A 115,343-nucleotide genomic window follows, 5' to 3' on the forward strand; every position below is an offset into this window, starting at 1 on the left:
CAGCGAGCCGCTGCTGCCCGCGGTTCCCGCGCCCGCCGTCGAACCGGCCACCGAGGTCACCGAGGTGACGGCCGAGGCCGCGACCCCGGCCACCGCCACCGCCTGATCCGCCCCTGTTCCACCACATCGCCCGGCTCGCGCACGGGGCGGTCGACCGGGACCGGCCGTGCCCGGGGCGGCGGCGTGGTGAGCGACTGCTCCGGCATCAGCCGACGCACCCGACAGTTCACCTCGATCCCGATCGGCTTCGTCGGCCGGGGCCGCGGTCAGTCGCGTGGGGGTGCCCCGACCGGGTACCCCCACTCCCGCGCCAGTTCCGCGAGCCGGGGCGGCAGCGGTGCGGCGGGGTCGGCCCGCCGGGCGGCCCGGATGCGCCCGGACCTGATCTCGCTGCTCCAGTCGCCCAGTTGGGGCCGGAAGGTGCCGTGGTCGTGGGAGCCGTAGTCGAGCATGCCCGCCTCCCAGGGGACCCCGAGCCGGGCGCACACCCCGCGGGTGACCGTCTCCGGGTCGGCGGTCAGCTCCTCGTACGTGATCACGTGGGTGTCGAGGCGGGTGCGCGCCTCCTCCAGCTTCTCGCAGTAGTCGAGCACCTCGGCGTGGATCGCGTCGAGGTCGGGATCGGCGCGGCGGGCCGCGAGGGAGGCGACGACGGCGCCGGGGTGGCGCAGCAGCACGATGTAGCGGGCGGCGGGCCAACATCGGTGCAGCCGGGGCCAGACGAGGGTGTTGGGCGGGGTCTTGTCGACGATGAGGTCCTTGCCGCTGCGGGTGAGCTCCAGGTGCAGCACCCGGTCCCACAGGACGTGTTCCAGTTCCTCCTTGTCGAGCTGGAGTTCGCGCATGGCGTCGCCGGTGAACTCGCGGGAGAGCTGGACGTGGACCGTGCGCAGATGCATCTCGTGCGGGGCCCGGATGCGGCTGTGGCTGTTGAGCAGGACCCGCAGCAGCGTCGAGCCGGAGCGCACCGAGGAGAGCACGAAGACCGGCGACTCGACCATGCGCGGGGCGCGCGGGGCGACGTACCCGTCGTCGGCCGGCCGCGGGGCCGGCAGCGCGTCCAGGGTGCGGCGCGGCGGGCTCACCGCCTGTGCCATCAGCCTCCCCCGGCGCCTCAGCCCCTTGCCGATCGCGGTCATGCGCGGGTCTCGCACGGTCACACCCTTCTCTTGTCCTGTCCACGCATCCCAGGGGCGGTGGGCGAACTCCAGGTGTCCGGCAGCCGAACGGCCAGGTTCACGACGACCGGAAAACCCGCCGTGACCTGGCCGCTTACCCTTCTCTTAATTCTTCATGGGAACCGTCGTCACCTGTTCTGCGTCGTCAGGCGCAGGGTGCGCACCTCGAAGGGGCGCAGGGTGACGGGCACGCCGTCGCCGTCGGTGGGCGCCGGTTCGAGCGGGCGTTCCAGGAGGTCGGTGACCTGGGCCCCGGCCAGCGGGAAGCCAGTGCGCAGGACGCCGGTGGCGCGCCCGCCGCGGGACTCGTAGAGGCGGACCACCACGTCGCCGGAGCCGTCGTCCGCGAGCTTGACCGCCTCGACGGTCACGCCGTCGCCGTCCACGGAGACCACCGGCAGCGGGGCGCCGGCCGCGTCGGCCACCCGCAGCGGCAGGTTGAGCGCGTAGCCCGCCTCCACGGCGTCCTCGACGCGCGCGCCGGGCAGCAGCGCGTAGGTGAAGCGGTGCCGGCCCTGGTCGGCGCCCGGGTCGGGGATGCGCGGGGCGCGGACCAGGCTGAGGCGGACCGTGGTGGTCGTACCGCCGTCCTCGCGGACCGTGCGGGAGACGTCGTGGCCGTAGGTGGAGTCGTTGATCACGGCGACGCCGTAGCCGGGTTCGCCGACGTGCACCCAGCGGTGTCCCGAGACCTCGAAGCGGGCCGCCTCCCAGCTGGTGTTGGTGTGTGTGGGCCGCTGGACGTGGCCGAACTGGATCTCGGCGCTGGAGTGCGGGGCGCGCACGTCGACGGGGAAGCCGGCCTTGAGGATCTTCTCGGCCTCGTGCCAGTCGAGGTCCGTCTCGACGTCGACGCGCGGGCTGCCGGCGCGGACGGTGACCGTCTGGACGATCGTGGAGCCCTTGCCGAAGGTCCGGGTGACGCGGACGGAACCGACGAGCGGGCCGTCCTCGACGACGGTGACCCCGTCCGTGTCCAGCAGATCGGTGTAGCGGTTGCGGTAGTGCTTGTCGATGTCCCAGGCGTCCCAGTGGTTGGGCAGGTCGGTGTGCAGGCGCAGCAGGTTGCCGGGCCCGGCGAGGACCTCGCGGCCGGCGCGCAGGTCGCGCACGGAGGCGAGGGTGCCGTCCGCGGCGATCTCGACCCGGACCAGCCCGTTGTCCAGCACCCGCCCGGTGACGGTGACCGGGTGCGGGGGCTCGGCGGGGACGAGGGGGGCGCTGCCGCTCGCGGGCACCGTGACGTACACCGGGGTGCCCTCGCCGGTGCGTACGACCTCGGCGCGGGCGTAGGGGCTGGTGTTGAACACCCGCGGTCCGCCCGTGCCGAGGGCGGCGACCGCCTCGGCGGTCAGCTCCTCCAGTTCACGGGCCACGCGGGCGTACTCGGCCTCGGCCTCGCGGTGCACCCAGGCGATGGAGGAGCCGGGCAGGATGTCGTGGAACTGGTGCAGCAGCACGGTCTTCCACAGCCGGTCGAGGCGTTCGTACGGGTAGGCGTAGCCGGGGGCGTGCAGGGCCGCCGTGGTCGCCCACAACTCGGCCTCGCGCAGCCGGTGTTCGCTGCGCCGGTTGCCCTGCTTGGTGCGGGCCTGGGAGGTGTACGTCGCCCGGTGCAGCTCCAGGTACAGCTCGCCGACCCAGACGGGGGCGTCGGGGTACTCGGCGCGGGCCTTGGCGAAGAACGCGTCGGGGTGTTCGACGACGACCTTGGCCGAGCCCTCCAGGTCCCTGAGGCGGCGGGCGCGTTCCATGAGCTCGCGGGTGGGGCCGCCGCCCCCGTCGCCCCAGCCGAAGGGCGCGAGGGAGCGGGTGGCGGCGCCCTTGTCCCGGTGGTTGCGGACGGCGTGGGCCATCTCCTCGCCGGTGAAGGAGGCGTTGTAGGTGTCGACGGGCGGGAAGTGGGTGAAGATCCGGGTGCCGTCGATGCCCTCCCACCAGAAGGTGTGGTGGGGGAAGTCGTTGGTCTGGTTCCAGGAGATCTTCTGGGTGAGGAACCATTCGTTGCCGGCGAGCCGGGCGAGCTGCGGGTAGGCCGCGGTGTAGCCGAAGGAGTCAGGGAGCCAGACGCCCTTGGTCTCGATGCCGAAGTGGTCCATGAAGAAGCGCTTGCCGTGGACGAGCTGGCGGGCCAGGGCCTCGCCGCCGGGCAGGTTGCCGTCGGCCTCGACCCACATGCCGCCGACCGGCGCCCACTGGCCCTTGCGCACCGCCTCCTGGATGCGCGTCCACACCTTGGGGTAGTTGTCACGGACCCATTCGTACTGCTGGGCCTGGGAGCAGGCGAAGACGAACTCCTCGTACTCGTCGGCGAGGGCGGTGACGTTGGAGAAGGTGCGGGAGGTCTTGCGCTTGGTCTCGCGGATCGGCCACAGCCAGGCGGAGTCGATGTGCGCGTGGCCGACGCCGGAGACGGTGTGGGCGCTGGCGTGCGCGGGCTTGGCGAGCGCGGGCGCGAGGGCGGCGCGGACGGCGGGCGCGGAGCCGGAGACGTCGTCCAGGTCGAGGAGGTCCATCGCCCGGTCCAGGGCGTGCGCGATCTCGTGGCGGCGCGGATCGTACTCGCCGAGTTCGGCCATCAGCTCGCGCAGGACGTGGAGGTCGAGGTCGAGGTGCCAGACCGGTTCGTCGAGGACGGCGAGGTCGGCCCGGCGGAAGACGTAGAGGGGTGCGTCACCGGCGGTGAGGACGTCGCCGAGCGGGGTCGGCGCGGCGAAGTCGTTCGCGAGGATGTCCGGGTTGGAGGCGGCCTCGACGAGGTAGTCGACGTCCTCCCCGCCGGCCGCCGGGTGGGCGACGGGGACGTACTGGTTGAGCGGGTTGACGGCCTTGAGCGGGGTGCCGTCGGCCAGGTGGACCAGGGCCTCGGCCTGGTTGCCCGGCCAGTCGCCGACGAAGCCGAGGTCGATGACGGTCTCGACGCGCAGGCCCGCCCACTCGGCGGGGACCCGGCCGCGCATCCGGAACCAGGTCGTGCCCCAGGGGGGTCCCCACGGGGTGTTCATCGCGAAGGGGGTGTAGGGCGCGGCGGCGGCCTCCTCGAAGGGGACCGGTTCGCCCGGGGCCTGCCACGCCTCGACGTCGAGGGGGAGGGTGGCCCGGTAGACGGCGGGCTTGACGCGCTGGGTGTGGAGGCGTTCGACGCGCTCCTCGATCCGGCGGCGTTCGTCGTGCATGGGAGTTCTCCAGAAGTGCGGGGCGGCGCGATTACCTGAGGTAGGCGAGGCCGGGGTGGACCGCGGTGTAGCCGTCGACGAGCCGGTGGGCGACGTTCACCGAGTCGACGAGCGGGTGCAGCGCGAACGCCTTGGCCGCGGTCGCACGCGATCCGCTCTCGGCGGCGGAGAGCACCTCGCGTTCGACGGCCTTGACGGCGCAGACCAGCGCGGTGGCGTGGCCGGGCAGCGGGGCCGCGGTGAGCGGATGGGCGCCGTTGGCGTCGACCAGGCAGGGCACCTCGACGACCGCGTCGCCGTCGAGGGCGGCGAGGGTGGCGCGGTTGCGGACGTTGAGGATGAGGGTGGCGCGCTCGTCGCGGGCGATGGCCCGCATCAGGGCGAGGGCGACCTTCTCGTAGCCTCCGGAGAGGTCTTCGGCCTCGCGTTCGCCGGCGCCCGCGGTCTCGCGGTTCTCGGCCATGTAGGTGGCCTCGCGTTCGGCGCGGGTGCGGTCCCAGGCGAGCAGTGCGGAGGTGTCCGGGTCCTTGGTCCGCGCGTAGAAGCGGGCCTGCTGGTCGCGCAGGAAGGCGCCGCGGGTCTGCTCGGCCCGCTGGTAGGCGTCGACGGTCTCGCGGCCGAAGTAGTAGTAGTGCAGGTACTCGTTGGGGATCGCGCCGAGCGAACGCAGCCAGTCGGTACCGAAGAGCCGGCCCTCCTCGAAGGAGCCGAGCAGTGCGGGGTCGGCGAGCAGCCGCGGGAGTTCGTCGCGTCCCGCGACGCGCAGGCCGCGCACCCAGCCGAGGTGGTTGAGGCCGACGTAGTCGACGAAGGCGTCGGCGGGGTCGACGCCGAGGGTGCGGGCGATGCGGCGGCCGAGGCCGACCGGCGAGTCGCAGATGCCGATGACGCGGTCGCCGAGGTGGCGGGACATGGCCTCGGTGACCAGGCCCGCCGGGTTGGTGAAGTTGATGACCCAGGCGTCGGGGGCGAGGCGGGCCACGCGGCGGGCGATGTCGACGGCGACGGGGACGGTGCGCAGGCCGTAGGCGATGCCGCCTGCTCCGACGGTCTCCTGGCCGAGGACGCCCTCGGCGAGCGCGACCCGTTCGTCCTCGGCGCGGCCCTCCAGGCCGCCGACGCGGATCGCGGAGAAGACGAAGTCCGCGCCGCGCAGCGCCTCGTCGAGGTCGGTGGTGGCGCTCACCTCGGGCGCGTCGGGCACGCCCGCGGCCTGTTCGGCGAGCACCCGGGTCACCGAGGCCAGCCGGTCGGCGTCCAGGTCGTGCAGCACGACCCGGGTGACCCGGCCCTCCCCGCGGTCCGCGAGGAGCGCCCCGTACACGAGGGGCACCCGGAATCCGCCGCCGCCCAGAATCGTCAGTCTCACATCCGCACCTTTCCCGCCACGACCACCTCGACGCCGGCCTCCTCCAGGGAGGAGCGCGTCGCCGCGTCCACCGACGCGTCGGTCACCACCACGTCCAACTCCTCGGGGCCGCACACCCTGGCCATCCCGGTCCCGGGGAACTTCGCCGAGTCGGCCAGCAGGACGACCCGGTCGCTCGCCTTGATCATCGCGCGTTTGACGGGCACCTCGACCACCGTGGTGTCCATCACCTGTCCGCCGGGCCGCACTCCGCTGGTGCCGAGGAAGAGCCAGTCGGCGTGCAGCTGGCGCAGGTTGTCCTCGGTGAGGAAGCCGACCAGGGAGCGGTACTCGCGCCGGACCATGCCGCCGAGCAGCACCAGTTCGATGCCCTCGTCGTCGGCCAGCTCCTCGTAGACGACGAGGTTGCTGGTGATCACGGTGAGCCGGCGGCCGTGCAGCCGGCGGGCGAGGCGGTAGGCGGTGGTGCCGATGTCGAGCAGCACGGACTGGCCGTCGCGCACCATGGCCGCGGCGCGTTCGGCTATGACGTCCTTCTCCAGCACGCGGACCTCGGCGACCTCGGCGAAGGGCTGGTCGCCCTCCTCGACGACGGCCCCGCCGTGGACGCGGGTGAGCAGCCCGTCCTCCTCCAGCTTGAGCAGGTCGCGCCTGATGGTGGCGGGGCTCACCCCCAGTTGCTCGGAGAGATCGGTCACGGCCGCGGGGCCACCGGAGCGCAGGGCCCGCAGGATGAGTTGATGTCGTCGTTCTGCCAGCACGGCACGAACACTACTCGTCATCTTCAATCATTTCCATGCTCAGTTCTGCTCGGGTATTGACCAAAGGCGACGAGCGGCGCACGATTCCGTGCACTGAAATGGAACGGTTCTGACGAGAGGACGCCGCCGTGGACGACGACCGGCCCGATGTGCTCCTGACCGGGCTGCTCTTCTACGACCTCGTCCTCACCGGACTGGGCAAGCCGCCGACGCCAGGCGAGGAGATCTGGACCACCGGCATGGGCTGCGGACCCGGCGGCATCGCCAACCTGGCCGTGGCCGCCGCCCGCTTCGGCCTCGCCACCTCCCTGGCCACGGTCCTCGGCGACGACTTCTACGGCGTCCACAACCGGGAGGTGCTGACCCGCGAGGGCGTGGACCTGTCCCGCTCCCGCACGGCCCCCGGCTGGCCGACCCCGGTCACCGTCTCCCTCGCCGACGGCCACGACCGCGCCCTGGTCACCCACGGCCAGGAACCCCCGTACTCCCAGGACGCCCTGATGGCCGACGCGCCCGCCGCGCGCACCGCCCTCGTGCACCTGGAGGCCGAGCCGCGCGCCTGGCTCCCCGAGGCCGCCGCCCGCTCCACCCTGATCTACGCCGACGTCGGCTGGGACCCCACCCGGCGCTGGTCCCCCGACCTGCTCGACCAGCTCGCCCTGTGCCACGCCTTCCTGCCGAACGAGACCGAGGCGATGGCCTACACCCGCACCGGCACCGCGGAGGCCGCGCTGCGCGCGCTCGCCGAGCTGGTGCCGGTCGCCGTGGTGACCCGCGGCGGCGCCGGCGCGCTCGCCGTGGACCAGACGACCGGCGAGTACGCCGAGGTCCCGGCCCTCGACGTCGACGTCCTGGACGCCACCGGTGCCGGGGACGTCTTCGGCGCGAGCTTCGTCGCCGCCTCGCTCGGCGGCTGGCCCCTGGCCGAGCGGCTGCGGTTCGCGGTGCTCGCCGCTGGCCTCTCGGTCGGCCACCACGGCGGCGCCCTCGCGGCGCCCGGCTGGTACGGCGTCGACCGCTGGTGGCGCGGGCTGCGGGACCCGGACCTGGCCGGGGCGTACGGCTTCCTCGCCGACCGGCTGCCCGCCGACCCCGGCCCGCCCCCGCCGCACGCCCCGGTGACCCCGCCGGCCCCGCGGCCCTGACCCCCCTCCCCCCACATACAGCACATGCGAAGTCCCGAAAAGATCCGAAAGGCGGTGGGAGCTGTGCGGCTCTCACGAAGAGGTCTGCTGCGCGCGGGCCTGGCCGGCACGGCCGCCACGGCGCTCGGCGGCCTGGCGGCCGGCTGTGCCGTACCGACCGGCTCGACCGGCCGGAACATGGTCCTGTGGTACTGGGACGGCGGACTCGGCGACACGGTCGTCAAGGAGGCCAGGTCCCGCTTCGCGGACTCGGTCGACCTGCGGGCCGTCAAGATCGGCGGCTACTACCGCTCCAAGCTGATCACCACGCTCACCGGCCGCGCCCGGGTCCCCGACATCGCGGGCCTCAAGGGCGAGGACATGGCGTCCTACCTGCCCAACGCCGACCAGTTCGTCGACCTGCGCACGCTCGGCGCGGACCGGCTCAGGAGCAGCTACCTGTCCTGGAAGTGGGACGCGGGCGTCGCCGACGACGGCTCGGTGGTCGGCATCCCCATCGACTGCGGACCGGTCGCCCACTTCTACCAGGAGGACGTGTTCCGCAAGGCGGGCCTGCCCCACGAACCCGGCGACGTCTCCCGTGAACTGGCCACCTGGGACGCCTTCTTCTCGGCGGGCGAGCAGTTGAAGAAGCGGCTGCCGGGCACCTGTCTGCTGACCGACGTCACCAGCGTCTTCATGATGTCCGTCAACCAGGGCACCCGCCGCTACGTCGACAAGGACCGCCACTTCATCGGCGACCAGGAGCACGTGCGCACCGCCTGGGACCGGGCCGTGGAGGCCAAGCGGCGCGGCATCGTCTCCGACCTGGTCAGCGGCACGCCCGACCAGCTCTCGGCCGTCGAGGACGGCAAGCTGCCGAGCCAGCTCAACGCGTCCTGGGTCACCAGCGACATCAAGACCGGCCTGCCGAGGACGAAGGGCCGCTGGCGGGTGGCGCAGTGTCCCGGCGGGCCCTCCAACATCGGCGGCTCCTACCTCTCCGTCACCAAGGAGTGCCGGGAGCCGGAGAAGGCGTTCGAGATCATCACCTGGGTGCTGAACGCCGCCAACCAGACCCAGGGCTTCCTCGACGCGGGCCTGTTCCCGTCCACCCCGGCCTCGTACGGGATGGCGAAGCTGCGCGAGCCCGACCCGTTCTTCGGCGGCCAGATCACCATGGACGTCTTCGGACCGGCCGCGCAGAAGATCCCGGTCGCCTACAACAGCCCCTACGACGTGGCGCTCTCCCAGCCCGTCCTGGACGAGATCAAGAACGTCGGTGTCCTGGGCAAGGACCCCGAGCGGGCCTGGAAGGACGCCATGAGCTCATGCCGGCGCATCGCCGAACACCTGGGGGTGAGTCTCTGATGGCCACCGCACTGGAGAAGCCGCCGCTGACCGCGGACGCGTCGGGCGCCGCCCGGCCGCGCTCCGCACTGCGCCGCCACTGGCACCTGTACGCCGCGATATCCCCCTTCTACCTCCTGTTCCTGGCCTTCGGGCTGATCCCGGTCGGCTTCTCGCTCTACGTCTCGTTCCACCGCTGGGACGGGCTCGGGCCGATGGAGTGGGCGGGACTGACGCAGTACCAGTACCTGCTCACCGACTCCGACTTCTGGAGCTCGATCGGGACCACCCTCGTCATCTGGGCGCTGGCCACCTTCCCCATGATCTTCCTGGCGATGGTCACGGCCGTGATGCTCAACTCGGCGGTCCGCTTCAAGAACGTCTACCGCTTCGCGTACTTCCTGCCGAACGTCACCTCGGTCGTCGCCGTCGCGATCGTCTTCGGATCGGTGTTCTCCACCAACTTCGGCCTCGTCAACGCCCTGTTGCAGGCGGTGGGCCTGGACCAGGTGGCGTGGCTGAACACCCCGTGGGGCATCAAGGTGGCCATCGCCACGCTGATGACCTGGCAGTGGACCGGCTACAACGCGATCATCTTCCTCGCCGGACTCCAGACCGTGCCGGGCGAACTGTACGAGGCGGCGCGCATCGACGGCGCCGGACCCGTGCAGACGTTCTTCCGGGTGACGCTGCCGCTGATGCGGCCGGTGCTGCTGTTCGTGCTGGTCGTCTCCACGGTCACCGGACTCCAGAGCTTCTCCGAACCCCAGGTGCTGCTCCAGACCGCCACCAACGAGTCCACGTTCTCCGGCGGTCCGGGGCACGCGGGCCGGACGATGGTCCTCTACTTCTTCCAGCAGACCTTCGACAACAACGACTTCGGCTACGGCGCGGCCGTGGCGTGGGGCATCTTCCTCGTCGTCGTCCTCTTCTCGATCATCAACTGGCGGCTGGTGCAGCGCCGGGGCGAAGAATAGGAGGCCGCCACCATGGCCACCCTCAAGGGCACCCGGTCCCGGGGCATCGCGCTGCACGCCGTCCTCGTGCTCGGACTGCTGCTGTCGGTCTTCCCGTTCTACTGGGCCGTCGTCATGTCGACCCACACCTCCAGCGAGATCTTCTCCTACCCGCCGCGGCTGCTGCCCGGCTCGCACTTCCTGGAGAACGTCCGCAACCTCTTCGACAACGTCGACTTCTTCGGCTCGATGGCCAACTCGCTGCTCGTGGCGGGCTCGGTGACCGTGCTGGTGCTGTTCTTCGACTCGCTGGCCGCGTTCGTGTTCGCCAAGTTCCGCTTCCCCGGGCGCGGGGCGCTGTTCGCGCTGCTCATGGTCATCTTCATGGTGCCCGCGCAGCTCTCGGCGATCCCCCAGTTCGTGATCATGGCGAAGATCGGCTGGATCGGCTCGATGACGGCGCTGATCGTGCCGGCGGCGGCCAACGCGTTCGGCATCTTCTGGATGCGCCAGTACATGCGCGGCGCGATCCCCGACGAACTCCTCGACGCCTCCCGCATCGACGGGGCGAACTTCCTGCGCCAGTACTGGCACGTCGCCCTCCCGGTGGTCCGGCCGGGCCTCGCGTTCCTCGGCATCTTCACCTTCATGGGCCAGTGGAACGACTACGCCTGGCCGCTGATCGCCCTCACCAACCCGGACAACGTCACCCTCCAGGTGGCGCTGTCCCAGCTCAACGGCACCCACGGCACCACCGACTACGGCATGGTGATGACCGGTGCGCTGCTCGCCCTGGTCCCGCTGCTGATCGTGTTCGCGGTGGGCGCCCGGCAGATCATCGGCGACCTCGCCAAGGGAGCGCTGAAGTGAGCGACCCGCTGCTCGCGCTCCGCCCCTGGGAGGCACCCGAGATCACCTCCTGGGGGCGGCTGCCGATGCACGCCGTCGACCGCAGGCCGGGCGCGGTGACCCTGGACGGCGACTGGCGCTTCCAGCTGCTGCCCGCGCCGGACGCGCCGCTCGCCGGCACGTGGTCGACGGCGCGCGTACCGGGCGCCTGGACGCTCCAGGACACGGACGACCTGCCGTGGTACACGAACTCGCGGATGCCGTTCGGCGCGTTCCCGCCGTACACGCCCGAGGCCAACCCGACCGGGGTGTACGAGCGCGAGGTGGACGTGCCCGCCGCCTGGGCCGGACGCCGGATCGTGCTCCAGGTCGGGGCCGCCGAGAGCGTGCTGCTGGTGCACGTCGACGGGCGCCCGGCCGGCGTCTCCAAGGACTCGCACCTCGCGGCCGAGTTCGACCTGACGGACCTCGTCGTCCCCGGCGCGCGGTCGGTGCTGCGGCTGACGGTGGTCAAGTGGTCGGACGCCACGCACCTGGAGGACCAGGACCAGTGGTGGCACGGCGGCATCACCCGCTCGGTGCTGCTGCACACGACGGACCCGCTGCACCTGGCCGACGTACGGGTGCGGGCGCGGCGGGACGGGAAGCTGCGTGTCGACTGCCGGGTGCGGGACCGGGGCGGGGCGCTGCCCGCGGGCTGGTACGTCACCGGGGACCTCGACGGGCAGCCGCTCGCCCAGGACGCGGAGTTCGACCGGCTCAACACCGAGGACGACCGGGTCTCCGACTTCCTCGGCGAGGCCCGGATGCACACCACCGTGCCCGAGGTGCGCACCTGGAACGCGGAGACGCCCGAGCTGTACGGGCTGACCGTCCGGCTGCACCGCGCCGACGGAACGGTCGCCGACACCTCGAACCACCGCGTCGGCTTCCGGGACGTCGAGATCGTCGGCCGGGACCTGCTCGTCAACGGCGAGCGGGTGTTCGTCAGGGGCGTCAACCGGCACGACTTCCACCCGCTGACCGGGCGCACGGTGTCGTACGACGACATGCGCGCGGACCTGGTGCTGCTGAAGCGGTTCGGCTTCAACGCGATCCGCACCGCCCACTACCCGAACGACCCGGCGCTGTACGACCTCGCCGACGAACTCGGCTTCTACGTCGTGGACGAGGCGGACGTCGAGGCCCACGACCACGCCCACGAGATCGCCGACGACCCGCGCTACCTGGGCGCGTTCGTGGACCGCGTCTCGCGCATGGTGCTGCGGGACGCCAACCACCCCTCGGTCATCGTCTGGTCGCTGGGCAACGAGTCCGACTACGGCGCGGGCCACGACGCCGCGGCCGGCTGGGTGCGCCGGCACGATCCGACCCGGCCCCTCCAGTACGAGGGCGCGGCCCGGCGCGGCTGGGCGGACCCGGACCACACCTCCGACATCGCCTGCCCGATGTACGCGCCGATCGAGGAGTGCGTGGCGCACGCGCTGTCCGGCGAGCAGACCAGACCGCTGATCCAGTGCGAGTACTCGCACGCCATGGGCAACAGCAACGGCACGCTCGCCGACCACTGGGCCGCCATCGAGTCCACGCCGGGCCTTCAGGGCGGCTTCATCTGGGAGTTCTGGGACCACGGCATCCTCCAGCGGGTGAGCGACGGAAGACCGGCCGGGCGCGCGGGCGCCGGCCTGTACGCGAACGGTGTCGCCGGGCCCGGTCACCGCTGGGCGTACGGCGGCGACTTCGGCGAGCCGTTCCACGACGGCCCGTACGTCGCGGACGGGCTCGTGTTCCCCGACCGCACCCCGAAGCCGGCCCTGTACGAGCACCGGGAGATCGCGGCCCCGCTGCGCATCGAGTGCTACCGGCACGAGGGGATCGTCCTCGGCAACCACCAGCACTTCCGCGGTCTGGAGTGGCTGGCGGGGCGCTGGGAGCTGGTGCTGGCCGACGGCCGCACCCTGAGCGCGCCGGCCGAGCTGCCCGAGCTGCGGCCGGGGCAGACGGCGGCGGTCCCGCTGCCCTTCGTGATCCCCCGCGACGGCGGCGAGGCGTGGCTGACGCTGCGGGTGACGACGGCCGGGGACCAGCCGTGGGCGCCGCGCGGCACGGAGGTGTGCGCCCCGCAGGTACGGCTGCGCATCGCGCCGCCCGCCGCGCCGCCGGTGCCCGCCGGGCCGCCCGTCGAGGTCGACGCCGAGGGGCTGCTCGTCCATCCGCTGCTGGCCGCCGCGCCCACCCTGTCCCTGTGGCGGGCGCCCACCGACAACGACGAACTGGGCGGCACGGCGCCGCGCTGGCGGGCGTGGGGGCTCGACGCCCTGGTGCGCAAGGCCGTCGACGTACGGCGGGACGGCGACCGGGTGACCGTGGTCGCCGAGTACGCCGGGACGGCCGGCGTCGTACGGCACCGGCAGGAGTTCACCCCGGTCGAGGGCGGTGTCCACGTCGCCGAACGGGCCGAGCTGCCCGCGGAGTTCGACGACGTGGCCCGAGTCGGCACGGTGTTCGAGACGGTGCCCGGCTTCGACCGGCTGGAGTGGTTCGGGCAGGGCCCCTGGGAGTCGTACCCGGACCGCAGCTCCGGCGCCCCGGTCGGCCACCACACGCTGCCCGTCGATGCGTTGTTCACCCCGTACCTGCGCCCGCAGGAGAGCGGCGGCCGGCACGGCGTGCGGCGCTTCACCCTGTCGGCGCCGGACGCGGGCGGGCTCGCCGTGGACCTCGACGAGCCGCGCCAGGTGTCCGTGACCCGCTACCGCGCCACGGACCTGACGGCGGCCGCGCACCACGACGAACTCGTGCCGCGCGCGGGCTGCGTGGTGCACCTCGACGCCGCGCACCGCGGCCTCGGCACGGCGTCCTGCGGACCCGACACCACCGCCGACCACCTCGTGCGGGCCGGCGTCCACCGCTGGAGCTGGACCCTGCGCATGCGCTGAGCCCCCGCCACCGTCGGCTCCGGGGGCTGGCGGTGCGCGGGGCGGCGTGCTGGAATCCGACGGGGAACAGGCCCGCAGGAGACCGACACGAGGGAGGCCGTCATCTCCCGCCAGCGCTCCGCGCCCGACCGGCTGCTGTCGGTGCTCGCCGCGTTCGACCACGGGCATCCGGCGCTGTCCCTGACGGACATCAGCCGCCGGGCCGGACTCACGCTGAGCACCGCGCACCGGCTGGTGGGCGCGCTCACCGCGTGGGGCGCGCTGGAGCGGGACGCGGACGGCCGCTACCACGTGGGGCTGCGGCTGTGGGAGCTGGCCGCGCTCGCGCCCCGGGGGCTCGCCCTGCGGCAGGTCGCGCTGCCGTACCTGGAGGACCTGTACGAGGCCACGCACGAGAACGTGCAGCTGGCGGTGCGCGACGGCGCCGAGGTGGTCTACATCGAGTGGCTGTCGGGCCGTTCGGCGGTGGGGGTGCGCATCCGGGTCGGGGGCCGCTGGCCGCTGCACGCGACGGGGGTCGGGCTGGTGCTCCTCGCCTACGGGGAACCGCGGCTCCAGGAGGAGTACTGCGCGGGCCCGCTCTCCGCGTTCACGCCGTACACCATCACGGATCCGGTACGGCTGCGCCGGGAGCTGGCCGAGGTGCGGCGCACGGGCGCGGCGGTCAGCGACCGTCAGGTGACGGACGACGCCGTGTCGGTGGCGGCCCCGGTGCGCGGCCGGGCGGGCACGGTCCTCGCCGCGGTCTCGGTCGTCGTGCCCGAGGACGCGGCCCGGGTCCCGGTGCTGGTCCCGGCGGTCCGGCTGGCCGCCCGGGGCATCTCCCGCGCGCTGGGCTGGCGGCCGACTCCGACCGCCCCGTGACCGGTGCCGGATGGCGGCGGGGGGGGGGACGGCCGGACAGGGGGGAGATGTGCACGGCCGTCCCCGGGGTGGCGGCCCGTCTGCCGCTTCAGAGAGCGGGCCGCCGACTACTCCAGCGCACGGCACCTCCGGAACGTCACAGGTCCCATGGATCCCCCGGGTCCTTCACGCACCGTCCGCGGTCACCGCAGTTCCGCCCGGAAGGCGACCGGCGTCTGGCCGGTGTGCAGCTGGAAGAACTTGGAGAAGTTCGCCGCGTCCGGGAAGCCGACGGCCGCGCCCACCCGTCCGATCGGCAGCTCCGTGTGGGCGAGCAGCCGCTTGGCCTCCAGGACCACGCGCCGGTCGATGAACCCCTTGGGCGTCTGGCCGGTGGCGGCCCGGACCGCGCGCACGAGGGTGCGCCGGGAGTAACCGAGGGCGTCGGCGTAGGCGCTGACGCTGTGGTTGCCGGCGAAGCCCTTCTCGACCGCGTCCCGGAAGAGCGTGAACGTGGTGTCGGCCTGCCGCCTCGCCGCCTCCGCGGAGCTGGCGGCGAGATGGGCGAGGCGCAGCAGGAACGCGGTCAGGGAGTGGCGCAGCACCGCCGTGTGGAGGCTGAGAGGGAGGGTCGTGGTGTCCTCGTACTCCCGCTGGAGCTGGCCGAGCCCGGCGCGCAGGGCGGCGAGCTGCTCGGGGTCGGGGTGCAGCAGCGGCGGCAGGTCGTAGCGGTAGAGCCCGGTGGCCTCGACCGTGGCGCGGGGCAGGAAGCCGGGCTGCATGGTGAGCACGATCCCGCGGTACTCGCTCGTACGGGAGAACCGGTGCACCTGTCCGGGACGGATCCACAGCAGGTCGCCCGCGCCCGCCTCGTACTCGGCGAAATCGATCATGTGGCGGACGGGGCCGCGGTCGAACAGCATGACCACGTGGAAGTCGATGCGGTGGACCCGGTGCAGCGGCGCGTCCGCGTGCCAGACGCGGTCGGGTGTCATCGGTCCGACCTGGAGGCCGACACCGCAGACGCTCAGATCGACCGGAAAGGGGAAGGTTCTGATTCCGTCGCCGTCACCACCGGCATCGCCTTGCACTGTTCTGCCCGCCATGTCCCTGTTGTTCTTCCTCGATCGCGCCGTCGGTGTCCCACTTTCACCACAGGCTGACACATCCCGACCTTCCTTCAAAAAAGTCAGACTTTTAGCTTTGAACGCGTCAGACCAGCACTCCCGCTTCTATCGAGGACTTCTTGAAGATGAGCACGCAGACACCCGACGGCTTCGAATGGACCGACCTCGACCGGCGGGCCGTGGACACCGCCCGCCTCCTGGCGGCCGACGCCGTGCAGCGGGTCGGGAACGGACACCCCGGGACCGCGATGAGTCTGGCGCCCGCCGCCTACACCCTCTTTCAGAAGGTGATGCGGCACGATCCCGCGGACCCCGAGTGGACCGGCCGTGACCGCTTCGTGCTGTCCCCCGGGCACACCTCGCTGACCCTCTACACCCAGCTCTTCCTCGCCGGGTACGAGCTGGAGCTGAACGACCTCAAGGCGTTCCGCACCCACGGCTCGAAGACCCCGGGCCACCCGGAGTACGGCCACACCGCGGGTGTGGAGACCACCACCGGCCCGCTCGGCCAGGGCGCCGCGAACGCCGTCGGCATGGCGATGGCCGCCCGCTACGAGCGCGGTCTGTTCGACCCGGACGCCCCCGAGGGCGCCTCCCCCTTCGACCACACCGTCTGGGCGATCGTCTCCGACGGCGACCTGGAGGAGGGCGTCTCCGCCGAGGCGTCCTCGCTCGCCGGGCACCAGCGCCTCGGCAACCTGGTCTTCCTCTACGACGACAACCACATCTCGATCGAGGGCGACACCGCGACCGCCTTCTCCGAGGACGTGCTGAAGCGGTACGAGGCGTACGGCTGGCACGTGCAGCGCGTCGCGCCCACCGAGGACGGCGACGTCGACGTCCACGCCCTCCACACGGCCCTGCGCGCCGCGCGGGCGGAGACCGGACGCCCCTCCATCGTCGCGATGCGCACGATCATCGCCTGGCCGGCCCCCAACGCCCGCAACACCGAGGCGTCCCACGGCTCCGCCCTCGGCGCCGAGGAGATCGCCGCCACCAAGCGCGTCCTCGGCTTCGACCCGGAGAAGTCCTTCGAGGTCGCCGACGAGGTCCTCGCCCACACCCGCCGCGCCCTCGACCGGGGCGCCGAGGCGCACGCGGCCTGGGACAAGCGGATCGCCGAGTGGCGCGGCGCGCAGCCCGAGCGCGCGCAGCTGTTCGACCGGATCGTCGCGGGCCGGCTGCCCGAGGGCTGGGAGGACGAGATCCCGGTCTTCGAGGCGGGCAGGTCCGTCGCCACCCGCGCCGCCTCCGGCAAGGTGCTCCAGGCCCTCGGCGCGGTCCTGCCCGAACTGTGGGGCGGCTCCGCCGATCTGGCCGGCTCGAACAACACCACGATCGACAAGACCTCGTCGTTCCTGCCGAAGGGCAACCCGCTGCCCGAGGCCGACCCGTACGGCCGCACCATCCACTTCGGCATCCGCGAGTTCTCGATGGCCGCCGAGATGAACGGCATCGCCCTGCACGGCAACACCCGGATCTACGGCGGCACCTTCCTGGTGTTCTCCGACTACATGCGCAACGCGGTCCGCATGTCCGCGCTGATGCAGCTCCCGGTGACCTACGTCTGGACGCACGACTCCATCGGCCTCGGCGAGGACGGCCCCACCCACCAGCCGGTCGAGCACCTCGCCTCGCTGCGCGCCATCCCCGGACTGAACGTGGTCCGCCCGGCCGACGCCAACGAGACCGCGATCGCCTGGGCCGAGATCCTGCGCCGCCACACCACCCACCCGGCCCCGCACGGCCTCGCGCTGACCCGCCAGGGCGTGCCCACCTACGCGCCGAACGCCGATGCCGCCAAGGGCGGTTACGTGCTGGCGGAGGCGTCCACCGGGACGCCCGACGTCGTGCTGATCGCCACCGGCTCGGAGGTGCACGTGGCCGTGGCCGCCCGTGAGCTGCTGGAGGCCGAGGGCATCGGGACCCGCGTGGTGTCCATGCCGTCCGTCGAGTGGTTCGAGGAGCAGCCGGCCGAGTACCGGGACGCGGTCCTGCCGCCGTCCGTGCGGGCCCGCGTCGCGGTCGAGGCGGGCGTCGCCCTGACGTGGTACCGGTTCACCGGGGACGCCGGACGCATCGTCTCCCTGGACCATTTCGGCGCCTCCGCGCACGCCGGCACCCTGTTCGCCGAGTTCGGTTTCACCCCTGAGAACGTCGCCGCCGAGGCCCGGGAATCCCTGGCCGCCGCCCGCCGTTGATCCGATCGCCAGAAAGAAGATGATCACTGTGACCGAAGCGACCGCCACCGCGGGAGCACTGCAGCGCCTGACCGACGAAGGCGTGTCGATCTGGCTGGACGACCTGTCGCGCAAGCGGATCAGCACCGGCAACCTGGCCGACCTGGTCGCGACGAGGAACGTCGTCGGCGTCACCACCAACCCCTCCATCTTCCAGGCGGCCATCGGCTCGGGAGAGGGTTATGAGGAGCAGCTGACGGATCTGGCCCTGCGCGGCGTCACCGTCGACGAGGCCGTCCGGATGATGACCACCGCCGACGTCCGCGCCGCCGCCGACGTCCTGCGGCCGGTGTACGACGCCACGGACGGCGTGGACGGCCGGGTCTCCATCGAGGTGGACCCGCGGCTGGCGCACGAGACGGCGGCCACCGTCGCCGAGGCCAAGCAGCTCGCCTGGCTCGTCGACCGCCCCAATGTCATGATCAAGATTCCGGCCACCAGGGCGGGCCTCCCGGCGATCACCGAGGTCATCGGCCTCGGCATCAGCGTCAACGTGACGCTGATCTTCTCCCTGGAGCGCTACCGCGAGGTCATGGCCGCCTACCTCGCCGGCCTGGAGAAGGCCGCGGAGCGCGGCCTGGACCTCTCCCGGATCCACTCCGTCGCCTCCTTCTTCGTCTCCCGCGTCGACAGCGAGATCGACAAGCGGCTGACCGTCCTCGGCACCCCCGAGGCCCTCGCCCTCAAGGGCCGGGCGGCCCTCGCCAACGCACGGCTCGCCTACGAGGCGTACGAGCAGGTGTTCGCGGGCGAGCGCTGGAACGCGCTGAAGAGCGCGGGCGCCCACGAGCAGCGTCCGCTGTGGGCCTCCACCGGGGTGAAGGACCCGGCGTACAAGGACACCCTGTACGTCGACGAACTGGTCGCGCCGGGCACCGTCAACACCATGCCCGAGGCCACGCTGAACGCGACCGCCGACCACGGGGTGATCACCGGCGACACGGTCACCGGCGGCTACGCCGGGGCCCGCGCCGACCTGGACGCGGTCGAGGCGCTCGGGATCTCCTACGACGAGGTCGTGCGCCAGTTGGAGAACGAGGGTGTCGCCAAGTTCGAGGTGGCGTGGAACGACCTGCTCGCCGCCGTCGCGAAGTCCTTGGACAGCAAGGGAGCTGACGCACGATGAGCAAGACTCCGGCCGGCGGGACCGCGGCCTCCGAGGCCCCCGCCACCGACGCCCCCGGCACCGGGGCGGCCACCGCCGAGGAGACCGCCTCCGAGGTGACCGTGCCCGCCGTGCCCGCCGCCGACTGGGACAACCCGCTGCGCGACGCCCGGGACCGCCGGCTGCCCCGCATCGCCGGCCCGTCCGGGCTGGTCATCTTCGGTGTCACCGGCGACCTGTCCCGCAAGAAGCTGATGCCGGCCGTCTACGACCTGGCCAACCGCGGTCTGCTGCCGCCGGGCTTCTCCCTGGTGGGCTTCGCCCGCCGGGACTGGGAGGACGAGGACTTCGCGCAGGTGGTGCACGACGCCGTCAAGGAGCACGCGCGCACCCCGTTCCGCGAGGAGGTCTGGCAGCAGCTCGCCGAGGGCATGCGGTTCATCCCCGGCGACTTCGACGACGACAAGGCATTCGCCCAACTGCGCGAGGCCGTCGACGAGCTGAACGCCTCCCGGGGCACCGGCGGCAACTTCGCCTTCTACCTCTCCGTACCGCCGAAGTTCTTCCCCAAGGTCGTCCAGCAGCTGAAGAAGCACGGCCTGGCCGACCCGCCCGAGGGCTCCTGGCGCCGCGCGGTCATCGAGAAGCCGTTCGGCCGCGACCTGGCCAGCGCCCGCGAGCTGAACGCGATCGTGCACGACGTGTTCGAGCCGGACCAGGTGTTCCGCATCGACCACTACCTCGGCAAGGAGACCGTCCAGAACATCCTGGCGCTCCGCTTCGCCAACCAGATGTACGAACCCATCTGGAACCGGTCGTACGTCGACCACGTGCAGATCACCATGGCCGAGGACATCGGCATCGGCGGCCGGGCCGGTTACTACGACGGCATCGGCGCCGCCCGCGACGTCATCCAGAACCACCTGCTCCAGCTGATGGCGCTCACCGCGATGGAGGAGCCCATCGCCTTCGACGCGGAGGCGCTGCTCACCGAGAAGCTCAAGGTCCTCAAGTCGGTGCGGCTACCCGAGGACCTCGGCGCCCACACCGTGCGCGGCCAGTACGCGCAGGCCTGGCAGGGCGGCGAGAAGGTCATCGGCTACCTCCAGGAAGACGGCATCGACCCGCAGTCGAACACCGACACCTACGCCGCGATCAAGCTGGAGATCGACAACCGCCGCTGGGCGGGCGTCCCCTTCTACCTGCGCACCGGCAAGCGCCTCGGCCGCCGCGTCACCGAGATCGCGGTCGTCTTCCAGCGCGCCCCCCACTCCCCCTTCGACACGACGGCCACCGAGGAACTCGGGCAGAACGCCATCGTCATCCGCGTCCAGCCCGACGAGGGCATGACCGTCCGCTTCGGCTCCAAGGTGCCCGGCACCTCCATGGAGATCCGGGACGTCACGATGGACTTCGCCTACGGCGAGTCGTTCACGGAGTCCAGCCCGGAGGCGTACGAGCGCCTCATCCTTGACGTACTGCTCGGCGACGCCAACCTGTTCCCGCGCCACCAGGAAGTGGAAGAGTCCTGGAAGATCCTCGACCCGATCGAGGAGCACTGGGCGCAGAACGGCAAGCCCGCGCAGTACACCTCGGGCAGTTGGGGCCCGGAGGAAGCCGACGAGATGCTCGCACGAGACGGACGGAGCTGGCGCAGGCCATGAAGATCGACCTGACCGACACCACGGCAAGCAAGATCAACAAGGCCCTCGTCCAGGGTCGCCGCGCGATCGGCACCCCGGCGGTGGGCATGGTCCTGACGATGGTCATCGTCACGGACGAGGAGAACGCCTACGACTCGATCAAGGCGGCCGAGGAGGCCTCGCACGAGCACCCCTCGCGCACCCTGGTCGTCATCAAGCGGCACGCCCGCACCCCGCGCGAGCGCACGCAGTCGCGCCTCGACGCGGAGGTCCGCGTCGGCTCCGAGGCCGGCACCGGGGAGACGGTGGTCCTGCGGACCTTCGGCGAGGTCTCCGACCACGCCGACTCCGTGGTGCTGCCGCTGCTGCTCCCGGACGCGCCCGTCGTCGTCTGGTGGCCGGTGGACGCCCCGAAGAACCCCGCCAAGGACCCGCTGGGCGCGCTCGCCCAGCGGCGCATCACCGACATGTACGCCGTCGAGCACCCGCTGGAGGCCCTGGAGGCCCGGGTGCAGTCCTACGCGCCCGGAGACACCGACCTCGCCTGGACCCGGCTCACCCCGTGGCGTTCGATGCTGGCCGCGGCCCTCGACCAGGCCCGGGTGCGGGTCACCTCGGCGACCGTGGAGAGCGAGGCCGAGAACCCCAGCGCCGAGCTGCTCGCCCGCTGGATGGAGGCCCGGCTGAAGGTGAAGGTGGAGCGGACGGTCACCGCGGGTCCGGTCGTCACGGCCGTCCGGCTGGGCACCGCCAACGGGGAGATCGTCATCGACCGGCCCGAGGGCCCGCTGGCCACGCTGACCCTGCCCGGCCAGCCGCCGCGCACCCTGGCGCTGAAGGTCCGCGCGACCTCCGAACTCATCGCCGAGGAACTGCGCCGCCTCGACGCGGACGAGATGTACGCCGTCGCCCTGCGGGGCGAGGGCACCAAGGAGAAGGTCTGAGATGTCTGACCCCGTGTCGGATTCCCCCCGGCTGGTCCGGCGGCCCGAGTGGACGGCCCTCGCCGACCACCGGGCGCACCGGCAGCCGGACCTGCGCGAGCTGTTCGCGCAGGACCCCGGCCGCGCCGAGCGGTACGTGGTCCGGGTCGGCGATCTGCTGATCGACTACAGCAAGAACCTGATCACCGACGAGACGCTGGCGCTGCTCCAGGAACTGGCCGCCGCCACCGGTGTGCTCGGCCTGCGGGACGCCATGTTCCGCGGCGAGCGCATCAACGTCACCGAGGACCGGGCGGTGCTGCACACCGCGCTGCGGGCCCCGCGCGGCGCGGTGGTCGAGGTGGACGGCGAGAACGTGGTCCCCGGTGTGCACGCGGTGCTCGACCGGATGGCGGACTTCGCGGAGCGGGTCCGCTCCGGTGCCTGGACCGGGCACACCGGCAAGCGCATCAAGAACGTCGTCAACATCGGCATCGGCGGCTCCGACCTCGGCCCGGCGATGGCGTACGAGGTGCTGCGCAGCTTCACCGACCGCGGTCTCACGGTCCGCTTCGTGTCCAACGTGGACGGCGCCGACCTGCACGAGGCCACGCGGGACCTGGACCCGGCGGAGACGCTGTTCGTCATCGCGTCCAAGACGTTCACCACGATCGAGACGATCACCAACGCCACCTCCGCGCGGGAGTGGCTGCTGGCCGGTCTCGACGGCGACGACAAGGCGGTCGCGAAGCACTTCGTGGCGCTGTCGACCAACGCCGGCAAGGTCGCCGACTTCGGCATCGACACGGCGAACATGTTCGAGTTCTGGGACTGGGTCGGCGGGCGCTACTCGTACGACTCGGCGATCGGGCTCTCCCTGATGATCGCCATCGGCCCGGACCGCTTCCGCGAGATGCTCGACGGCTTCCACCTCGTCGACGAGCACTTCCGCACCGCGCCGCCCGAGTCCAACGCCCCGCTGCTGATGGGCCTGCTGGGCATCTGGTACGGCAACTTCTTCGACGCGCAGTCGCACGCGGTGCTGCCGTACTCGCACTACCTGTCCAAGTTCACCGCCTACCTCCAGCAGTTGGACATGGAGTCCAACGGCAAGTCGGTGGACCGGGAGGGGCGTCCGGTGGAGTGGCAGACCGGTCCGGTGGTCTGGGGTACGCCCGGCACCAATGGGCAGCACGCCTACTACCAGTTGATCCACCAGGGCACCAAGCTGATCCCGGCGGACTTCATCGGGTTCGCCCGGCCGGTCGGTGAGCTGAGCGACGGGCTCAAGGCCCAGCACGACCTGCTGATGGCGAACTTCTTCGCCCAGACGCAGGCCCTCGCCTTCGGCAAGACCGCCGACGAGGTGCGCGCCGAGGGCGTGCCCGAGGCCCAGGTGCCGCACCGCACCTTCCGGGGCAACCACCCCACCACCACGATCCTGGCCGCGGAACTGACGCCGTCGGTGCTGGGCCAGCTGATCGCGCTCTACGAGCACAAGGTGTTCGTGCAGGGCGCCGTCTGGAACATCGACTCCTTCGACCAGTGGGGCGTCGAACTGGGCAAGGTCCTCGCCAAGCGCGTCGAACCGGCCCTCACCGAAGGCACCGACGTGCCCGGTCTGGACGCCTCCACCGCCGCCCTCGTCTCCGCCTACCGTCAGATTGGGAAGTGAACGCACCATGCAGCTCGGACTCATCGGCCTCGGCAAGATGGGCGGCAACATGCGCGAGCGGATCCGCCGCGCCGGCCACACCGTCATCGGCTACGACCGCAACCCCGACGTCTCCGACGTGAAGTCCCTCGCCGAACTGGTCGAGAAGCTCGACGCGCCGCGCACCATCTGGGTGATGGTGCCGGCCGGCACCGCCACCCAGGGTGTCGTCGACGAGCTGAGGGACCTGCTCTCCCCCGGCGACACGGTGGTCGACGGTGGCAACTCCCGCTGGACGGACGACGAGAAGCACGCCGCGGAACTCGGCGTCCGGGGCATCGGCTTCGTCGACGCGGGCGTGTCCGGCGGTGTGTGGGGCCTCCAGAACGGCTACGCGCTCATGGTCGGCGGCGACAAGGAGCACGTCGAGCGGCTGGAGCCGATCTTCGAGGCGCTCAAGCCCGAGGGCCCCTACGGTTACGTCCACGCGGGGCGCGTCGGCGCCGGGCACTTCTCCAAGATGGTCCACAACGGCATCGAGTACGCCATGATGCAGGCGTACGCCGAGGGCTGGGAACTCCTGGAGAAGGTCAACTCGGTGGACAACGTCCGCGAGGTGTACCGCTCCTGGCAGGAGGGCACGGTCATCCGCTCCTGGCTGCTCGACCTCGCGGTCAACGCGCTGGAGGAGGACGAGCACCTGGAGAAGCTGAAGGGCTTCGCCCAGGACTCCGGCGAGGGGCGCTGGACGGTGGAGGCGGCGATCGACCACGCGGTGCCGCTGCCCGCGATCACCGCGTCGCTGTTCGCGCGGTTCGCCTCCCGCCAGGACGACTCGCCGCAGATGAAGATGATCGCGGCGCTGCGGAACCAGTTCGGCGGCCACGCGGTCGAATCGGCGAAGGACTGACCGGCCGTGGGGGACCTCATACTGGTCCGCCACGGTGAGACGGAGTGGAGCGTGTCGGGCCGGCACACCAGCTGGACCGACCTGCCCCTCACCCAGCACGGCGAGGAGCAGGCCAAGTCGCTCGCTCCGCTCCTGTCCGGCCGGACCTACGCGCTCACGCTCACCAGCCCGCTCTCCCGCGCGGTCCGCACCGCCGAACTCGCGGGGCTGACCGGGGCCGTGCCCGACCCCGACCTGCACGAGTGGGACTACGGCGCCTACGAGGGCGTCACCACCGTCGAGATCCACCGCACCCGCCCGCACTGGGACATGTGGCTGCACGGCGTCCCTCCGGGGCCGGACGGTCACCCCGGCGAGTCGCCGGCGGAGGTCGGCGAACGCGCCGACCGGGTCCTGGCCAAGGTCGACGCGGCGCTCGCCAACCGCACCGGTGACGTGGTGCTGGTCGCCCACGCCCACTTCCTGCGGGTGCTGACCGCCCGCCGCCTGGGCCTGCCGCCCGCCGAGGGCCGCCTGTTCCAACTGGCGACGGGAGCGATCAGCCGCCTCTCCACGGAACACGGCCGCCCAGTGATCGCCGAATGGAACCACACCCTGTAACCACACCCGGCCCGGGGGCCACCGCACCAAGGCCCCCGGGCCGAACCGTCCCCCGGCCGGCCCAGCCCCGGCCCCCGGCCCCCGCCTTCCGGCACCCGCCTTCCGGCACCCGCCTTCCGCCTTCCGCCTTCCGGCTTCCGCCTCCCAGCTTCCGCCTCCCGCCTCCCGGCTTCCGCCTCCCAGCTTCCGCCTCCCGCCTCCCGGCTTCCGCCTCCCGGCTTCCGCCTCCCGCCTCCCGCCTCCCGCCTCCCGGCTTCCGCCTCCCGCCTCCCGGCTTCCGCCTCCCGCCTCCCGGCTCCCGGCTCCCGGCTCCCGGCTCCCGGCTCCCGGCTCCCGGCTCCCGGCCGTCAACTCCCAGCCCCCGCCCCTGGCTCCCGGCTGCCGGCCGCCGACTCACGCCCCCCGGCCTCGGCTCGGCCCTCGGCTCTTGTCCACCGGCTGCGCCCGGCGCCTGACGGTCTTGCCGACGGCCCCGCGAGCCCCTGATCCCCTTTGCTCAGCCCTTCCTCGCGGTGTCCCGGAATCTCAGTCCTGGACGAGGAGTCGGGTCCAGCGGGTGGCGACCTCGGGGAGGGAGAACGTTGCTCGGACCTGGGTGCGGGCCTCTGTCGCGGCGGCTTGCCAGGCCGTCGGGTCGGTGAGCTCGGCGATGGACTCGGCCATCGCGGTGGGGTGGGCGTGGATCCAGCGGCGGTCGTAGATCTCGTCCGCACCGGGCCACGGCAGCAGCGCCGGCACCGCCCCGGAGGCCATCCCCTCGGCCGGCGCCAGATGGAAGCTCTCGTCGTCGCTCGTCGACAGCACATGGCCGATCCGGCGCAGCCACGCGGCCACGTCGGCGCCGAACTCGTCGAAGACCACCGCCCCTTCGAGCAGCGGCGAGGTCTGCATCCGCCGGAGGACCGCGTCGTAGTGCGCGCGTTCCTCCGGCTTGTTCCAGATCCACCAGTACTCCCACGGCGGCCTGGACTTCACCGACAGCTGCCAGCGCCGGTCCCGGGCACGCAGGTCCTCCAGCACGTCGAGGCCGAGGTCGAGCCGCTTGCGGCTGGGGGCGATGCCGATCATGCCGAGGCGGAAGCGGGCGCCGGGCGCCTTGGGCCGGTCGAGCTGGTCGGTGTCCACCCAGTTGGGCACGACGACCACCTTCGACGCGGGCCAGCCGGTGTGGTCGAGGGTGCGCCGGGCGTAGTACGGGCTGACGCACACCACCCGGTCGACGGCGTCGATGTCGACCTGCCGCGGCCACGCGGCGTCGAGTTCGAACCGGTGCAGCCGCACCACGAGCCGGCTCCCGGGCCGTTTGTGGCGGCTGTACCAGACGGCGGCGGGCCCGCACCACTCCACGACCACCACGTCGGCCCAGTCGGCGAGTGCACGGCTCGCGGCGGCGTCGTGCCGGGCGAGCGCGGGCCAGGCGTCGACCCGCACGTCGAGTTCGGGCAGCGCCCGGAAGTGGTCGAGGAGCCGGGTGAGGAACTTCAGGTCGTGCCCGGCGACGCCGACCCGCAGCGGGCGCGGCCGGGCGGCGACGGCGGCGGCGGGCGCGGACGGGAAGGCCCGGCCGAGGTGGCCGCGCCAGCGCTGGGCTGCGGCGTCGAGGGTGTGGTGACCGGCGGCGGTGTGGCAGCGCTCCGCCGCGAGCGCGCGGACCTCGGGGTCGCGGGCGGCGAGCGCCACGGCGTCGGCCGCGTCGTCCGCCGTGGCGCGGCCGGGGACGTAGAGCGGGTAGTCGGCGCCGAGCAGGGCCTCGTGGGCGGGGGTGCGGTTGAGCACGACGGGCAGCCCGAGGGCGCCGAACTCCAGGACCTTGGTGGACAGTTCGAGGCTGGCGTCGAGCGCGGGGTCGCGCCAGCCGAGGCCGAGGTCGCAGTCGGCTGCGATGCGCATGGCCTCCTGGCGGGGCCGGCCGCCGTGGTGGTGGAGGCCGGACGTCGGACCGTTCAGGGCGCGGGTCATGGCGGCGTGGAAGCCGGGGTGGGCGGGGTCGTCGTGGACCTTGTCGCCGACGGTGTGGAGTTCGGCGCGCACTCCTCGTGCGGCGAGCAGCGCGGGCAGCCGGGTCATGGGCAGGGTGTTCCACAGCGGCGCGAACTTCCCGGTGTAGACGAGCCGCAGCGGGTGGTGCGGGCGCGGACGGTCGGGGACCGGGAAGCCGGGCGTGGGCACGGCGGGCGGGCTCAGCACACAGCGGCCGCAGGCGTCGGGCACCCAGGTCTCCAGGAACCCGCGCAACTCCTCGGTCTGGCACAGGAGGTGGCGGGACGCCCCGGCGATGCGGGCGAGCCCGGCGCGGGCGTCCTCGGTCATGTCGGCGGCGGACTGCGGGACATCGGTGAGGTAGGCCCAGATCCGCCCGTCGAAGCGGCCGTCGGCCACGACCCGGTCGACGAGCCTCCGGCCGCGCAGCACCAGCAGGTCGCAGGGCTCGTCCTCGTCGAGGCGGGCGAGGACCCGGGACGCCTGCACGGGGGACATCGGCCGGTCGGCGCCCGCGCCGAGCAGCCCCTCCTCGTGCGGGCCGATCACGCGCACCCCGGGCAGCCCTGCCAGCGGATCGGTCAACCGCCCGGTGCGGACGGGGGACTTGAGCACGAGCCGGACGGCGCAGCCGGCCAGTGACAGGGCCTGCACGGTGGACTGGGCCCAGACGGCGGAGCCGTCGATGAGGTTGAGGTCCACGTCGCCGTAGACCAGTGCCCGGAGGGTGCGGCTCATGAGGACTCCTTCCCGCGCACGGCGAACAGCCGGTGTCCGGCCGCGGACCAGGTCTCGTGGGGGGTGCCGGCCAGGTGCAGCGAGCGGCGCACGAGCAGCGGCCGGGACAGCGCGGTGACGAAGGTGTGGTCGTCGTCGGCGGCGGTGCGGCCCAGCGCGTCGGCGCCGGAGTGCTCCTGGGCGCACATCAGGTCCAGGAGCAGGGTGTCCGGGCGGTCCTCGGCGGGGCCGGTCCAGTCGGCGATCCACTCGGCGGTGGGCGTCGTGGTGCGTACGGTGACGCCGGCGCCGGTGAGTTCGTCGAGCCCGGCCGGGTCGGGGACGACAACCTCGACGGGCCGGTGCGTCTGGCCGAGGACCTGGGCGACGAGGCGGGCGACGTCGGCGCGGCCCCGCGGCGCGGCGAGGACGGCGATCCGGCGTGCGTCGAGCGGGTCGGGTGCGCCGGTGAGGCGGGCCAGTCCGGCGAGCCGTACCCGGGTGCTGTCCCGGAAGGCGTCGCGCATCCGGGCGCGACCGTGTTCGGCGGGGTCGAGCCGGGCGAGGCGGACTCCGGTGTCGGTGTCGAGGACGGCGTCCCAGCCGAGCCGGGCGAGGCCGGGCGCGGCGGACGCGGGCGTGTCCTGCCACAGCACGGCCGGGCGGCCCAGGGCCCGTGCCTCGGTGAGCAGTTCGGCGAGCCGGCGGTCCAGGTCGGGGGCGGTGCCGGTGCCGGTGAGCGACCAGGGCCCGGTGTCGGCGCAGGCGCCGGCCTGCACCACCACGGCGTCGGGGTCGGTGCGGCGCACCAGCAGGCGACCGTCGTGCGGCAGCAGCCGGTTGACGACGGCGTCGGCCGCGAAGTCCTCGGCGGTGCGGTCGGTGAGGACGCCCGCGATCACCAGACGGTCGCGGGGGGTGCTCACCAGGGCGCGGTGGACGAGGTGCAGCCGTTCGTCGGCCGTGGCGGGGGCGGCGTCGACGGCGGGCGGCCCCGCGGGCCGGGGCGCCGCGGTGCGCCGGCCGCGCCACAGGCCGTACAGCTCCCGCGGCAGTCCGGCCATGCGGCGGCCCGGACGGCGGGCGGCCGACACCAGGACCCGGCCCAGGCGCAGCGAGGTGGAGCCTTCGAGCATGGTCACGCGGGCCTCCAGCACACCGACCCGGTCGCGGGCGCCGCGCAGGGCGGAGGCCAGCCGGTCCTTCTCCCGCACGGTCGCGGCCAGCCGTTCGGCGAGGTCGTCCCCGTGGCCGGCGCCGTCCGCGCGGTCGTTCTCCTCGACCCGGCGTTCGAGGTCCAGGACGCGGGCGCGCAGGGAGCGGGAGACGAGATCGGCGAACACGTACTCGTCGGCGATGCGCAGCGCGGTGGCGAGTCCGTCGGACGGGACGGGGCGGCCGAACCAGTCGTGCGGGGGCAGGAGGTGGTCGGTCCGCGCGAACACGGCACCGGCGCGCAGGTGCGTGTAGCCGAGCGGGGTGGCGCGCAGCACCTGGCAGCCGTGGGTGACCAGCGGGTCCAGGAGCCGGTGGTAGGGGGGTTCGGGGTGTCCGAACACGATCAGGCCCCGGCCGCCGGGGCGCAGCCGTTCGAGTGCGGCGAGGCAGGCGTCCTCGTCGCCGTGCAGTTCGGGGTCGGGGCCGTGGACGAGCAGTATCAGCTCGCCCGGTCCGACGGGCCGTTGGTGGCGGCGCAGGACGACGCCCGGGGGCAGGTGGAGGTACGGCTCCAGGCCGAGCGAGCCGGTGGTGGCGTCGACCACGGTCGTCACGCCGTCCAGGTGCGGGTGGAGCAGGTCGGTCAGGCGCATCAGCGGATCCTCGTGAAGACGTGGAAGCCGACCCGGTTCTCGCGGAACGCGTAGGGCCGGAACTCCGTGTGCCGCAGGCCGAGGGGTTCGAGTTCCTCGCGGTAGGCGGCCGTGGGCCGGTGCAGGATGTAGTCGCCGAGCGGCCGGGGCCGGTCGCCGTCCTCGTCGGTGAGGATCAGCCGTCCGGTGACCCGGACCAGGGAGGCGAGGTTGCGCAGCCCGGCCGTCCACTCGGTGTCGTCGAGGACGTGGAAGAGGACGTCGACGCAGAGCACCACGTCGTACGGCCAGGTGCCGCGCCAGGTGTCGAGGCGGGCCTCGGCCCAGCGCGGTCCGCCGCCGGCGGCGCGGCAGTGGGCGACGGCCCCGGGGCTGGGGTCGAAGGCGTCGACGCGGTGGCCGCAGCGGGCGAGGGCGCGGGCGAAGTGGCCCTTGCCGCAGCCCGCGTCGAGCACGAACAGCGGGGCGGCGGGGCTGGTGAGGTCGCCGACGAGGGACAGGAGCGTGCCGAGCCGCTGGGCGTGGAAGAGTTCGTTGCCTGCGCGGTCGAGGCCGATGTGCCCGCCGGAGGCGAGGTCGTCGTGGTCGCGGTGGCGGGTGTCCCAGTAGGCGCGGGTGCGTTCGCCGGCCGGGGTGCGGGGCGGGCCGGTGCCGGTGGTGTCAGTCATGGTGTTCCAGCCATCGGGTGATCACGCGGGCGATACGGGTGCCGGCCCTGCCGTCCCACAGGGGCGGTCCCTCGCCGGGCGCGGCCGGGGCGGCCTCCAGCGCCTTGCGCAGCGCGGGCACCAGCTCGGCGTGGGTGACGAGGCGGTTGGTGCCGTGGGTGACGGTGACCGGGCGTTCGGTGCTGGTGCGCAGGGTCAGACAGGGCACGCCCAGGACGGTGGTCTCCTCCTGCACTCCGCCGGAGTCGGTGATCACGGCGGCGGCGCCGCGCACGAGGCTCATGAACTCCAGGTAGCCGAGCGGTGGGAGCAGGTGGACGCCGGGGGCGTGGTCGAGGCCCGCCGCGCGCAGTGCCGCCCGGCCGCGCGGGTGCAGCGGGACGGCGAGGGCGAGGTGGCCGGCGGCCTCGGTGAGGGCGCGGGCGGCGGCGCTGGCCGCCTCGGGGTCGTCGACGTTGGCGGGGCGGTGCAGGGTGACGACGCCGTAGCGCTCGGGCAGGTCGTGGGCGGCGCGGGCGGCGGCGGGGTCGAACAGGTCGAGGTGGGTGCGCAGGGTGTCGATCATGGGGTTGCCGACGAAGTGCACCCGGTCGGTGGCGACGCCCTCGCGGGCGAGGTGGCCGACGGCCTCGGGGCTGGTGACGAAGAGCAGGTCGGCCAGCTGGTCGACGAGCCGCCGGTTGACCTCCTCGGGCATCGTCATGTCGAAGCTGCGCAGTCCGGCCTCCACGTGGGCGACCGGCACGCCGAGCTTGGCGGCCACCAGGGCGGCGGCGAGCGTGGAGTTGACGTCGCCGTAGACGACGGTCAGGGCGGGGGCTCGGGCGGTGAGTTCGCCCTCCAGGGCGATCAGCAGCTCGGCGGTCTGCCGGGCGTGGCTGCCGGAGCCGACGCCGAGGTCGGTGTCGGGCGGGGGCAGTCCCAGCTGGCGGAAGAACACGTCCGACATGCGGGCGTCGTAGTGCTGCCCGGTGTGCACGAGGGCCTGTGCGCCGCCGGCCACGCCGAGGGCGGCGACGACCGGGGCCGCCTTGACGAAGTTGGGCCGGGTTCCGACCACATGGAGTACGAGGCCGTTCATGTCGCTGCCTTTCGTCGGCGCCGCGCCCCCCGCCGGTCCGCTTTCGCCGCCGCCCCGGCCTACCGTGGCGGCATGTCCCGTCATGTCCCCCGCGCCGTCAGTCTCGCCGCGTCCGTGGCCTGGGGCGAGTTGCGGCACGATCCCGCCCGCGCCGCGCTGCTCGGTGTACGACTGCTGCCGGGCCCGCTGCGGCGGCGGGTGCGGCCGGTCGAGCGGTGGTTGTCCGACCGGGCCCGGTCGGCCGGGCCGGGTGCCGTTCCGTGGGCCGGCCGGGTGCCGGTCCCGGTGGGCCGGGCCGTGCGGCCGGTGCCCGGACGCGTGCTGCATCTGGTCACCAACTCGCTGCCGTTCAAGCATGCCGGTTACACCGTCCGCACGCAGCGGCTGGCCGAGGCCCAGCGGGCCGCCGGGCTGGACGCGCACGTCGTGACGCGCGTCGGTTTCCCGGTGGCGCAGGGCGTGCTGGACGCGCGCATGCGGCAGGTGGTGGGCGGGGTGCCGCAGCACCGGCTGCTGCCGTGGTGGCTGCCGTACGGGCAGGGTCCGGCGCTGGCGCGCAACGCGGAGCTCGCGGGGCGGCTGGTGGAGCGGCTGCGGCCGGCGGTGCTGCACGCGGCGACCGACCACGGCAACGGGCGGGTGGCCCTGGCGCTGCGCGCGGCGTACGGGCTGCCGGTCGTTTACGAGGTGCGGGGCTTCCTGGAGGACACCTGGCTGACGCAGGCGCCGGGGCGGAGCAGCCGGCACGACGTGTACCGGCTGCGCCGTGAGCTGGAGACGCGGTGCATGCGGGAGGCGGACCTGGTGCTGACGCTGGGTGCCGCGATGAAGGCGGAGATCGTCTCCCGCGGGGTGCCCGGGGAGCGGGTGCTGGTGGTGCCGAACGCCGTCGACGAGGCGTTCCTGGCCCCGCTCCCGGACGGGGCTCCGGTGCGGGCGCGGCTGGGGATCGCGCCGGAGGAGTTCGTGGTGGGCACGGTGAGCAGCCTGACCCCGCACGAGGGGATCGGCACGTTGCTCCATGCGGGTGCCGAGCTGAGGCGGCGGGGAATTCCGCTGCGGCTGCTGATCGTGGGGGACGGACCGGAGCGCCCGGAGCTGGTGCGGCTGGCCGCGCGACTGGGTCTCGGGGACGGCGCGGCCCTGTTCCCCGGCCGTGTTCCGCATCACCAAGTGCGGGAGTTCCACGCCGTGTTGGACGTGTTCGCGGTGCCGCGCACCGATGAGCGCGTGTGCCATCTGGTGACCCCTCTCAAACCCGTCGAAGCGATGGCGAGCGGTCTGGCCGTGGTCAGCAGTGATCTCACCGCGATGAGAGAACTGATCGAACCGGAGGTTAACGGACGGCTAATTCTCCACGAATCGCCTTTTGTCTGGGCAGATGGGTTGGAAAAACTGCTTTACAGTCAAAAGCGGCGGCTCGAATGGGGAGCCGCCGCTCGCGCACTGGTCGCGCGGGAACGCACCTGGGACCGGGTCGCCGCCAGGACCCGGGAGGCCTATCGCACCCTCGGCTGCGTCTGACCCCCCGCTCCCGACCAGTCCTGCCTTGAGGCCGGGTGACATCCCTATGCAGGTCGAACAGACCGAACCACTCGGGGACATGAGTGAACCGCTGGGGGACCTGGAGGACGTCGAGCTCGCGGTGATCGGGCTCGGCTACGTCGGACTGCCGCTGGCGCGGGAAGCCGCGTCGGTCGGCCTGAGAACGATCGGCCTGGACCGGGACCCGCGCGTCGTCGCGGGGCTCGACGCGGGCCGCTCGCACGTGGACGACGTGTCCGACGACGACGTACGGCGGATGCGCGCGGCCGGTTTCACCGCGTACACCGACGACGCCTGTCTGGCACGCGCGCAGACCGTGGTGATCTGTGTGCCGACCCCGCTGGGCGGGGACGGCGGGCCCGACCTGGGCGCGGTGACCTCGGCGGCCCGCGCGGTCGCCGGGCGGCTGCGGCCCGGCCGGCTCGTCGTGCTGGAGTCGACCACCTATCCGGGCACCACCGAGGAGGTCGTGAGGCCCCTGCTGGAGGAGTCGGGGCTGCGGGCCGGGCGGGACTTCGCTCTCGCCTTCTCGCCGGAGCGGATCGACCCGGGCAACACCCGGCACGGGCTGCGCGACACCCCCAAGGTGGTCGGCGGCTGCACCCCGTCGTGCGCGGCGAGAGCGGTGTCGTTCTACGGCAAGTTCGTCGACACCGTCGTCCAGGCGAAGGGCACCCGGGAGGCCGAGATGGCCAAGCTCCTGGAGAACACCTACCGCCATGTGAACATCGCCCTCGTCAACGAACTGGCCATCATCAGCCGGGAGTTGCGGGTCGACCTGTGGGACGCGATCCGCTGCGCCGACACCAAGCCCTTCGGCTTCCACGCGTTCCGGCCCAGCCCCGGGGTGGGCGGGCACTGCATCCCGATCGACCCCAACTACCTGTCGTACAAGGTGCGTTCCTCGCTCGGCCACGAGTTCCGGTTCGTGGAGCTGGCGCAGGAGATCAACCGGCGGATGCCGGAGTACGTCGTACGGCGGGCCCAGGACCTGCTCAACTCGGCGGGCCGCCCCCTGCACGGCTCACGCGTGCTGCTGCTCGGGGTCACCTACAAACCGGACGTCGCCGACCAGCGGGAGTCGCCGGCGGTGCCCGTAGCCCGGCTGCTGCGCGAGCGGGACGCCGAGGTGTCCTTCCACGATCCGCACGTACCGCTGTGGTCGGTCGACGGGGCGCACGTCCCGCGCGTGACCGACGTGCTGACGGCGGCGCACGAACACGACCTGACGATCCTCCTCCAGGACCACTCGGCCTACGACCTGCCGGCGCTCGCCGACACGGCACGGCTGCTGTTCGACACCCGGGGGCGGATCTTCCGGCCCGGCGTCGAGGTCCTGTAGCCCGGCCGGGACCGACCTTTCACGTCCGCCCACTTCCGTCCATGTCCGTCCACTTCCGTCCACTTCCGTCCACTTCCGTCCACTTCCGTCCACGCGGAGTCGAGAGGTGCTCTGATGCGGGTACTCGTCGTCACCGTCGTCCACCATCCGGAGGACGCGCGCATACTGCACCGCCAGATCGCCGCGCTCTGCGAGCGGGGCCATCAGGTGGTGTACGCGGCCCCGTTCGCGGCCCGCGGAGTCACGCCCCGGCCGCATGTGGAGGGCGTCGACCTGCCCCGGGCGGCCGGCCGCGACCGGCGCACGGCGCTGCGCGCGGCCCGTGCGCTGCTGGCCGCGCGCGGCCCGGGGGTCGACGTGGTCCTGCTGCACGACCCGGAACTGCTGCTCGCGCTGCCCGGGACGCTGCTCCGTCGACGGCGGCCGGACGGGACCGCGCCCGTCACCGTCTGGGACGTGCACGAGGACACCGCGGCGGCCCTGGTCATGAAGGACTGGCTGCCGCGCGCGCTGCGCCCGCCGCTGCGCACCGCCGTCCGGGCCGCGGAGCGGTGGGCGGAGCGGCGGCTGCGGCTGCTGCTCGCCGAGGACGCCTACCGGGACCGCTTCCGCGAGCCCCATCCGGTCGTCCTCAACCTGGCCGCGGCGCCGACCGGACCGCCCCCGCCGCCCGGGGCCGAACGGGTGGTGTACCTGGGGCAGTTGTCCCGCGCGCGGGGCACGCTCGACCTGATCGAGACGGCCCGGCTGCTGGCGCCGGAGATCCGCGTCGAGGTGATCGGCCCGGCCGGCCCCGACGTGCGGGACGCGCTCGTGGCGGCCGACCGGGACGGGGTGCTGCGCTGGCACGGCTTCCTGCCCAACGACCGTGCCCTGGAACTGCTCCCGGGCGCGCTCGCGGGCCTGTCGCTGCTGCACGACCAGCCCAACTACCGGCACTCGCGGCCGACCAAGGTCGTGGAGTACATGGCGCACGGCGTCCCCGTGGTCACCACCCCGAACCCGCTCGCGGTCGAGCTGGTCGAGCGGCACGGCTGCGGTCTGGTCGTGCCCTACGAGGACCCCGCGTCGGCGGCGACGGCCGTGCGCCGGCTGCGCACCGACCCCGAACTGCGGCTGCGGACCGCCCGGTCGGGGCACGAGGCGGTGCGCTCGGGGCTCGACTGGCACGACCACGCGGCGGGGTTCGTCGCCCTGCTGGAGGGCTGGGCGAAGGGAGCGGGGGCGCCGGTCGGCGGCGCGTCCGGCGTCAGCGGTTCGACCAGCCCCGCTCGCACAGGACCAGCCGGTAGCCGTCCGGGTCCGCCACCGTGACGCCCCACTGGTTCCAGCAGGGGTTGGGGGACGTGACCCGCCGGCCGCCGTGCGCCTCCAGCCGGGCGACCAGGGCCTCGGGGACCGCCTCGTCGGCGTAGATCACCAGGAGGTCCTCCTCGGTGGGACGGGGTTCGACCGGGCGGGCGGCGTCGTGGACGAGTTCCAGGTGCCAGTCGGCGTCCGGCCGGCCGAGCATGAGCAGATCGTGCTCGCCGGGCGCGCCGCCGCCCTCGGCCCGCCACACCACGCTCGGCCCGAGTCCACCGGCCCAGAACCGCTCGGCCGCGGCCAGGTCCCGCGAGGGGCGGGCGATACGGATGTGACTGCGGCCGTCGACGGGCATGGGTGCCTCTCCTCGCGCTCGGTGATCGACCGCCGGCCCAGGCACGCACCCACCGCCCGCACCATCGGCCGTCGGCCCTACCCCGAACTCCCCAGGGCCACCATCCCCAGACCTAGGACACGGTCCCCCGGACCGGCGGCGTCCGACCGGCCGGGGCCGGCCCGCCCGCCGGAGCCGGCGCACCCGGCAGGGCCACCCGGTCCGACGAGGCCGGGCATCCGGCGGAGCCGCCCGCCCAGCAGCCGCCCGTCCGGCAGGGGCGGCCCGTCCGGCAGCGCTGCCCCAAGGGCCGGAGGCAGGCCGTCCGGTTGGGCCTTCTTCCGGTGAGGTCAGCCCCCGTCGGCGTCCTCCGCCGGAGGCGTCGTCGGCACCGCCGCGTCCAGGAGGGGGCCCAGCTCGCGTACCGCCGTGGTCAGGGGGCGCACGTCCCGTTCCGCGCGGGCCAGGAGGATCGCGCCCTCCAGGGTGCTGATCATCAGCGTGGCCAGGGACGCGGCGCGCTCCGCCGGCACCCCCATCCCGGTCAGCGCCTCGGCCACGGGGGTCCGCCAGGTGGTGAACGCGGCGGCCACCGCCTCCCGGGTGGAGCCGTCCCGCGCGGCGCCGTCCACGGTCGCCGCGGCGACCGGGCAGCCCGCGGCGAACCCCGCCGCCGCGTACTCGTCGGTCCACTGCCGGGCCATCGCCGCGAACAGCCCCGCGGGCGTGGGCTCGGCGAGACCCGCGAGGAAGCGGGCGACACGCTTGCCCGCGTACCGCCCGGCCCAGTCGACGGCCTCGTTGACCAGCTGCTCCTTGCCTCCGGGGAAGTAGTGCTGGAGCGAGCCGCGGGGTGCCCCGGCGTGGGCGGCGACGTCGCGCATGCCCGTCGCGGCGACCCCGTCGCGCCGGATCAGCTGGGCCGCGCTGAAGACCATCCGCTCGCGCGGACCCCGTACGGACTCCCCCATCACCGGCCTCCCTCCGCCGTGTTCCGTTCGCTCCCGATCACCCTATGACCACCGTCATGACGCCCGCTACCATGACCGCTGTCATAATCAGTCTCGCCACCGGAGGACGGTCCGCCGTGCGTGTCGGTTTCATCGGTCTCGGAGTGATGGGGCAGCCCATGGCGCTGCGGCTCGCCTCCGCGGGCACCCCGCTGGTGGTGTGGAACCGCACCCCGGCACGCGCCGAACCGCTGCGCGCGGCCGGCGCCGAGGTCGCGACGGACGCCGGTGAGGTGTTCGCGCGGGCGGACACGGTGTTCCTGATGCCGGCCGACGAGGCCGCCACCGACGCCGTACTGGCCCGCGGCACACCGGAGTTCACGGCACGGGTGGCCGGGCGGACGGTGGTGCCCATGGGCACGACCTCCCCGGAGTACTCACGGGCCCTGGAGGCCGAGGTCCGTGCGGCGGGCGGGAGTTACGTCGAGGCGCCGGTCTCCGGGTCCAGACTCCCCGCCGAACAGGGGCAGTTGGTGGGCATGCTGGCCGGTGACCCGGCGGCGGTGGAGCGCGTACGGCCGCTGCTCGCACCGCTGTGCCGGGAGGTGTTCGTCTGCGGGGCGGCACCCGGCGCGCTGCTGATGAAGCTCTCGGTGAACCTGTTCCTGATCACCCTGGTGACCGGACTGACCGAGGCGTTCCACTTCGCCGAGCGGCAGGGCCTGGACCCGGGGCTGTTCCTGGACGTCCTGGACGCGGGCCCCATGGCGAGCCCGGTCTCCCGGATGAAGTCGCCCAAGCTGCGCGACGGGGACTTCGCGGTGCAGGCGGCGGCCCTGGACGTGCTGAAGAACAACCGTCTGATCGCCACGGCCGCACGCGGGGCGGGGCTCGCCTCCCCGCTGCTCGACGTCTGCCACGCCCTGTTCGAGGAGACGGTGGCCGCGGGGCACGGCGGCGAGGACATGGTGGCGGTGCTGCGGGCCGTCGAGGCCCGCACCCGCGCCGTGGGCCAGTTCGTACGGCGCACCCGCGCCGCGGACTAGCTCGTACGGCGCGGCACACCGTACACCCGTTCGACGGGCAGGCGCAGCACCAGGCGCCGGTCGCGGACCATGGCGGCCCGGTAGTCGTCCCAGTCGGGGTGCTCGCCCGCGAGGTCGCGGTAGAGGCGCATCAGCTCCTCCACCGTGTCGTCGTAGGGGTCCCCCGCGACCGGCGACAGGTCGGCCTCGCCCTCGGCGACCGTGTACGCCCAGCGGTCGGAGCTGGTGACGTGGTAGGAGGCCCGGGGGTCGCGGCGCAGGTTGCGGGTCTTGGCGCGGTCGTCCGTCACCGAGATCCGGATGATCCGCTCGTCCGGGTAGTAGGCGTGGCTCACGTTCGACAGCTGGGGGCGCCCGTCCCGCTTGAGGGTGACGAGCACCCCGCCGGAGGCGTCGGAGAGCAGCTTCAGCAGTGCGTCCTCACTCATGCCCGGAACAACCCGGCCGGCACCGCCGCGCATTCCCGCGCCGGACCCGTTCCGGCCGGTGTGGCCCGCTCTGGGGCCTTTCGCCGTCCGCGCGGCGCCCGCGGACGCCGTAGCGTGGATCACACCGGACCCGGATACCCGGGTCCGTACGCGTGTTCCTGGGTGACCATGAGGGTCTGAGGTCGTCCCGGCGGGGTAGGCCGGACCGCACCGCGTACGACCGCGACCGGAGGAGAGCGATGGCACAGCTGCGACAGGAAGTCGACCCGGAGGAGGCAGGGCTGGACGCGAAGGCGCTCGACCGCCTCGACCAGCACTTCGCCCACTACGTCGACGAGGGGCGGCTGCCCGGCTACCTGGTGTCCGTCGCCCGCGGCGGCCGGGTCGCCCACCTCACCACGCACGGCCTGCGCGACCGCGCGGCCGGGCTCCCGGTGGAGGCGGACACCCTGTGGCGGATCTACTCCATGACCAAGCCGGTCACCTCCGTCGCCGCCCTGATGCTGGTGGAGGAGGGCCGGCTGTCCCTGGACGACCCGCTGGCGCGGTACCTGCCCGAGTTCGCCGAACCCCGGGTGTACGAGGGCGGTTCGGGCGACGACGTGCGCACCCGCCCGGCCGAGGGCCCCATCCTGATCCGGCACCTGCTGACCCACACCTCGGGGCTGACCTTCGGGTTCTACTGGTCCCACCCGGTCGACGCCCTGTACCGCGCCGCCGGCCTGGAGTCCTCGGTGCCGCCCGGCGCGGACCTCGCCGAGACGATGTCGGTGTACGCCTCGCTGCCGCTCCAGTTCGAGCCCGGCACGCAGTGGAACTACTCGGTCGCCTCGAACGTGCTGGGCCGGGTCGTCGAGGTGGTGTCGGGCCTGCCGCTGGACGCGTTCTACGCCGAGCGGATCTTCCGCCCGCTCGGCATGACCGACGCGGGCCTGCACATCGAGCCCGAACAGGCCGACCGGCTCTCGGAGTTGTACGGCGAGACCGAGGACGGCGGCATCGAGCCGGTGCCCGGCCTCCCGCTGCGCGGCCGGCCGCGCTTCCTGTCCGGCAGCGGCGGCATGGTCGCCACGGCGTACGACTACCACCGCTTCGCCGAGATGCTGCGCCGCGGCGGCGAACTGGACGGCACCCGGGTGCTCACCCGGGAGTCGGTGGCCCTGATGACCCGCAACCATCTGCCGGGCGGCGCGGACATGCGGGCCTTCGGCGCCCCCGCGCACCAGGAGCCGGGCAACGCAGGCATGGGCTTCGGCCTCGGCGTCTCGGTCGTCGTCGACCCCGCGCGGACGGCGGCCCCGGCCGGCCTCGGCACCTACGGCTGGAGCGGGGTGGCCACCACCACCTTCTGGGTGGACCCCGGCCGCGATCTGACCGTGCAGTTCATGACCCAGGTACGGCCCCGGACCCTCAAGGTGTTCCCGGAGCTGAGGCGGCTGGTCCACGAGGCCGTCGTGGAGTGAGCACCGCTCCCGCGGCCGTGTCGCGGGCGGTCCCCGGCCGAGGACGGGGACCGGCCACCCGCACGCGTCCCGTCAGGACCAGTGCGCGACCGCGTCCAGATGCGGCAGCCGGTGGTCCAGGCGCTCCCGCTTGGTGCGCAGGTACGTGATGTTGTTCTCGCACGGCGGGATCAGCAGCGGCACCTCCTCGGCGACCTGGATGCCGTGCCGCAGCAACGCCTCGCGCTTGCGCGGGTTGTTGGACATCAGCCGTACGGAGGCCACGCCCAGGTCGCGCAGGATCTCGGCGGCCACCCCGTAGTCGCGGGCGTCGACCGGCAGACCGAGCGCCAGGTTCGCCTCGACGGTGTCCAGTCCCTCCGCCTGGAGGGCCATCGCGCGCAGCTTGGCGAGCAGACCGATACCGCGGCCCTCGTGCCCCCTGAGGTAGACGACGATGCCGCTGCCCTCGGCGACGACCTGCCGCAGCGCGGACGCGAGTTGGTCCCCGCACTCGCAGTGCTGGGAGCCGAAGGCGTCGCCGGTCAGGCACTCCGAGTGCAGCCGCGTCAGCACGTTCTCGGTGCCGATCTCGCCGTACACCAGCGCCACCTGCTCGTCACCGCGGTCGTGGTCCAGGTAGCCGATCGCCTGGAATTGCCCGTACACGGTGGGCAGCGGGGCATTCACGACGCGTTCCACACCGGTGCGCCGAGCGGGCTTCTTGCCGCGTGCGTCCGTGCCGAGCACGCCAAGGTTTTCTGTCATGATCTGATTCCTAAGCAGAGACGAAAGGCCGTGGAAAGATGAATGGTTCGGGTGCGCGTGCGGCGGCACACGGTCTGGTCCCGGCGGACACCACACTGGACGTCCGGGCGCGAGGGGCGGGCGTCTCACCGCAGGTCGCCGTCCTTCCCGTCGGGAGCTACGAACAGCACGGCCCGTACCTCCCGTTGGCGACCGACACGCTCGTCGCCTGCGCCATCGCCCGGGAGATCGCCGCCGCGTTCCCGGTGCACCTCCTTCCCCCGGTGACGATCGCCTGCTCGCACGAGCACGCGGCCTGGCCCGGAACCGTCAGCATCTCCTCCGTGACCCTGCACGCCGTCGTGCAGGACATCGCCGCGTCGCTGCGCCGCTCCGGGGTGGAGGCGCTGGTCGTCGTCAACGCCCACGGCGGCAACTACGTCCTGGGCAACGTGGTCCAGGAGTCCTCCGCGCGCGGGGAGGCGATGGCGCTGTTCCCCGCCGCCGAGGACTGGGAGGCGGCGCGCACCCGGGCGGGCGTCGAGACCTCGCTCCTCACGGACATGCACGCGGGGGAAATCGAGACCTCCATTCTGCTGCACGCTCATCCCGAATTGGTCCGCCCTGGTCATGAGTCCGCCGATTTCACCGCGGACGACCGCCGTCATCTCCTCACCGTGGGAATGTCCGCCTATACGGAATCGGGTGTCATCGGCCGTCCTTCCCTGGGGTCGGCGGAAAAGGGGAAGCGCCTCCTGGCAAGCCTCACGGAATCCTTCGCAGCGTATTTCACGCTGCTGACCTCCGGGGAGGGTCCGGCGGCGAATTCCGTGAACCCGGCACCGGCGGACGGGACTTCACCGTCGTCGGAGGGCTGACCGCTCGTCGGGTGCGCCGGTGCCGTCCGGGCGCGCAGGGCGCCGTACCAGCGCACCAGCAGGACCGCCGCGCCGGGCAGGCTCGCCGCGAGGCACAGGACGCCGTAGACCACGGCGACGGCGAGTCCGCTGCTCGCGCCGAGACCCGCCGCCGCGAACGCCCAGGCGGTGACGCCCTCGCGGGGCCCGAAGCCGCCGACGTTGAGCGGCACGCCCATGGCGACCAGGGCGAGGACCGCGATGGGCAGCAGCGCCGTGACGGGGGCGCTGCTGCCGGTGACCCGGGCCGCCAGCACGAACGTCGCGAGGTGCCCGGCCAGGATGACGGCCGAGGACAGGGCGACTCCGGGCCAGTTCCGCCGGGACAGCAGGCCCTGCCGGGCCTCGGCGAGGGTCCGGCCCAGGGCGCCGGTACGGCGGGCGGGCCCGCGGCTGAGGCGGAGGGCGAGGACGACGGCGACCGCGCCGGCGGCGGCGAGCAGCACCAGGGGCGCGAAGTCCCGGACGTCGTCGCGGACCGGGGACGGCAGCACGAACAGCACGCCCGCGCCGACCACCGCCAACGCGACCTGCCCGGCGACCCGTTCGAGGACGACCGCGCGCACGCCCCGGCCGAGGTCGCCCGCGCTCTGCCCGTGCCGGACCGCGCGGTGCACGTCGCCGAGGACACCGCCGGGCAGGGCCGCGTTGAGGAACAGTGCGCGGTAGTAGTCGGCCACGGCCGGCCCGAGCGGCAGCGTCAGACGCAGCCCGCGCGCCACCAACTGCCAGCGCCAGGCGCTGAAGACGGTGGTGACGACGCCGATGCCGACGGCGAGGGCCAGCGACGGCAGGTCGATGCGGCGCAGCCCGTCCAGGAAGACCCCGGTGCCGAGGCGCCACAGGAGCACGGCCAGGATGACCGTTCCTGCTGCGGTCCCGGCGTGCCGGCGCAGCGCCGGGCCGACGGGGTGCCGCCGGGGGGCGGTGGCGTCCGTCCTCGGGGTCGCCGGGCCGGCGGCCGGCTCGATCTCGACCGCGGGGGCGCTCATGAGGCACCTCCCACGGGCCGCGGCAGGGCGAGCAGATCGCTGTGGTGGACGGTCACGCGCAGCTCGCCCGCGGCGCACTCGGCCAGCCGCTCCCGGAGGTAGTCGTCGGCCCGCTCGCGCAGTTCGGGGCGCTGCTCGACGGCCGCGCCGACCCAGCCGCGCAGCCACTGGGCGGTCAGTTCGGCCTCGTCGGGGCCGAGCCGCCAGGCGCTGGGGTGGACCTTGACGGTGGCCCCGCGGTCGGCGAACGCCTCGCAGGTGACGGTAATCGCGTCGGGGCCGAGCATCCCGGTGCGCCGCTGGTGGGCGTTGAACGCCTCCGCGATCTCGGCGTCCAGCGGGCGGGCCGGGGTGAGTTCGACGCGTCCGGCGACCGACAGGGTCAGCAGGGCCGGGCAGCCGGCGCCCGCGCAGGCGGTGGCCAGCGTCTCGACCTCCTCGCGGGTGAGGACGTCGAGCAGCGCGGACGCGGTGACCAGCGAGGCGCCGGCCAGCGCGTCCGGGGTGAGCCGGGCGACGTCGCCGCGCCGGGTCTCGACGGTGACGCGGCTGCCGTCGGCGGCGGCGCGCGGGGAGGCGACGGCGGCGAAGTGCAGCAGATAGGGGTCGCGGTCGTGCAGCACCCAGTGCTGGGCGCCGTCGAGCCGGGGCGCGAGCCAGCGGCCCATCGAGCCGGTGCCGCAGCCCAGGTCGTGCACGACGGCGCCGCCGGTGCGGCCCGGGAGGTTGGCGAGCCGGATGCGCAGCGGGTCGAGCAGGTCGAGGGAGCGCGCGGCGGCGTCGGCGCTCTCGCGCAGCTCCAGCCACTCGGGCGCGTACCGGGGCGGCTCGTCCTCGCCGGTGTCCCGCAGCCGTACGGTGGGCCGCTCGCCCGGCCGCGGCGCGGGTCCGGCGCCGGGGATGACGTCGGAGGGGTGGTCCGCTCCGCCGTGCGTCGTCGGTGTCACGTCCTTCACCTCCGGCTGGGCGGGGACCTTCCCCGCCGTGCTCGTCGTGGGCCCGGCGCTCATGCCGCCCTCCGGGGTTCGCCGGGCAGTCGCTGGAGGACCCCGGCCAGGCTGCGGGCCGTGGTGGCCCAGCCGTCGAGCGCGGCGCGGCGGCCGCGGGCGGCGGCCTTGAGGCGGCGGCGCACGTCGGCCTCGCCGAACCAGCCGCGCAGTTCGACGGCGAGCGCGGCCGGGTCCTCCGGCGGGACGAGGATGCCGGGCACCCCGCCGTCGGGGGCGCGGCCGACCGCCTCCGGGAGCCCGCCGACGTCGGTGGCGAGCACCGGGATGCCGCGGGCCAGCGCCTCGGTCACCGCCATGCCGTACGTCTCGGCGTACGAGGTGAGGACCATGAGGTCGGCGCCTGCGTAGCTCGCGTCGAGGTCGGCGCCGGAGCGCGGTCCCACGAGGTGCAGCCGGTCGGTGAGGCCGTGCCGCGCGATCAGGCCGCGCAGATGGGCGACGTACTCGGGGTCCTGGGTGAGCCCGCCGACGCAGACGCAGCTCCAGGGCAGGTCCCGTACCGCGGCCAGGGCCTCCACCAGGCGGTGCTGGCCCTTGCGGGGAGTGACGGCGGCCACGCACAGCAGGTGCGAGACACCGTCGCCGCCGGCGGCGAGGGGCGCGATGTCGGCGCCGGGCGCGGCGACGTGGACGCGTTCGGGCGCCAGGCCGTGGTGGGAGACGAGCCGCCGTACGGCCCAGTCGCTGGTGGCGACGACCGCGGGCACCGCCCGCAGCACCGCACGCTCCCGGGCGTCGAGGTCGGCGGCGACGGAGGGCTCGAGTCCGGTCTCGTCGCCGAGCGGGAGGTGGACGAGGACGGCGAGGCGCAGCCGTTCGGCCTCGGGGACGACGACCTCGGGCACCCCGCAGGCGACGAGCCCGTCGAGCAGGACGACGGCGCCGTCCGGCAGTTCCCGCAGGGTGCGCGCGAGCGCGTCGCGGTCGGCGCCCTCGGGCCGGGGCCAGGCACCGGGGACCGCGTGCCGGGTGACCTGCCAGCCGAAGCCGGGCAGGTCGAGGCAGACACGGCGGTCGTAGGCGTTGCCGCCGCTGGGCGCGGCCGGGTCGTCGACACCGCCGGGCAAAACGAAGTGCAGGGTGCGCAGGGACATGGGGATGATCCCGACGTGGTCGAGGCCCGCGCGCTGGACGGGCACGAAGGTCAGCGAGTCCGGGGGTGAGGTCCGGTCGACGGTCGTGTCGGTCACAGGGCACGCTCGTAACTCGCCCAGGCGACGTGCGACTCGTGCAGGGTGACCGCGAGGCCCGCGATGCCCTTGGCGCCCTCGCCCAGGGCGCCCTTGTGGATGCGCTCGGCGATCCGGTCGGCGATGACCTTGGCCAGGAACTCCGTCGAGGTGTTGACGCCGGCGAAGTCGGGCTCGTTGTCGAGGTTGCGGTAGTTCAGCTCGCTGACGACCGCGCCCAGTTCCTGGGTGGCCAGTCCGATGTCGACGACGATGTTGTCGTCGTCCAGCTGCTCGCGGCGGAACGTGGCGTCCACGAGGAACGTGGCGCCGTGCAGGCGCTGAGCGGGCCCGAACACCTCGCCGTGGAAGCTGTGGGCGATCATGATGTGATCACGGACGGTGATGCTGAACAACGGACGACCCTCCAGGTGCGGCGCGTCTGGTCCCCCACCGGCGCCTGCCGGGGGATGTCTGGTAGTACGGCCCTTCGCCGTCGGGCGTTCACCGGAGCCGCACTCTTTTCTCAGGTCAGGCCCTCTGTCGTACCGAATTGAACGGTTCCGTCAGCCGTTCTCGGTGTACCGGACCCGGTGACAGAGGGCGGGGATCTCGCCCGACGCGAGCCGTGGCATGACCTCCGGCAACTCCTCGAAAGCGCATTCCCCGGTGACGAGTGCGTCCAGCGCCGGATCGGCGAGGAGATCGAGGGCGAGGGCCAGGCGGTCGCCGTAGCCGCGGCGCGCGCTGCGGGCCGGGGAGACGGTGCCGACCTGGCTGCTGCGGACGGTGAGGCGGCGGGAGTGGAACGCCTCGCCGAGCGGCAGGGACACCCGGCGGTCGCCGTACCAGCTGAGTTCGACGACGGTGCCCTCGGGGGCGAGCAGTTCGAGGGAGCGGGCGAGGCCCTGTTCGGTGGCGCTGGCGTGGACGACCAGGTCGCAGTCGCCGAGGGCGTCGGCCGGCGCGGCGAAGTCGACGCCGAGGGCGGCGGCGGTGGCGGCGCGGGCCGGGTCGGCGTCCACGAGCTGGAGCCGTACGCCGGGGAAGCGGGCGAGGAGGGCGGCCACCGAGCAGCCGACCATGCCGCCGCCGACCACGGCGATGCGGTCGCCGACGAGGGGGGCGGCGTCCCACAGGGCGTTCACGGCGGTCTCCACGGTGCCGGCGAGCACGGCCCGCGCGGCGGGCACGCCGTCGGGGACGACGGTGACGGCGTTCACCGGAACGACGTAACGGCTCTGGTGCGGATACAGGCAGAAGACCGTGCGTCCGGTCAGGTGCCCTGGACCCTCCTCGACGACACCGACGCCGAGGTAGCCGTACTTGACCGGGCCGGGGAAGTCCCCCTCCTGGAACGGCGCTCGCATGGCCGCGTATTGGCTGGTCGGGACACCACCGCGGAAGACGAGGGTCTCGGTGCCGCGGCTGACCCCGGAGTACAGCGCGCGCACCACCACCTCGTCCTCGGCGGGGTCCGCGAGGGTGACGTCACGCAGCTCGCCGTGGCCCGGTGAGCGCAGCCAGAACGCACGCGCCGAGCGGTTCATCGGCATCCTCCTGAACGATCGGGAAGTTGTTCACGTACCGAGATGTGCACAGGCCGCGCACAGTACGCGGCGTTGATCGACTCTGTCACTCGGCCGGAGGAATGTGCGGTGGCCCTGAACAACACGTACGAGGCAAGGCTGGTCCAGCAGGAGACGGCCGTGGGAGCGGGCGTCCAGATCCTGCTGCTGGTGTTGCTGGGCACCGCGATCGGCCTGGGGCCGGCCGGTTGGCTGACGGGGCTGGCGTTCGCGTTCGCCACCTGGGCGGTGCTGTCCTGGGCGCTGCACCGCGCCCGGCCGCGCTCCTTCGGCCCGGCCAACCGGGTGACCCTCGGCCGGGCGACGCTGGTCGGCGGGGTGACGGCGCTGGTCGCGGACTCCTTCGAGAGCGCGCCGCCGGTGACGGTGCTCGTCGCGCTTACCGCGGTGGCGCTGGTGCTGGACGGCGTCGACGGCAAGGTCGCGCGGCGCACGGGCACGTCGACGGCGCTGGGCGCCCGCTTCGACATGGAGGTCGACGCGTTCCTGATCCTGGTCCTGAGCGTGTACGTGTCGATGCAGCTCGGTGTGTGGGTGCTGCTGATCGGCCTGATGCGCTACGCGTTCGTGGCGGCGGCCCGCGTCGCCCCATGGCTGAACGCCCCGCTGCCCCCGTCGTTCGCCCGCAAGACGGTCGCGGCCGTCCAGGGCATCTGCCTCCTCCTGGCCGCGTCGGAACTCCTCCCGCCCCTCGCGAACCTCGCCGTGGTGCTCCTGTCCCTGACGTCCCTGGTGTGGTCCTTCGGCCGCGACGTCATCTGGCTGTACCGGACGTCGCGGGTGACGGTGCCGGACACGATGGAGGAGTGCCCGGTGGGAATTCCGACGGAGGTCCGGGAACTGGCGGTCCGCTGACCACCCCCTCCCAACCGACAAGGGCCCGGATCACAGACGATCCGGGTCCTTTCGGCATGCCGGTCACATACACAAAAATCCATCACGCGGGATGGACAGTGCGCTGTCGTTCCGTCACGATCGGTCAGATGTACCGCATGTGACGCACCGGCTTGCACATGGCATGCCCCGGGGGTGGGAACGGCTGGGGCATTTCTCGGTTCGGGGGGACCATGCCTGAGGACGAGTACGGCTGGTTACGCGCCGCCGTGTCGGAGTTCGGCCGCCAGTGCCACCGCAAGCTGTCCGCTGCGGGTGGGCCGGAGTCGTCGATCCGCGCTCCGCTCGAAACGCTGCTCAGGACAGTGGGCGAGCGGCACCAGCACCACGAGGTGGCCTGGCACGACGAGTACCGGATTCCGGACCTGGGCGTACGCCCCGACTACGCGGTGAGCGAGAACGGCACGATCACCGGATACATCGAGCTGAAGAAGCCGGGGTTGCCGGTGGACCCGGCGACATTCTCCAAGGCCAATCGCGAGCAATGGGACAAACTCCGCGATCTCCCCAACCTGCTGTATTCGAACGGCACCGAGTGGCGGCTCTTCCGCCATGGCGAGCAGATCGGGGAGCCGGTCCACTTCACGGGCACGCTCAAAACCGCCGGCGACAAGCTCACCATCGGCGACCCCGCCTCGTTCGACGCCCTGTTGAAGCAGTTCCTGCGCTGGGCACCACCGAAGATCACCCAGGTCGCCCGGCTGGTCCAGCACATCGCGCCGCTGTGCCGACTACTCCGCTCCACGGTTCTGGAACAACTCGCCTTCGAGGCACGATCGTCCGCGCCGGACGACGACCTGCGCGCACGGCCGTTCACCGGCCTGAAGAACGACTGGCGGCGGCTGCTCTTCCCCTCCGCCGACAACTTCACCTTCGCGGACGGCTACGCCCAGACAATCACCTTCGCCCTCCTGCTGGCCCGGACCGAGGGCATCCCCCTCGCGCCGAACTCGTTCCATGAGATCGGCCGACGCCTGGACGCGGACCACGCCCTCATGGGCAAGGCGCTCCAGTTGCTCACCGACAACGTCAACGAGCGCTTCACCGTCACCCTCGACCTGCTCACCCGTACGGTCGAACGGGTCGAATGGCCCGTGATCCGGATGGGCAACCGGGACGCCTATCTCCATCTCTACGAGCACTTCCTCACCGTCTACGACCCGGAACTGCGTCAGCAGAGCGGCTCGTACTACACGCCGCGCGAGGTGGTCGAGGAAATGGTCCGGCTCACCGAGGACGTCGTCCGGACACGACTCGACCACCAAGAAGGGTTCGGCGCGGACGAGGTCAGGATCATCGACCCGTCCATGGGTACGGGGACTTTCCTGCACACGGTCATCGAGCGGGTGGCCGAGCAGGCCGTCGAGCGTCATGGGCCCGCCATGGCCCGCGACGCGATCTCCCGCCTCGCCTCACGGCTGTACGGCTTCGAGTTGCAGATGGGCCCCTTCGCAGTGGCCGAACTGCGCGCGTCCGACCTCCTCAAACGGTACGAGGCCCAGCTTCCACGGGACGGGCTGAGCTTCTTCGTCACGGACACCCTGGACAACCCGTTCGTCGAGGAGGAGTACCTGGCCTCCACCTATGGCGCGCTTTCCGACTCCCGCAAGCGCGCCAACCGCATCAAGGCGCGGACGCCGGTCACCGCGGTGATCGCGAACCCGCCGTACGACGACAAGGCGGAGGGCCGGGGTGGCTGGGTGGAGAAGAAGCCCTCCGGCAAGGAGCCACCGCTGCTCGACGCGTTCCGCCATCCCGACAACGGACGTTACGAGCACGTGCTGAAGAACATGTATGTCTACTTCTGGCGTTGGGCGACCTGGAAGGTCTTCGACGCCCATCCCGGTGACCGGCACGGAGTCGTGTGTCTCATCACCCCGTCGGGTTGGGCGACGGGACCCGGCGGCAGGGGCATGCGGGAGTACCTCCGGCGGACGTGCGACGAGGGTTGGATCATCAACCTCTCGCCCGAGGGCCAGCGTTCACCCGTCCCACAACGAGTCTTTCCCGGTGTCGCCCAGCCGCTGGCGATCCACATCTTCGTGCGCAGAGCGGACACAGCACGCGGCCCAGGTCACCGCGCCCGCGTCCACTACCGGGCGGTCACCGGGCGACGTTCGGAAAAGTTCTGCCAGCTCAGGGCCATGCAACTCGACGACGACGGTTGGCGTGAGACACATGACGAGGGCCCGCGCCCCTTCACCCCGGCCACCCAGTCGGGGTGGGACGAGTTTCCGGAGCTCATCGATCTGTTCCCCTGGGGCAGTCCGGGTTCCAAGGCGAACCGTTCTTGGGTCAGCTCTCCCTCTGCTGAAGTACTCCGACGCCGTTGGGCCCGCATGATCCGCGAAATCGACCCCGCTGAAAAGGCGGAACTCTTCAAGGAAACGGACGACCGAACACTCAAGGGCCGGAGAGAACCACTGCCGGGACACATAGGGTCCAATCTGCCCCTCGGACAAGAGACGCTCACCACCCCACAACTCACACGTGTCGCCCTTCGCAGCTTCGATCGCCAACACCTCGTGTCCGACAACCGGGTTCTGGACCGTCCCCGTCCCGACCTGTGGGCTTCTCTCCAGCCCGGTCAGCTCTTCCTCAACCAGCAGTCGTCGCACCCCATCAGCTCGGGTCCCGCCGTCGTCGCGACGTGTCTACTCCCGGACACTGACCACTTCAACGGCCGCGGCGGACGGGTACAGCCGGTCCTCCACCCGGACGGCTCCGCCAACGTCCCGCACGGACTCCTGGCCCATCTGGCCCGGGTGCTCGGCCTCGGCCGTGTGACCGTCCACGATCTGGCGGCCTACACAGTTGCCGTCACGGGGCACGCGGCGTTCACCGAGCGATTCACCGAGGAACTCCTCACCCCTGGTGTACGCCTCCCCCTCACAGCTGATCGAGACTTGTGGGAGAAGGCCGTCTCGCTGGGCCAAGAGGTCCTGTGGGCCTCGACGTACGGCGAGCGGTACGCGGACCCGGATTCGGGACGCACCCAAGGCGACGTCCTCTTCGTCAACGGCGATGAACGACAGGTCAAGTACCAGAAGCACATCGGGAACGACATGCCCGACAGCCTCGGATACGACGCGTCGTCGGAGATCCTCTACCTGGGCAAGGGCGCCTTCGGCCCCGTTCCCGAGGCCGTCCGACAGTACGACGTCGGCGGTATGAACGTGCTCAACAAGTGGTTCGGCTATCGCAAGGCTTCTCCGACCAGCAAGCGCACCAGTCCGCTGGACGACCTGCACGTCGAGACCTGGCCGCATGAGTGGACGACCGAACTGCTGGAGCTCCTCTCCGTCCTGCGCCGACTCGTCACACTCGCCCCTGCCCAGAGCGGTCTTCTCACAGAGATCCTCGCCGCTCCGATGATCACGGCCGCCGATCTGGTCGCGGCGAGGGTCCTGCCCGTCACGGCCGGCGCCCGAAAGGCCAGGCACCGGGAGGAGGGCACTCTCTTCGGCACGGAGACCGACAACGAGTGAGCGGTCGTGTCGACTCAGTCCACGCGCGCCGCCTCGGCAAGCGCCTCCTCGTAGGAGCACGCACCCCGGGCGAGCCGGGACACCGCCACCGGGAGTCGCGGATGCCTCACACGCGTCACCCTGTCGACGAGGCGGATCACCGAGGCCAACCGCTCCTCCGCGGCCTCGCTGGCTGCCCGGTAGTGGACCGCCGCACCCAGACCCGTCAGTGACAGGGCACGGTCCGTTCTCATGAGCAGGCCGAGGAACACGAGTTCCGACACCTCAGAGGCATGCTCCTCCGGGTCCAACCCTCGGGCGAACCATTCCCGGAGTGCGTCCTCGCCCGAGTCCGGATCAGGAAGCTCCCGGATCAACGCCTCGGAAAGAAGCCCGTACTGGGAACTACTGAGCTCGAAGTGCGGCAGCGGCATGGCCTCATGCCTAGCACACACGGCATGCGAGCCCCGTCAGGCCCGCGTCCGTCGGAGAGAGGGGCACAGTCACCTGTCTGCCCGAGCCGAATACGCTCGAACACATTTCCCTCATCCTTTGGTGCAACTCCTCCCATATGCGGGGTGTCCGGTTCTACGTGCAGGCACGACGCTGTCGGTGGATCCGAGCCGGTGGGGTTTCCTCGCCTGTGCGTCCCGTACCGGAGGAACCACGCCGTATGAACAATCCGTACGCCGCGCCGCCGACCGTGCCGTGGTGGAGGACCACTCGGGCCGCGCTCGCTCTGCTGGCCCTGGTCGCCGTGCTCGGCGCCCTCAGTTTCCCGCTCGGCCTCGTCGTGATGCTCGCCGTCATGGTCGCGGTCTGGGTGCTGCCCCCATGGCGCTGGTTCGCCAGACTCGGGGCGACGTTCGGGGCCTTCATGCTGCTGGCCGTCGGCGCCGGCATCGGCGGGCAGCTCGACGACGGCACGGCGGACCGGGCGGACACCAAGGGGCATCAGGACGGTGTGAGCGCCGAGGTCACGCCGTCGCCCTCGGCATCGGTGAAAGCCGCCGACCACACGGGCGAGCGGCTGGACGAGGCGGAGAAGCGGGCGCGGGCCGCCGGGTTCACCACCCGTCACCACGACGCGGCCCGGGACAGTCGGACGATCGTTCTGCTGTCCGGGTGGACGGTGTGCTTCCAGGAGGCGGACACGGACGCGAGGACCATCGACCTCGCGGCGGTCAGGACCGACGAGCCCTGCCCCGAGGAGGACGGCGCACCGCTCCCCTGGCCGACGATGCCCGACGTCGTCGGCGCGAGCTACGCCTCGGCGGTCGGCGCTCTGACCCGGGCCGGTGTTGATCCCGAGCGCGTCACGCTCGACGACGTCTACCTCGACGTGGACGCCCCCACCGCGGAGCAGGCCGCCGAGGACGGCGAGGAGTGGCACGTGTGCTTCCAGTCCCCCGACGAGGGGACCGACGTGACCTCCGCGACCGCGGTCCGGCTCGACCTGGGCCGATGGTCCGACGCCGACCCCGTCCGGCACTGCCCGGCGGCGAAGGACACGACGAACCGCGTCCCGGCCCACGACCCCGACCGTCACGACCACAACGACGGGACCGGATCCGGAAGTTCGGCGCGCGGCGGCTCCTCCTCACACTCCTCCGACGAGGGCTCCCGCAGCGGAAGCTCGGGCGGCGGAGGTTCGAGCGGCGGGGGCGGTGTCGGCGTCGTGCACCCCGGATCGTTCTGCTCCCCTCCCGGCGCGCACGGCGTCACGAGTGCCGGTACGCCCATGGTCTGCGGCCCGGGCTCCGACGGCCGCGACCGCTGGCACTCCTGACCCCGAACTCCCTCGGCCCGAACTTCCTCGGCCCCGGACTCCTTCGGCGGACCACCGTCCGCGCACGGCACCGTGCGTGCCCGGGCCGGGCAGACACCTTGTGTCTGCCCGGGCCGGCCGCCGCGGCGATCGTCAGCGCTTCTGTTCCACCCTCACCCAGTCCACCTCCGCCTGGACGCCGCCCGCGGCGATGCGGTCGACGCTCGATTGGGGCAGGCCCCAGTAGGGGGTGGTGACCTTGTTCCAGCCCGCGGGGTAGGCGCCGCCGAGGGCGAGGTTGAGGATGACGTACTGGTTGTGGTTGTAGACCCACTGGCCGCGCGTGGACTCCAGGACGTTGCGGGTCGTCTCCTGGACCAGGCGGTCGTCGACGTAGAAGCGCATGCCCGTCGGCGTCCACTCCACCGCGTAGGTGTGCCACTGGTCGGCCCGGCCGCCGTTCGGGTAGGTCTGGCGGGCGCCGATGTTGCCGTCCGCCGAGTAGCCCGGGCCGTGCAGGGCGGTGCTGGTCCAGTCGCCGTAGCCGATGTTCTCCATGATGTCGGTCTCGCCGGACGCCGGCCAGGAGACCGACGGGTCGTCGACGTTGCTGCCCAGGAGCCAGAACGCGGGCCAGAAGCCGTCGCCGACCGGGAGCTTCATACGGGCGCTCACGCGGCCGTAGGTGAAGTCGAACTTGGTGTTGGTGTCGATGCGGCCCGACGTGAAGTCGTAGGTGCCGCCGCCGGCCTGGGTGCAGCCCCGGCAGTACTTCGCCCGGAGGATCAACTCCCCGTTCTCGGTACGGATGTTGTCGGGCGAGTCGACGTACGCCTGGGACTCGCCGTTGACCGAGTTCATCTCGGTTCCGGTCCTCACCACACGCCATTTGGAACGGTCGAGCCCCGCGCCGGTGAAGTCGTCGAAGAACGTCGTCTGGTACGCGCCCGACTGCTCGCCCGGCAGCGCCGGGTACGCCGCCGACGCGCTGCCGCCCGTCCCCCACACCTGGAACTCGTAGAGGGAGTAGCCGAACTGGGCGGTGGCGGGCGCCGGGTTGTAGAAGGAGCGGCGCTCCTTGCCGAGCATGCGGACGTAGCGGCCCGTCGCCGGGCTGGGCAGGTTGACCGTGTCGTGCAGGCCCGCCGCCTCGCCCGGTGCCTTGACGTTGGCGCGGCGCGCGGCGACCTCGGAGGCCGACGGCTGGTAGACCGTGCGCCAGGTGCGGTTGTCGTCGGAGACCTGGAGCTGGTAGTCGACCGCGAACGCCGACTCCCAGTACAGGTCCACGGAGTTGATGGTCGACGTGGCACCGAGGTCGACCGAGACCCAGCGGTCCGCGTTCCAGTCGCTCGACCAGCGGGTGGAGTCGCCCCTGAGGTCGGCGGGCCAGCCGCCGTCGGTGACGAACGCCGGTGAATTGCCCGCGTGCTGGTAGAAGTTGGAGTACGCCGGGTGGTTCAGGGCGAGGTTGGTGCGGGTCGTGGACGCGGGGGCCGGTTCGCCGCCGTAGACCTTGAAGGAGAAGAGGGAGTAGCCCCAGGCGGTGGCGCGCTCCAGGCCGCGCAGTCTGACGTAGCGGCCGGTCACCTCCTGCGGATAGGTGGACGCGGTGACCGAGCCGCCGGTGCCCGCCGTCTCGGTGTAGAAGGGCGTCCAGTCGGTGCCGTTCTTGGACACTTCCAGGACGTAGCGCTTGCCGTACGCCGCCTCCCAGTCGAGGACGACGCGGTCGACGCGGATGGTGGTGCCGAGGTCGACGCGGATCCACGCGTCGTCGGCGAAGTTGCTCGACCAGCGGGTGCCGGCGTTGTTGTCGAAGGCGAGGCCGGGGCCGGCGCCGGCGTTCTCGCTGCCGGAGGCGGTGACGGCGGCCGGGTTGGCGGCGTAGGCGGAGGCGGCGCGGTCGCTGTCCCAGGCGGCGGCAGCGGCGGCGGCCCGCTGGGAGCCGTCGGGCTGCGGGTCGGGGGCGGCGAAGGCCTGGCCGGCCGACAGCATGGCCAGGGCGGCGAGGGCGGTCAGCAGGGTGCGGGGGGTGCGGGATGGCATGCGGCTCTCCTTGGGGAGGTGGGGGTGAATTTTGGCGCGTTCATGTCATCTCGAATGTGGTTGTGCGCCCGGTGCGGTGGGTACGGGCTCCCGCGCCCGCACCCACCGCCCGGAGGATCAGGCGGCCTTGCGCACCGCCTCCCGGTGCGCCCGGACGATGTCCGCGTAGCGGTGTCCGGTGCCCTTGACGGTGCGGACCTGGGTCTCGTAGTCCACGTGGACCAGGCCGAAGCGCTTGGCGTAGCCGTAGGCCCACTCGAAGTTGTCCAGCAGCGACCAGGCGAAGTACCCGGCGACCGGGGCGCCCTTGCGCGCGGCGGAGGCCACCGCGGCCAGGTGCTCGATCAGGTACTCCTGGCGCTCGGGGTCGTCGACCGTGCCGTCGGGGCGCACGACGTCCGGGAAGGCGGAGCCGTTCTCGGTGACGTACAGCGTGCGCGCGCCGTACTCCTCGGTCAGGCGCAGCAGCAGCGTCTCGATGCCGCTCGCGTCGATCTCCCAGTCCATGCCGGTGCGCGGCACGTCGGGGCGGCGGACCGAACGGGCGTAGGGGGCCGGGCCCTCGGGGTCGCTCGTGACGTACGCCGGGAAGTAGTAGTTCAGGCCCAGCCAGTCCAGCGGCGCGGCGATGGTCTCCAGGTCGCCCGGCTTCTCGGGGAGTTCGACGCCGTAGACCTCGCGCATGTCGGCCGGGAAGCCGCGGCCGTGGATCGGGTCGAGCCACCAGCGGTTGACGTGTCCGTCCTGGCGGCGCACGGCCTCCAGGTCCTCGGGCCGGTCGGTGGCGGGGAACACCGTGGAGAGGTTGTTGACGATGCCGACGCGGGCGTCGGGCGAGGCGGCGCGGATCGCCTGGGTGGCGAGGCCGTGGCCGAGCAGCAGGTGGTAGGAGGCACGCACCGCGGCGGTCAGGTCCTTGAACCCGGGAGCCATGTTGCCGTCGAGGTGGCCGATCCAGGCCGAGCAGAGGGGCTCGTTGAGCGTGGCCCAGTTCTTCACGCGGTCGCCGAGGCGCTCGGCGACGACGGAGGCGTACGAGGCGAAGTGCTCGGCGGTCTCCCGCTCGGGCCAGCCGCCGCGGTCCTGGAGGGCCTGGGGCAGGTCCCAGTGGTAGAGGGTGACGAAGGGGGTGATGCCCGCCTCCAGCAGCCCGTCGATCAACTCGTCGTAGAAGGCGAGGCCCTTGGGGTTGACCGGGCCGTCGCCGCCCGGCACGATCCGGGGCCAGGCGAGGGACAGCCGGTAGCCGTCGGTGCCGAGCCCGCGCATCAGACCGATGTCCTCGCGCCAGCGGTGGTAGTGGTCGCAGGCGACGTCACCGGTGTCGCCGTTGTCGATCTTCCCGGGGGTGTGCGAGAAGGTGTCCCAGATCGACGGGGCACGGCCGTCCTCCGCGACGGCTCCCTCGATCTGGTACGCCGCTGTGGCCGTACCCCACAGGAAGTCGTGCGGGAGTGCGGCGAGGTCGATGCGGTCGGACACGGGAGTCCCTTCGGGATGGGGGGAGGTGCGGGCCGGGACGGAGGTCACTTGACCGCTCCGGCGGTGAGCCCGGCGACGAGATAACGCTGCAACAGGAGGAAGCCGGCCACCACGGGCACGCTGACGACCAGCGAGGCGGCCATGATCTGGTTCCAGTACACGTCGTTGAGCGTGGAGTAGCCCTGGAGGCCCACGGCGAGCGTGCGGGTGGTGTCGTTCGTCATCACGGACGCGAAGAGGACTTCTCCCCAGGCGGTCATGAAGGCGTAGACGGCGACCGCGACGATGCCGGGGATGGCGGCCGGCACGACGACCCGGAACAGCGCGCCGAGCGGCCCGCAGCCGTCCACCAGCGCCGCCTCGTCCAGGTCGCGCGGCACCGAGTCGAAGTACCCGATGAGCATCCAGATCGAGAACGGCAGCGAGAACGTCAGGTACGTCAGGATCAGCCCGCCGCGCGAGCCGAACAGGGCGATGCCGGTGGCGTTGCCGATGTTGACGTAGATGAGGAACAGGGGCAGCAGGAAGAGGATGCCCGGGAACATCTGCGTCGACAGGACGGTGACCGTGAACACGCGCTTGCCGCGGAAGTTGTAGCGGCTGACGGCGTAGGCGGCGAACACCGCGATCACCACCGAGCAGATGGTCGCCGCGCCCGACACGATCAGCGAGTTCATGAAGTACTTCGCCAGCGGCACGGTCGACCAGATGTCGATGTACGGCCGGATCGTCACCTCGCTGGGCAGCCAGCGGAACTTGCCCGTGACGTCCGCGAGCGGCTTCAGCGAGCTGGAGATCATGACGTACACGGGCACCACGACGAAGCCCGTGAGCAGGGTGAGGAAGATCCGCCGGGACCACAGGAAGGAGCGCGGCGGCGCCATGGGGGAGGCCGGGGCACTAGGCATCGGCGGACTTCCTTCCGCGCGAGGTGAGCAGGAGGTACACGCCCGTCACGACGAGCAGGAAGAGCAGCAGCAGGACGGACATCGCCGAGCCGGTGCCGAAGTTCCAGGTGACGAAGGACGCCTGGTAGATGTGGACCGAGATGAGGTCCGCCGCCTCCGGGGCCGACTTGCCGAACAGGACGTACGGGGTGTTGAAGTCGTTGAACGTCCACAGGAACAGCACCAGGATCAGTACCTGGTTGACCGGGCGCAGCGACGGCAGGGTGATGCGGCGGATCTGCTGGAGCATGCCGGCGCCGTCGAGCGAGGCGGCCTCGTACAGCTCCTTGGGGATGTTCTGGAGGCCGGCCATCACGATGAGGAAGGCGAACGGCCAGCCCTTCCACACCGACACCACGAGCAGCGCGACGAAGCTGTTGTCGCCGATGAGCCAGAAGGACGGCTTGTCGGTGAGGTGCAGCTGGTCGTGCAGGACGTGGTTCACCAGGCCGTTGTCGTGCTGGAACATGAACACCCAGGTGATGACGGCCGCGTAGACGGGCAGCGCGTACGGCACCAGGAACAGGGCGCGCAGGAAGCCGCGGCCCCGGAAGGTGTCCTGCATGTAGATGGCGGCGGCGGTGCCGATGAACCAGCACAGGCCGACCGACAGCAGGGTGAAGCCGACGGTGACGAAGAAGGAGTGCAGCAGGGCTTCGCCGACGGGGGCGTCGAAGTCCACCGACACCTTGTAGTTGTCGAAGCCGGACCAGGGAGCGGCGCCCCAGTCGCGGATGTAGAACTGGGTGAGCTCCTTGAAGCTCATGACGATGCCGATGACCATCGGCACCAGGTGGACCAGGAGTTCGAGCAGCAGGGCGGGCAGCAGGAGCAGGTAGGGCAGTCCGATACGGCGGATCCGCCCGGGGCGGCGCGGTCCACGCGCCGCCCCGGGGGAGCTCTTCCGCTCGGTCCGTCCGCCTGTCTCGGTCGGGACGGTGGCGGTCATGGTGCTCAGGCCGCCGGCATCTGCTGCTGGGCCTTTTCGAGCTTGGCCTTCACCGAGTCGGTGGTGACGGCGCGCCCGGCGGCCACGTCGGCGAACAGGTCCTTGACGGCGGTGCCGACCGTGGTCTCGAACTGGGACTCGGCGGCGACCTGCGGCAGGGCCGCGGCGCTGGTGGCGAGGGTGTTCTTCAGGACCGAGGTGGCCGGGGTGCTGAAGGCGGGGTCGTCCTGCGCGGCCTTGACCGGCGGGATGGAGGTGTACGCCTTGTTGAGGATCTTCTGCTCTTCGTCGCTCGTCATGAACTTCACGAACTTCGTGGCACCGTCGACGTTCTTGGTGTTCTTGAAGACCGAGATGTTGATGCCCGCGACCATGGAGTTGGTCTGGGCGCCGGTGCCGGGGGTGCCGGACTGGACCGGGACGGGCGCGATGCCGTAGCTGTCCTCGGGCATGCCCTGGGACTTCAGGTTGGCGGCGGCGGACTGCCACAGCAGGAACGCCTGCTTGCCCTTGGCGAAGTCGCTGACGGACTGGTTCTGCGCGTACTCGGCGTCACCGGTCGGGATGACCTTGTCCTTGGCCATGAGGTCGACGTACTGCTTGACCGCGGCCACGACCTTGGGGTCGGTGAAGTTCGGCTTGCCGTCGGCGGTGAAGAAGTCGGCGTCGTGCTGCTTGGCGAAGACGAAGACGTGGTGGATGTTCTCCGACAGGTTGGAGCCCTCGGCGCCCAGGACCGTCTTGCCCTTGGCCTGGATCTTCTTGCCGTCGGCGATCAGCTCGTCCCAGGTGGCCGGGGGCTGGGAGATGCCGGCGTCGGCGAGGATCTGCTTGTTGTAGTACAGCGCGTACGCCATCGAGTACAGCGGCACGGCGGCCGGGTCCTTGCCCTCGGCACCGGTGGAGCCGAGCGCGGAGTCGACGAAGCGGTCCTTGCCGCCGATCTTGTCGAAGTTCTTGGCGTCCCAGGGCAGCAGCGCGCCGGTGGCCTGGAGCGAGGCGCTCCAGGTGTTGCCGATGTTCAGGACGTCGGGGCCCTGACCGGAGGTGGTCGCCGTGAGGATCCGGTTGAGGAGGTCGGACCAGGGCACGACCTCCAGCTTCACCTTGACGCCCGTCTGCTTCTCGAACTTGTCGAGCTCGGGCTGGAGGACCTGCTTGTCCACGGCGATGCTCGCGCCCTGGTTGGAGGCCCAGTAGGTCAGCGTCTTCGGCGAGTCGTTGGACCCGCCACCGCTGGACGAACCGCCTCCGCAGGCCGTGAGGGCAAGGGCGAAAGACATCGTGACGGCGCCTACGGCCGCGGCTCGGATGCTGCGCATGGCTCCTGGTGTCCCTTTCCGGGAGTCGAGTCCCGAGGGCGGGTTCCGGTCGGCGACACCCCGTTCGACTCCCGAAGGCCCTCATGGCTTAATTTAGGACGTGAGTTAAACCCTGAGAGAAACGCTCGTCAAGGGATCCGGCACAGGTATCTGCCGGACGGTGCCGGGACACGAGGAGGCCAGGTGGTGGTGCGGGGCGGTCGCACGGTGCGTGACCTGCGACGGGAGAGCCGGGCAGCCGTTTTGCAACGGTTGTATTTCGACGGGCCCATGAGCCGCCAGGCGCTGGGCGTGGCGACCGGACTGAGTTCGGGCTCCGTCAGCAATGTCGCGGCCCAGCTGCTCGCCGACGGGCTGCTGGAGGAGGCGGGCAGCGTGGACTCCGAGGGGGGCCGGCCGAGGACGCTGCTGCGGGTCGTGCCAGGCAGCGGGCACATGATCGGGGTCGACGTGGGCGAGACCCGGGTGCGGGTGGAGCTGTTCGATCTCACCCTCCGCGAACTCGCCCGTGCCGAGCGGCCGTTGACGCCGAACCGGTACGACGTGGACGTGGTCGTGGGCCATGTCCACGACGGTGTCGCGGAGGTGCTGCGCACGGCCGGGGTGAGCGGGGACGACCTGCTCGGCGTGGGCATCGGGGTGCCCGGGATCGTCGAACAGGACGGTGACGAGGGGGCGGTGGTGCACGGGCAGACGATCGGCTGGCCCGCGGTGCCGCTGGAGCGGCTGCTGCGGTCCACGGGTCAACTGCCGCCGCACGTGCCGTACTTCATCGACAACGGCGCCAAGACGCTGGGCCAGGCGGAGATGTGGTTCGGCGCGGGGCGCGGGGCGCGCAACGCCGTGGTGGTGCTGTTCGGTTCGGGTGTCGGCGCGTGCATCGTCACCGAGGACGTGGAGCAGGGGCGCGCGGTCGAGTGGGGGCATCTGACGGTACGGGTCAGGGGGCGCCGCTGCCGGTGCGGGGCCCTGGGGTGCCTGGAGGCGTACGCGGGGGCGGAGGCGCTGCTCGCGCGGTGGCGGGAGGCGGGCGGGACGCCGTCGGCCGGGGCGGACGAGGAGACGGCGCTGACGGAGCTGGTGGCGGCGGCGCGGCCCGGGGACGGGGGTGTGCCCGATCCGGTGGCGGCGGGGGTCCTCGCGGAGACGGCGGAGTATCTCGGGGCGGGCCTGTCCGACCTGGTCAACCTCTTCCAGCCCGAGCGGGTGCTGGTGGGTGGCTGGGCGGGGCTCCAGCTGGGGGCGGCGTTCCTGGCGGAGGTGCGGGAGCACGCGCTCGCGCACGCGCTGAGCTATCCGGCGGGGCGGGTGGGGATCGAGCTGGGGCGGCTGGGGCCGGACGCGGTGACGGTGGGCGCGGCGATCCTGCCGCTGGCGGACTTCTTCGGGCGTGGCGGGGTGCCTCCGGCGGTTCGGCGGGTGCCGTCGCCGGCTTGGCGCCGGGCCTTGGACGGACGACTGGCGTAGGGGCCGACGGCGGGGTCGCGCCGTGGGGGCGGGTGTTTCGTCGCCGGGTGAGCGTGTGGGGGGCTGGTCGCGCAGTTCCCCGCGTCCCCCTGTGGGGCGGTGGCCGGGGCCGGGGGCGCGCCGTAGGGGGGCATGTGCGTTGCCGGGTGAGCGTGTGGGGGGCTGGTCGCGCAGTTCCCCGCGTCCCCCCTGCGGGGCGGTGGCCGGGGCCGGGGGCGCGCCGTAGGGGGACTTGTGCATCGCCGGGTTGCCGTGCGTCGTGGCTGATCGCGCAGTTCCCCGCGCCCCTGTGGGGCGCTGTCCTCACCCCTTGTGAACTTGGCTAGGCCGATTCCCGGGGGATCAACGTGGGGTCGAAGAGTACTGACGTGGGGCGGGTGTGGGGGGTGCGGATGTGGGTGTCCAGGAGGCGGGCCATTTCCGCGGCCATCTCCTCCACCGGCTGGCGGACCGTGGTGAGCTGGGGGCGGCAGGTGACCGCGACGGTCGAGTCGTCGAAGCCGACCACGGCGACGTCCTCGGGGACCCGGCGGCCCCGCTCGCGCAGCACCTGGCAGGCGCCCTGCGCCATGAGGTCGTTGGCGACGAACACCCCGTCGACGTCCGGGTGTTCGTCGAGCAGCCCGGACATCGCCACGACCCCGCTGTCCAGCGTGAAGCCCCCTTCGGCGACCGGGACGTACGGATGCCCGTGGCGGGCGAGGGCGTCACGGAACCCGGCGAGCCGCTCCTGGCTGGCGGTGACCGCGAGCGGGCCGGAGACGGTGGCGAGCCGGCGGCAGCCCCGCGCGAGGAGGTGCTCCGCGGCGAGCCGGCCGCCGTCGCGGTGGGCGAGGTCGACGTAGCTGAGCGGCACCGGGCGGGCGGGGCGGGCGAACAGCACCGCGGGCAGGCCGGCCTCGGCGAGCAGCGCGGGCAGCGGATCGTCGGCGTGGGTGGAGACGACGAGCGCGCCGTCGGCCCGGCCCTGCCGCAGATACGTCAGCACCTCCCGGCGCGCCTCGTCGGACTCGGCGAACATCAGCACCGGGTGCATGGAACGCGGGCGCAGGAAGCCGACGACACCGCCGACCACCCGGCCGAAGAAGGGGTCGGCGAACACCCGGGCGGCGAAGGCGTTCTGGGTCGCGTCGGAGGCGTCGCCCGCGCCGGAGACGACCAGCGCGACGGTCTCGGCCCGCCGGGTGACGAGCGCGCGGGCGGCCCGGTTGGGGGCGTACCCGGTGCGTTCGATGGCCCGGCGGACGGTCTCCTGGATCGCCGGGTCCACGTTGCGCACGCCGTTGACGACGCGCGACACGGTGGCCCGGGACACCCCGGCCTCCCGCGCGACGTCCTCCAGCGTCGGTGCCTCTCTGCTCATGACGGCACCCTAACGGCACCGCCGGGCAAGGGCATAGAGCGCTCTCCGAGGGGTGACAAACACCCCCAACCCTCCCGTCCCACTCCTCCCCGAGAGGGGGCGGACAGGGGGCGGGGCTCACTCCCGCAGCAGTGTGCCCCCCGTCTCCCCCGTCGGGGTCACCACCGTCTCCCCTGCCAGCGGCAGGTCGCCCGCCGAGCGGCCCGCGAGCAGCAGGAGACGGCCCGGCTCGGTGTCCCAGGCACCCCGCTCCACGGACCAGTGGCGCAGGCTCCGCGGTGGGACGTGGATCTCCGCCGTGGCCGCCCCGCCCGGCTCCGCCCGGACCGCCGTGTGGCCCGCCAGCCAGCGGACGGGGCGGTCGATCGCGGAGGCGGGGCGGGACAGGTAGAGCTGCACCACCTCGCGGCCCGCGCGCGGACCGGTGTTGCGCAGGCGCACCCGGACGGTGAAGCCGGTGCCGGCGCGGACCGCGGAGGGGCCGGTGAGCTCGTCGTACTCCCAGGTCGTGTAGCCGAGGCCGTGCCCGAACCAGTAGGCGGGCGTGCGGTGTTCGCGCAGCCAGGCGCGGTGACCGATGTGCAGGCCCTCGGTGTAGTCGAGGCGCCCGGCGACGGGGCGGGTGCGGGTCACCGGGGCGTCGGCCAGCCGCGCCGGCCAGGTCGTGGGCAGCCGGCCACCGGGTTCCGCCCGGCCCAGCAGCACGTCCGCGATCCCGCCGCCCGCCTCCTGGCCGGGGAACCACGCGAGGAGCAGCGCGCCCACCTCGTCCCGCCAGGGCAGTTCGACGGGGCCGCCGCTGTTGACGACGGCCACGGTGCGCGGGTTGGCGCGGGCCACCGTGCGCACGAGGGCGTCCTGCCGGGCGCCGAGGGCGAGGCTCGTGCGGTCGTGGCCCTCGCTCTCGCCGTGCTCGGTGGTGCCGACGACGACCACGACGGCGTCCGCCGCCCGCGCCGCACGGGCCGCCTCGGCGAGCGATCCGGTGAGGTCGGCGGTGGGCGGGGCGGCGCCCACGACGGTGGCCCGGCCGGAGTCGGGCGCGAGCGTGCGCCGGGCCACCAGCAACGGGTCGGCGCCCGCGGTCAGTTCGGCCGTCGCAAGGTGTGTCGGCGGGCTGACGTGCACGATCGCGGGGTCGTCGGTGTCCCGTTCGAAGACGTCGTCGAGCAGGACGCGGTCGTCGAGCCGCAGGGCGAGCCGTCCGAACCCGGCGATGCCGAGCGTCCAGGTGCCCGAGACCCGTGGGTGCAGCCGTGCGCTGATCTCGACGGTGTGCGCGCCGGGCACCAGCCGGGGTTCCAACTGCCGTCCGCCGTGACGGTGCTCGGCGTACAGCTCGTGTCCTTCGGCGTCCAGCATCCGCAGCAGGACGCCGGGGGCCGCGGTGCGCGGGTCCGTGCACAGGGTCATGTCCAGGGGCGGGGGCGGCCCGTCGGCGGCCGGTCCGGGGACGTGGACGACCCGGGCCCGGCCGCGCAGCCCGGACCGCAGCCCGTCGAGGACCGACACCTCGTCCTGGGCGAACACCCCGGCGCTGCCGCCGCCTTGGGTGCGGGTGCGGGCGGCGTGCGCGCCGATCACCGCGACGGTGGCCAGGCGTTCCGGGGCGAGCGGGAGGACGTCCCGGTTGGTGAGCAGCACGGCCCCCGCGACGACCGCGCGCCGGGCCAGCGCCCGCGCCTCCCGCGAGCGCATGACGCCCCGGGCGGGACGGGGTCGCGTCCCGCCGAGGGCGCCGCAGCGGTCGGCGAGCCGCAGCAGCCGCCGCACCTTGTCGTCCACGGCCGACTCGGGCACCCGGCCCTCGGTCACGGCCCGCAGCAGCGCCTCGCCCCAGGCGCCGTCCGGTCCGGGCATGGCGAGGTCGAGGCCGGCGCGCGCGGTGTCCTCGGTGCCGCGCACGGCGCCCCAGTCGGAGACCACCACCCCGTCGAAGCCCCACTCGTCCTTCAGCGGTCCGGTGAGCAGGGGGTGGGCGGTCATGGTGGTGCCGTCGACCCGGTTGTAGCCGGCCATGACGACGCGGACGCCCGCCTCGACGGCCGCCTCGAAGGGGGCGAGGTAGACCTCGCGGAGCGTGCGCGCGTCGGCGCGCACGTCCACGGTGAGCCGGTCGGTCTCGGCGTCGTTGGCCACGTAGTGCTTGGCCGTGGCGGCGACGCCGTGCGCCTGGATGCCGCGGACGAGCGCGGCACCGATGCGGCCGGTCAGTTCGGGGTCCTCCGAGAAGCACTCGAAGTGCCGGCCGCCGAGCGGACTGCGGTGCAGATTGAGGTTGGGCGCGAGGACCACGTCCACGCCCTTGCGCCGGGCCTCGGAGGCGAGGAGGCCACCGAGTTCCTCGACCAGCGGCTCGTCCCAGGTGGCGGCGAGCGCGGAGGCGGAGGGCAGCAGCACCGAGGTGTGCCGTTCGTCCCACGACTGCCCGCGCACCCCCGCAGGACCGTCCGACAGCACCAACTCCCGTAGTCCCACGTCCGGTTCGCCCGCCGTGCGCCAGGTGCCCGCGCCGGTGAGCAGCCGGACCCTGGCCCGCAGGGTCAGCTTGTCGAGCAGCCGGTCGAGTTCGTCCTCGTCGGCCATCCCCACCCCCTAGGTCCCCCTCGTCCCCCTTCGTCGGAGGATCAGCTGTAGACGCCGAACTCGTAGAGCGAGTAGCCCCAACCGGTGCCACGCGCCGTGCCGTTGACACGGACGTAGCGGCCGGTGCCGGAGACGTCGTGGTCGTCGACGCCGCCGTTGCCGTCGGTGACGGTGCGCACGGTCCGCCAGTTCTGGCCGTCGTCGGAGGTCTGGACGGTGTACGCCTTCGCGTACGAGGTCTCCCAGACCAGCTGGACGTGCCGGAACGAGGTGCGGGTGCCCAGGTCGACCTGGAGCCACTGCGGGTCGCTCCAGTCACTGGCCCAGCGGGTGGCGGGGTTGCCGTCCACCGCGTTGGCCGGGGTGCAGGGGCAGTCGCCGGAGCCCGGCTGGAACGACGAGGCGGTGGCGGGCTTGCCGAGCGCCACGTTGGTGCCGTCGACGGCGGGCGGGACGACGCGGATCGAGCGGGTCTCGACGCCGACGTTGCCGTGGCCGTCGGTGACCTTGACGTAGACCTTCCACACACCGGGGCGGTCGGGCGCGGTGAGCCGCAGCCGTCCGCCGCCCAGGTCGGTGAAGGGCACGGGGTTCAACTGCTTGCTCTGGTCGACGTAGTTGCTGTTGGTCAGGACCTCGTACGACAGCGGGTCGCCGTCGGGGTCGGTGGCCCGCACCGCGAGGGTGAGGTCCCGGCCGCCCGGCACGCGCCCGGCGTCGCCCTCGACGGTCAGGTCCGAGACGACCGGCGGGGTGTTGTCGCGGGAGGTGTCGCCGCCGTAGGCCCGCTTGACGGCGTAGTACGACAGCCGCTTCTGGCCCGCGGGCAGCAGGTTGAACCAGATGCCGCCGAAGTCGTACTCGGTGCCGTAGTGGAACATCGTGGCGCCGAGGGCGACGCCCCGGTGGCCCGTGATGCAGCCCCACGCCCGGGTGTAGCCGTCGGCCTTGGCCCGGTCGGTGGGCTCCAGGGGCACGCCGTTGGCGTCGTCCGGGACCTCCCACTCGCCGGCCGGCCCGGTCTCCGTGACGATGTACGGCTTGGTGTAACCGCCCTGTTCCCAGGCGGACTTGACGTCGCAAACGGCGTTGTAGGCGTTGACGGCGTACAGGTCCAGGTCGGGGGCGTTGCGCTTGTAGTAGGGCCAGGCACCGACCCAGGCGTCCGTCGAGGTGACGGGATGGTTGGGGTCGATCGCGTGGATCTTCCTGGTGATGTCGTTGACGAGGGTGGTGTACGCGTTGCGCTGGCGCTCCAACTCGTCGCCGCTGAAACAGTTCTGGAGTCCGAGCACCGACTCGTTGCCGACGTTCCACATGAGGACGCCGGGGTTGTCCTTGTAGGTCTGCACCCACTTGGGGAACTCGTCGAGCATCTGGTTCTTGTACGCCGTGTCCGTCACGTAGTTGACGCAGCCGCCGCTGCCCGGTCCGCCGCCGGGCTGGAGCCAGAAGCCGGCGATGACCTTGACGCCGTGGGCGGCGGCGGAGTCGAACAGGGGCTTGCTGGTGGCGTCGGTGCCCCAGGTGCGGACGGTGTTGACGCCCATGGACCGCAGGTCGGGCATGTACCGTTCGGCGTCGGCTACGGACGGACCCCAGGTCAGGCCCTTGATCTGGTACGGCTGTCCGTCCACGGTGAGCTGCCAGTTGCCCTGGTTCCCGGTGACCCGGACGACGCTGCCGGCGGCGTGCGCCTGGGTGGCGGGCAGGGCGGTGAGGGCGCCGAGGGCCAGGACACCGGCGGTGAGGGGCGCGGCGAGTCGGTGTGCGCGGCTGACGGGTGGTGGAGTCATGGGGGTTCGCTCCGGGGTGCGGGTGACATTGCGGAAGGGGGGAGTGAAGGTGAGGGGGAGGAAAGAGGGAGGAGAGAGGGGCACGAGGGGGGAGCCGACGGGAAGGAGGGGGCCCGCCGGAGGGCGCCTCGGCCGGGGCCGGGGCGCCCTGAGGAAGGAGGACCGCTAAGGGAGCTGGTAGTTGGCGTTGAGGGCCGCGCCCGCCTCCGGGTGCGTCTCGTCGTAGCCGCGGGCGTCGCACTGGAGCCCGCCCACCACGCAGTGGTCCACCAGCGCCCGGAGTGTGGCGTCGTCCCAGGCGTTGAAGAAGTCGTAGTGGAACGAGTAGCCGCGTCCGCTGGCCAGCCGTACCCGGGACATGTCGCCGTTGACCGGGAACGCCATCTTGAACTCGATCATCGGCAGCGCGACCGGGTGGTCGGCGGGGCACATGTTGTCGTTGGTGCCGGGCTTGACCACCGGGTAGGCCATGTGGCTGCGGTGGTCGGGGGTGTCCAGATAGCGACCGTCCCAGCAACTGGGGGCCTGGAAGCGGATGTTGAGCTGGACGTCGGGTCGGCTCGGGCAGCTGGCCGGAAAGTCGACGTTGAAGAAGCTGTCACCGCACTCCCAGCCCTCGACGAAGCCGCGGTGGGCGCGGAACTGCTCCGCCGACTGCATGGGGTCGCCGACGACGAACCTGAGCCCCTTGGGGAAGGGCCGGACGCTCGTGTAGTCGGTGACACCGGCCTTGTAGTAGATGACCTGCGGGCCGACGGGCCGTACCGGCTGGTCGCCGTTGTAGAGCGTGGGCATCCAGTAGCCGGAGCGGTCACCGGGCGCCCGGCAGGTGGTGGTGCCCGAGTTCAGCGTGGCCGTGGTGCTGTTGGCGTCGGTCGTGGTGTTGCCCATGAACGTGTGGTCGTGGGACTTGCCGGGCTGCTGCGGATAGACGATCGGGTCGTCCGGCCTGGTGTGGCTGACCGAGCAGTTGGCCTGGAACTCGTGGAAGTAGCGGTGCGGGGGGTTCTGGGTGGACGGGGTGACGCCGGTGACCGGCGGGTTGGCGGGGATGTAGCCGTCGCCGTCGGGGTCCTCGGGCGAGGCCGCGGTGGACGCCGCCATGGTGTGACCCGTGTGCGCGGCATGGCCGGCCGACGCCTCCGACGCCGACTGGGCCACACCGCCGAGGCCGAGCGAGGTGAGCAGCAGGGCACTCGCGATCAGCGTTCCCGAGACGATCTTCGATCTCCGTGGCATGGAGAGCTCCTGTGCGGGAGGTGGGGGTATACGAAGAGAGCTTGGGAGAGCGCTCTCCCACGCCTGGAGTGTTGAGGCGGCGGCCCGGGGGTGTCAAGGGAAACGACGGAAGGATCAGCGAAAGGTCCCGTCCTCACTTCTCGAAGGCGGGGGACGGAAAGTGACGGCGGATCAACAAAGCCGACCGGAAATTCCGTCGCATCTCTTGACGCGTCGTTCACTCCAATGAAGCATCCAACGGCAGAGAGCGCTCCCCAACCCCCACATCGTTCACTTCCTGAACCAGGAGAGCCGCGAATGCCCCCTACTTCCCCCTCCGTCGGCCGCAGGGCCGTCCTCGGTGCCGCGGCTGCCGCGGCCACGGCCGTGGCGGGTCTGTCCCAGCCGGCGGCGGCCGCCCCGAGGGCCGCCGCGTCCCCGCGCGCCCTGCCCGGCGGTGGTGACCTCGGCCCGAACGTCATCGTGTTCGACCCGTCCACGTCCGGCATCCAGGCCCGCCTCGACCAGGTCTTCCGGCAGCAGGAGAGCGCGCAGTTCGGCACCGGCCGGTACGCGCTGCTGTTCAAGCCCGGCACCTACAGCGGCCTCAACGCGCAGATCGGCTTCTACACCTCGATCGCGGGCCTCGGCCTGTCGCCCGACGACACGACCATCAACGGCGACGTGACGGTCGACGCGGGCTGGTTCAACGGCAACGCGACGCAGAACTTCTGGCGTTCGGCGGAGAACCTGGCCGTCGTCCCGGTGAGCGGCAGCAACCGGTGGGCCGTGGCGCAGGCGGCGCCGTTCCGCCGGATGCATGTGCGCGGCGGACTCAACCTCGCCCCGAACGGCTTCGGTTGGGCGAGCGGCGGCTACATCGCCGACAGCCGGATCGACGGCGAGGTGGGCCCGTACTCGCAGCAGCAGTGGTACACCCGCGACAGCTCGATCGGCAGCTGGCTCAACGGCGTGTGGAACATGGTGTTCTCGGGTGTCGAGGGCGCCCCGGCACAGAGCTTCCCGAACCCGCCGTACACCACGCTGAGCACCACCCCGGTCTCCCGCGAGAAGCCGTTCCTGTACCTCCAGGGCAACGACTACCGGGTGTTCCTGCCGGAGAAGCGCACCAATGCGCGCGGTGTGACCTGGGGCAACGGCACCCCGCGCGGTACGTCCCTGCCGCTGACGCAGTTCTACGTCGCGAAGCCGGGCGTCAGCGCGGCGACGCTCAACGAGGCGCTGGCGCAGGGCCTGCACCTGCTGCTGACCCCGGGCATCTACCACGTGGACCGCACGATCCAGGTGAACAACGCCAACACCGTGGTCCTGGGCCTCGGTTACGCGACGATCATCCCGGACAACGGGGTGACCGCCATGAAGGTCGCGGACGTCGACGGCGTACGGCTCGCGGGCTTCCTGATCGACGCGGGTCCGGTCAACTCCCCCACCCTGCTGGAGGTAGGGCCGTCGGGTGCCAACCGGGACCACTCGGCCAACCCGACCACCGTGCAGGACGTGTTCGTGCGCATCGGCGGGGCGGGCGCGGGCAAGGCCACCACGAGCATGGTCATCAACAGCCGGCACACCATCGTCGACCACACCTGGGTGTGGCGGGCGGACCACGGCACGGGCGTCGGCTGGGACACCAACCGGGCCGACTACGGTGTGGTCGTCAACGGCGACGACGTGCTCGCCACGGGCCTGTTCGTGGAGCACTTCAACAAGTACGACGTGCAGTGGAACGGGCAGCGCGGCCGGACGATCTTCTTCCAGAACGAGAAGGCGTACGACGCGCCGAACCAGGCGGCGATCCAGAACGGTTCGATCAGGGGCTACGCCGCCTACAAGGTCGCCGACAACGTGACCACGCACGAGGGCTGGGGCCTGGGCAGTTACTGCTACTACAACGTCAACCCGTCCATCGTGCAGCACCACGGCTTCGCCGCCCCCAACACCTCGGGCGTGAAGTTCCACAACCTGCTCGTGGTGTCGCTGGGCGGCCAGGGCCAGTACGAGCGCGTGATCAACGACACGGGTTCGCCGACGTCGGGGACCTCGACCACACCGTCCACGGTGGTGTCGTACCCCTGACGCCCCTCGGGTGCGAGCGGTGGGAGCCGCTCGCACCCTCGGGCGGTCAGCCGCCGGCCGGGGCCGGGGCGTATCCGGTGGGCCGGGCGGTGAAGGTGCCCCGGCCCCGGGTGCGTCCGCGCAACCGGGTCGCGTAGCCGAACAGTTCGGCCAGCGGCACGGTGGCGGTGAGCACCGCAGAGCCGCCGCGGGTCGCGGAGTCCGTGACCCGGCCGCGGCGGGCGGCGAGGTCGCCGAGCACCGCGCCGACGGACTCCTCGGGCACGACGACCGTGACCTCGGCGACCGGTTCCAGCAGGACCACGGCGCAGGCCCGCAGCGCCGCGCGCAGCCCGAGCCGGCCGGCGGTGCGGAACGCCGTGTCGGACGAGTCCTTCACATGCGTGGCCCCGTCGGTCAGGGTGACCCGCACTCCGGTCACGGGGTGGCCGCCGAGCGGTCCGTCGGCGAGGGCGTCCCGGCAGCCGGCCTCGACCGCGCGGACGTACTCCTGCGGCACCCGGCCGCCGGTGACGGCCGAGCGGAACGCGAAGCCGGCGGTGCCGGGTTCGGCGGCCAGCGGCTCGACGTCCAGGACGACATGGGCGAACTGCCCCGCGCCGCCGTCCTGTTTGACGTGCCGGTGGACGAACCCGGTGACGCCCCGCACGACGGTCTCCCGGTGGGCGACGCGCGGGCGGCCCACCGCGACCTCCGGACCGCCGTCGCGGCGGATCTTCTCCACGGCGACGTCGAGGTGCAGTTCGCCGAGGCCGGACAGCAGGATCTGACCGGTCTCCGGGTCCGTGCGCACCGCCAGCGACGGGTCCTCCTCGGCGAGCCGGGCCAGCGCCGCGGCCAGCCGGCCCGTGTCGGTGCCGCGCCGGGCCTCGACCGCGACCGACACCACCGGGTCGGCGGTGACGGGCGGTTCGAGCAGCAGCGGGGCGGCCGGATCGCACAGGGTCGAGCCCGCGCGGGCGGACCTGAGGCCGACGAGGGCGACGATGTCACCGGCGACGGCGCGCTCCAGCGGTTCGTGCCGCCCCGCCATGACCCGCAGGATGCGCGCGATCCGTTCGGTGCGGCGGGTGACGGGGTCCCACACGGTGTCTCCCTTCTCGACGGTTCCGGAGTAGACGCGTACGTAGGTCAGGCGTCCGGTGGCGGTGGCGTGGACCTTGAACGCCAGGGCCGCGAACGGGACTTCGGGGTCGGCGGCCCGGCGCCCGTCCGCGCCGTCGTGCGTGCCGCGCACGGCGGGCACGTCCAGCGGCGAGGGCAGGCAGGCGACGACCGCGTCCAGGAGGGGTTCGACGCCCCGGTTGCGGTAGGCCGATCCGCACAGCACCACCACGCCGTCGCCGCTGCGGGTGAGGTCGCGCAGGGCGGCGGTGAGGGTGGGCGTGGTCACGGCCGAGGTGGCGCAGAACTCCTCCATCGCGGGCGCGTGGAGTTCCGCGACCGCCTCCTCCAGCAGCCGGCGGCGCCGTTCGGCCTCCGCGCGCAGCCCGTCCGGGACCGGTTCCTCCCGGCGCGCGCCGTCGTCGTCCCACACCAGCGCCCGCATGCGCACCAGGTCGACGACGCCGGTGAAGCCGTCCTCCGCGCCGATGGGCAACTGCACGACGAGCGGGGCCGGGTGCAGCCGGCGTCTGATCGAGTCCACGGCCGCGTCCAGGTCGGCGCCCGCGCGGTCCATCTTGTTGACGAACACGATGCGCGGCACGCCGTGCCGGTCGGCCTGCCGCCACACGGACTCGCTCTGCGGTTCGACGCCGGCGACCGCGTCGAACACGGCGATCGCGCCGTCGAGCACCCGCAGGGAGCGTTCGACCTCGTCGGCGAAGTCGACGTGGCCCGGGGTGTCGATCAGGTTGAGGCGGTGGCCGTCCCAGGCGCAGCTGACGGCCGCGGCGAAGATGGTGATGCCGCGGTCGCGCTCCTGCGGGTCGAAGTCGGTGACGGTGGTGCCGTCGTGGACCTCACCGCGCCGGTGGGTGGTGCCGGTCGCGTAGAGGACGCGTTCGGTGACGGTGGTCTTGCCTGCGTCGACGTGGGCCAGGATGCCCAGGTTGCGGACGGCGGCGAGGGGTTCGGTGCGCACGGCCCGATGCCTTTCGGGGAGGTTCCTGAAGGGGGCGGCGCGATGTGCCGTGACGGCATGACGGACCCGTCGGTCCAGGTCGGTGGACGGGTCGCGTGACGGAAGGCGTCACGGATTCCGGTGCCGGCCGCGCTGCGGGCACCGGGCGCACGGGGACACGAGGATCACCACGTACCGGTCACGGGGAACGACGACCCGACACACGCGCACGGCCGCCTCCCCTCTCCATCCGGATCCCGTACGAACCTGCGCCGAGTGTAGGGAGGGCGCCGTGTCCGGGGCACGCGGTTTTCGCGGCGCCCGGGCCGGGGTGCGGCTGCCGGGCCGCGGAAGGGGGCATTCGCATGGTCACGCGGCATACTCGCGTCGACCGTATTCCGGAGTTCCCGATGGATCCCTTTTCCCGGCCCTCTTTCCCGAATTCATCCGGACAGTCGCTTACGTGGTGGTCCGGGACGTCTGAGATGGGGGATATGTCCTGGGGCGTGTCGGCCCGGCTTTTTCCGGACATTCATGAGGCGCGTGAACCGACTTCCCGGGCGTGCCGGTGCATATGCACGGTACGACGCCGGGCCCGTCGGGCGCGTCCACCACACGGTGCCCCGCCTTTCCCGGGGATCGAAATGCGGCCGCGACGATGTCCGATCGCCGTCGACGAACGAATGTGAAGCTCTGGTGAAGTAGGGCTCCCGGCCGAAAACCCGGCGCTGTAATCATCGGCCGGGAGAGCACGGAGATCGCGCATACGGCTGTTCCCGGGTGGCCGGTGGACGCTCTCGCGCATTGGGCACGGGCTTAATCTGTCCGCGAGTGGCCATTAAGTGACGGCGAGCGAATGGATTGGACTCGATTGGACACCCAGAAGACGCGGAAGACGGCGTTCGCCATGGTGCGCCGTGGCACGCTGGTGCCGGTCCCGGTCCTCATCCTGATCGCGGGAACGCTGTTTTCCCGAATAGGCGACTCGCTCGCCTCGATCGGTCTGGTGCTGGACGCGGCGGACGACAACATCCGCTGGGGCGTGACCGAGGTGTTCCTGGCCGACCTCGTGCCCACGGTCGTCGCCGCGCCGGTCATCGGCTCCCTCGTCGACCGGGTCAGCGCCCGGTCCGTGTGTCTGTGGGCCCTGGCCGTCCAGGCCGTGTCGCTCGGCGCGGCCGCCGCCGTCGACGGCTTCCACCTGCGGGTCGCGCTCATCGCCGTCTCGGGTCTCGCGGGCGTGGCCTCGGTCGCCGCGGGCTTCAAGATCCTCCCGGTCGTCGCGGGCGAGGAGCACACCGGCCGCGCCAACAGCCTGCTCACGGCGGGCCTCTCGGCGGCGGGACTGCTCGGCCCGGCGCTCGCCGGTGTGCTGCACTCCGCGTGGGGCAGCGCCGTCCTGCTCGGCGCCGACGGCGTCTCCTTCCTGGTCCTCGCCTGGTGCACCGCGGCCGCCGTGCCGGCGTCGGTGGCCGTGGCGATCGGCCGCCGCCCGGCCTCGAAGCTCTCCGACGGCTACCGCGCGCTGCGGGACGCCCCGGTCGTGGGCACCCTGATGCCGGCGCTCGCCGCGGCGATGCTGGCGACCAGCATCGAGGTGGTCGCCGGCGTCTACTACCTGCGGGACGTCGCCGACGGCAACGACAGCGTGTTCGGCCTGTTCCTGGCGACCTGGGCGCTCGGTTCCGTGCCGGGCGCGCTGCTCGCGGGCCGTCCCGGCTGGGCGCACCGGCACACCGCGCTCATCCTGGGCGGTGTCCTCGCCATCTCCCTCGGTCTGCTGTTCGCGGGGATCGTGCCGGTGGCCGCGGTGATCTTCCCGCTGTTCCTGCTCGGCGGCTTCGGCAACGGCGCCTGCAACGTGGGCCTGCGCAACGCGGTGCACGAGCACGTGCCCGCCGAGGTGCACGGCAGCGCGTGGGCGTGCTTCCAGGCCCTGTCGCGCTCCTGCATCGGCCTCGGTTATCTGCTGGGCACCCCCAACAGCCTGGTCTCCAGCCGGGGTCAGGTGATCGTCTCCGGCGCCATCCCGCTGGTCTTCTCCGTGTGGGCGATGCTGTTCACGGCCCGCCGCAAGCAGACGGCGCTGGGCGAGGCCACGGGCGCCTGACGGCCCGGCCCGACGGAGCCCGGCTCGACGGAGCCCGGCCCGACGGAGCCCGGCCCGACGGGTGATTCCGCCGATTGCCGCCCCGTCAGGACCCGTGGCGCCGGCACCCGCGCCCCCGCACGAGCGGGCCGCCTCCGGCGGCGGCCCCGACGCCCCGTGGCGCGGGCCCTGACGCCCCCCTGTCCGGCCGAGGGGCATCACTCCCCCGTCGGCTCCGCGGTTTCCGGAACCTCCCGGGCTTCCGGGACTTCCGCCGGTTCCGCGAGGCGTGCGAGGGCGGCGCGGGTCTGCCGGGTGTTGGGGTGCTCCGCGCCGAGCAGCCGCTCCCGCAGCTCCAGGACCGCCCCGTACTGCTCCTCCGCCTCCGCCCGCCGCCCCTGCGCGGCGAGGGCCCGCGCGAGGTTGTGCCGGGTGGTCAGGGTGTCCGGGTGGTCCTCCCCCAGGACGCGGGTCTCGGCGGCGAGCACGGCCCGGTACTCGGTCTCCGCCCGCCCGTGCAGCCCCCGTTCGGCGAGGACACGGGCGAGGTTGCCGTGCGTGACCAGGCTCTCGATGTGGTCCTCGCCCAGGACCCGCCGCTCCGTCTCCAGGACGTCCCGGTACTCGGCCTCGGCGTCGGCGAGCCGCCCGGCGACGAAGTACATGGACGCGAGGTTGGAGCGGGTGACCAGGGTGTCCGGGTGCTCGGCGCCGACGGTCCCCCGCTGCGCCTCCAGCACGCTGCGGAACTCCGCCTCGGCCTCGTCGTAGCGGCCCTGCTCGCGGTGGACGCGGGCGAGCTGGTTGCGGGTGACGAGGGTCTTCTGGTGGCCCTCGCCGAGGATGCGGCGCCGTGCGGCGAGCACCCCCTGGTAGACGGTCTCGGCCTGGTCGAGCAGACCGCGGTCGCGCAGGGTGTAGGCGAGGTTGTGCCGGGTCGTGAGGGTGTCGGGGTGGTCCTCCCCGATCACCAGCCGCTGCACGTCGAGGACGGCGCGGTACTCGGCCTCCGCCCGCTCGTACATGCCGAGCGCCCCGAAGTAGTCCGCCGACCCCTGGGCGGCGCGGGCGAGGGTGCGGGCGGCCTCCCGGTCGATGTCCACGCTGGTCGCGAGGAGTTCCAGCAGACCGCTGGCGTGCGGGGCGAGCAACTGCCAGGCGGGCCACGCCTCCGGCTCGTCCGGGTCGATGGCGTCGGTGGCCTTGTGCATGCTCGCGCCCAGGATGCCGAGGTACTCCGGCCGCCGGGCGACGACCTGCGGATGCTCGCGGTTGGTGGCCCGGACCAGGGCGTGCAGGCTCAGCGTGTAGGCGAGGGGGTCGTCGGGGTCGGGGTCGGGCCGGGTGGCGAGGTCGATCAGGCCGAGGTCGGCGAGGCTGGTGAGGGCGCGGTGCAACTGCTCGTAGGTGAGGGAGCCGACGACGGGCGAGTCCGACAGGATCTCCGGGTCCAGCAGCAGGAGGAACGGCACGGGCGCGTCGGCGAGGTGGGCGAGCAGCCGCAGCAGCGGGCGCGGCCGGTCCTTGCCCTGGGAGTGCAGCAGGTCGAGGGAGAGTTCCCAGGTGCGGGTGATCAGCTCCTGCTGCGTACGGTCGTCGTACTGTCCCGGCGGTGAGGTGTCGAGCAGGGTGAAGCGGGAGCGCAGGGTCTCCTGGTAGGCGGCGAAGCTGCGGATGGGCCGGGTGCCGGGCCAGGGCGGGCTGGTGACGGACTCGCGCAGATAGGCCCCGGCCAGCCGCAGCGCGAGCGGCAGTCCCTGGAGGTCGGCGGCGAGCGAGCGGGCGTCGGCGCGGCTTCCGGCGCTCTCGCCCGCGAGGTCGAACAGGACGTGCGCGCCGTCGTCGGGCGAGAGCGGGTCCACGGCGCGCAGGGCCGCCCAGTGCCCCCACAGGCGCTGCTCCTTGCTGCGCCGGGTGACCAGGACCGTGCCGCGGGCGGAGCGGGGACGGCGGATCCAGCCGGTGCCGCCGGCGACCCGGTCGTGGGCGGGGGCGAGCAGGTCGGGGTCGTCTGCGTTGTCGACGACCAGCAGCCAGGGGTGCGGCCGCTCGTCGAGCAGGCTCCACACCAGGTCGGAGGCGCTGGCCCAGCCGGACCAGGCGAGGCGGACCTGTTCGACGTCCGCGCCGAGGGCGAGGGCCAGTTGGCGCATGCCGGAGCTGAGCGTGGCGCCCTCGGCGGCGGAGATCCACCACACGGGCATGGCGGTGTGCAGCCGCCGGGCGACTTCGAGGGCCACGGTGGTCTTGCCGCAGCCGCCGAGCCCGTGCAGCACGTACACCCGGGGGTGGGCGTGGCCCGGGGCCCGGGTCAGTTCGTCGAGCAGCGCGTCGCGTCCGCGGATGGCCGCGGGCAGCCTGCCGACCGGTGGGGCAATGCTGTGCATGCCGGGTTCGTCGCCGAACGACGGTGCCGGGGTGATGAGTTGGACGATGTCCCGGGCCGCCTGGTTGACCGTGCCGCCCTGCCAGGCCACGGCCTGCTGCACCACCGCCGGGTTCTCGTCCTGGCTCTGATCCTGGTCCTGGCTCTGGTGCTGGTGCTGGTGCTGGTGTTGATTCTGGTCCGTCACCGAGGGCTCACCGCGAAGGGCGCGGAGGGTCCTGCCGGATGTCGCGGCCCGCCTGGTTCACGGTCGATCCGCCGGTGGCCACCGCCTGCTGGCTGCGGTCCCCGGCCCGCTGCGCGATCTGCTCGGACGGTCCGGCCGGCCGCTCGGGGATCTCCCCCAGCAGGGCGCGCAGTTCGTCGGCGACGTCGGGCCGTTCGGCGAGCATCAGCTCGAAGACACCGGTCCACTTGGCGCGTACGGCGTTCTCGACCTCCGTGCGCCGTTCGGGTGCCGCGTTCTCGATCTCGGCGCGGGCCGACTCCAGGCGCTGCCCGGCGGCGCGTTCGGCGCCCGCGTCGCGGCGGCCGAGCAGCCGGGCCACCTTGTCCCGTACGTTCTCCCACGCCTGTGACGCCATCGCCCTGACGACTCCGGTGGCCGCGGCCACCGCGAGGGCCGGCACCCAGTCCTCCCCTGACACCATGTCCCCCCTCCGCACGGCCCGGTCGTGCCGTGCCGAGAGCAAGGGAAGCACAACCGGGCCCGCCGGGACAGGGTTTGTCCCGTACGGTCCCCAAGTGTTCGCGGTTGTACGGCGGATGCCCGCCGGGTCCCACCTCCTGCCCCACGGACGGTGGCGCGGAGGTAACGTCGCCACAACGATGCGCACTACAACAGGAGTTCGGACCGCATGGACGTGACGTCGGACGGCCCCTGGGCGGGGATGGGGCTGGACGCGCTCAGCGGCCGGGTCCTGGAGTACCTGGTGGGCCACGCCTCCGCCGATTCCCGCGCCGTGGCGGACGCGGTCGGCGCCTCGGGCGAGGAGGCCGAGGCGGCGCTGCGCACCCTGGAGGAGGCGTTCCTCGTCGTCCCCGTCGCCGGGCACCCGCCGCGCTGGAAGGCGGGGCCGCCGCGCTCCTCGCTGGGCGCCCTGCTGGCCCGGCGCCGCGCCGAACTGGCCCGCGCCGAGCTGTACATGGAGCAGTTGCACGAGGTGTACGACGTGGCCGCGGGACCGCGGCACCTGGTGGAGGTCCTGGAGGACGGCGGCGAGGTCGGCGCGCGCTACGCACAGCTCCTCAAGGCCAGCACCGAGGAGATCCTGCACCTGGCCAAGCCGCCGTACGTGACGGGGTCGGCAGACGAACCGGCGGGCCGGGCACCGGAGTTCCGCCCGGGGATACGGCTGCGGTCGGTCTACGACACCGAGGGCTTCACCGACCGGGTTTCCCTGGAGACCGCGTTGCGCGGCAGCGCGGGCGGCGGCGAGTTCCGGCTCGGCTCCCGGCTCCCGTCGAAGCTGGTGGTGTTCGACCGTACGGCCGCGCTCCTGCCGCTGCACGTCGACCGGCCCTCCGCGGGCTCCCTCGTCGTGCACTCCCCCGCGCTGGTCGAGGCGCTGGCCGCGCTGTTCGAGGCCGTGTGGACGCACGCGGTCCCGGTGTCGCTGGAGAGCAGACAGGACTGGCCGGTGCCCCGGCCGGGCCGGGAGGCGACCCGGATCGACGAACGCACCCGGGCGATCCTCCACCTGATGGCGTCCGGGCTGAAGGACGACGCGATCGCCCGGGTGCTCGACATAAGCCGCCGCACGGTCCAGAAACACGTGAGCGAGGCGGGACAGGTCCTGGGCGCGCGCACGCGTTTCCAGATCGCCCTGCGTGCCGCGGAACGGGGCTGGCTGCCGCTGGATTCACCGGCCTCGAACGGCTGACACCCTCAAGGTTTTACCAAAACAAGAGCATTCCTTTCCGATCTTTTCCGCCCCGAACACCGTGACGGGTACGGCATTTGTGACCCTGCGCATGTGGGAAACCGGCACGGGTTGACACCCCGCGAATCCGCGACGGCTAATTGATCAACCCGCACTTCACGTGAATTCCCTTTCCGCAGGCCCCTGTTGAGGGCCCCTCACGATTGGTGACTCGTGCAGATATCCACGCGTGCGAGATCCGTACCGGTCTTCCGCCCGGTCCGGCGCGGCGCGGCGATTCTCGCCGTCGCGACCCTGGCGCTCCTGGGCGTTCCCGCTCTCGCCCAGGCCGCCCCGCCGGCCGCCCCGGCCGCCGCCTCCTCCGCCGGCACCCCGGCTCCGGACGGCGACCGCGGTCTGACCCCCCTCTGCGGCACCCCGGCCGAGGGACACGCCTCCTGCTACGCCATGCGCGCCGACGACGGGCCCGCCTCGCTGCGGCTGAGCGCGGCCGAGGTGCCCGAGGGACTGGGCCCGCAGGACATCCAGAGCGCCTACAACCTGCCCGCGGACGGTGGCGCCGGCCAGACCGTCGCCATCGTCGACGCCTACGACAACCCGAACGCCGAGGCGGACCTGGCGGTCTACCGCAGCCAGTACGGGCTGCCGCCCTGCACCACCGCCAACGGCTGCTTCCGCAAGGTCGACCAGCGCGGCGGCACCGACTACCCGCGCTCCAACGACTCCTGGGCCGGGGAGATCGCCCTCGACCTGGACATGGTCTCGGCCGCCGCCCCCGCCGCGCACATCCTGCTGGTGGAGACCGACAACGACGACCTGCGCAACCTCGCGGCCGGCGTGGACCGGGCCGTCGAGATGGGCGCCAGGTACGTCTCCAACTCCTACGGCCGCAGCGGGGACTTCCCCACCGACCTGGCCACCTACGGCGCCTCCTACGACCACCCCGGCGTGGCCGTGGTCGCGGCCAGCGGCGACAACAGGTACGGCGTCTCCTTCCCCGCGACCCTCCCGACGGTGACCGCGGTCGGCGGCACCGACCTGGTGCGCGACCCGTCCACCGCGCGCGGCTGGAGGGAGACCGTGTGGACCAGGGACCCCTACGGCCCCGGTTCGGGCTGCGCGCTCAACCAGACGAAGCCGTCCTTCCAGCAGGACACCGGCTGCGCGGGCCGCAGCGTCGCCGACGTCTCCGCGGTCGCTGACAACGTTGCCGTCTATCTGACCTTCGGTTCCGGCGGCAAGGGCTGGCAGCGCTACGGCGGCACCAGCGCAGCCACCCCGGTGATCGCCTCGGTCTACGCGCTCGCCGGGCCGCCCCGCCCGGGCACCTACCCCAACGCCTATCCGTACGCGACGGGCGGCGCGGGCCTCAACGACGTGACCGGCGGCTCCAACGGCACCTGCCCCGCGGCCTACCTGTGCGCCGCGGGCCCCGGCTACGACGGACCGACCGGACTCGGCACGCCCGCGGGTCTCGCCGCCTTCCGCAGCGGACCGCACGGCACCCTCTCCGGCACCGTCCGGGACGCGCGGACGGGCAGGCCCGTGGCCCGTGCGACCGTCGGCTCCGGCCTCGACCTCGCCACCACCGACGCGAACGGGACGTACACCCTGGACCTGCCCGCGGGCACGGTCGACGGCCTGACCGTGCGGGCGTTCGGCTACACGACGAGCAGGCCCGTGTCGCTCGACATCGCCGACGGCCAGGCCCTGACCCGTGACTTCCGGCTCACCGCGATCCCGCGCGAGCGGGTCCACGGCACGGTCCGGGACGGCTCGGGACACGGCTGGCCGCTGCACGCGCGGATCGCCGTCGCGGGCTCCCCCGAGGCCCCGGTGTGGACCGACCCGGCCACCGGCCGCTACGAACTGTCCCTGCCGAAGGGCGCCGACTACACCCTGGACGTCTCCGCCGAGCTGCCCGGGTACGAGCCCCGGGCCGAGCGGATCAGCGTGCACGACCGCTCCGTGACGGCCGACGCGGCGCTGACCGCCGACCCGGACGCGGCCACCGCCGTCGGCTACCGGCAGGCCCTCGGCGACCGCACCGAGACGTTCGACTCCAGCACGGCGGCGCCCGCGGGCTGGAGCGTGGTGAACGCGTCCGGCACCTCCAACGGCTGGCAGTTCGACGACCCGATCCAGCGCGGCAACGCCACCGGGGGCAGCGGTGCCTTCGCCGTCGTGGAGAGCGACAACGGACCGTTCGGCCCGCACCAGGACAGCGAGCTGATCAGTCCCGCGTACGACCTGTCCGCCGCCCAGTCGGCCGAACTCACCTTCAAGACCGCCTACTTGTACAACCCCAACCAGCAGCACATGACCGTCGACGCCAGCACCGACGGCGGCGCCACCTGGCAGAACGTGTGGGCGGGGCCGCGGACCAGCGACTCCGAGCAGAAGCTGACGGCGCGCGCCTCACTGCGCCGGTTCGCCGGCCTGGCCGAGGTGCGGCTGCGCTTCCACTTCACGGCCGACTGGGGCTACTACTGGGCGATCGACGACGTGAACGTGCAGACCCGCGCGCTCGCGCCGGTGCCCGGCGGTCTCGCCGTCGGCACGGTCCGCGACTCCCGCACCGGTGCGGGGCTGGTCGGGGCGACGGTCACCGACCGCGCGGACCCGGCCGTGACCGCGGTGACCGCGGCCACCCCGGACGACCCCGGGCTCGGTGACGGCTTCTACACGCTGTTCGTCCCGGACCCGGGCCGGCACACGCTCTCCGTCACGGCCCCCGGCCACCGTGACACGACCCGCCCGACGACGGTCCACCGCGACCGCGTCGCCCGCGTGGACGTCGCACTGCGGCCCCGGGGCTGACCCGGCGGCCCGTCGTACGACGGCACCCGCCCCGGCGACCTGCCGGGGCGGGTGTGCGACGTGTGCGCGACGCGTCGGCCGGCTCAGTCCTCGGGCGGCGCCACGTAGCCGATCAGCCTGGCCATGTTGGCGACGTAGGCCGCCGAGCTGATGCCCAGCGGTGCCTCCCGCGGCCGGTACGGCGGCTCGGCCGGCGGGTCCGCGGGGTTGTACGGCGAGGTGTCCCCGAGGTCGCCGACGTTCTTGCTCATGTACGCCGTGCCGTCGTACGGCTTCCGGGTGCCCGGCCCCTCGTAGGGGTTGGTCACCGCGTCCAGCGGGGTCAGCCAGTGGTCCCGGTCGCCGAGCCCGGCGACCAGGGAGGCCGCCTCGTCGTCCGACACCACCGGCAGCGGAAGCGGCGCGTCGCGCAGCAGGTCGGACAACTGGAGGTCGCGCGGGGAGAAGTAGCGCGGCAGGGGGATGCGGTCCTCGGTGCCGAGGGGGGAGCGGGCGCGCAGCTCGGCGACCTCGGCCGCCGTCATGGACGCCAGTTGCTCGTACGTCGCGCGCAGTCCCGCGACGTCGACGGAGCGGCCCCCGGAGTAGTGGCTCAGCGTGTCGTGGTGGTCGTGGTCGTGGTAGTAGGCGCCGTTGCGGATGTTGGACCCGAAGCGGTGCACGAACCGGGCGCGGTTGGTGCCCAGTTCGACGAAGGTGGGGTGGGTGCGCCCGGCGAGCAGCGGGTTCTCGGCCACCTGCCGGGGTGTCAGCCGGCAACTGTCCAGCCAGTCCAGCGCCTCCGGGACCCGGCCGAGGTACCGGCGGTCGCCGGTCAGCCGGAAGTAGTGGAACAGCTGCTGGACGTTGGTCTGGGTGGTGTGCGTCGTGAGGGCGCGCGGCTCGTAGGAACGGGCGCCTGCGGGCGCCCCGGCCGGCCTGCCGTTCCTGGCGCGGGAGAGGTGCTGGAGTCCCCAGCCGGCCTGCGGCCCCGGCTGCTGCATCCGGCGCAGGCACTCCATGGCCCGCCGCACGGGGCCGATCAGCTCGCGCCGGCCCAGCGCCGAGACGCACATCAGCAGGAACTTGATGTTCTCGCCGAGCACGTCGTCGTTGAAGGTGACGTGCCGGGTGTAGTCGCCGTCCTCCATCCCGTGGGTCACGTCGCCCGGGAGCCACGGGGGCCGCCGCTCGGGCCACGGCGTCCTGCTGACGGAGCCGTGGTGCACGGGGAAGCGCTGCGGCCAGCCGCCGTCGGCGACACCGCCGCCGAACTGGGCGGCCAGCACGAAGCCGATGGCACGGTCCAGGGCTCGTCCGAACCGCCGGTCGCCGCGCTCCGCGTACAGGCGCAGGATCAGCTGGGCGGCGGCCGAGGTGCCCGCGTCGTCGAAGGTGGCGTTCCCGTAGTAGTGCTGGAACTCCTCCAGCCGCCACCCGTTCGCGCCGATGGTCGCGTACCAGTCCCTGAGGGACTTCTCACCGGCGAAGTCATGGATGTAGTTCCAGCCGCCGGCCGGGAGCTGGGCGTCCACGAGCGCGAGTCCGGTGCGCTCGGCGGCACGGTAGAACACCTCGTCACCGGTGGCGTGGTAGGCGTCGAGCATGCTGTGCCCGACGGAGGGGGTGCCGGGCGGCTGGACCCAGCACATGGTGCGCCTGGCCTCCATCTCGCCCCAGGTCACCGAGAGGTCGGGCAGGTAGTTCCAGACGTAGCCGCCCCGGTAGGAGACGGTGCCGTCCATGTACGCGGCGGCTCTGCTCATGGCGCGGACCGTGTCGGCCCGCTGGTCGGTGCCGGTGCCGGTGCCGGTGCGGGCCGTGCCGGGAGACGCTGCCGCGACCGCTCCCGGGAGGGCCGCGGCGGGCACGGCGAGCAGCGGGGTGGTGGCGAGTCGGCTGAACGTGCGGCGGCTCAGATGCTTCACGACGAAGTGCCTTCCTCACGTACGCGTAGGTCGTGGGTCACAAACATGAACGTGGACGCTTCATGGCCTGCGTGGAAGGTAGTCGCCGCGTCCACCTCGTACAAGTAGATGGACAGCATTTGGGTACAGGAACTCCTGAGTGCGCCAGCACAAAGGCGTCCCCGGACCGGCTCGTGCCGGTCCGGGGACGCCCCGGGTGTCCGCCGCGTCACGGGGACGCGGCGGCCCTGCTCATCGGAGGGATCAGGAGGTCGCCACGGCGAAGACGTGCATGTCGCCGCCGGACGTGGTGGCCGGCAGCGTCACGCTCGCCAGCTGCTTCCCGGCCTGGAGCGCGATGGGCGCGGTCGCGAAGACCTCCGTGCCCACCGGGTCCACCGTGCCGCCCATGACGTCCCGGTAGGTGGTGTGCACGGCCACGACGTTGCCGAACGACGGCTGCTGGGAACCGCCGCCGAGCGTCCAGTCGCTGAAGCCGATCTGCGCCTGCTGCGTGGTGCCGTCGGTGTACGTCAGCGTCACCGTTCCGCTGCTCGAACCGTCGCTCGCGCTGCCCAGCAGGCTCAGCCCGGTGTCGCCGGCCGCGCTCGCGGGGATGTCGAGCACCTGGTCGCCGCCGCCGACCTGGATGTTGTCGGGGGCTCCGGGGGTCACCTGGGGCCAGGCGAAGTCGAACCCGCCGGCGGACACCGTCGCGCCCGGCTGGACACCGGCCGCGGCGAGGGCCTTGGCCGAGTAGCTCCAGCCGCCGCCGTCGAAGTTGGCCGCGGGGCTGTTGTCGTCGGGCGAGATGCCGAAGTTGTTGACGTACCAGGTCACGGTGTTCTTCACGCCGACCGTCACCGAGAGCCACGCGGTCGGGGCGGTGCCGCCGTGCGCGGAGGTGAGGGTCAACGGGATCGCGTACACACCGGACTTGGTGTCCGCGGCCACCGACACGCTCAGCTTTCCGCTCGCCGAGCCGCTCTTCGGGATGGTGATGTCACCGCTGGCGGGGCTCAGGGTGATGCCCGCCGGCGGCGCCGCCGTCCAGTGGACACGGACCTTGCCGTCCTGGAGCGTCGACAGCTTGATGGTCGTGTCCGCCGACTTGCCCGGCTCGATCTTCACCTGAGCGGGGTCGGTGCTGGCGAAGAACGGTGCCTCCCCGTCGCGGAAGGACGGCGGCGCGGCGTGCGTGGAGCTGCCCCACGTGGTGTTCGGGGTGGCGCCCAGGGTGTAGTCCAGGGTGCCGCCGTGGGTGACGAAGGACGCCGGGACCCAGGGCTTGCCGGAGGTCTCGCCGTTGGTGCGCAGGTTCTGCACGTAGATGTTCTTCGCGGACGCCTGGGGGGCGTTGACCTTGATGGTCCGGCCGAGACCGGTGTGGATCACGGCGCGCGGGAACAGCGGGGCGGACAGCACCAGGTCGGCACGGCTCGGGTTCTGCGGGTACATGCCCAGCGCGGAGAAGACGTACCAGGAGGACATGGTGCCGGCGTCGTCGTTGCCGGGGATGCCGCCGGGGGTGTTGCTCCACAGCTGGTCGATCTCCGCGCGGACGGTCTCCTGGGTCTTGTACGGGGCACCCAGGTAGTCGTAGATGTACGGCGCGTTGATGTCGGGCTCGTTGGTGGGGTCGTAGCGGGTCGCGTCGTTCGCCGAGAAGTCGAAGGCGCCGCTCGGGGTGCGGAAGAACGCGTCGAGCCGGTCGATGGCCTTGGCGTTGCCGCCCATGGCCTTGGCCAGCCCCTCCAGGTCGGAGTAGACCATCCAGGTGTAGCGGGCGCTGGTGCCCTCGACGAAGCCGTTGCCGGTCGCGGGCGAGAAGGTGGCGCCGGCCCACGAACCGTCGGACTTGCGGTCCCGCATGTAGCCGCCCTGCGCGGTGGCGTTCGGGTCGAAGACGTTCGTCCAGTTGCCGGCCCGCTTCAGGAACGCCTTCTGGTTCGCCTTGTCACCGACCTTGCCGGCCAGTTCGGACAGGCCGAAGTCGGCGACCGCGTCCTCCAGGGTCTCGGCGGCGCCGCCCCAGCAGTGGCAGTTGTCGGACGGGACGTAACCGAGCTTCAGATACTTGTCCAGGGCGGGGCGCTGGCCCACGCACTCGACATTGCAGCCCGCGCTGCTGGAGTCGTTCGCGGTCGGCACGGTCGCGGCCTTGATCAGCGAGGCGACGGCGCCCTTGACGTCGAAGTCCCGGCCGCCGAAGGCGTAGATGCCGGCGAGCGCGGCGTCCGACGGGTCACCGGACATGATGCTGGTCTTGCCGTTCTCCAGCAGCCAGCGGTCCCACTCGCCGTCCCGCTGGTTGGCGTAGTTGAACAGGGACTGGGCGTAGTCGCTGCCCGCCTTCGGCTGGAGCAGCGTCATCAGCTGCACCTGGGCCCGGTACTGGTCCCAGCCGGAGAAGGTGCCGTACTGCGCGTGCTGGCCCTTGGCGAGCGAGTGCGTCTTGCGGTCGGCGCCCAGGTACTGGCCGTTGACGTCGCTGGTCAGCGTCGGTTCCAGCATCGAGTGGTACAGCGCGGTGTAGAACGTGCCGACCTGGTCGTCGCTGCCGCCGCCGACCTGGATGCGGCCCAGGTCTCGGTTCCACTCGTCCGCCGCTGCCGACCTGACGGAGTCGAAGGTCTTGGCCGGCGGGTTCTCGGCCTTGAGGTTGGCCTCGGCGTTCTCCGTGCTGACGTAGGAGATGGCCACCTTGGCCTGCACCTGCTGGGTGCCGGCCGGGAAGGTGACGTAGGCGCCGGAGCCCTTGCCGGGCATGGGGTTGCCGTCCGAGCGGTAGCCCGTGCCGCCGGAGGCGGAGGTGGAGCCCGGGGCCAGGGTGCCGTCGGTCCAGGTGCCGACCTTGGCGAACGGGGTGTCGAAGTGCGCGGTGAAGTTCAGCGTGTACACGTCGTGCCGGTTGTTGGCGCTCTGCGGACCGCAGAAGTTGCCCGCGCTGACCGAGCCGGTGACGGTCCGGGTGGCGGCGTCCACGTCGACCGTGGCCGCGGTGCTGCCGCTCTCGGAGTTGGAGGTGCGCAGCAGCATGCTGGCGGGCTTGTCGGCCGGGAAGCCGAAGTTGCCGGTGCCGGTGCGGGCGGTCGTGGTGAGCTCGGCCGAGGCGCCGCTGTTCAGGGCGACCTTGTAGTAGCCGGCCTTCGCCGTCTCGTTCGCGTGCGAGAACGTGCTGGCGTACTTGGCGTCACCGGTGTCCGAGGTGGGCGAGGAGTCGACGTCGCCCACGTACGGCATGATCGGGATGTCGCCGTTGGCCCCGGAACAGCCCACGCCGTTCAGGTGGGTGAGGCTGAATCCGCGGATCTTCGTCGCGTCGTAGCGGTAGCCGCCGGGGGCCGGGGTGGAGAACTGATTGCCCGTCGAGTTCTGCGGGCTCCAGGCCAGCATGCCGAACGGCACCACGGCACCGGGGTAGGTGTTGCCCGCGTTCGACGTACCGATCAGGGGGTTGACGTGGGAGGCGGGGTCGGTGACGAGGCCGACGGTGGACGCCGAGGCCGGGCCGGCGCTCAGGCCCATGCCCAGGACCGCGGTGGCCGCCGCCGCGACCGCTCCAATCGTCCGACGCTTACGGTGGGCGCTGCCGGCCCGTTGCGAGTATCTGTCTGACACCATTCCTGTCCCTCTGGGTCCCTCTGGCGCACGAAAAGGAGGCGAACTGGGTTGAACCACTTCACACGTCTGGGGAAGGAGTGGGGGCCCGTCCCGACAACGTTGTCAAAACCAGTGCATGCTCCCTCCGGATGCCAAAGGGTGTCAAGAGGTCGGTGTGACCCGTCCGTTGGGCGGGAGCGGGGTGCCGTGCGGGGCGCTGACGGGGTGTCCGACGGGCGCCGTCGGGCGGGATGAGCGCCCGCGGTACGCGTTGCGCGGAGCGCCCGGGACGGGGGGAAGTGCCGCTCTGCGGGCGGGGCTTGGACGTATCGCGGAGGCGCCGGGCCGACGGGGCCGGCACCCGGGTTCCGGGCAACCGATCCGACGTTTCCACGCCGTGGGTCGGGGCCGTGGCGGCCGCAGGTCTTTACGAAACCAAGACACTGAGCGGGGCTACGGCATACGTCCACGCGACGCCGAACCCGCCCTCCTCACCTATGTCGACACCTCACCATGCCGCCCGGCGGGTCGCTCCCCCGCGCTCCCCCCTTTTCCGACCGTGCACCGGATCGCCGGCCCCGCAGGACGTCGCCCTCGCGGCCGTGATTCGCTTTCGCGACAGGTGGGAGGGAGACCTATGCACACGAGGTGTCACGGACGCGCGCTCGCCCCTCCCGCGACGAAGGGCGCGTCGGGCCCGGTGCCGGGTGGCGTGGGCGGTGGGGGCGGGCTTTCATGGAAGGTCCGGGGCGAGGGGAACGGGTACGGCCGGGGTCCGTCCACCGGGGGTGCGGGAGTCGCCATGGCAGGGTTGGGGTATCGCGTACACGTGGCTCCGCCCAAGCCGGAGGTCTCCGACGATCCCGTCCCGGGCGAGGAGCGCCGGATGTGGTCCCCCACGGCGTCCACGCTGATCCACGGTGAACGGGACGCGATCCTGGTGGACCCGCTCCTGACCGTGGACGAATCACGCCGCCTCGCGGACTGGGTCGTCGCGACGGGCAAGAACGTGATCCGCATGTTCGTCACCCACGCCCATGCCGACCATTTCCTCGGCGCACCCGCCGTCCTGGAGCGTTTCCCGGAGGCACGCGTCGTCGCCACCGCGGAGGTCGTCCGGCGCATGAACGCGCAGTGGGAGGCGAACTGGTTCGAGACTCACTGGGCACCCCGCTTCCCCGGCCGACTGTTCGGTGAGCGAGTGGTCGCCGAGCCGCTGACCGACGGAGTGCTGGAACTGGAGGGCGAGACGCTTCGGGTGATCGAGCTGGGCCACACCGACTCGGACGGCACCAGCGCGCTGCACGTGCCCTCCCTCGGGCTGGTGGTGGCGGGCGACGCCGTGTACGGCGACGTCCATCAGCATCTGGCCGAGTCGGGGGAGGACGGGCTGCGTGACTGGCTCGACGCCCTCGACAAGGTCGAGGCGCTGCGGCCACGGGCGGTCGTGGCCGGCCACCGGCGCGAGGACGAGGACGAGGGTCCGGAGAACATCGGCAGGACGCGGCGGTACATCGAGGACTTCGCCGCGGCGGCGGTGGAGGCCGGCTCCGGGGAGGAGCTGTACGCGACGATGGTCGGCCGCTATCCCGACCGGCTGAACCGGGCGGTGCTGTGGAGGTCGGCGCGGGCGGTGCCGTTCTGAGCCCAAGGCCGACCGGGCCGGACCCTACTCCCCTACTCCCCTACTCCCCTACTCCCCTACTCCCCGGCAGGGTCCGTGAGTCCGTCGGTGGTCATGGCGTGCTCCCAGACATCCAGGTAGGCCTTGATCGCGACCCGGTTGCGCTGCAGCACGTCGATACGTCGTTCGATGCTGCTGAGCTGGCGGCGCAGTCCGTCCAGGTCCTTCTCCACCGGGCACACCGGTGGCTTCGCTCCTTCGTCCGCGGCGTCGAGGCAGGGCAGGACCTCGCGGATCATCTCCGTCGTCAGACCGGCTTCGAGGAGTTCGCGGATCTGCAGGACCCGGTCGATCGCGGGCTCACCGTAGCTGCGGTATCCGTTGCCGCTCCGGAACGGGTGCAGGATGCCGACCTCTTCGTAGTAGCGCAGCAGCCGCGGCGCGACACCCGTCCTCGCGGCCAGTTCCCCGATCTTCATGTCGTCCTCCTCGACTGCGACCGCACGCTCGGCCTTGACCTTCACATTAATGGCAAGGTTTAGCTTCGTGCACGTTCCCGGACCCGCCGAGGCGGGTCGTCGAGACCGTGTGGGCACGAAGGTGAGATCAAGAGATGACGACGGGTTCCCGTACGAACACGAAAACGAACACGAACGCGCCGCGTGGTGGCGGATGGACCACGGACCGCATGGCCGACCAGAGCGGCCGCACCTTCGTGGTGACGGGCGCGACGAGCGGGCTCGGCCTGGTGACGGCGCGCGAGCTGGCGGCGCACGGCGGGCGGGTGCTGCTCGCGGTGCGCGACGTGGCACGGGGAGAGGCGGTGGCGTCCTCGCTGCGCGGGGCACATCCCGGGGCCCAGGTGGAGGTGCGCCGGGTCGACCTGCTGGACCCGGACTCGATCCGCCGGGCGGCGGAGGAGATCGGCGCGGAGGAGTCCGTCGACGTGCTGGTCAACAACGCGGGCATCTCCATGGTCGGGCACTCCGTGACCGCGCGGGGAGCGGAACGGCACCTGGCCGCGAACCACCTCGGCCACTTCGCGCTCACGGCGCTGCTGGAACCGGTGCTGCGGCGGGCCCCCGCGCCGCGGGTGGTCACCGTGACGTCGTACCTGCACGCGAAGGGCGACCTCGATCTGGACGACGTCGCGTGGTCACGGCCGTACACACCACTTGCCGCCTACTCGGCGTCGAAACTGGCCAACGCCGTCTTCGGGGTGGAACTCGCCCGCCGCGAGCGGTCGTCGCCGGCGCCGATCACCAGCGTCCTCGCGCACCCCGGGTACAGCAACACGCCGATGCAGGGCAAGGGCACCGGGATCACGGGTATCGCCATGCGGGTGTCCGGCAGGCTCTTCGCACAGAGCCCGGAGATGGGGGCCCTGCCCCAGCTGTTCGCGGCGACGGAGCCCGGTCTGGCCGCCGGCTCCTACATCGGCCCCGACGGCCGGGGCGGCCGATCCGGACACCCCACGGCCGTACCACTGTCGGCGACGGCCCAGGACCCAGAACTCGGCCGCCGCCTCTGGGAGCGCTCACAGCAACTGACGGGCGTCCACTGGCACACACCCGAAGCCTGACCGGGTCCTCGTCGTGCCGTGGATGGGCTGCGATCAACGGCCGAACACCCGGCCGACTCGCCAAGGAAGTCACGCCCACATCGGTGTCACCGCTGGCGTCTCGCGTCCAATTCCGCCCGCGACGCAAAGCAGCGGAACCAACCGACCGTTGCCGCCAGCGCCCCCGGTGCACGAACACGAAAAAGGCCATGACCGTAAAGTCATGGCCTTCCTCACCGCGAGATTCGGTTGTCGTGTCCGAGGGGGGACTTGAACCCCCACGCCCGATAAAGGGCACTAGCACCTCAAGCTAGCGCGTCTGCCATTCCGCCACCCGGACAAGGTGTCCGTCGCCCGGCCGGGGGTGTTCCCCGCGGCGACAGGAACAACAATACCAAGGTTTCGCAGTGCCCTTCACCTGCGTTTCCGCACGGTGGAGGGGGCTCCGGGGGGGCGGTTCGGGCGAATGACCGGCGGGGGGCACCCCATGGTGACCGGGCGATCACCGAGCGGTCACCGGCGGTCCCCACCCGGTGACGGACAGGCCGTCACCGGGTGGGACGCGTGTCAGGGCATGAGCTGGTAGTCCGGGAAGTTCCCGGGCAGGCGTTCGCCGGTCGGGCCCTCGGTGACGGCCCGGACCAGGAGTTCGCCGCCGACGAAGGCGCCGCGCCAGGAGGCGCCGAAACCGCCGAACAGTTCGTCGCGGTCACCGCGGGAGCGCGGCTTGCCGTGGCCCTTCTTGAAGGCGCGGATCTGCGGGGCGAGCCGCTCGAAGGTGGCGCGGTCGTCCGTGGAGAGCGTGGCCACCAGCGCGCCGTTGGACGCGTTCATGGCGGCGAGCAGCTCGGCCTCCGTGTCGACCAGGACGATCGTGTCGACCGGTCCGAAGGGCTCCGCGTGGTGCAGCGGGGAGGAGGTGGGCGGGGCGAGCAGGGTGACCGGCTGGACGTACGCCGAGGTGTCCTGCCCCGGCAGGAACCGGCCGTCCGCCAGGCGGGCGCGGTGCAGGGGCACGGCGCCGCGGCCGATCGCCTCGGCGACCTGGTCGTGCAGCTCCTTGGCCTTGGCCGCGTTGATGAGGGGGCCGAAGTCGAGCCGGGGGAAGGGGTCGTCGGGGTGCTCGACGGCCAGCGGGTGGCCGACCTCGATCCCGCGCACCGCGGGCAGGTACGCCGCGAGGAACGCGTCGAACAGGTCGCGCTGCACGACGAAGCGCGGGTAGGCGGTGCAGCGCTGCTTGCCGTAGTCGAACAGCTTGGGCACGACGGCGGTCAGGGTGTCCCAGTCGGAGAAGTTCCAGATGCCCCAGGTGTTGAGCCCCTCCTGTTCCAGGACGTGCCGCTTGCCGAGGTCGGCGACGGCGGTGGCCACGGCGGCGCCGGTGTCCCGGCCGCCGACGAAGGAGACGCAGCCGATCTCGGGCGCGCGCACCAGTGCCTCGGACAGTTCGCGGCCGCTGCCGCTGACCAGGGTGACGGGGATGCCCTCGCGGGCGGCGAGCGCCGAGGCCAGGGTGAGGCAGGCGACGCCTCCGTCGGTCGGGGTCTTGGCGATGACGGCGTTGCCGGCGAGCGCCTGCACGAGCATCGCGTGGACGAGCACGCTCATCGGGTAGTTCCAGCTCGCGATGTTGGACACGGGCCCGTCCAACGGGGTGCGTCCGGCGATCATCGGTTCGATGCCGTCGACGTACCAGCGCACGCCGTCGATGGCGCGGTCGACGTCAGCCTGGGCGAGCCGCCAGGGCTTGCCGATCTCCCAGACGAGCAGCAGGGCGAGCAGTTCGCGGTGTTCGGTGAGCGCGTCCAGGGTGGCCGCGACGCGGGCGCGGCGCTCCTGGAGGGGGACGTGCCGCCAGGCGCGGTGCCGGTCGAGCGCGGCGCGGACGGCCCGCCGGGCGGTGTCCCGGTCCAGGCGCGGGGCGCCGGCGATCGGGGTGCCGTCGACGGGGGTGGTCGCGGGCAGTGCCCGGCCGTCCTCGTGCCAGGTGGTGTCCCACAGGTTGAGGACGCGGTCGTCGCGGAACGCCTCGGGGGCCGCGGTGAGCGCGCGCCGCCAGGCGTCGCTCCAGGACGTCCCCCGTTTCAGGGTGTACTGCGGACGGTTCGGGGTGAGGGTGGGTGCCATGCGTGAGCTCCGCTCTCGATGGACGCTCGGGCGGGGTGTGGACGGGACGGCCGGCCGTGCCGCCGGAGCGCGCCCGGGGGCGGGCTCCGGCGGCGGGACCGTGCCGGGGACGTCGCGCGTCGCACGGCACGTGACGTCGCGGGGATCAGGCGCGTGTGAGGTCACCGCGTGCTTCGAGGGTATCGAGGACCAGCCGCGCGGTCTCCGTGGGCGTGCCGCCCACCCGCACCCCGGCCGCCTCCAGGGCCTCCTGTTTGGCCCGTGCGGTGCCCGCCGAGCCGGACACGATCGCGCCCGCGTGGCCCATGGTCTTGCCCTCGGGGGCGGTGAATCCGGCGATGTAGCCGACGACCGGCTTGGTGACGTGGTCGCGGACGTAGGCGGCGGCGCGTTCCTCGGCGTCGCCCCCGATCTCGCCGATGAGGACGATCAGTTCGGTGTCGGGGTCGTCCTGGAAGGCGGCGAGGCAGTCGATGTGGGTGGTGCCGACGACGGGGTCCCCGCCGATGCCGACACAGGTGGAGAAGCCGATGTCGCGCAGTTCGTACATCAGCTGGTAGGTGAGGGTGCCCGACTTGGAGACCAGGCCGATCCGGCCGGGTTTGGTGATGTCGGCGGGGATGATGCCGGCGTTGGACTGGCCGGGGGTGATCAGTCCCGGACAGTTCGGGCCGATGATCCGGGTGCCGCGCTCCCCGGCGTACGCGGTGAAGGCGACGGCGTCGTGGACGGGGATGCCCTCGGTGATGACGACGGCGAGGCCGATGCCGGCGTCGGCGGCCTCGGTGACGGCCGCCTTGGCGAAGGCGGGCGGCACGAAGACCACGGTGACGTCGGCGCCGGTGGCCTCCATGCCCTCGTGGACCGTGCCGAAGACGGGGACGGCCCGGTCGTCGAAGTCCACCGTGCGGCCGGCCTTGCGGGGGTTGACGCCGCCGACGACGTCGGTGCCCGCCGCGAGCATGCGCCGGGTGTGCTTCATGCCCTCGCCGCCGGTCATGCCCTGGACGAGGACCTTGCTCTCCTTGGTGAGGTAGATCGCCATGTCGTCCCGTCTCCTTAGACCGTGGTGGCGGCGAGTTCGGCGGCCCGGCCCGCGGCGCCGTCCATGGTGGTGGCCTGCTGGACCAGCGGGTGCGCGTGCTCGTCGAGGATGGCGCGCCCGCGGGCGGCGTTGTTGCCGTCGAGCCGGACGACGAGCGGTTTGGTGAGCCGGACGGTCTCCAGGGCCTGGACGATGCCGTCGGCGACCGCGTCGCACGCCGTGATCCCGCCGAAGACGTTGACGAAGACGGACTTCACCTCCGGGTCGGACAGGATCACCGCCAGCCCGTCGGCCATGATCTGGGCGGAGGCGCCGCCGCCGATGTCGAGGAAGTTGGCCGGGCGGGCGCCGCAGCCGGCGACCACGTCGAGGGTGGACATGACCAGTCCGGCGCCGTTGCCGATGACACCGACCTCGCCGTCGAGCTTGACGTAGTTGAGGCCGCGGGCGGCGGCCAGCGCCTCCAGCGGGTCGTCGTGCTCGGCCTCGTCGGCGCCCCAACGCGCCTGCCGGAAGCGGGCGTTGTCGTCGAGGGTCACCTTTCCGTCGAGTGCGAGGACATGCCCCTGGGTGGTGCGCACGAGGGGGTTGACCTCGACGAGCAGGGCGTCCTCGCGCACCAGCACCTGCCACAGCCGCACGAGGACGTCGACGGTCTGCGGCGGCAGTCCCGCGGCGTCGGCGATCTCGGCCGCCTTCGCCGGGGTGACGCCCTGCGCGGGGTCGATGTGCACCCGGGCCACGGCCTCGGGCCTGTTCGCGGCGACCTCCTCGATCTCCATGCCGCCCTCGGCCGAGGCGATCGCGAGGAAGCGTCCGGCCGCGCGGTCGAGCACGTAGGAGACGTAGTACTCGCTCCCGATGTCCACGGGCTCGGCCAGCATGACCTTGCGGACGGTGTGTCCCTTGATGTCCATGCCCAGGATCTGGCGTGCCGCGTCCTCGGCCGCGGCCGGGTCGGCGGCCATCCGCACGCCGCCCGCCTTGCCCCGGCCACCCGTCTTGACCTGCGCCTTCACGACGACCCGGCCGCCGAGTGCGCGGGCGATCGCGCGGGCCTCCTTGGGTGAGTCCGTGACCTCGGCCCGGGGCACGACGATGCCGTGTTCCCGGAAGAGGTCCCTTGCCTGGTGTTCATACAGGTCCATTCCGGCTCCTGTCTTAAAAGTGCCGCACGCCCCCTGGACACCACCCACCGGATGCGGGATAACAAGCTTCATACAGTATTCGTCGACTGTATGCAATGTACCGTGAGTGCGCTGCGGACCCCTACGAAGGGACAGGTCTCCCCCATGCCCAACGGCGGCCAGGATGCGAAGTCCGGAGGTCAGCGCGCCGTGCCGCGCGTGCCGTCGGCCGACACCCGGCGGCCCCTGTCCGGGGATTCTCCGTAACACCCCGGCCGGCGCGGCCGCGGGCGCACGCTCCCCCCACCCCTGAACCAGACCACGTACAAGTGAGTGAGGTGGCCTCATGACTGGAACGCCGACCAAGGCACTCGAAGGCATCCGCGTCCTGGACATGACCCACGTCCAGTCCGGGCCCTCCGCGACCCAACTGCTCGCCTGGCTCGGGGCGGACGTCGTCAAACTGGAGGCGCCGTCCGGTGACATCACGCGCACACAGCTGCGCGACCTGCCGGACATCGACTCCCTCTACTTCACGATGCTCAACTGCAACAAGCGGAGCATCACCCTCAACACCAAGACCGAGCGCGGCAAGGAACTCCTCACCGAGCTGATCCGCCGCTCGGACGTGATGGTCGAGAACTTCGGGCCCGGCGCGATCGACCGGATGGGCTTCACCTGGGACCGCATCAAGGAGATCAACCCTCGGATCGTCTACGCCTCCATCAAGGGGTTCGGAGAGGGGCCGTACACCGACTTCAAGGCCTACGAGGTCGTCGCCCAGGCCATGGGCGGGTCCATGGCGACCACCGGCTTCGAGGACGGACCGCCGATGGCGACGGGGGCCCAGATCGGGGACTCGGGCACGGGCGTCCACGCCGTGGCGGGGATACTCGCGGCGCTGCTCCAGCGCGAGCACACCGGGCGCGGTCAGCGGGTGAACGTGGCCATGCAGCACGCGGTGCTCAACCTCTGCCGGGTGAAGCTGCGCGACCAGCAGCGCCTGGCACACGGACGACTCGCCGAATATCCCAACGAGGACTTCGCCGACGAGGTTCCCCGTTCCGGCAACGCGTCCGGCGGCGGCCAGCCCGGCTGGGCGGTCAAGTGCGCGCCCGGCGGCCCCAACGACTACGTCTACGTCATCGTGCAGCCCGTGGGCTGGCGGCCCATCAGCGAACTGATCGGCAGGCCCGAGCTGGCCGACGACCCCGAGTGGGCCACGCCCGCGGCCCGGCTGCCCAAGCTGGGCAAGATGTTCCAGCTCATCGAGGAGTGGTCCACGACGCTCCCCAAGTGGGAGGTCCTGGAGAAGCTCAACGCCCACAACATCCCGTGCGGGCCGATCCTGTCGACGAGGGAGATCATCGAGGACGAGTCGCTGATCGCCAACGACATGGTGGTCACCGTCCCGCACCCCGAGCGCGGCGAGTTCGTCACCGTCGGCAGCCCCCTCAAGCTCTCCGACTCGCCCGTCGAGGTGACCACGTCACCGCTGCTGGGCGAGCACAACGAGGAGGTCTACATCGGTGAACTCGGCCTCGGGGACGAGGAACTGCGCCTGCTCAGGTCGAGCGGAGTGATCTGACGTGACCGAAGAGGACCGGAAACCGCGGGTGCGGTCGCTGCTCGACGCCGTGCGCGCCGAGGGGCGGACGGCGTTGACCGCTCCCGAGGGGAAGGTGATCGCCGACGCGTACGGCATCGCCGTGCCCGGCGAGGAGCTGGCGACGGACGTGGACGAGGCGGTCGCGCACGCGGCCCGGTTCCGCGGCCCCGTGGTGATGAAGATCGTCTCTCCGGACATCCTCCACAAGACGGACGCCGGCGGTGTGATCGTCGGCGTCGACGGCCCGGCGGACGTGCGGGCCGCGTACCACTCGATCGTCGAGAACGCGCACGTCTACGACCCCAAGGCGCGCATCGACGGCGTGCAGGTCCAGGAGTTGCTGCCCGAGGGTCTTGAGGTCATCGTCGGCGCGGTCACCGACCCGACGTTCGGGAAGGTCGTCGCGTTCGGCCTCGGCGGGGTGCTCGTCGAGGTGATCGAGGACGTGACGTTCCGGCTCGCGCCCGTGGACACCGCGGGTGCCCTGTCCATGCTGGACTCGATCCGCGCGGCCGCGGTCCTCGGCGGGGTGCGCGGCCGGCCGGGCGTGGACCGCGCGGCCCTCGCCGATCAGATACGGCGCGTCTCCCGGCTGGTGGCCGACTTCCCGGAGATCGCCGAGGTGGACCTCAACCCGGTCGTCGCCACCGAGCGGGGCGCGGTCGCGGCGGACGTGCGGGTGATCCTCGCCGACCGGCCGGCGGCGCCGCGCAGGACGTACACCCGCGAGGAGATCCTCACCTCCATGCGGCGGCTGATGGAGCCCCGCTCCGTCGCCGTGATCGGCGCCTCCGACGAACCGGGCAAGATCGGCAACTCGGTCGTGCGCAACCTGGTCGACGGCGGTTTCGCCGGGGAGATCCATCCGGTGAACCCCCGGGGCGGTGACATTCTCGGCCGCACGGCGTACAAGAGTGTCACGGACGTTCCCGGTGAGGTGGATGTGGCGGTCTTCGCGGTCCCCGCCCCCTCCGTGGCCGCCGCTCTGGAGGAGGCCGGCCGCAAGGGAGTCCCCAACGCCGTCCTCATCCCGTCGGGGTTCACGGAGACGGGCGAGCACGAACTCCAGGCGGAGCTCGTGGAGATCGGCGAGCGGTACGGCATACGGCTGCTCGGGCCGAACATCTACGGCTACTACGCGACCTGGCAGCACCTGTGCGCGACGTTCTGCACACCGTACGACGTCCGGGGACCCGTGGCGCTGACCTCGCAGTCGGGCGGAATCGGGATGGCCGTCCTGGGCTTCGCACGCAGCACGCGCACGGGGGTGTCGGCCATCGTCGGCCTCGGCAACAAGTCGGACCTGGACGAGGACGACCTGCTGACCTGGTTCGGCGAGGACCCGCACACCGAGTGCGTCGCCATGCACCTGGAGGACCTCAAGGACGGGCGGGCCTTCGTGGCCGCGGCACGGGAGACCGTACCGAAGAAGCCCGTCGTGGTGCTGAAGGCGGGCCGTACGGCCGCCGGCGCCCGGGCCGCCGGTTCGCACACCGGCGCCCTGGCGGGCGACGACGCCGTGTACGACGACATCCTGCGGGAGGCGGGCGTCATCCGGGCGCCCGGTCTGCGGGACATGCTGGAGTACGCGCGGGCGCTGCCGGTGCTCCCCACCCCCGCGGGCGACAACGTCGTGATCATCACCGGCGCGGGCGGCAGCGGTGTGCTGCTGTCCGACGCGGTGACCGACAACGGCCTGACCCTGATGGAGATCCCGCCGGACCTCGACGCCTCCTTCAGGAGCTTCATCCCGCCCTTCGGGGCCGCAGGCAACCCGGTGGACATCACCGGGGGCGAGCCGCCGTCGACCTACGAGGCGACGATCCGGCTCGGTCTCGAGGACCCGCGTGTCCACGCGCTGGTCCTCGGCTACTGGCACACCATCGTGACCCCTCCCATGGTCTTCGCCGAACTCACCGCGCGCGTGGTGGCCGAATTCCGCGCGCGCGGCGTCGAGAAGCCCGTCGTCGCGTCGCTCGCGGGTGACGTCGAGGTCGAGGAGGCCTGCCAGTACCTGTTCGAACGAGGGGTCGTGGCGTACCCGTACACGACCGAGACGCCGGTCGCCGTGCTCGGCGCGAAGTACCGCTGGGCACGGGCGGCCGGACTGTTGGGGGGCGGCTCATGAGGTGAGTGGGAAGGGGCCGACCGGCGTCCGCGCCGACCGGCTCCGCGACCCGTGCGCGCGTGAAAGGCATTGGACAGGGGGCGCTGGCCAGAACTTTCGACGCAAGGGGTGCTGAGTACAAATGACAACAACCGACTATTCCGCGTCCGTCCCCTACAGGGAGGTGACGGACGGAAACGGCCGCGTGTACCGGGTCGGCGAGACCGATGTCGACATCATGGGCCGTACCCGCAAGTGGATGGTCATCCTGCCCTGGGTGGGCATGATGGGCATCAGCTCCGCCGAGTACGCGTTCACCTCGGCGGAGGACACGCTCCACGAGGCACACATGTGGAGCAGCGGGCACATCTTCTGGCTGATGGGCGTCTGGGTGTTCTTCCAGGCGGCCGTGGCCTTCCCGGCCGGCCAGCTGCGGGAGAGCGGCAAGCTGCCCGCCCGTACGGCCATGCTGATCGGCGCGGTCGGCACCATGCTGGGCTACGTCTCGCTGGCCTACGCGCCGAACGTGCTCGTCGCGTACCTCGGCTTCGGTGTGTGCAGCGGCATCGGCGCCGGTCTCGTCTACGCGACCTGCGTGAACATGGTCGGCAAGTGGTATCCGGAGCGCAAGGGCGGCAAGACCGGCTTCGTCAACGGCGGTTTCGCCTACGGGTCCGTGCCCTTCGTGTTCCTGTTCACCTCGTACATGGACCTGAGCAACTACCAGGTCGTGCTGGCCTCGGTCGGTGTGGGGCTGTGCCTGATGGTGGCCGCCGCGGGCTGGTTCTTCCGGGACCCGCCGAAGAACTGGTGGCCCGCCACCGTCGACCCGCTGAAGGCGACCGACGACCCGCGCATCCGCCGGGCCCTGGAGAAGAACCCGCCGGCGATCAAGCAGTACACGCCGCGCGAGGCCGCTCGCACCCCGGTGCTGTGGATGATGTGGTTCTGCCTGCTGTGCACGGCCGGCATCAACATCTTCGGCATCGCCTTCCAGGTGCCGTTCGGCAAGGACATGGGCTTCGCGGGCGGGATCGTGGCCACGGCGATGTCCCTGAAGGCCATCGTCAACGGCACCGGACGCGGTGTCATCGGCTGGATATCCGACCGGTACGGGCGCCGCAACACGCTGATCATCGTGTGCATCGTGCTCGGCAGTGCCCAGTTCGGCGTGCTGGTCTCCGGCCAGATGGGCAGCATGCCGTTCTTCCTGTTCTGCTCGATGGTCTCCGGCTTCGGCGGCGGCGCGATCTTCCCGCTCTTCGCGGCCATGACGGCGGACTACTTCGGCGAGAACAACAACGCGAGCAACTACGGCATGGTCTACAGCTCCAAGCTGATCTCGGGCCTCGTCGGGTCCGGCATGGGCTCGGTCGTCGTCGCGGCGTGGGACTACCACGGCGCCTTCGTCCTCGCGGGTTCCATCGGCCTGGCCTCCGCGGTCCTGGCCCTCTTCCTCAAGTCCCCGGACCACCCCACCCGCAGCATCGTCCCCAATTCGCAGCCGCTCGGCGAGGAGATGGCTTGATATGACGGCAGATCCCATAGCCACCAGCACCGGCGCCGGACAGCGCCCGTTCCGTGAAGTGACCGACGCTCGGGGCCGGGTGTACCGCGTCGGCGAGACCGACCGGGACATCCTCGGTCACTCGCGCAAGATCATGGTGTACCTGCCGTGGATCGCCATGATGGCGATCAGCGTCTTCGAGTACGCGTTCGGCTCGGCGGAGGACACCCTGTCCCACGCGCACGGCTGGACGCAGAGCAACACCTTCTGGATCCTGAGCGTCTGGGTGTTCTTCCAGGCGGGCATCGCCTTCCCGGCGGGCTGGATGCGGGAGAAGGGCATACTGACCGCGCGGTCGGCCATGTACATCGGCTCGGTGATGTGTGTCATCGGCTTCCTGGCCCTGTCGCACATGAGCAATGTGTGGCTGGCCATCCTCGGCTTCGGTGTCGTGGGCGGTGTCGGCTCCGGTCTGGTGTACGCGACCTGCATCAACATGGTCGGCAAGTGGTTCCCCGAACGGCGCGGCGCGCGCACCGGGTTCGTCAACGGCGGATTCGCGTACGGCTCCCTGCCCTTCATCTTCATCTTCAACTACGCCTTCGACACGGCGAACTACCACCGGGTGCTGGACCTGATCGGTGTCTACATCGTGATCGTGGTGTTCGGCTGCGCGATGTTCTTCAAGGACCCGCCGAAGAACTGGTGGCCCGCGGACATCGACCCGCTGACGTACGCCGACAGCCAGAAGAGCGGCTCGGGCGTGTCCAAGAACCCTCCGGCGGTGAAGCAGTTCACCCCGAAGGAGGCCATCAGGACGGGCATGCTGCCGCTCATGTGGCTGTCCATCGTGCTGACGGCCGGTGTGTCCATCTTCGGCATCTCCTTCCAGGTCGACTTCGCCAAGGAGGTGGGCTTCGGCCCGCTGGTCGCGGCGTCCTCGATGGGTGTCATGGCGGTCATCAACGGCATCGGACGCGGTGTCGTGGGCTGGATGTCGGACAAGTGGGGCCGCAAGCCGACCCTGGTCATGGTCATCGTGGTGCTGGGTCTCGCGCAGTTCGGCGTGATCTGGGCCGGCGACGTCAAGAGCGAGGCGCTGTTCCTGTTCTTCGCCTTCCTCTCCGGCTTCGGCGGCGGCGCGTTCTACCCGCTGTTCGCGGCGCTGACCCCGGACTACTTCGGTGAGAACTACAACGCCACCAACTACGGGCTGGTCTACAGCGGCAAGCTGATCAGCGGTCTGTTCGGCGGTGGTCTCGGCTCGATGGTGGTGGCCGCCTGGGGCTACAACGGGGCGTACGCCCTGGCCGGCGGCATCTCGATGATCGCGGCGGCGATCGCGCTGATGCTGCGGCAGCCGGGCCGCGGCGACGACGAGACCGTGGCGGTCCCGCAGGCGCAGCCGGCGACCTGAGGCCGCCGCTGCGACGAGGAGGCCCTCCCCGGTACGTCCGGGGAGGGCCTCCTCTGTGTGTGCGGGCGCGTCGGTGTCAGCACTTCTCCCGCAGCGCGTGCAGGTGGTCGCTGGAACGGCGGGCGAACCGGAGGGAGTCGGTGGGCTGGTCGTGCTCGGTCTGCCAGTGGTGGGCGAGGCGTTCGCCGCGCAGCCGGGACACGGCGGAGATGAACCGCTGGTAGTCGATGTCGCCGTCGCCGACGTCGACCATCTGGTAGCCGAACTGGTTGTTCGGGTCGCTCACGCCGTCCTTGACGTGGAAGAGCGGGTAGCGGTGGGGCTGGCGCAGCACGTAGTCGAGCGGTTCGAAGGGGGCGGGGCTGCCGTCGGGGCGCCTGGAGAAGCGGAACTGGCCCGCGTACGCCCAGAAGATGTCCATCTCCAGGTAGACGAGGTGGGGGTCGGTCTCGGCGAGCAGCACGTCGTAGAGGCGGACGCGCGGGTTGTCGGTGGCGAAGCCGAACTCGTCGGAGTGGTTGTGCTGGTAGAACTTCATGCCGCGGGCCCTGGCCGCCGCGCCGTACGCGTTGAACTCGGCGGCGGCGCGCTTCCACGCGTCGACGGTGTTGCCGTAGCGGTTGGGGCCGGAGGCGGTGCCGATGTGCGGCAGGCCGAGGGCCTCGGCGTCGTCCAGGACCTTGGTGAGGTTCTGGGCGAAGGTGTAGGCGTTCGGGTCGCCGGAGGAGTAGCCGACGTGGCTGCCGATCGGCTTGAGGCCGTGGTCGCGGGCCAGCCGCTTGAGCTGCTTGAGGCTGATGTCACCGGTGCCCTGGGTGTATCCGGCGAACTCGATCTCGTCGTAGCCGTAGCGCTCCAGTTCGGCGAAGACGGGCGCGAAGCCGAGCGAGGCGACCTTGTCGCGCAGGCTGTAGAGCTGGATGCCGAGCCGGCCGGGCGGCAGGACGGGACGGCCCCGGCCGCCGCGGGAGGTCTCGGCGGCGCCGGCCGGGGTGGCGGCGGCGCCCAGCACGGCGGCGGCGGTGGCGCCCGCGGCCACGCCGAGCATGCCTCGTCTGCTGAGACGGTGGGCGAGTTCGGGGTCCTTCTGGGTGCGGCTCATTCCTGGAACTCCTCGGTGTCGGAGGGCGTTGTCAGTGGTGAGTGCTTGACTTGTGGCAGGTCAGGACAGACCGGCCAGGTGGAGCAGGAGTGACTTCACGTCGGTGGCCGCGAGGCGGTCTCCGACGGCGCGGGGGGTGGAGCAGATGAGGAGCGGACCGTCGTCGTCGCTCGCGGGGAGGCGGCCGTGGCTGCCCCGAATAGGTGAGGCGTCCAGGGGCACGACCGCCATGCGGTAGCGCATGCCGAGCTTCTTGCGGGCGAGCGCGGTGGCGGCCTTGACCTTGACGTAGGGGTCGTGCGGGTCCATGAACAGCTCGACCGGGTCGTAGCCGGGTTTGCGGTGGATCTCGACGAGCTGCGCGAAGTCGGGCGCGCGGGCGTCGTCCAGCCAGTAGTAGTACGTGAACCAGGCGTCCGGCTCCGCGACGGCGACGAGTTCGCCGGAGCGCGGGTGGTCGAGGTGGTGGGCCTTCTTGCCCTCGTCGTCGAGGAGCAGGTCGAGGCCGGGGAGCCCGTCGAGGGCGGCGCGGACGGCGTCGAGGTCCTCGGGGCGGCGCACGTAGACGTGGGCGATCTGGTGGTCGGCGACGGCGAAGGCGCGGGAGGCCATCGGGTCCAGGTACTCCATGCCGTCCTGGGTGTGGACGTCGAGCAGTCCGGCGCGGCGCAGGGCGCGGTTGATGTGGACCGGGCGGTCGACACGGGTGATGCCGTACTCGGACAGCGCGACGACGGTACGGCCCTCGGCGCGGGCTTCGTCCAGCAGCGGGGCGACGGCGGCGTCGAGGTCGGCGGCGGCCTGGAGGGAGCGCGGGTCGTCGGGGCCGTAGCGCTGGAGGTCGTAGTCGAGGTGCGGGAGGTAGCACAGGGCGAGGTCGGGCCTGCGGGTGCGCAGGATGTGCCGGGTGGCGTCGATGATCCAGCGGCTGGAGACGAGGTCGGCGCCGGGTCCCCAGAAGTGGAAGAGGGGGAACGTGCCGAACTTCTCGGTGAGTTCGTCGTGCAGGGCGGGGGGCCGGGTGTAGCAGTCGGGTTCCTTGCGGCCGTCGGCGTAGTAGACGGGCCGGGGGGTGACGGTGAAGTCGGTGTCGGCGCCCATCGCGTACCACCAGCAGATGTTGGCGACGGTGTAGCCGGGGTGGGCGCGGCGGGCGGCGTCCCAGAGCTTGTCGCCGGAGACGAGGCCGTTGTGCTGCCGCCACAGCAGGACGTCGCCGAGGTCGCGGAAGTACCAGCCGTTGCCGACGATGCCGTGTTCGTCGGGCGTCGTGCCGGTCAGGAAGGTGGACTGGGCGGCGCAGGTGACGGCGGGCAGGACGGTGCCCAGGGCGGCCTGCGAGCCGGACCGTCCGAGCGCCTTGAGGCGGGGCATGTGGTCGAGGAGACGGGGGGTGAGGCCGACGACGTCCAGGACGAGGAGCGGGGTGGGGCCGGTGCCGGCCGGGCTGGTGGTCACGGCAGCTCCTTCAGGCCGAGGTCGGTCAGCAGGTCGCGGGCGAGGGTGAGTTCGGCGGCGATGCCGTCGGCGAGCCGGCTGCGGTCGCGGGGCCGCAGTTCGGGCGGGAGCGCCTGCCAGGTGTAGGTCTCGACCTCCAGATGGCGGGTGAGCGGGTGGGGGCCGCCGACGAGCCGGGTCAGGGCGGAGGCGAGGACCGGGAGCGTGGCGGTGAGGGGTCCGGTGGGCGCGGCGTGCAGCGGGACGTGGAAGTGCGCGCGCCAGGCCGTGGTGGTGGGCAGGTCCGCGCCGTGCAGGGCCTCGGTCAGGTCGTCGGTGCCGTGCAGGCCGGCGGGGGTGAGGGCGCGGGTCTGGTGCAGGAAGCGGGGTTCGGCGAACGCGGCGAGCGCTTCGCGGACCTCGGGGAGATGGGGCTGTTCGGCGTGCAGGGCGGCGGACAGCTGGGACTTGACGATGGGCACCCGGGCCCGGACGAGCGCGTCCAGGGCGGTGTGCGGGTCTTCGAAGGAGGTGGCGAGGTGACAGGTGTCCACACAGATGCCGATGCGGTCGTGGCCGACGGCGGCGAGGGGGGCGATGGCGTCCCGGGTGGTCTCGACGACACAGCCGGGCTCGGGTTCCAGTCCGACGCGGATGGAGCGGCCGGTGAGTTCCTGGAGGGCGTCGAGCCGTTCGGCGAGGGTGCGCAGGGCGGTGCGGGCGGCTTCCTCGGGGTGGTGCGCCGGCTCGTGGGGCGTGCCGTCGCCGTTGCGCGCGGCCGGGTGCGCCGGGGCCGTGGGGAAGGGCGGCAGCGGGGTGCGCCAGGCGATCGGCAGGGTGGAGATGCTGCCCTCGGTGGTGTCGTCGGGCAGGAGGCCGGCGAGGACGCGGGCGAGGGCGGTGGTGTGGGCGAGGCGTTCGGGATCGGTCCAGTCCGGTTTGTAGACGCGGTACTTGACCTCCTCGGCACCGAAGCCCTGGTAGGGGAAGCCGTTGAGGGTGACGACCTCAAGGCCGCGCCGGTCGAGCGCGGAGCGCAGGGTGCGCAGGGCGGCGGGGTCGGTGTCGAGGGCGCGGGCGGCATCGCGGGCGAGCCACAGCCCGATGCCGAGCCGGTCGCGGCCGAGCCTGCGGCGTACGGGTTCGCAGTGGTCGCGGAGCTGGGTGAGGACGCCGTCGAGGGTCTCGGCGGGGTGGACGTTGGTGCAGTAGGCGAGGTGGACGGTGCTGCCGTCGGGGTGGCGGAAGCGCATCGCTCACTCCCCGCCGCGCAGGATGCTGTTGCCCTCGTGGGTGGCGGCGGTGCCGGCGCCGAGGTCGAGGTCGAGGCGACCGCTGAGCCCGTAGAAGGCGACGGGGTTGCGCCACAGCACCCGGTCCACGTCGTCCTCGGTGAAGCCCTCGGCGAGCATGAGGTCGCCGACCCTGCGGGTCTTGAGGGGGTCGCTGCGGCCCCAGTCGGCGGCGGAGTTGACCAGCACCTGCTCGGGTCCGTACGCGCGCAGCACGGCGACCATGCGCGCCTCGTCCATCTTGGTCTCGGGATAGACGGAGAAGCCCAGCCAGCAGCCGCTGTCCTTGGCCTCCTTGACGGTGGTCTCGTTGAGGTGGTCGACGAGGACGCGCTCCACGGGCAGGGCGGACTCGCGCACGACGTCGAGGGTGCGGCGCAGTCCGGCGAGCTTGTCGCGGTGCGGGGTGTGCACGAGGGCGGGCAGTCCGTGGTCGGCGGCGAGCTGGAGCTGCGCGGCGAGCGCGGTGTCCTCGGCGGGGGTCATGGAGTCGTAGCCGATCTCGCCGACGGCCACGACGTGGTCCTTGACGAGGTACCGGGGCAGTTCGTCGAGGACGGGCAGGCAGCGGGGGTCGTTCGCCTCCTTGGGGTTGAGGGCGAGGGTGCAGTGGTGGGCGATGCCGTACTGGGCGGCGCGGAAGGGCTCCCAGCCGAGGAGGGCGTCGAAGTAGTCGAGGAAGGAGGCGGGCGAGGTGCGGGGCTGGCCGAGCCAGAAGGAGGGTTCGACGACGGCGCGGACGCCGGCCGTGTGCATGGCCTCGTAGTCGTCGGTGGTCCGGGACGTCATGTGGATGTGGGGGTCGAAGATGCGCATCAGGACTCCTTGCCGTGGGGGTCGTCCGTGGTGTGCGGTGCGGTCTCGGACCCGGTGAGGGCCAGGGCGTGGTACAGGCCGTCGGGCACGGGGCGGCCGGCGGCGGTGCGTTCCGCCGCGTAGTCGCCGAGCATGCGGGCGAGTTCGGCGTCGCCGCGGGCCCGGCGGGGCAGGTCGGCCATCTCCTCGACGGGCACGCCGGTGAACAGGCACTTGAGGAGGGCGTGCCGCCAGGCGTGGGGATCGAGGTGGCGGGCGGTGTAGGGGCCGACGGCGGCGGTGAGCAGCCGGGTGTCGTTGGTGCGCAGCGCGTCCTCGACGAGCGGGAGGGCGTCGGGGCCGGGCACGAGGTGGGGCAGGGCGTGCAGGACGGCGCGGCGTTCGTCGGCGGTGCCCTGGCGGTAGACGCGGGTGAGGGCGGCGGTGTCGGCGCGGGCGGCGTGCAGGACGAGGACGCGGGCGGCGTCCGCGTGGGCGGGGCCGCAGCGGCGGCCGGCCTCGGCGAGGCGCAGTTCCCAGACGGAGATGGGGCCGTGGGTGCCGGGGTGGTCGGCGGCCTCGGCGAGGGCCCGGCCGAGCCAGGCGCGGGCCGGTTCGGGGAGTGCGGCGTCGGTGCGGGCGCGCAGTTCGTCCGGCGGGATCCGGGCGGGCGCGACCCGGTCCTGCGGGGTGTCCTGGGCGGGGGGCCGGCGGGTCATGCGGTTCTCCCTTCCGGGGTGGCCGGGGTGGGGGTCGTCGCGGCGGCGGTCGCCTGCTGGAGGAACGGCAGGGAGAGCGCGGCCTGGTGGGGGCCGGCGTGGGAGTGGCGGGGCAGTTCCACGACCGTGAGGCCGTCGTAGCCGGTCTCGGACAGGGCGGCGAGGACGGGCGGGAAGTCGATCTCACCGGCGCCGAAGGGGAGGTGTTCGTGGACGCCGCGGCGCATGTCCTCGATCTGGACGTGGCGCAGCCAGGGCGCGGCGGCGCGTACGCAGTCGGCCGGAGGGAGGGGTTCGAGGCACTGGCAGTGGCCGATGTCGAGGGTGAGTCCGAGGAGTTCAGGGTCGCCGAGCGCGTGGCGCAGGCGGTGGAAGCCGGCGAGGTCGCCGAGGAGGTGACCGGGTTCGGGTTCGACGGCGAGGGGGACGCCCTCGTCGGCGGCGGCGTCGAGGACGGGGCCGAGGGAGTCGGCCAGGCGCAGCCAGGCGGTGTCCTCGTCGGTGCCGGCGGGGGTGACGCCGCTGAAGCAGTGCAGGGCGTGGGCGCCGAGGTCGGCGGCGACGCGGACGGCGCGGATCAGCAGGTCGGTGCGGCGGGCGCGGTCGGCGGGGTCGGGGTCGAGCAGGGTGGGGCCGTGTTTGCGGCGGGGGTCGAGGACGTAGCGGGCGCCGGTCTCGACGGTGACCTCCAGGCCGAGGGCGGTGAGCCGGCGGGCCACGTGGCGGGTGCGGGCGGGGAGGTCGGGGGCGAGGGGGTCGAGGTGCATGTGGTCGAGGGTGAGTCCGACGCCGTCGTAGCCGAGGTCGGCGAGGAGGGCGAGGGCGTCGTCGAGGCGGAGGTCGGTGAGGCCGTTGGTGCCGTAGCCGAACCGCGGTGCCCGGACGGCGGGTCGTGTCTCGCGGGTCATGTCACGCTCACCTTCTTCCCGAACTTCGCCGCGAGGGGTCCCAGGGCGGCGGTGAACAGGGCGGTGCCGAGGGCTCCCGCCCTGGCGGAGAGGGCGGCCTGGAGCGGGATGGTCGCCCGGATTCCGCCGCCTACGGCCCGCTGGGTGAGCGGCGCCGAGGGGTTGAGGACGGCATGCAGATAGGACCGCCCGGCGGTCCCGGCGTAACCGACGACGAGCGCGGCCCGCACCGACTCCCCGACGGAGCTGAGCCGTCGGCGGGCCGGAAAGCCGGGAGCGGCCCCGCCGGTCCCGCCGGGCCGGCCGGGCACGGTCCGGGGGCCCGTCGCCGGGCGGGCGGGCCTGCCGGTGTCGCCCGGCGGTCGCGGTGCCCGGTCGGTCGGGCCCGGCGGGGTGGTGGCGGCTCGGGTCGGACGGGCTTTCGGCGGGCGGGTCAGGAGGTGGGACAGGGTGGCCGTGGTGGCCAGGGCGGCCAGTGGGGGGAGGACGGCGCCGCCCGTGGTCTCGTGGCGGGAGACCGCGGTCAGGGCCAGGGTGTGGGTGGCGAGCAGGGCCGCGGAGGGCAGGGCCTCGCGGGGGACGCCCGGTGCGGGGCGGGTGGCCGCGGCGCCGAGCAGGAGGTCGAGGCCGCGCGCCGCCGCCATGGCGACGGGTCCGGCCGGGGTGCGCTTGAGGCCGAGGTCGTACGCCCACACGGTCGCGGCGAGCGGGGTCGCGACCGCGAGGGCGGGGCGGCCCGCGCGCGCGGCGAGGGCGAGGCCCGCCGCGGTGAGGGCGCAGGCCGCGGTGAGGGCGGCGGTGGGGTGGATGCGGCCGGAGGGCAGCGGGCGGTGGGGGCGTTCCGCGGCGTCCTCGTCGCGGTCGGCCCAGTCGTTGAGCGCCATGCCCGCCTCGTAGAGGCAGAGGGAGGAGCCGACGGCGAGCAGGGTGCGCGGCCCCGGCCGGGCCGACACCGCGGCGGCCCCGGCCAGCACGTCACCGGGAACGGTGAACAGCGCGGGCAACCGCAGCAGTTCGGCCCAGGCCCGCGGCCCCCCACCATCCTGCCGACCCCGGGACACCGACCCGCCGTCGCCCCGGCCGACCCCGGACAACGACCCGCCGCCATCCCGGCCCACCCCGGACACGGACGCGCCGTCGCCTCGGTCAGCCCCGGACATGGAACCACCACCGTCCCAGCCGGCCCCAGGCGCCGACCCACCGTCGCCGCGGCCGGTCCCGGACGCCGACGCGCGGTCGCCCCGTCCGACCCCGGACACCGACCCGCTCTCGCCCCGCCGGGCCCCCGGCGCCGGTTCGTTGTCGCCCCACCCGGTCTCCGGCTCCGTCCCGCTCATTCGGTGGTCCCCGAAGGGTTCTGGTCGGGGTTCGGGGGCTCGTGCAGGCGGTGGCCGAAGGCGACGAGGGCCGCGTACTGCTCCCCCAGTGACGAGGGGCCCTCCCCCACCGGGTCCTTGAAGTAGAAGCCGAGGTCGGTCAGCGGGCCCGTGACGCCCCGTTCCTGGGCGCGCAGCGTCAGCCGGGCCAGGTCCAGGACCAGCGGCGCGGCCAGCGCGGAGTCGCAGCCCTGCCAGGTGGTCTGGAGGACCATGCGGGTGCCGAGGAAGCCGTCGAAGGCGACGTGGTCCCAGGCGGTCTTCCAGTCGCCGAGCGCGGGCACGTCGTCGATGTGGACCTCGCCCTGCGGCGCCGCGCCGAGGGTGTCGGCGAGCACCCGCTCCTTGCCGGCGTTCTTGGCCGCGGCCGCCGCCGGGTCGGCGAGCGCGGCCCCGTCCCCGCCGCCGAGCAGATTGGTGCCCGACCACGCCCGCACGGCCAGCGCCCGCTGCGCGAACATCGGCCCGAGCACCGACCGCAGCAGGGTCTGCCCGGTCTTGCCGTCGCGCCCGGCGTACGGCACCCCGCTGGAGGCGGCGGCGTCGGCGAGCGCGGGGTGGTGCAGTCCGGTGGAGGGGGTGAAGTTCACATAGCCGCACCCGGCCCGCAGCGCGGCGGCGGCGTAGAGGGAGCTGGGCGGCAGCGTGTCGCCGGCCACGGGTTCGGTGGAGGCGACGTTCACCACGACGGCCCGCTCCAGGCCGCCGCGTCGTATGAAGTCCCGGATGTCCGCGGCGAAGTGGTCGATCAGCGCGTCGGTGTCCCGGGTGTCGTCGGGTGCCGGGCCGCCGGGCCTGATCTCGGCGTCCGCGGCGGCGAGTTCGGCGGCGACGGCCGCGGGCAGGCCGTGCGGCAGCACTCCGCCGGCCGCTAGTTCCTCCGCGCGTTTGGGCAGGGGGCAGTCGACCGTGTCGTGGCCGCCGAAGACCAGTGCCCCGAGCGGCGGCAGACCGCTGCCGGCGAAGGGGGGCGTCTCGGTGACCATGCCGGTGGGTGGGTGCAGACCCGCGGCGACGGCGGCGCAGCCGGTCACGGCGGTGGTGGCGACGGAGCCCCTGGCACCGATCAGCCACACCCCCACACGGGCTCGGGAGAGGGACGCGGACATGGGCAGCCTCCTTGGCGTGCGCGAACCCCGGGTGAGCCGGGACGAAGACGGCAGGCGGGGGTCCGGCGTCCCCCGCCCGCCGCCGCTCACCTGCCCTTGACGGGCAGTTCCTTGATCCGGACGTCGCGGAAGGACACCTGGTCGTCGGCTCCGTGGTTCTGGATGCCGAGGTGTCCGTCGCGCAGACTCCGGGCCGGATCGGTGTTGGTGAAGTCGTTGATCTTCACGCCGTTGAGCCAGATGCGGAGGCGCTCGCCCTCCACACGGATCTCATAAGTGTTCCACTCTCCCGGCGGGTTGAGCGCTCGGTCGCGCTTCTTGATGTCGGCGGAGCGGAAGCCGTACACGGCGCCGGTGGTCCGATCGGGCGTGTCGGTGGCGTCGATCTGGACCTCGTAGCCGCGGTCGACGGCGGACCAGGGGTCGTCCGAGGGCGGGAAGCCCACGAAGACACCGGAGTTGTCGTCGCCCTCGGCCTTCCAGTCGAGCTTGAGCGAGTACGAGCCGAAGCCCGAGGCGGCGTACCAGAGCAGGCCCATGCCGCCCGTGGACGTCAGCGTGCCGTCCTCGGACAGGGTGAAGGAGCCCGGTCCTGCCTGCTGCCAGCCGTCGAGGGAGGTGCCGTCGAACAGCGGCCGGTAGCCGTTCTCGGGGCGGCAGTCGGCCTGGGCGTCGCCGACGGCCCAGCGGATGCCGCCGAGGAGGTGCTGCCGGAAGGCGGGGTCGGCGTAGGACTCCTTGGTGTGGCCGCCTCCGGTGTAGAAGGAGCGGCCGCCCTGGTAGTCCTGGCACCAGGCGATGGGGTGGTCGCCGTTCATGGTGCCGCCGCTGTAGGACGACTCGTCGAGGCTGGCGAGGACGTGGGCCCGTTCACGCGGGTTGGAGCGGTAGTTGTACCACTCGTCGGTCCGCTCCCAGGTGCGGGCGAGCCCGGAGGTGGCGGGGTGGCCGCGGTCCTCGACGTTCACGGTGGCGGGCTGGATCGCCGGGTGGTTCTGGAACCAGGCGCCGGCGAGGCCGCCGTAGAACGCCCAGTCGTACTCGGTGTCGGCGGCGGCGTGGACGCCCACGTAGCCGCCGCCGTGGCGGATGTAGCCCTCGAACGCCTTCTGCTGGCCGGCGTCGAGGACGTCGCCCGTGGTGGACAGGAAGACGACCGCGTCGTAGCGGCGCAGGTTCCTGCCGGTGAAAGCGGTGGCGTCCTCGGTGGTGTCGACGCGGAAGCCGTTCGTCCCGCCGAGTTCCCGGATCGCGGCGATGCCCTCGGGGATCGAGTCGTGGCGGAAGCCGGCGGTCTTCGAGAAGACGAGGACCCGTTTGCCGGCGGGCTCGTGGGAGACGGCGGGTGCGGTGACGCAGCCGAGGAGCAGGGCGGTGCCGACGGCGGCGGTGGTCAGTCGACCGGTGGTGCGCATGGCGCGTCCTCCTCTCAGCTCGTGGTGAAGGTGAAGTCGTCGACGTCGAACAGCGCGCCGGAGCCGGTGGCGCCCTTGAAGACCAGGAAGAGCGTGGTGGTGCCGCGCGGTGCCCGGCCCAGGTTCGCGGTGACGTCCTGGAAGTTCTCCCAGCCGCCGGTCACGGGCACGGTGGCCTTGCCGAGCAGGGTGCCGGTGGCGGAGCCCGCGCGGACCTCCAGGGTGCCGCCGGCGCCGCCGGAGGCGATGCGCGCGGTGATCTTCTTGGCGTTGCCGAGGACGTACGGCGTGAAGGAGATCCAGTCGCCGTCGTCGACGTCGCCGACGGTGCGGCCGCCGTGCGCGGTGGCCTTGTCGTAGACCTTGATGCCGGACGAGTCGCCGAAGTGCTCGGCCTGGCGGTGGCGGGGCTGGGCGACGGCCTGGTCGTGCGAGGTGAGCGCGGCCTGGCCGCCGCCCCCGAGGTCGGTGTACTCGGCGTCGAAGACCCCGAAGATGTTGGCGTTCTCGTCGTGGCCGCCGTCGGCGCTGGTCTGGATGGTGCCGGAGCAGCCGTTGGCGGAGGTCAGCGGGTGGCCGTGGGTGTCGTGGCCGAGGACGAAGTTGACGGTGACCTTGGAGCAGTCGATCCGCCTGCCGTCCTCGGGATCGGTGACCCTCACCTTGAACGGCACGGCGTCGCCGAAGCTGAACAGCGCCCCGTCCTTGGGGAGTTCGAGGGTGACGGTGGGCGCGGTGTTGCCGACGACGACCTGCACGCTCGCGCTGCCGGAGCGGCCGGTCGGGTCCTCGGCGGTGAGGGTGGCGGTGTAGGTGCCGTTGGTACGGTAGCGGTGCGTCGGGTCGGCCGCGGTGGAGGTGCCGCCGTCGCCGAAGTCCCAGCGGTAGGTGAGCGTGTCGCCGTCCCTGTCGCTGGTGCCCGCGGAGGAGAAGGCGACCTTGAGCGGGGCCTTTCCGGAGGTGCGGTCGGCCGCGGCGCCGGCGACGGGCGCGTGGCCGCCGGTGACGTTCTCGATGCGGTACAGGCCGGAGTTGTCGTCGCCGCCGAACCAGGCGGTGCCGTAGTCGAGGACGTAGAGCGCGCCGTCGGGGCCGAAGGCCATGTCCATCACCTGGGTGCCGGTCCAGGGGAAGTCGTTGATGGACTCGACGGTGCCGGTGTCGTCGGTGTCGATGCGCTTGATCCAGCGGCGGCCGAACTCACCGGCGAAGAAGTTCCCGTCGTACGCCTCGGGGAACTTGACGGGCGAGTCGAGGTCGGGGTCGTAGTGGTAGACCGGGCCGCCCATCGGGGACTCGGAGCCGCTGCCGAACTCGGGGACGGAGCCGCCGTCGTAGGGGAGCCAGGCGGTCTGCGCGGGCGGGAGCTCGGTGAGGCCGGTGTTGTTCGGGGAGTCGTTGCGGGGCGCGGCGCAGTCGAAGGAGGCGCCGGACGCGCCGGTCCCGAAGTCGTAGTCCACGTAGGCGTCGTTGTCGCCGGTGCAGTAGGGCCAGCCGAAGTTGCCGGGGCCGGTGACGCGGGCGAACTCGACCTGGCCGCCGGGGCCGCGGGCCGGGTCGGCGGCGCCGGCGTCGGGGCCGTAGTCGCCGACGTAGAGGATGCCGGTCTCCTTGTCGACGCTGAACCGGAACGGGTTGCGGAAGCCCATCGCGTAGATCTCGGGGCGGGTCCGGTCCGTGCCGGGCGCGAACAGGTTGCCCTCGGGGACGGAGTAGGAGCCGTCGGCGTTCACCTTGATGCGCAGGATCTTGCCGCGCAGGTCGTTGGTGTTGCCCGAGGTGCGCTGGGCGTCGAAGGCGGGGTTGCGGTTCGCGCGCTCGTCGATCGGGGTGAACCCGTCGGACTGGAAGGGGTTGGTGTCGTCGCCGGTCGACAGGTAGAGGTTGCCGGCCGCGTCGAAGTCGATGTCGCCGCCGACGTGGCAGCAGATGCCGCGGGAGGTCTTGACCTCCAGGATGTTCTTCTCGCTGGCGGTGTCGAGGGTGCCGTCCGTCCGCAGCACGAAGCGGGAGAGGCGGTTGACGCCGTCGAAGGGCGCGAAGTCGGCGGCGGTGCCGGTCTCGGGGGCGTCGCCCGCGGGGGTGTTCATCGGGGGCGCGTAGTAGAGGTAGATGAACCGGTTGGCCGTGAAGTCCGGGTCGACGCCGACGCCCTGGAGTCCCTCCTCGTCGTGGGAGTAGACGTCGAGCTTTCCGGCGAGGGTGGTGGTGCCGGCGGCGTCGGTGAGGCGGAGTTCGCCGTCGCGGGAGGTGTGCAGGACGGAGCGGTCGGGCAGGACGGCGAGCGACATGGGCTCGCCGGTCTCGGCCTCGCCCTTGGCGAGGGTGATCTGCTCGAACTCCTCGGCGGCGGCCGGGGCTGCGCCCGGGTCGGCGACGGCTGCGCCGGCCTGGGGGACGGTGAGGCCGAGGGTGGCGCCCACGAGCAGGGCGCCGCCGAACAGGGCCAGGGCCTTGTGCAGCCGTCGTGGCCTGCGGGTGTCGTCTCTTCCGGTGCGGGTGGTGCGGTGGTTCCCGTGCACGGGTGCCTCCAGGAAGGGGCCGGTTGTACGGGGCGGGTGCGGGGGCCGGGATGCGCCGTCATCCCGGAGCCCGGGTGGTGCGTCAGGTTTCCCTGTGGGGGCTCAGTTGCCGAACGCGGCGTCGAAGGACGCGGTCGGCGGCTCGAAGTCGAACGCCTTGAGGCGGGTCAGGGCCTCGGGGGCGCCCTGGAGCCGGTCCATGCCGGCGTCCTCCCACTCCACGGAGACCGGGCCCTGGTAGCCGATGGAGCGCAGCATCCGGAAGACGTCCTCCCAGGGGACGTCGCCGTGGCCCGCGGACACGAAGTCCCAGCCGCGCCGGGGGTCGCCCCAGGGCAGGTGGGAGCCGAGCCGGCCGTTGCGTCCGTCGAGGCGCTTGCGGGCCTCCTTGCAGTCGACGTGGTAGATCCGGTCGCGGAAGTCCCACAGGAAGCCGACCGGGTCGAGGTCCTGCCACACGAAGTGGGAGGGGTCGAAGTTGAGGCCGAAGGCGGGCCGGTGGTCGACGGCCGCGAGGGCGCGCTGGGTGGTCCAGTAGTCGTAGGCGATCTCGCTGGGGTGGACCTCGTGGGCGAAGCGCACGCCCTCGGCGTCGAACACGTCGAGGATGGGGTTCCAGCGTTCGGCGAAGTCCTCGTAGCCGCGTTCGATCATCGCCTCGGGGGCGGGCGGGAACATGGCGACGAGGTGCCAGATCGCGGAGCCGGTGAAGCCGATGACGGTGTCGACGCCGAGGGCCGCCGCGGCGCGCGCGGTGTCGGCGATCTCGGCGGCGGCCCGCCGCCGTACGCCTTCGGCGTCGCCGTCGCCCCAGATGCGGTCGGGCAGGATGCCCCGGTGGCGTTCGTCGATGATGGCGTCGCACACGGCCTGGCCGACGAGGTGGTTGGAGACGGCCCAGCACTTGAGGCCGTACTTGTCGAGCAGTTCGTGGCGGGAGGCGATGTACGAGGGGTCGGCGAGGGCCTTGTCCACCTCGAAGTGGTCGCCCCAGCAGGCGAGTTCGAGGCCGTCGTAGCCGAAGTCGCGGGCGAGACGGCAGACCTCCTCCAGGGGCAGGTCGGCCCACTGGCCGGTGAAGAGTGTGAAGCTGCGCGGCATGTGGGGGCTCCTCAGTCCGCGATGGACGTGTAGACGGAGTTCTTCTCGGCGCTCTCCTCCACCGCCGCGAGGACACGCTGGACCTGGAGTCCGTCGGCGAAGGAGGGGTCGGGGGTGCGGCCCTCGGCGATGAAGTGCGTGAGGTCGCGGGCCTGGTGGACGAAGCTGTGCTCGTAGCCGAGGCCGTGGCCCGGCGGCCACCAGGCGTCGAGGTAGGGGTGGTCGGGTTCGGTGACGAGGATGCGGCGGAAGCCGGCGTGCGTGCCGGGCTCGGTGCCGTCGTGGTACGAGAGCTCGTTGAGCCGTTCCAGGTCGAAGGCGAGGGAGCCGCGCTCGCCGTTGAGTTCGATGCGCAGGGCGTTCTTGCGGCCGGTGGCGTAGCGGGTGGCCTCGAAGGAGGCGAGGGCCCCGGAGGCGAGGCGGCCGGTGAACAGGGCGGCGTCGTCGACGGTGACCGTCCCGGTGCCGGCGGCCTGGACGGCGGCGAGTCCGCTGGTGGGGCCGGCGGGCAGCGGGCGTTCACGGACGAAGGTCTCGGTGATCGCGGAGACTCCGGCCAGCCTCTCCCCCGCGAGGTACTGGGCGAGGTCGATGACATGGGCGCCGAGGTCGCCGAGCGAGCCCGATCCGGCGTGCTCCTTGCGCAGCCGCCAGGTGAGCGGGAACTCCGGGTCGACCAGCCAGTCCTGGAGGTAGGTGACGCGTACGTGCCGCAGGGTGCCGAGCCGGCCCTCGGCGACCATGCGCCGGGCGAGGGCGGTGGCGGGCAGCCGACGGTAGTTGAAGCCGACCATCGCCAACTGACCGCGGGCGCGGGCGGCTTCGGCGGCCTCGGCCATGGCCGTCGCCTCCTCGACGGTGTTGGCGAGGGGCTTCTCGCACAGCACGTGCTTGCCGGCGGCGAGGGCGGCGAGGGCGATCTCGGCATGGCTGTCGCCGGGGGTGCAGATGTCGACGAGGTCGATGTCGTCGCGGGCGACGAGCTCGCGCCAGTCGGTCAGGGCGCCGGCCCAGCCGTGCCGGTCGGCGGCCGCGCGCACGGCGTCGCCGTCGCGGCCGCAGATCGCGGCCAGGACCGGCCGCAGCGGCAGGTCGAAGACGCGGCCCACGGTGCGCCAGCCCTGGGAGTGGGCCGCGCCCATGAAGGCGTAGCCGACCATGCCGACGCGAAGTGGCGGCTTCTCTCCCTCTGTCCCGTCCGACTGCTGCGGCTGTCCCATACGGATGTCCTCCTCGTCCTCGTGGTGGTGCGCCGTGCCGCGGCCGTGGCCGGCCGGCGGTGCGGCCGGGGCGGCGGGCCCTGCCCCGGTGCGGGGAGCGGGCGCCGCGGTGGCCTCCGGCCCCGTCCGCCGGGCGGGCGCGGGCGGCGTGGGGGGTGCGGGGCGGAGCGGATCAGCGGAAGCCGGTGGACATGTACTGGTCGACGTTGTCCTTGTCGACGACCGCCGAGTAGAGCGTGATCGACGCCGGGATCTCGAACTCCGCG

At 72.5% G+C, this 115,343-nt stretch carries 83 protein-coding genes, 1 tRNA gene and 1 pseudogene (2 of these 85 cut by a window edge); 34 read left to right on the forward strand and 51 right to left on the reverse strand.

Annotated elements, in window-relative coordinates:
- Nucleotides 1–106, forward strand: partial view of an ATP-grasp domain-containing protein gene (locus AB0F77_RS02705; RefSeq protein WP_361940219.1) — the 3' end only. The gene continues 1,049 nt to the left of window position 1, outside the view; only the last 106 of its 1,155 coding nucleotides appear in the window; its start codon lies off the left edge, out of view; its stop codon occupies nucleotides 104–106.
- A 160-nt stretch (nucleotides 107–266) separates the two neighbouring features.
- Here the strand turns inward: AB0F77_RS02705 and AB0F77_RS02710 are convergent, their stop codons facing one another.
- The 4 genes from AB0F77_RS02710 to AB0F77_RS02725 form a co-directional block, all read right to left on the reverse strand.
- A complete protein-coding gene (locus AB0F77_RS02710) occupies nucleotides 267–1,139 on the reverse strand; it encodes a sulfotransferase (RefSeq protein ID WP_361940582.1) in 873 nt (290 codons plus the stop codon).
- Nucleotides 1,140–1,306: 167 nt separating this feature from the next.
- Nucleotides 1,307–4,354: a glycoside hydrolase family 38 C-terminal domain-containing protein gene (locus AB0F77_RS02715; RefSeq protein ID WP_361940222.1), complete on the reverse strand. Its 3,048-nt coding sequence runs from the start codon at nucleotides 4,352–4,354 to the stop codon at nucleotides 1,307–1,309.
- A 31-nt stretch (nucleotides 4,355–4,385) separates the two neighbouring features.
- Nucleotides 4,386–5,723, reverse strand: coding sequence for a 6-phospho-beta-glucosidase (locus tag AB0F77_RS02720; protein ID WP_361940225.1), 1,338 nt, complete (start codon nucleotides 5,721–5,723; stop codon nucleotides 4,386–4,388).
- Nucleotides 5,720–6,484 carry a DeoR/GlpR family DNA-binding transcription regulator gene (locus AB0F77_RS02725; protein ID WP_361940585.1) on the reverse strand — a complete coding sequence of 255 codons (765 nt, stop codon included), beginning with the start codon at nucleotides 6,482–6,484 and terminating at the stop codon, nucleotides 5,720–5,722. The genes AB0F77_RS02720 and AB0F77_RS02725 overlap by 4 nt, the downstream gene beginning before the upstream one ends.
- Nucleotides 6,485–6,612: 128 nt before the next feature.
- Here AB0F77_RS02725 and AB0F77_RS02730 point away from each other — a divergent pair, with 128 nt between their 5' ends.
- The 6 genes from AB0F77_RS02730 (at nucleotide 6,613) to AB0F77_RS02755 (ending at nucleotide 14,566) form a co-directional block, all read left to right on the forward strand.
- A complete protein-coding gene (locus tag AB0F77_RS02730) occupies nucleotides 6,613–7,629 on the forward strand; it encodes a carbohydrate kinase family protein (protein ID WP_361940228.1) in 1,017 nt (338 codons plus the stop codon).
- Between the two features lie 63 nt (nucleotides 7,630–7,692).
- The gene (locus AB0F77_RS02735) at nucleotides 7,693–8,979 is read left to right on the forward strand and encodes an extracellular solute-binding protein (protein ID WP_361940588.1); all 1,287 of its coding nucleotides are present in this window, start codon (nucleotides 7,693–7,695) and stop codon (nucleotides 8,977–8,979) included.
- Nucleotides 8,979–9,935: a sugar ABC transporter permease gene (locus tag AB0F77_RS02740; RefSeq protein WP_361940231.1), complete on the forward strand. Its 957-nt coding sequence runs from the start codon at nucleotides 8,979–8,981 to the stop codon at nucleotides 9,933–9,935. The genes AB0F77_RS02735 and AB0F77_RS02740 overlap by 1 nt, the downstream gene beginning before the upstream one ends.
- Before the next feature lie 12 nt (nucleotides 9,936–9,947).
- The gene (locus AB0F77_RS02745) at nucleotides 9,948–10,784 is read left to right on the forward strand and encodes a carbohydrate ABC transporter permease (RefSeq protein WP_361940234.1); all 837 of its coding nucleotides are present in this window, start codon (nucleotides 9,948–9,950) and stop codon (nucleotides 10,782–10,784) included.
- A complete protein-coding gene (locus AB0F77_RS02750) occupies nucleotides 10,781–13,702 on the forward strand; it encodes a glycoside hydrolase family 2 TIM barrel-domain containing protein (protein ID WP_361940237.1) in 2,922 nt (973 codons plus the stop codon). Before AB0F77_RS02745 ends, AB0F77_RS02750 begins: the two co-directional genes overlap by 4 nt.
- 102 nt (nucleotides 13,703–13,804) lie before the next feature.
- Nucleotides 13,805–14,566, forward strand: a complete 762-nt coding sequence (locus AB0F77_RS02755; RefSeq protein WP_361940591.1) for an IclR family transcriptional regulator — start codon at nucleotides 13,805–13,807, stop codon at nucleotides 14,564–14,566.
- 182 nt (nucleotides 14,567–14,748) lie between these two features.
- On the opposite strand, the gene AB0F77_RS02760 is transcribed toward AB0F77_RS02755, so the two are convergent.
- The gene (locus AB0F77_RS02760; RefSeq protein WP_361940240.1) at nucleotides 14,749–15,651 is read right to left on the reverse strand and encodes an AraC family transcriptional regulator; all 903 of its coding nucleotides are present in this window, start codon (nucleotides 15,649–15,651) and stop codon (nucleotides 14,749–14,751) included.
- 146 nt (nucleotides 15,652–15,797) lie between these two features.
- Here AB0F77_RS02760 and tkt point away from each other — a divergent pair, with 146 nt between their 5' ends.
- From tkt to AB0F77_RS02795, 7 genes are read left to right on the forward strand one after another with little or no spacing between them, the layout of a single operon-like run.
- Complete coding sequence (gene tkt / locus AB0F77_RS02765) at nucleotides 15,798–17,873, forward strand: transketolase (RefSeq protein ID WP_361940243.1); 2,076 nt, start codon at nucleotides 15,798–15,800, stop codon at nucleotides 17,871–17,873.
- Nucleotides 17,874–17,892: 19 nt separating this feature from the next.
- Nucleotides 17,893–19,038 (forward strand): transaldolase, encoded by a 1,146-nt coding sequence (gene tal, locus AB0F77_RS02770; protein WP_361940246.1) that lies wholly within the window; start codon nucleotides 17,893–17,895, stop codon nucleotides 19,036–19,038.
- Entirely contained in the window at nucleotides 19,035–20,681 is a 1,647-nt protein-coding gene (zwf, locus tag AB0F77_RS02775) for a glucose-6-phosphate dehydrogenase (protein ID WP_361940249.1), read from the forward strand. The genes tal and zwf overlap by 4 nt, the downstream gene beginning before the upstream one ends.
- Nucleotides 20,678–21,604, forward strand: coding sequence for a glucose-6-phosphate dehydrogenase assembly protein OpcA (opcA, locus tag AB0F77_RS02780; RefSeq protein ID WP_361940252.1), 927 nt, complete (start codon nucleotides 20,678–20,680; stop codon nucleotides 21,602–21,604). Before zwf ends, opcA begins: the two co-directional genes overlap by 4 nt.
- Before the next feature lie 13 nt (nucleotides 21,605–21,617).
- Nucleotides 21,618–23,258, forward strand: a complete 1,641-nt coding sequence (gene pgi, locus AB0F77_RS02785) for a glucose-6-phosphate isomerase (protein WP_361940594.1) — start codon at nucleotides 21,618–21,620, stop codon at nucleotides 23,256–23,258.
- A gap of 7 nt (nucleotides 23,259–23,265) precedes the next feature.
- Nucleotides 23,266–24,147, forward strand: coding sequence for a phosphogluconate dehydrogenase (NAD(+)-dependent, decarboxylating) (gene gnd / locus AB0F77_RS02790; RefSeq protein ID WP_361940255.1), 882 nt, complete (start codon nucleotides 23,266–23,268; stop codon nucleotides 24,145–24,147).
- 6 nt (nucleotides 24,148–24,153) lie between these two features.
- Nucleotides 24,154–24,747, forward strand: a complete 594-nt coding sequence (locus AB0F77_RS02795) for a histidine phosphatase family protein (RefSeq protein WP_361940258.1) — start codon at nucleotides 24,154–24,156, stop codon at nucleotides 24,745–24,747.
- A 525-nt stretch (nucleotides 24,748–25,272) separates the two neighbouring features.
- On the opposite strand, the gene AB0F77_RS02800 is transcribed toward AB0F77_RS02795, so the two are convergent.
- Genes AB0F77_RS02800 through wecB form a run of 4 tightly spaced genes read right to left on the reverse strand, consistent with a single transcriptional unit; the run spans nucleotide 25,273 to nucleotide 31,004 of the window.
- Nucleotides 25,273–27,465 (reverse strand): glycosyltransferase, encoded by a 2,193-nt coding sequence (locus AB0F77_RS02800; protein WP_361940261.1) that lies wholly within the window; start codon nucleotides 27,463–27,465, stop codon nucleotides 25,273–25,275.
- Complete coding sequence (locus AB0F77_RS02805; RefSeq protein ID WP_361940264.1) at nucleotides 27,462–29,255, reverse strand: hypothetical protein; 1,794 nt, start codon at nucleotides 29,253–29,255, stop codon at nucleotides 27,462–27,464. Before AB0F77_RS02805 ends, AB0F77_RS02800 begins: the two co-directional genes overlap by 4 nt.
- On the reverse strand, nucleotides 29,255–29,923 hold the full coding sequence (locus tag AB0F77_RS02810; protein WP_361940267.1) for a class I SAM-dependent methyltransferase: 669 nt from the start codon (nucleotides 29,921–29,923) through the stop codon (nucleotides 29,255–29,257). Before AB0F77_RS02810 ends, AB0F77_RS02805 begins: the two co-directional genes overlap by 1 nt.
- Complete coding sequence (gene wecB / locus AB0F77_RS02815) at nucleotides 29,916–31,004, reverse strand: UDP-N-acetylglucosamine 2-epimerase (non-hydrolyzing) (RefSeq protein ID WP_361940270.1); 1,089 nt, start codon at nucleotides 31,002–31,004, stop codon at nucleotides 29,916–29,918. The genes AB0F77_RS02810 and wecB overlap by 8 nt, the downstream gene beginning before the upstream one ends.
- Nucleotides 31,005–31,076: 72 nt before the next feature.
- Between wecB and AB0F77_RS02820 the strand changes: the two genes are divergently transcribed.
- The 3 genes from AB0F77_RS02820 to AB0F77_RS02830 all read left to right on the forward strand — a co-directional run bounded on the left by AB0F77_RS02820 (nucleotide 31,077) and on the right by AB0F77_RS02830 (nucleotide 35,205).
- Nucleotides 31,077–32,528, forward strand: a complete 1,452-nt coding sequence (locus tag AB0F77_RS02820; RefSeq protein WP_361940273.1) for a glycosyltransferase — start codon at nucleotides 31,077–31,079, stop codon at nucleotides 32,526–32,528.
- Between the two features lie 79 nt (nucleotides 32,529–32,607).
- A complete protein-coding gene (locus AB0F77_RS02825; RefSeq protein WP_361940276.1) occupies nucleotides 32,608–33,891 on the forward strand; it encodes a nucleotide sugar dehydrogenase in 1,284 nt (427 codons plus the stop codon).
- A gap of 114 nt (nucleotides 33,892–34,005) precedes the next feature.
- Nucleotides 34,006–35,205 carry a glycosyltransferase family 4 protein gene (locus AB0F77_RS02830; protein ID WP_361940279.1) on the forward strand — a complete coding sequence of 400 codons (1,200 nt, stop codon included), beginning with the start codon at nucleotides 34,006–34,008 and terminating at the stop codon, nucleotides 35,203–35,205.
- Here the strand turns inward: AB0F77_RS02830 and AB0F77_RS02835 are convergent.
- Both AB0F77_RS02835 and AB0F77_RS02840 read right to left on the reverse strand, forming a co-directional pair.
- Nucleotides 35,141–35,551 carry a VOC family protein gene (locus tag AB0F77_RS02835; RefSeq protein ID WP_361940282.1) on the reverse strand — a complete coding sequence of 137 codons (411 nt, stop codon included), beginning with the start codon at nucleotides 35,549–35,551 and terminating at the stop codon, nucleotides 35,141–35,143. The two genes, AB0F77_RS02830 and AB0F77_RS02835, sit on opposite strands and share 65 nt — an antisense overlap.
- Nucleotides 35,552–35,880: 329 nt before the next feature.
- A complete protein-coding gene (locus AB0F77_RS02840; protein ID WP_361940285.1) occupies nucleotides 35,881–36,501 on the reverse strand; it encodes a TetR/AcrR family transcriptional regulator in 621 nt (206 codons plus the stop codon).
- A gap of 116 nt (nucleotides 36,502–36,617) precedes the next feature.
- Between AB0F77_RS02840 and AB0F77_RS02845 the strand changes: the two genes are divergently transcribed.
- Nucleotides 36,618–37,526, forward strand: a complete 909-nt coding sequence (locus AB0F77_RS02845) for an NAD(P)-dependent oxidoreductase (RefSeq protein WP_361940597.1) — start codon at nucleotides 36,618–36,620, stop codon at nucleotides 37,524–37,526.
- On the opposite strand, the gene AB0F77_RS02850 is transcribed toward AB0F77_RS02845, so the two are convergent.
- Nucleotides 37,523–37,954: a PPOX class F420-dependent oxidoreductase gene (locus tag AB0F77_RS02850; protein ID WP_361940288.1), complete on the reverse strand. Its 432-nt coding sequence runs from the start codon at nucleotides 37,952–37,954 to the stop codon at nucleotides 37,523–37,525. The two genes, AB0F77_RS02845 and AB0F77_RS02850, sit on opposite strands and share 4 nt — an antisense overlap.
- A gap of 239 nt (nucleotides 37,955–38,193) precedes the next feature.
- Between AB0F77_RS02850 and AB0F77_RS02855 the strand changes: the two genes are divergently transcribed.
- A complete protein-coding gene (locus AB0F77_RS02855; RefSeq protein WP_361940291.1) occupies nucleotides 38,194–39,417 on the forward strand; it encodes a serine hydrolase domain-containing protein in 1,224 nt (407 codons plus the stop codon).
- Between the two features lie 72 nt (nucleotides 39,418–39,489).
- On the opposite strand, the gene ribA is transcribed toward AB0F77_RS02855, so the two are convergent.
- A complete protein-coding gene (gene ribA / locus AB0F77_RS02860; protein WP_361940294.1) occupies nucleotides 39,490–40,164 on the reverse strand; it encodes a GTP cyclohydrolase II in 675 nt (224 codons plus the stop codon).
- 38 nt (nucleotides 40,165–40,202) lie between these two features.
- Here ribA and AB0F77_RS02865 point away from each other — a divergent pair, with 38 nt between their 5' ends.
- Nucleotides 40,203–41,021 (forward strand): creatininase family protein, encoded by an 819-nt coding sequence (locus AB0F77_RS02865; protein ID WP_361940296.1) that lies wholly within the window; start codon nucleotides 40,203–40,205, stop codon nucleotides 41,019–41,021.
- 107 nt (nucleotides 41,022–41,128) lie between these two features.
- On the opposite strand, the pseudogene AB0F77_RS02870 reads toward AB0F77_RS02865, so the two are convergent.
- The 5 genes and pseudogenes from AB0F77_RS02870 to AB0F77_RS02890 form a co-directional block, all read right to left on the reverse strand.
- Nucleotides 41,129–42,052: pseudogene (locus tag AB0F77_RS02870) on the reverse strand (lysylphosphatidylglycerol synthase transmembrane domain-containing protein); the annotation flags it as partial.
- Nucleotides 42,049–43,062 (reverse strand): class I SAM-dependent methyltransferase, encoded by a 1,014-nt coding sequence (locus AB0F77_RS02875; RefSeq protein ID WP_361940299.1) that lies wholly within the window; start codon nucleotides 43,060–43,062, stop codon nucleotides 42,049–42,051. The pseudogene AB0F77_RS02870 and the gene AB0F77_RS02875, both read right to left, overlap by 4 nt.
- Nucleotides 43,059–44,252, reverse strand: a complete 1,194-nt coding sequence (locus tag AB0F77_RS02880; RefSeq protein WP_361940302.1) for a glycosyltransferase family 4 protein — start codon at nucleotides 44,250–44,252, stop codon at nucleotides 43,059–43,061. The genes AB0F77_RS02875 and AB0F77_RS02880 overlap by 4 nt, the downstream gene beginning before the upstream one ends.
- Nucleotides 44,249–44,647, reverse strand: coding sequence for a 6-carboxytetrahydropterin synthase (locus AB0F77_RS02885; RefSeq protein ID WP_361940305.1), 399 nt, complete (start codon nucleotides 44,645–44,647; stop codon nucleotides 44,249–44,251). Before AB0F77_RS02885 ends, AB0F77_RS02880 begins: the two co-directional genes overlap by 4 nt.
- 150 nt (nucleotides 44,648–44,797) lie before the next feature.
- A complete protein-coding gene (locus AB0F77_RS02890) occupies nucleotides 44,798–45,781 on the reverse strand; it encodes a zinc-binding alcohol dehydrogenase (RefSeq protein ID WP_361940308.1) in 984 nt (327 codons plus the stop codon).
- A gap of 108 nt (nucleotides 45,782–45,889) precedes the next feature.
- On the opposite strand from AB0F77_RS02890, the gene AB0F77_RS02895 reads away from it, so the two are divergent.
- Both AB0F77_RS02895 and AB0F77_RS02900 read left to right on the forward strand, forming a co-directional pair.
- Nucleotides 45,890–46,675, forward strand: coding sequence for a CDP-alcohol phosphatidyltransferase family protein (locus AB0F77_RS02895; protein ID WP_361940311.1), 786 nt, complete (start codon nucleotides 45,890–45,892; stop codon nucleotides 46,673–46,675).
- Between the two features lie 212 nt (nucleotides 46,676–46,887).
- Nucleotides 46,888–50,202, forward strand: a complete 3,315-nt coding sequence (locus AB0F77_RS02900; protein ID WP_361940314.1) for a type ISP restriction/modification enzyme — start codon at nucleotides 46,888–46,890, stop codon at nucleotides 50,200–50,202.
- Nucleotides 50,203–50,216: 14 nt separating this feature from the next.
- Here the strand turns inward: AB0F77_RS02900 and AB0F77_RS02905 are convergent, their stop codons facing one another.
- A complete protein-coding gene (locus AB0F77_RS02905) occupies nucleotides 50,217–50,615 on the reverse strand; it encodes a hypothetical protein (protein ID WP_361940317.1) in 399 nt (132 codons plus the stop codon).
- Between the two features lie 239 nt (nucleotides 50,616–50,854).
- Between AB0F77_RS02905 and AB0F77_RS02910 the strand changes: the two genes are divergently transcribed.
- Nucleotides 50,855–51,970, forward strand: a complete 1,116-nt coding sequence (locus AB0F77_RS02910; protein WP_361940320.1) for a PASTA domain-containing protein — start codon at nucleotides 50,855–50,857, stop codon at nucleotides 51,968–51,970.
- Nucleotides 51,971–52,102: 132 nt separating this feature from the next.
- On the opposite strand, the gene AB0F77_RS02915 is transcribed toward AB0F77_RS02910, so the two are convergent.
- The 5 genes from AB0F77_RS02915 to AB0F77_RS02935 form a co-directional block, all read right to left on the reverse strand.
- A complete protein-coding gene (locus tag AB0F77_RS02915; protein ID WP_361940323.1) occupies nucleotides 52,103–53,998 on the reverse strand; it encodes a discoidin domain-containing protein in 1,896 nt (631 codons plus the stop codon).
- Nucleotides 53,999–54,115: 117 nt separating this feature from the next.
- Nucleotides 54,116–55,480 (reverse strand): GH1 family beta-glucosidase, encoded by a 1,365-nt coding sequence (locus AB0F77_RS02920; protein WP_361940326.1) that lies wholly within the window; start codon nucleotides 55,478–55,480, stop codon nucleotides 54,116–54,118.
- A gap of 44 nt (nucleotides 55,481–55,524) precedes the next feature.
- Nucleotides 55,525–56,364 carry a carbohydrate ABC transporter permease gene (locus tag AB0F77_RS02925; protein ID WP_361940600.1) on the reverse strand — a complete coding sequence of 280 codons (840 nt, stop codon included), beginning with the start codon at nucleotides 56,362–56,364 and terminating at the stop codon, nucleotides 55,525–55,527.
- A gap of 16 nt (nucleotides 56,365–56,380) precedes the next feature.
- Complete coding sequence (locus tag AB0F77_RS02930; RefSeq protein ID WP_361940329.1) at nucleotides 56,381–57,376, reverse strand: sugar ABC transporter permease; 996 nt, start codon at nucleotides 57,374–57,376, stop codon at nucleotides 56,381–56,383.
- A 5-nt stretch (nucleotides 57,377–57,381) separates the two neighbouring features.
- Nucleotides 57,382–58,698: a sugar ABC transporter substrate-binding protein gene (locus AB0F77_RS02935; protein WP_361940332.1), complete on the reverse strand. Its 1,317-nt coding sequence runs from the start codon at nucleotides 58,696–58,698 to the stop codon at nucleotides 57,382–57,384.
- 183 nt (nucleotides 58,699–58,881) lie between these two features.
- Between AB0F77_RS02935 and AB0F77_RS02940 the strand changes: the two genes are divergently transcribed.
- The gene (locus tag AB0F77_RS02940) at nucleotides 58,882–60,165 is read left to right on the forward strand and encodes an ROK family transcriptional regulator (protein WP_361940335.1); all 1,284 of its coding nucleotides are present in this window, start codon (nucleotides 58,882–58,884) and stop codon (nucleotides 60,163–60,165) included.
- A 322-nt stretch (nucleotides 60,166–60,487) separates the two neighbouring features.
- On the opposite strand, the gene AB0F77_RS02945 is transcribed toward AB0F77_RS02940, so the two are convergent.
- From AB0F77_RS02945 to AB0F77_RS02960, 4 genes are all read right to left on the reverse strand, one after another.
- On the reverse strand, nucleotides 60,488–61,528 hold the full coding sequence (locus tag AB0F77_RS02945; protein WP_361940337.1) for a LacI family DNA-binding transcriptional regulator: 1,041 nt from the start codon (nucleotides 61,526–61,528) through the stop codon (nucleotides 60,488–60,490).
- Nucleotides 61,529–61,645: 117 nt separating this feature from the next.
- Nucleotides 61,646–64,114 carry a glycoside hydrolase family 3 C-terminal domain-containing protein gene (locus AB0F77_RS02950; protein WP_361940340.1) on the reverse strand — a complete coding sequence of 823 codons (2,469 nt, stop codon included), beginning with the start codon at nucleotides 64,112–64,114 and terminating at the stop codon, nucleotides 61,646–61,648.
- A gap of 41 nt (nucleotides 64,115–64,155) precedes the next feature.
- Nucleotides 64,156–65,910: a discoidin domain-containing protein gene (locus tag AB0F77_RS02955; protein WP_361940343.1), complete on the reverse strand. Its 1,755-nt coding sequence runs from the start codon at nucleotides 65,908–65,910 to the stop codon at nucleotides 64,156–64,158.
- Nucleotides 65,911–66,075: 165 nt separating this feature from the next.
- The gene (locus AB0F77_RS02960) at nucleotides 66,076–67,149 is read right to left on the reverse strand and encodes a DUF1996 domain-containing protein (protein ID WP_361940346.1); all 1,074 of its coding nucleotides are present in this window, start codon (nucleotides 67,147–67,149) and stop codon (nucleotides 66,076–66,078) included.
- A 297-nt stretch (nucleotides 67,150–67,446) separates the two neighbouring features.
- Between AB0F77_RS02960 and AB0F77_RS02965 the strand changes: the two genes are divergently transcribed.
- Complete coding sequence (locus AB0F77_RS02965) at nucleotides 67,447–69,222, forward strand: coagulation factor 5/8 type domain-containing protein (RefSeq protein ID WP_361940349.1); 1,776 nt, start codon at nucleotides 67,447–67,449, stop codon at nucleotides 69,220–69,222.
- Nucleotides 69,223–69,268: 46 nt separating this feature from the next.
- Here the strand turns inward: AB0F77_RS02965 and fusA are convergent, their stop codons facing one another.
- On the reverse strand, nucleotides 69,269–71,308 hold the full coding sequence (fusA, locus tag AB0F77_RS02970) for an elongation factor G (protein WP_361940352.1): 2,040 nt from the start codon (nucleotides 71,306–71,308) through the stop codon (nucleotides 69,269–69,271).
- Between the two features lie 850 nt (nucleotides 71,309–72,158).
- Here fusA and AB0F77_RS02975 point away from each other — a divergent pair.
- Nucleotides 72,159–73,397, forward strand: a complete 1,239-nt coding sequence (locus AB0F77_RS02975; RefSeq protein ID WP_361940355.1) for an MFS transporter — start codon at nucleotides 72,159–72,161, stop codon at nucleotides 73,395–73,397.
- A gap of 197 nt (nucleotides 73,398–73,594) precedes the next feature.
- On the opposite strand, the gene AB0F77_RS02980 is transcribed toward AB0F77_RS02975, so the two are convergent.
- Both AB0F77_RS02980 and AB0F77_RS02985 read right to left on the reverse strand, forming a co-directional pair.
- A complete protein-coding gene (locus AB0F77_RS02980; protein WP_361940358.1) occupies nucleotides 73,595–75,949 on the reverse strand; it encodes a tetratricopeptide repeat protein in 2,355 nt (784 codons plus the stop codon).
- A 7-nt stretch (nucleotides 75,950–75,956) separates the two neighbouring features.
- Complete coding sequence (locus AB0F77_RS02985) at nucleotides 75,957–76,412, reverse strand: hypothetical protein (protein ID WP_361940361.1); 456 nt, start codon at nucleotides 76,410–76,412, stop codon at nucleotides 75,957–75,959.
- A gap of 207 nt (nucleotides 76,413–76,619) precedes the next feature.
- Here AB0F77_RS02985 and AB0F77_RS02990 point away from each other — a divergent pair, with 207 nt between their 5' ends.
- Nucleotides 76,620–77,645, forward strand: a complete 1,026-nt coding sequence (locus AB0F77_RS02990; protein WP_361940364.1) for a LuxR C-terminal-related transcriptional regulator — start codon at nucleotides 76,620–76,622, stop codon at nucleotides 77,643–77,645.
- A 213-nt stretch (nucleotides 77,646–77,858) separates the two neighbouring features.
- On the forward strand, nucleotides 77,859–80,465 hold the full coding sequence (locus AB0F77_RS02995; protein WP_361940367.1) for a carboxypeptidase regulatory-like domain-containing protein: 2,607 nt from the start codon (nucleotides 77,859–77,861) through the stop codon (nucleotides 80,463–80,465).
- Between the two features lie 83 nt (nucleotides 80,466–80,548).
- Here the strand turns inward: AB0F77_RS02995 and AB0F77_RS03000 are convergent, their stop codons facing one another.
- Nucleotides 80,549–82,372, reverse strand: a complete 1,824-nt coding sequence (locus tag AB0F77_RS03000) for a pectate lyase (RefSeq protein WP_361940370.1) — start codon at nucleotides 82,370–82,372, stop codon at nucleotides 80,549–80,551.
- A gap of 243 nt (nucleotides 82,373–82,615) precedes the next feature.
- Nucleotides 82,616–85,975 (reverse strand): GH92 family glycosyl hydrolase, encoded by a 3,360-nt coding sequence (locus AB0F77_RS03005; protein ID WP_361940373.1) that lies wholly within the window; start codon nucleotides 85,973–85,975, stop codon nucleotides 82,616–82,618.
- An 808-nt stretch (nucleotides 85,976–86,783) separates the two neighbouring features.
- Between AB0F77_RS03005 and AB0F77_RS03010 the strand changes: the two genes are divergently transcribed.
- Complete coding sequence (locus tag AB0F77_RS03010; protein ID WP_361940376.1) at nucleotides 86,784–87,599, forward strand: MBL fold metallo-hydrolase; 816 nt, start codon at nucleotides 86,784–86,786, stop codon at nucleotides 87,597–87,599.
- A 56-nt stretch (nucleotides 87,600–87,655) separates the two neighbouring features.
- On the opposite strand, the gene AB0F77_RS03015 is transcribed toward AB0F77_RS03010, so the two are convergent.
- The gene (locus tag AB0F77_RS03015; protein ID WP_361940379.1) at nucleotides 87,656–88,057 is read right to left on the reverse strand and encodes a MerR family transcriptional regulator; all 402 of its coding nucleotides are present in this window, start codon (nucleotides 88,055–88,057) and stop codon (nucleotides 87,656–87,658) included.
- 134 nt (nucleotides 88,058–88,191) lie between these two features.
- On the opposite strand from AB0F77_RS03015, the gene AB0F77_RS03020 reads away from it, so the two are divergent.
- Nucleotides 88,192–89,160 carry an oxidoreductase gene (locus AB0F77_RS03020; protein WP_361940382.1) on the forward strand — a complete coding sequence of 323 codons (969 nt, stop codon included), beginning with the start codon at nucleotides 88,192–88,194 and terminating at the stop codon, nucleotides 89,158–89,160.
- A 234-nt stretch (nucleotides 89,161–89,394) separates the two neighbouring features.
- Here AB0F77_RS03020 and AB0F77_RS03025 read toward each other — a convergent pair.
- The 4 genes from AB0F77_RS03025 to sucC all read right to left on the reverse strand — a co-directional run bounded on the left by AB0F77_RS03025 (nucleotide 89,395) and on the right by sucC (nucleotide 93,462).
- Nucleotides 89,395–89,479: transfer RNA gene (locus AB0F77_RS03025), tRNA-Leu, on the reverse strand.
- Between the two features lie 227 nt (nucleotides 89,480–89,706).
- A complete protein-coding gene (locus AB0F77_RS03030; RefSeq protein ID WP_361940385.1) occupies nucleotides 89,707–91,269 on the reverse strand; it encodes an aldehyde dehydrogenase family protein in 1,563 nt (520 codons plus the stop codon).
- Between the two features lie 145 nt (nucleotides 91,270–91,414).
- Nucleotides 91,415–92,314 (reverse strand): succinate--CoA ligase subunit alpha, encoded by a 900-nt coding sequence (gene sucD / locus AB0F77_RS03035; protein ID WP_361940388.1) that lies wholly within the window; start codon nucleotides 92,312–92,314, stop codon nucleotides 91,415–91,417.
- 14 nt (nucleotides 92,315–92,328) lie between these two features.
- On the reverse strand, nucleotides 92,329–93,462 hold the full coding sequence (sucC, locus tag AB0F77_RS03040; protein WP_361940391.1) for an ADP-forming succinate--CoA ligase subunit beta: 1,134 nt from the start codon (nucleotides 93,460–93,462) through the stop codon (nucleotides 92,329–92,331).
- Nucleotides 93,463–93,787: 325 nt separating this feature from the next.
- On the opposite strand from sucC, the gene frc reads away from it, so the two are divergent.
- From frc to AB0F77_RS03060, 4 genes are all read left to right on the forward strand, one after another.
- Complete coding sequence (frc, locus tag AB0F77_RS03045; RefSeq protein ID WP_361940394.1) at nucleotides 93,788–95,029, forward strand: formyl-CoA transferase; 1,242 nt, start codon at nucleotides 93,788–93,790, stop codon at nucleotides 95,027–95,029.
- A 1-nt stretch (nucleotide 95,030) separates the two neighbouring features.
- On the forward strand, nucleotides 95,031–97,178 hold the full coding sequence (locus AB0F77_RS03050) for an acetate--CoA ligase family protein (RefSeq protein WP_361940397.1): 2,148 nt from the start codon (nucleotides 95,031–95,033) through the stop codon (nucleotides 97,176–97,178).
- A gap of 121 nt (nucleotides 97,179–97,299) precedes the next feature.
- Nucleotides 97,300–98,685, forward strand: coding sequence for an OFA family MFS transporter (locus AB0F77_RS03055; protein ID WP_361940400.1), 1,386 nt, complete (start codon nucleotides 97,300–97,302; stop codon nucleotides 98,683–98,685).
- A 1-nt stretch (nucleotide 98,686) separates the two neighbouring features.
- On the forward strand, nucleotides 98,687–100,081 hold the full coding sequence (locus AB0F77_RS03060) for an OFA family MFS transporter (protein WP_361940403.1): 1,395 nt from the start codon (nucleotides 98,687–98,689) through the stop codon (nucleotides 100,079–100,081).
- A 76-nt stretch (nucleotides 100,082–100,157) separates the two neighbouring features.
- Here AB0F77_RS03060 and AB0F77_RS03065 read toward each other — a convergent pair whose 3' ends face one another.
- From AB0F77_RS03065 to AB0F77_RS03125, 13 genes are all read right to left on the reverse strand, one after another.
- On the reverse strand, nucleotides 100,158–101,183 hold the full coding sequence (locus AB0F77_RS03065; RefSeq protein ID WP_361940406.1) for a sugar phosphate isomerase/epimerase: 1,026 nt from the start codon (nucleotides 101,181–101,183) through the stop codon (nucleotides 100,158–100,160).
- 60 nt (nucleotides 101,184–101,243) lie between these two features.
- Nucleotides 101,244–102,641 (reverse strand): nucleotide pyrophosphatase/phosphodiesterase family protein, encoded by a 1,398-nt coding sequence (locus AB0F77_RS03070; protein WP_361940409.1) that lies wholly within the window; start codon nucleotides 102,639–102,641, stop codon nucleotides 101,244–101,246.
- Nucleotides 102,638–103,873: a metabolite traffic protein EboE gene (eboE, locus tag AB0F77_RS03075; protein ID WP_361940412.1), complete on the reverse strand. Its 1,236-nt coding sequence runs from the start codon at nucleotides 103,871–103,873 to the stop codon at nucleotides 102,638–102,640. The genes AB0F77_RS03070 and eboE overlap by 4 nt, the downstream gene beginning before the upstream one ends.
- A 3-nt stretch (nucleotides 103,874–103,876) precedes the next feature.
- A complete protein-coding gene (locus AB0F77_RS03080; protein WP_361940415.1) occupies nucleotides 103,877–104,728 on the reverse strand; it encodes a TatD family hydrolase in 852 nt (283 codons plus the stop codon).
- Nucleotides 104,728–105,426 carry an EboA domain-containing protein gene (locus AB0F77_RS03085; protein WP_361940418.1) on the reverse strand — a complete coding sequence of 233 codons (699 nt, stop codon included), beginning with the start codon at nucleotides 105,424–105,426 and terminating at the stop codon, nucleotides 104,728–104,730. The genes AB0F77_RS03080 and AB0F77_RS03085 overlap by 1 nt, the downstream gene beginning before the upstream one ends.
- Nucleotides 105,423–106,334: a sugar phosphate isomerase/epimerase family protein gene (locus AB0F77_RS03090; RefSeq protein ID WP_361940421.1), complete on the reverse strand. Its 912-nt coding sequence runs from the start codon at nucleotides 106,332–106,334 to the stop codon at nucleotides 105,423–105,425. Before AB0F77_RS03090 ends, AB0F77_RS03085 begins: the two co-directional genes overlap by 4 nt.
- Entirely contained in the window at nucleotides 106,331–107,494 is a 1,164-nt protein-coding gene (locus AB0F77_RS03095; RefSeq protein ID WP_361940424.1) for an SCO3242 family prenyltransferase, read from the reverse strand. The genes AB0F77_RS03090 and AB0F77_RS03095 overlap by 4 nt, the downstream gene beginning before the upstream one ends.
- A 173-nt stretch (nucleotides 107,495–107,667) precedes the next feature.
- Nucleotides 107,668–108,819: an inositol-3-phosphate synthase gene (locus tag AB0F77_RS03100; protein WP_361940427.1), complete on the reverse strand. Its 1,152-nt coding sequence runs from the start codon at nucleotides 108,817–108,819 to the stop codon at nucleotides 107,668–107,670.
- Nucleotides 108,820–108,905: 86 nt separating this feature from the next.
- Entirely contained in the window at nucleotides 108,906–110,234 is a 1,329-nt protein-coding gene (locus tag AB0F77_RS03105; protein WP_361940430.1) for a ThuA domain-containing protein, read from the reverse strand.
- A gap of 14 nt (nucleotides 110,235–110,248) precedes the next feature.
- Nucleotides 110,249–112,756, reverse strand: coding sequence for a PQQ-dependent sugar dehydrogenase (locus AB0F77_RS03110; RefSeq protein WP_361940433.1), 2,508 nt, complete (start codon nucleotides 112,754–112,756; stop codon nucleotides 110,249–110,251).
- Nucleotides 112,757–112,858: 102 nt separating this feature from the next.
- Nucleotides 112,859–113,857, reverse strand: a complete 999-nt coding sequence (locus AB0F77_RS03115; RefSeq protein WP_361940436.1) for a sugar phosphate isomerase/epimerase family protein — start codon at nucleotides 113,855–113,857, stop codon at nucleotides 112,859–112,861.
- An 11-nt stretch (nucleotides 113,858–113,868) separates the two neighbouring features.
- Complete coding sequence (locus tag AB0F77_RS03120; RefSeq protein ID WP_361940439.1) at nucleotides 113,869–115,077, reverse strand: Gfo/Idh/MocA family oxidoreductase; 1,209 nt, start codon at nucleotides 115,075–115,077, stop codon at nucleotides 113,869–113,871.
- A 172-nt stretch (nucleotides 115,078–115,249) separates the two neighbouring features.
- Nucleotides 115,250–115,343: the 3' portion of a substrate-binding domain-containing protein gene (locus AB0F77_RS03125; protein WP_361940442.1), read on the reverse strand. It continues 947 nt past the right edge of the window; the window shows 94 of its 1,041 coding nt (coding positions 948–1,041); its start codon lies off the right edge, out of view; the stop codon is at nucleotides 115,250–115,252.

The organism is Streptomyces sp. NPDC026672, from assembly GCF_040638185.1.
GTDB lineage: Bacteria > Actinomycetota > Actinomycetes > Streptomycetales > Streptomycetaceae > Streptomyces.

What these genes read in the sequence shown, in the direction of transcription:
- AB0F77_RS02955 (WP_361940343.1), bottom strand. Translation starts at nt 65,910, where the DNA reads ATGACTCCACCACCCGTCAGCCGCGCACACCGACTCGCCGCGCCCCTC.
- AB0F77_RS02800 (WP_361940261.1), bottom strand. Translation starts at nt 27,465, where the DNA reads ATGAGCCGCACCCTCCGGGCACTGGTCTACGGCGACGTGGACCTCAAC.
- AB0F77_RS02965 (WP_361940349.1), top strand. Translation starts at nt 67,447, where the DNA reads ATGCCCCCTACTTCCCCCTCCGTCGGCCGCAGGGCCGTCCTCGGTGCC.
- tal (WP_361940246.1), top strand. Translation starts at nt 17,893, where the DNA reads ATGATCACTGTGACCGAAGCGACCGCCACCGCGGGAGCACTGCAGCGC.
- AB0F77_RS02840 (WP_361940285.1), bottom strand. Translation starts at nt 36,501, where the DNA reads ATGGGGGAGTCCGTACGGGGTCCGCGCGAGCGGATGGTCTTCAGCGCG.
- AB0F77_RS02935 (WP_361940332.1), bottom strand. Translation starts at nt 58,698, where the DNA reads ATGCGCAGCATCCGAGCCGCGGCCGTAGGCGCCGTCACGATGTCTTTC.
- AB0F77_RS03030 (WP_361940385.1), bottom strand. Translation starts at nt 91,269, where the DNA reads ATGGCACCCACCCTCACCCCGAACCGTCCGCAGTACACCCTGAAACGG.
- AB0F77_RS02830 (WP_361940279.1), top strand. Translation starts at nt 34,006, where the DNA reads ATGCGGGTACTCGTCGTCACCGTCGTCCACCATCCGGAGGACGCGCGC.
- AB0F77_RS03060 (WP_361940403.1), top strand. Translation starts at nt 98,687, where the DNA reads ATGACGGCAGATCCCATAGCCACCAGCACCGGCGCCGGACAGCGCCCG.
- AB0F77_RS03065 (WP_361940406.1), bottom strand. Translation starts at nt 101,183, where the DNA reads ATGAGCCGCACCCAGAAGGACCCCGAACTCGCCCACCGTCTCAGCAGA.
- AB0F77_RS02745 (WP_361940234.1), top strand. Translation starts at nt 9,948, where the DNA reads ATGGCCACCCTCAAGGGCACCCGGTCCCGGGGCATCGCGCTGCACGCC.
- AB0F77_RS02915 (WP_361940323.1), bottom strand. Translation starts at nt 53,998, where the DNA reads ATGCCATCCCGCACCCCCCGCACCCTGCTGACCGCCCTCGCCGCCCTG.
- wecB (WP_361940270.1), bottom strand. Translation starts at nt 31,004, where the DNA reads ATGAACGGCCTCGTACTCCATGTGGTCGGAACCCGGCCCAACTTCGTC.
- AB0F77_RS02950 (WP_361940340.1), bottom strand. Translation starts at nt 64,114, where the DNA reads ATGGCCGACGAGGACGAACTCGACCGGCTGCTCGACAAGCTGACCCTG.
- AB0F77_RS02875 (WP_361940299.1), bottom strand. Translation starts at nt 43,062, where the DNA reads ATGAGCGCCGGGCCCACGACGAGCACGGCGGGGAAGGTCCCCGCCCAG.
- AB0F77_RS03015 (WP_361940379.1), bottom strand. Translation starts at nt 88,057, where the DNA reads ATGAAGATCGGGGAACTGGCCGCGAGGACGGGTGTCGCGCCGCGGCTG.
- AB0F77_RS02985 (WP_361940361.1), bottom strand. Translation starts at nt 76,412, where the DNA reads ATGGTGTCAGGGGAGGACTGGGTGCCGGCCCTCGCGGTGGCCGCGGCC.
- AB0F77_RS03085 (WP_361940418.1), bottom strand. Translation starts at nt 105,426, where the DNA reads ATGACCCGCCGGCCCCCCGCCCAGGACACCCCGCAGGACCGGGTCGCG.
- AB0F77_RS02805 (WP_361940264.1), bottom strand. Translation starts at nt 29,255, where the DNA reads ATGCGCCTGACCGACCTGCTCCACCCGCACCTGGACGGCGTGACGACC.
- AB0F77_RS03005 (WP_361940373.1), bottom strand. Translation starts at nt 85,975, where the DNA reads ATGGTGTCAGACAGATACTCGCAACGGGCCGGCAGCGCCCACCGTAAG.
- AB0F77_RS03055 (WP_361940400.1), top strand. Translation starts at nt 97,300, where the DNA reads ATGACAACAACCGACTATTCCGCGTCCGTCCCCTACAGGGAGGTGACG.
- AB0F77_RS02925 (WP_361940600.1), bottom strand. Translation starts at nt 56,364, where the DNA reads ATGGCGCCGCCGCGCTCCTTCCTGTGGTCCCGGCGGATCTTCCTCACC.
- AB0F77_RS02960 (WP_361940346.1), bottom strand. Translation starts at nt 67,149, where the DNA reads ATGCCACGGAGATCGAAGATCGTCTCGGGAACGCTGATCGCGAGTGCC.
- AB0F77_RS03020 (WP_361940382.1), top strand. Translation starts at nt 88,192, where the DNA reads ATGACGACGGGTTCCCGTACGAACACGAAAACGAACACGAACGCGCCG.
- AB0F77_RS02945 (WP_361940337.1), bottom strand. Translation starts at nt 61,528, where the DNA reads ATGAGCAGAGAGGCACCGACGCTGGAGGACGTCGCGCGGGAGGCCGGG.
- AB0F77_RS02715 (WP_361940222.1), bottom strand. Translation starts at nt 4,354, where the DNA reads ATGCACGACGAACGCCGCCGGATCGAGGAGCGCGTCGAACGCCTCCAC.
- AB0F77_RS02835 (WP_361940282.1), bottom strand. Translation starts at nt 35,551, where the DNA reads ATGCCCGTCGACGGCCGCAGTCACATCCGTATCGCCCGCCCCTCGCGG.
- AB0F77_RS03115 (WP_361940436.1), bottom strand. Translation starts at nt 113,857, where the DNA reads ATGCCGCGCAGCTTCACACTCTTCACCGGCCAGTGGGCCGACCTGCCC.
- AB0F77_RS02855 (WP_361940291.1), top strand. Translation starts at nt 38,194, where the DNA reads ATGGCACAGCTGCGACAGGAAGTCGACCCGGAGGAGGCAGGGCTGGAC.
- AB0F77_RS02900 (WP_361940314.1), top strand. Translation starts at nt 46,888, where the DNA reads ATGCCTGAGGACGAGTACGGCTGGTTACGCGCCGCCGTGTCGGAGTTC.
- AB0F77_RS02910 (WP_361940320.1), top strand. Translation starts at nt 50,855, where the DNA reads ATGAACAATCCGTACGCCGCGCCGCCGACCGTGCCGTGGTGGAGGACC.
- AB0F77_RS02990 (WP_361940364.1), top strand. Translation starts at nt 76,620, where the DNA reads ATGGACGTGACGTCGGACGGCCCCTGGGCGGGGATGGGGCTGGACGCG.
- frc (WP_361940394.1), top strand. Translation starts at nt 93,788, where the DNA reads ATGACTGGAACGCCGACCAAGGCACTCGAAGGCATCCGCGTCCTGGAC.
- ribA (WP_361940294.1), bottom strand. Translation starts at nt 40,164, where the DNA reads ATGACAGAAAACCTTGGCGTGCTCGGCACGGACGCACGCGGCAAGAAG.
- AB0F77_RS02905 (WP_361940317.1), bottom strand. Translation starts at nt 50,615, where the DNA reads ATGCCGCTGCCGCACTTCGAGCTCAGTAGTTCCCAGTACGGGCTTCTT.
- AB0F77_RS02850 (WP_361940288.1), bottom strand. Translation starts at nt 37,954, where the DNA reads ATGAGTGAGGACGCACTGCTGAAGCTGCTCTCCGACGCCTCCGGCGGG.
- AB0F77_RS02760 (WP_361940240.1), bottom strand. Translation starts at nt 15,651, where the DNA reads ATGGCGGGCAGAACAGTGCAAGGCGATGCCGGTGGTGACGGCGACGGA.
- tkt (WP_361940243.1), top strand. Translation starts at nt 15,798, where the DNA reads ATGAGCACGCAGACACCCGACGGCTTCGAATGGACCGACCTCGACCGG.
- AB0F77_RS03095 (WP_361940424.1), bottom strand. Translation starts at nt 107,494, where the DNA reads ATGTCCGGGGCTGACCGAGGCGACGGCGCGTCCGTGTCCGGGGTGGGC.
- opcA (WP_361940252.1), top strand. Translation starts at nt 20,678, where the DNA reads ATGAAGATCGACCTGACCGACACCACGGCAAGCAAGATCAACAAGGCC.
- sucC (WP_361940391.1), bottom strand. Translation starts at nt 93,462, where the DNA reads ATGGACCTGTATGAACACCAGGCAAGGGACCTCTTCCGGGAACACGGC.
- AB0F77_RS02710 (WP_361940582.1), bottom strand. Translation starts at nt 1,139, where the DNA reads ATGACCGCGATCGGCAAGGGGCTGAGGCGCCGGGGGAGGCTGATGGCA.
- AB0F77_RS03080 (WP_361940415.1), bottom strand. Translation starts at nt 104,728, where the DNA reads ATGCGCATCTTCGACCCCCACATCCACATGACGTCCCGGACCACCGAC.
- sucD (WP_361940388.1), bottom strand. Translation starts at nt 92,314, where the DNA reads ATGGCGATCTACCTCACCAAGGAGAGCAAGGTCCTCGTCCAGGGCATG.
- zwf (WP_361940249.1), top strand. Translation starts at nt 19,035, where the DNA reads ATGAGCAAGACTCCGGCCGGCGGGACCGCGGCCTCCGAGGCCCCCGCC.
- AB0F77_RS02740 (WP_361940231.1), top strand. Translation starts at nt 8,979, where the DNA reads ATGGCCACCGCACTGGAGAAGCCGCCGCTGACCGCGGACGCGTCGGGC.
- eboE (WP_361940412.1), bottom strand. Translation starts at nt 103,873, where the DNA reads ATGCGCTTCCGCCACCCCGACGGCAGCACCGTCCACCTCGCCTACTGC.
- AB0F77_RS03090 (WP_361940421.1), bottom strand. Translation starts at nt 106,334, where the DNA reads ATGACCCGCGAGACACGACCCGCCGTCCGGGCACCGCGGTTCGGCTAC.
- AB0F77_RS02865 (WP_361940296.1), top strand. Translation starts at nt 40,203, where the DNA reads ATGAATGGTTCGGGTGCGCGTGCGGCGGCACACGGTCTGGTCCCGGCG.
- AB0F77_RS03120 (WP_361940439.1), bottom strand. Translation starts at nt 115,077, where the DNA reads ATGGGACAGCCGCAGCAGTCGGACGGGACAGAGGGAGAGAAGCCGCCA.
- AB0F77_RS02810 (WP_361940267.1), bottom strand. Translation starts at nt 29,923, where the DNA reads ATGACTGACACCACCGGCACCGGCCCGCCCCGCACCCCGGCCGGCGAA.
- AB0F77_RS02825 (WP_361940276.1), top strand. Translation starts at nt 32,608, where the DNA reads ATGAGTGAACCGCTGGGGGACCTGGAGGACGTCGAGCTCGCGGTGATC.
- AB0F77_RS02820 (WP_361940273.1), top strand. Translation starts at nt 31,077, where the DNA reads ATGTCCCGTCATGTCCCCCGCGCCGTCAGTCTCGCCGCGTCCGTGGCC.
- AB0F77_RS03100 (WP_361940427.1), bottom strand. Translation starts at nt 108,819, where the DNA reads ATGTCCGCGTCCCTCTCCCGAGCCCGTGTGGGGGTGTGGCTGATCGGT.
- AB0F77_RS02930 (WP_361940329.1), bottom strand. Translation starts at nt 57,376, where the DNA reads ATGACCGCCACCGTCCCGACCGAGACAGGCGGACGGACCGAGCGGAAG.
- gnd (WP_361940255.1), top strand. Translation starts at nt 23,266, where the DNA reads ATGCAGCTCGGACTCATCGGCCTCGGCAAGATGGGCGGCAACATGCGC.
- AB0F77_RS02890 (WP_361940308.1), bottom strand. Translation starts at nt 45,781, where the DNA reads ATGAACCGCTCGGCGCGTGCGTTCTGGCTGCGCTCACCGGGCCACGGC.
- AB0F77_RS03105 (WP_361940430.1), bottom strand. Translation starts at nt 110,234, where the DNA reads ATGCGCACCACCGGTCGACTGACCACCGCCGCCGTCGGCACCGCCCTG.